Here is a 103840-nt window from a genome sequence, read left to right as displayed (position 1 = left end):
CGCTTGGCTGGAAGACCTGCTCAAGGAGTTCAAGGGCAGCATCATCACTATTACCCACGATCGCTCCTTTCTGGATGCGGTGGCGACCCGCATTGTGGAGCTGGACCGTGGCCAGCTGCGCAGCTACCCCGGCAACTTTGCGCAGTACGTGGTGCAAAAGCAGGAGCAGCTGGCACAAGAGTCGGTGATCAATGCCAAGGCCGATAAATTGCTGGCCCAGGAAGAGATTTGGATCCGCAAGGGCGTCGAAGCCCGCCGCACCCGCAGCCAGAGCCGGATCGAGCGGCTCAAGGTAATGCGCAGCGAACATGCGGCACGCCGCACCGCCCAGGGCAGCGTGAAGATGGACATTGCCTCGGGCGTGGGCAGTGCCTACCAAGGCAAGATCGTGGCGGAGCTGACCGACGTCAGCAAGCGTTTTGGCGACCGGACCATTGTGCGCAACTTCAGCACCACGGTGCTGCGCGGCGACAAGATCGGTCTGCTCGGCCCCAACGGCGCAGGCAAGACCACCTTGCTGAAGATGATTCTGGGCGAGTTGGCTGCAGACAGCGGCACAATCCGCCAGGGCGCCAACCTGCAGGTGGCCTATTTTGACCAGATGCGCGATGCGATCAATCTGGATGCGACCCTAGAGGACTTCATCAGCCCGGGCAGCGAATGGATCGAGATCGGCAACCAGCGCAAGCATGTGAAAAGCTACCTGAGCGATTTCCTGTTCTCGCCGGCACGTGCGCACTCGCCAGTGCGCTCCCTGTCGGGTGGCGAGCGCAACCGCTTGCTGCTGGCCCGCTTGTTTGCCCGCCCGGCCAATGTGCTGGTGCTGGACGAGCCGACCAATGACCTGGACATCGACACCCTGGACCTGCTGGAAGACTTGCTGCAGCAGTACGACGGCACCGTCTTCCTGGTCAGCCATGACCGGACCTTTTTGGACAACGTGGTCACCAGCATCATCGCCGCCGAAGGTGATGGCCATTGGCGCGAGTACGAAGGCTCGGTGCAGGACTGGCTGATCCAGTCGCGCCGCTCGCGTGAGATTGCCGAGCAGCGCGACGCTGCCCAGGCCAGCAAGCAAGCCAAGGAGACCAAGGCCCCCGCGCCAGCGCCCGCTGCAGCAGCTGTGCCCAGCGCACAGCCCAAGCGCAAGCTCAGCTACAAGGACCAGCGCGATCTGGATACCTTGCCGGCCCGCATCGCCGAGCTGGAAGCCGAGCAAAAGGATATCCAGGCCAAGCTGGCTGATGGCAGCCTCTACACCAAGGACTACGGCCAGGCGATGCAGTTGCAGCAGCGCGATGCCGCCATTGAAGAGCAGCTGCTCGAAGCCTTGATGCGCTGGGAAGCGCTGGCCAGCTGATCCGGTGCCGCGCTCAGCCCTCAGCGGCTCAGCGCGGCATGGGTTCGGCCTGCGGGAACTCCGCACGCACCTGCTGATAAACCCGCCAGAAGCTCGGGTCCTGCGTGCAGGCATAGTTGATGCGCATCAAGGTGGATGGCTGGCGGCTCGCATGGAAGAGGCTGCCCGGCGCAATCAGGTAGTTTTCATCGAGCATGCGCTGGGCCAGTACCTCGGTATCCATGCCGGTATCCACCCAGCCGAACATGCCTGCGGGCTCGGTGACAAAGCGGCAGCCGGACTCCAGCGCCAGCGGCACGCTGTGCTTGCGCGCCTGCACCAGGCGGCTGCGCATGCGCTCGATATGGCGCCGCAGCTGGCCGTTTTCGATGCACAGCGCCATCGCGCGCTCCATCAGCGCCGGGCTGGTCAAGGTCGACAGCAGCTTGGTGTCCAGCATGCGGTCCACCAGATCCGGTGGCGCCACCATATAGCCGACGCGCCAGTTGGGCGCCAGGATCTTGGCAAAGCCACTCACATAGATGCTGCGCTGGAGGCCATCGAGCACGCTGAGCCGGGTGGCATGCTCGGGTGCGATATGGCTGTAGGTGTCGTCCTCAACAATATAGAAATTGAAGGACTGCGCCAGCTGCAGCACCTGGTGGGCCGCTGCCGGGTGCAGGCTGTAGCTGGTGGGGTTGTGCAGCACGCTGACGCTGACATACAGCTTGGGCGCATGGGTCTCGCAGTAATGGCGCATGACGGCCAGATCTGGGCCATCGGGCCCGCGCGGCACTGGCAGCACCTGCATGCCCAGCGCCGCCAGCCGGGCAAACTCTACCGACCAACCAGGCTCTTCGACCATCACCGCATCGCCCGCCTTCAGCAAGGTGCGGCTGACAATGTCCAGGCCCTGGGTTGCGCCCATCGTGGTCATCACCTGCTCCATCCCCACCGGCAAGCCCAGTTCCTTGAGGCGATCGGCCAGCAGCGCGCGCAGCAGCTCATCGCCCATGGGCGCGCCGTAGCTCCAGTGCATGGCATGCAGCGCATCCGAACCCACGACCTTGCGCAGCGCCGATTGCAGAAACTGGTTCTGCAGCCATTCGGGCGGGAACATGCCAGCCCCCGGCTGCGGATGCGTGGCCTTGTGCATCATGCCGCGAATGAGCGAGGTTGCATGGATGCGGGCCGATGCGGCCGGTAGCGACAGCGACACCGCGTCCTTCAAGGTCCTGTCCTTGGCCACCGGCGGCACCGCAGGTGCAGTGACCACGGCCTTGGCAACATAGTCGCGCACGTAGAAGCCGCGCTGGCGGCGTGCCTCCACCAAGCCCTGGGCCTGCAGCAAGTCGTAAGCGGCAACTACCGTATAGGGACTCACGCTTTGCTGGGCCGCGCAGGCGCGCACTGACGGCAGACGCGCACCAGCGGGCAGCAGGCGCGATCGGATGCGTTCTGCAAAGCGCGCCGCCAGTTGCTCGGTCAGGGTATGGGTGGTGTCGCGGGTCAGCATGGCAATAGAGAGGAGATGTACCGGTTTTGGCACCAATACAGTTCATGGTATTGATTTTCTGTCTGTACTGTAACTGTATTGCTATCAAAGCTACATTATTTGAGGCAAGCCTGCCCCCAAGGTCCCGGCTGTCTCCGCTGCAACTGGCCTGCGCCTTCGCTCCGCCGAAAGCTGGCAGCGCCGGTGCATGATGGGCCTCCCCCAAGGCAGTGGACACGATCACCATGACAACGACAATGACCGCCGTAGAGTTCAGCGCATTTCTGGTTCTGGCCACGGCCATGAGCTTTACCCCCGGGCCCAACACGACGATGGCCGCTGCGATGGGCGCGAACTGGGGTCTCAAGTCCGCCATGCGCTTTGTCTGGGGCGTGCCCATGGGCTGGGGCGCGTTGCTGCTGCTGTGCGCCAGCGGCGTGGGTGCGTTGGTGATGGCAGCGCCCGCCCTCAAAGGCGCCATCAAGGCGGTCGGCATTGTGTACTTGGTCTGGCTGGCCTACAAACTCAGCCGCAGCGGCCAACTGGCCGAGACCAAGAACGGCCACCTGCTCGGTTTTTGGCAGGCCGTCGGCTTGCAGTTTGTCAACGTCAAGGCCTGGCTGTTGGCGCTGGCCATTGTCGCGGGCTGGATTGTCGGCTTTCAGGATGCGTTGGCGCGTCTGGCGATTGTGCTGCCGGTGATGCTGTTTTACGCCTTTGCCAGCAACTTTCTGTATGCCTCGGTCGGCGCGCTGCTGCGCAGCTGGCTGGCCCAGGGCCAGCGTCTGCTCTGGTTCAACCGGGCGATGGCGCTCATTCTGGTGCTGACGGCGGTATGGATGGTCAAGGCCTGAGCCTGCAGGTAATAAAGTCTGTGCCGCTGCCCACTAGCCCTCTACTAATTGGACAATCAAAGTCCCACCGGCAGGCCTGTGCGCTGGTCTGCCCCTGCATAGAACCATGCAGGCCAAAAGCCTGCCGGCAATGTCCGCCCGCCGTGCCCAACCCCAGACGCCCGGCCACTGCCACCATTCCAACCTGCGGTGGCTCTGCGCTGCATCCACCCCGGCCAGGGCGCTGTCGCCCCGGCTGCCTGTCAAAGAGATGAGGAAATGATGACGAACTGGACCTTGGCCAAACGCGCCGCCAGCATGAACCCCTCGGTGATCCGCGAGATCCTGAAAGTGACCGAGAAGCCCGGCATCATCAGCCTGGCCGGTGGCTTGCCCTCCCCCAAGACCTTCCCGATCGCTGCCTTCAAGGAAGCAGCCGACAAGGTGCTGCTGCAGGACGGTGCGTCTGCACTGCAATACGCCGCCAGCGAAGGCTATGCGCCATTGCGCGAGTTTGTGGCCAAGCAACTGCCCTGGGATGTCAGTCCCGACCAGGTGCTGATCACCACCGGCTCCCAGCAGGGCCTGGATTTGATGGGCAAGATCCTGCTCGACGAGGGCAGCCGCCTTCTGGTGGAGACGCCGACCTATCTGGGCGCCCTGCAGGCCTTCTCGCCCCAGCAGCCCCGGGTGGTGGGCGTGGACAGCGATGACCATGGCGTGATCCCCGACGACCTGGCGCGCAAGGCGGGCGAGGGCGCGGACAAGGCACGCATGGTCTACCTGCTGCCCAACTTTCAGAACCCCACCGGCCGCAGCATGGACGAGGCCCGCCGCCAGGCTGTGGTGGACCGCCTGGCCACCTTGGGCATCCCATTTCTGGAGGACAACCCCTACGGCGACCTCTGGTACGACCAGGCGCCGCCCGCCCCACTGACGGCCCGCAACCCGGAAGGCGGCGTGTACTTGGGCTCCTTCTCCAAAGTGCTGGCACCGGGCCTGCGCCTGGGCTATGTGGTGGCACCCAAGGCGGTCTATGGCAAGCTGCTGCAGGCCAAACAGGCGGCCGATCTGCACACGCCCACCTTCAACCAGCGCATGGTGGCCGAGGTGGTGCAAAGCGGCTTTCTGGACCAGCATGTGCCCACCATCCGCGCGCTCTACAAAAAGCAGCGCGATGCAATGCTGGCCGCACTGCGCACGCATTTCGCCGACCTGGATGTGCAGTGGACCACGCCCACGGGCGGCATGTTCCTCTGGGTGCGCATGCCTGAAGGCATTGACACCGTTGCCATGCTGCCAGCCGCCGTCGAGCGCAATGTGGCCTATGTGCCCGGCAGCGCCTTCTATGCCAGCCAGCCTGACAACCGCACGATGCGCCTGTCCTATGTGACGGCCTCGGAAGAGCAGATCCATATCGCCATCAAGGCACTGGCCGAAACCGTGCGGGCCACGTTGGCCGCCCGATAAGCCAGCAGGCCAGATCGCCAGAGAGCAGGCCCGCAAGGCAGGCTCTCTGGCCACCACACCACCACGCAGCACACACCAAGGAAGACACATGCTGAAAATCTGGGGCCGCATCAGCTCGATCAATGTGCGCAAGGCCGTCTGGGCCGCGCAAGAAGTGGGCGTTGCGTTTGAGCGCATAGACACCGGCGGCAAGTTCGGCGGCACGCAGACGCCCGAGTACCTGGCCCGCAACCCCAATGCGATGGTGCCGGTGATCGAAGACGGCGAAGGCGCCATGCAGCTGACCCTGTTCGAATCCAACGTGATCGTGCGCTACCTCTGCGCCCGCTACTCGCCCGGTGTGCTCTACCCGGCAGCGCTGGCCCAGCGCTTTGATGCCGAGCGCTGGATGGATTGGCAGCAAACGACGATGAACCCCGCCGGGCGCGATGCCTTTATCCAGCTTATCCGCACCGCACCCGAGCAGCGCGATGCGCAAAAGATCGCCGCGTCCATCGCCGCGATGGAGCCCTTGCTGCAACTGCTGGACCGCCATCTGGCCAGCCGCCCTTATCTGCAAGGCGCGCAGTTCGGCATGGCCGACATCCCCGTCGCCTGCGAGGTGCACCGTTGGTGGAACCTGCCCGCCGCCGCCTACCAGCGCCCCCACTACCCGCATGTGGAACGCTGGTTTGCCGCGATGCTGGCCCGCCCGGCCAGCCGGGGAGTGCTGGACATCACGATCGAGTAAGCGCCGCCCAACACGCGCCCCGCAGCGCGCCACCACGGCGCGCCCTGCTTTTTTTCCCTCCCCCCCTACCATGCAGCCACGCCGCTTTGCCCAGCTCGATGTATTTGCCCACCATGCGCTGCAAGGCAATGCGCTTGCCGTGGTGCTCGATGGCGAAGGCATTGGCGACGCGGCCATGCTGGACTTTGCCCGCTGGACCAACCTGTCCGAAACCACCTTTGTACTGCCGCCCACGCCCGAGGGGGCCGCATGTGGCGCTGACTACCGGCTGCGCATCTTCACCCCGGCAGGCGAGCTGGCCTTTGCCGGCCACCCCACCCTGGGCAGTTGCCAGGCCTGGCTCAACGCGGGCGGTACGCCGCGCCAGGCGCAGGTGGTGGTGCAGGAATGTGCCAAGGGCCTGGTCAGCATCCAACGCTCTTCCTCTGCGAGCGGCATGGACCACGCAGGCCTGGCCTTTGCCGCGCCACCGCTGCAGCGCAGCGAGGTGCCTGCCGGTCTGCAGGCACAGGTGCTGGCCGCATTGGCCTTGCAGGCCGATGACCTGCTCGCCGCGCAGTGGCTGGACAACGGATCGCGCTGGATGGGTTTGCTGATGCGCAGCACCGATATGCTGCCACGCGCCCAGCCCAACGCGGCGGCGCTGCGGACACTGGGCGTCAAAGCCGGCCTCTGCGCCATCCACACACCCAGCAGCGGCCCGATGGCGGCAGATCCGGTGCTGGAAGTGCGCGGCATCACCTTGACCGCCCACGGCATCGCCGAAGACCCGGCCACGGGCAGCCTCAATGCCAGCCTGGCCCAGTGGCTCGGCGCTGCCGGCCATATCGCCTTGCCGTACCGCGTGCAACAAGGGGCCGCCATCGGCCGCGCGGGCCGCATGCGCCTGGTGGCCGATGCGCAAGGCCAGATCTGGGTACAGGGCCAGGTGCACAGCGTGCTGATAGGCCAGGTCATTCTTTGAATACAGAAGAAAGGAAGTTCCCATGCGTACACGCGCCTTTATGCAGGTCGATGTGTTTTCCGAAACCGCCTACCGTGGCAACCCGCTGGCCGTGGTGCTGGACAGCGAAGGCCTGGGCGATGAGGCCATGCAGGCCTTTGCCCGCTGGACCAACCTGTCCGAAACCACCTTTTTGCTGCCACCCACACCCGAGGGCCGTGCCCAGGGTGCGGACTACCGGGTGCGCATCTTCACCCCCGGCGGCGAGCTGCCTTTTGCCGGCCACCCCACCTTGGGCAGCTGCCATGCCTGGCTGGCAGCCGGTGGCCAGCCGCAGCAAGCCGGCCGCGTGGTGCAGGAATGCGCCAAGGGCCTGGTGCCCTTGCAGCAGGACGCGCGCAGCGGTCGCCTGGCCTTTGCCGCCCCGTCGCTCAGCCGCAGCGAGATTGCAGATGCAGAACTGGCCCCGGTGCTGCAGGCTACCGGTCTACACGCAGGCCAGGTGCTGGCCCGCCAAAAGCTCAACAACGGACCCGAGTTCTGGGCCCTGCTGCTGGACGACCCTGACACCATCCTCGCGATGCAGCCCGATCTGACGGCGCTGCATGGCCTGGGCATGGAATTGGCGGTGGCGGCGCTGTACCCGCAAGCGGGCAAGACGCTGATCGGCCGCGCCAGCCGCGAGGCGCGTGCCTTTGATGGCGCCTCGGGCCAGGCCAGCCGCCCGCCTGAGGTCGATATCGAGGTGCGGGTCTGGTTCAACACCGGCGCCAGCCTCAGCGAAGACCCGATCACCGGCAGCCTCAACGCCAGCCTGGCGCAGTGGCTGCTGGCCGATGGCCATCTGCAGGCCCCCTATGTCGCCAGCCAGGGCATCAACCTGGACCGCAGCGGCATCGTCAACATCGCGCAAGATGCGGCCGGCCAGGTCTGGGTCGGCGGCCATGTGTCCGCCGGCATCCGGGGCGAGGTGCTGCTGTGAGCCATGCCACCCTGGACCACCTCGTCGTCATGGCGGCCAGCCTGGATGAAGGCCTGGCCTGGTGCGAGGCGACTTTGGGCGTGACGCCTGACGCAGGCGGCCAGCATGCCTTCATGGGCACCCACAACCGCCTGCTGCGCATCAGCAGCCCCGCCTTTGCGGCCAGCTACCTGGAGATCATCGCGGTCGACCCGCAAGGCCAGGCGCCCAGCAGCCACCGCCGCTGGTTTGACATGGACGACAGCGCGCTGCAGGCGCAGGTGCGCAGCCAGGGGCCGCAGCTGACCCACTGGGTCGCACGCGTCAACGGCATCACCCAGGCCACCGAAGCCTTGCGCGCGCTCGGCCATGCGGCCGGCACGCCCCAGGCCGCCAGCCGGCAAACGCCCCGGGGCCTGCTGGCCTGGCAGATTGGCTTGCGCCCCGATGGCCAGCGCCTGCTCCAAGGCCTGCTGCCCACATTGATTGAATGGGGGAACCAGCACCCGGAAGCCAACTTGGCGGAAAAGGGCGTCGCACTGCAGCGGCTGCAACTGCTGCACCCCGATGCCGCAGCCCTGCACACCGCGCTGCAGGCCCTGGGCCTGGGCAGCCACCCCGCCTTGCAGGTGGCGCATGCCCCCACGCCGGCGCTGGTCGCCGATTTGCACACGCCCAAGGGGCCGGTGCAGCTGCGCAGCCCTCTCTGATCCGCTCTTCAACGCACTCTCTTTTCTGATCTATGCAAGCCATCTCCCTTCCCAGCCTCGCCGAGATTGAAGCCGCCTCCCGCATCGTCTACCGGGAGTTCCAGGCCACGCCGCAGTACCGTTGGCAGCTGCTGGGTGAACGCCTGGGGGCCGAGTGCTGGCTCAAGCATGAGAACCACACGCCGGTGGGCGCATTCAAGATCCGGGGCGGCCTGGCCTATTTCGCGCAGATGGCAGCACGCGGCAACCTGCCCGCCCAGGTGATCAGCGCCACGCGCGGCAACCACGGCCAGAGCATCGCCTGGGCCGCGCGCAGCCATGGCGTGCGCTGCACCATCGTCGTGCCCCATGGCAACTCGGTCGAGAAGAACATGGCGATGCGTTCGCTGGGTGCTGAGCTGATCGAGCACGGCGACGACTTCCAGTCCGCCCGCGAGCATGCGATCGCGCTGGCCGAGCAGAATGGCGCCCATATGGTGCCCAGCTACCACCCGGACCTGGTCAGCGGCGTCAGCACCTACTGGTGGGAGTTTTTGCGCGCCGTGCCGCATTTGCAGACCGTCTATGTGCCGATTGGCCTGGGCTCGGGCGCCTGTGCGGCCGTGGCTGCCAAGCTGGCCTTGCAGCACCCGGTGCGCATTGTCGGGGTGATCAGCACGGGCGCCACCACCTACCGCGATTCCATCGCCGCCGGTGAGGTGGTCGAGGCGGTGGTCAGCACCGAGATTGCCGACGGCATGGCCGTGCGCCGCGCCGACCCGATGGCCCTGCCCGTGCTGCGCCAGCACCTGGACCACCTCGTGGCCGTCAGCGACGACGAAGTGCGCGAAGCCATGCGCTGCCTGTTCACCGATACCCACAATGTCGCCGAAGGCGCAGGTGCCGCTGCGCTGGCCGCCGCGCTGCAGGAGCGCGAGCTGATCGCCGGCCAGACCATTGGTCTGGCGCTGACCGGCGGCAATGTGGATGCGGCCGTGTTCAGCCAGGTGCTGGGCGGCTGATTCTGCGCGTGTAAGACTTCAGCGGGGAGCTACTGTCCACTCCAGCTGGTGGAACTCCTGCAGCAGCAAGGCCAGTTGCTGGGCCGCTGCCTCGACCACCGCACGGCCCTTGTCTGCGGTGGCGCCAGCGGCATTGCCGACGGCGCCGCAGGGGTTGTAGTCTTCCATCGCCCAGCCCATCTTGGCGCTCTTGCCGTTGCCCACAATCGCAAAGCGCCGCGCCCGGTCCTGCGACGTGGAATGGAAACAGCCCGCCTGCGCCATGTCCACCTGCGCAGGTGCGAGGTGCAGCATCATCGAGGTTTCCACCTCGCCGCCATGGATGCCAAAGCGGTGCTCCTCGGCGCTGAACAAGCCCGTCACTTCGGCCGGCAACGGCAGCCCGCCCCAGCTGCTGCTGTAGACCAGCATGCCATGGGCCATGCGCAGCTCGCGCGCGACGATATCCATCACCGCCACCTGCCCGCCATGGGTGTTGAACATCAGCAGCTTGCGGATGCCGGCCCGCGCTACCGCCTGACCCAGCGCCGTCCAGAGATCGATGATGAGCTTGGGCGGCAGGCTCAGGGTGCCGGGAAAGTTCAGGTGCTCGGTGCTCAGACCGATGTTCTGCGCCGGCAGCACCAGCACCGGCACATCGGCCGGCAGCAGGGGCAGCGCCGCCACCACAATGCCTTGCAGCAAGGTGGCATCGACGGAGACCGGCAAATGCGGGCCATGCTGCTCCACCGCGCCCACCGGCAGCACTGCCACCGTGCTGGCTGCGAGGCCGCTGGTCTGCGCCTGGGCAAATTCGCGCGTGCTGATATCGGCCCAGAATCGGGAAGACCAGGGGGCGACAGCGGCGTTTTCAGAGGCGGGCATGGGTATTCCAACAAACGGCCGGCACACCATGTTCCGGCGAAGCGCTATCTTAGGCCATGCTAAGCCGCCTTGAGCCGGCGGTACAGGGTCTGCCGGCTGATGCCCAGCAGCTTGGCTGCCTGCGACACATTGCCCCGGCACTGCTGCAGGGTCTGCGCGATGGCGGTGTGGGAAAGCGTTTTCAGATCGGTGGCCGGCAGGCTGGGCGGCTGCGCTTGCGCTGCCAAAGCAGCGACGGCCATCGGCGCGCCTTCGCGGTAGCGCAGCAGCTCCTGCGCCAGGTCGTCGGAGAGCTGTGACCAGCCAATGCTGTCTTCACCGGGCAGCAGCAGCGCCGATGCGGTCTGCAGCGCGTTGGCGTATTCGCGCAGATTGCCGGGCCAGGGGTAGTGCGCCATCGCAAAGGCCAGATCGGGGTGCAGCCTGACCGACTGGCCGGGGTTGAACTGGTCCAGCAAGCGGCGGGTGATGGCCTCGCGATCGCTGCGCTCGCGCAGCGCGGGCAACTGCAAGGCCAGGCCATGGATGCGGTAGAACAGATCGGCCCGAAAGCGCCCTTGCGCCACGGCCTCGCGCAGCTGGTGGTGGGTGGCGCAGACCAAAGCAAAGTCCAGCTGCTGGGCCTTGCCGCCCCCCAGCGGCGTGATGCTGCGCTCCTGCAGCACGCGCAGCAAGCGGGTTTGCAGTGCCAGCGGCATATCGCCAATTTCGTCGAGGAACAAGGTGCCGCCCTGGGCCTCGCGCAGACGGCCCAGCTGGCCATCGCGCCGGGCACCGGTAAAGGCACCTGATTCATAGCCAAACAGCTCGGCCTCGATCAAATGCTCTGGAATGGCCGCACAGTTGATGGCCACAAAAGGCCCGGCATGGCGGGCGCTGCTGTCATGCAAGGCGCGGGCAAACAGCTCCTTGCCGACGCCCGATTCGCCCTGCACCAGCAAGGCAATGCCCTTGCCCAAGGTGCGCCGGCCACGCTCTGCGGCGGCGCGCCAGGTCGGGTCGCCGGTGTCGAGCTGGGCCAGCGCATCGGGCGCAGGCCGCAGAGGCGCCGCCGCCAGCGGCGCACGGACAGCGCGATCGCTGCTCAGCACAGCTGGCGTAGCGGCTGCCGCTGTGGCTTGCAGGGGCAGCACCAGGCGCGCAAACACGCTGCGGCCGGTGTGCAGGGCCGCCAGGTGCAGGCGTTCGGTGTGGCTGTGGCCCCGGGCCAGCCAGTCGCGCAACGGCATGACGCTGATGTCATCCCAGTGCAGATGGCCCCAGTCGGCGGGGGCGATCTTGAGGCTTTGCATGGCCGCGCGGTTGCCGCCCAACAGCAAGCCATCCGGCGCCAGCGCCAGAATGCCTTCGGCGGCGGTGCCCACCCCTTCGGCCTGGGTGTGGAAATGCATGCGCCAGTCGCGCTGGTGGCGCGCCAGCAGCCAGCGGTTTTCGATCATGCGGGCCGCAGTGGTGGCCAGCCCCAGGGTATGGGCCTGGGCCAGCCGCTGGTCGCCGGAGATATCGAGCACGCCCAGCAGTTGGCCCTGGGCGCTGAAGATGGGCGAGGCCGCGCAGTTCAAAAAGCTGTTGGCTTCCAGAAAGTGCTCGGCGCCTTCGACGCGCAGCGGTGTGGCCTCCACCAGTGCCGTGCCGATCGCGTTGGTGCCGCGCGCCTCTTCGGTCCAGATCGCACCACTGCGCAGCGCCACCCGCTCGGCCTTGTTCAGAAACGGGGCATCGCCCAAGGTGTGCAGCAAGGTGCTCTGGGCATTGGCCAGGATGACCATGCTGTGGCTGTCCTGGATCTGCTCGAACACATAGTCCATCACCGGCCGGGCAATGGCGAGCAGATCTTCGCTGCGGGTGAGCACCTGGCGCATTTCGGTCCCCGTCAGCGGATCGCCGCCAGAGACACGGCCCACCGGTTGCACCCCTGCGCGCAGACTGCGCTCCCAGGAGCTGGCAATGCGCGCCTGCACGGCCCCGGGCGGGCATTCACCATGTGCCAACAAATGCACCCGCGCCTGACGCAGCACCTGGGAGGTGATCTGGGGATCCATGTCGTCTCCTTGCAAGCCTGTCTGCGCAGGCCCATGGGGACAGTATAGGAAAGCAGCCGCTCGGGGAAGCCGCGAATAGCCATGACGCTGTCCGACTGTTCCAGATTGGAACACCTGCACTGTCCAGCGCTGTTCCAGCCCCAGTCATCGCCCGCCATCAGACTGAGACAAATCAAGCACTTGCCGCGCTTTTCACGCTGGCATGCATCTTGATATGTCCCTGGTGACTCGTGCCTTCAGCGGCTTTGCCAGCGGCGCGAATCAGCTTGAGACATCCAATTTCCAAGGAGACAAACCATGCAATACGTATTTCCCGGCCAATCGGGCGCCAAGATCAGCTACAAGAAGCAGTACAACAACTTCATCGGCGGCCAGTGGAAGGCGCCCGTCAAGGGCCAGTACTTTGATGTGGTCTCGCCGATCAATGGCCAGGTCTACACGCAGGCCGCACGCTCGACGGCTGAAGACGTGGAGCTGGCACTGGATGCCGCGCATGCAGCGGCAGACGCCTGGGGCAAGAAATCGGCCGCCGAGCGCTCCAATGTGCTGCTGCAGATTGCCGACCGCATCGACGCCAACACCGAACTGCTGGCCTATGCCGAAACCGTGGACAACGGCAAGGCGATCCGCGAGACGCTCAATGCCGATATTCCGCTGGCGGCCGACCACTTCCGCTACTTTGCCGGCGCGCTGCGGGCGCAGGAAGGCGGCATCAGCGAGATCGACAACACCACCGTGGCCTACCACTACCATGAGCCACTGGGCGTCGTCGGCCAGATCATTCCCTGGAACTTCCCCATCCTGATGGCCGCCTGGAAGCTGGCCCCCGCCCTTGCCGCAGGCAACTGCGTGGTGCTCAAGCCCGCCGAATCCACGCCCATCGGCTTGCTGATTCTCATCGAGCTCATCGAGGACCTGCTGCCTGCCGGCGTGCTCAATGTGGTCAACGGCTACGGCCGGGAGGCGGGCATGCCGCTGGCCAACAGCAAGCGCATCGCCAAGATCGCCTTTACCGGCTCGACCAGCACGGGCCGCGTCATCGCCCAGGCCGCCGCCAACAACCTGATCCCCGCTACCCTGGAGCTGGGCGGCAAGTCGCCCAATGTGTTCTTCGCCGATGTGATGGACCATGACGACGCCTTCCTGGACAAGGCGATCGAAGGGCTGGTGCTGTTTGCCTTCAACCAGGGCGAGGTCTGCACCTGCCCCAGCCGCGCACTGATCCATGAATCCATCTATGACCGCTTCATGGAAAAGGTGCTCAAGCGCATTGCCGCCATCAAACACGGCAACCCACTGGACACCGACAGCATGATGGGTGCGCAGGCCAGCAAGGAGCAGCTGATCAAGATCAGCAGCTACCTGGACCTGGGCCGCCAGGAAGGCGCCGAGGTGCTGATCGGCGGCGCCGAAGCCAAGCTGGGCGGCGATCTGGAAGGCGGCTACTACGTGCAGCCCACCGTGTTCAAGGGCCACAACAAGATGCGCATCTTCCAGGAAGAGATCTTTGGCCCGGTGCTGGCCGTCACCACCTTCAAGACCGAAGAAGAAGCGCTGGAGCTGGCCAACGACACCTTGTACGGTCTGGGCGCTGGCGTCTGGACGCGCAATGGCAATCTAGCCTACCGCATGGGCCGCGCGATCAAGGCGGGCCGCGTGTGGACCAACTGCTACCACCACTACCCCGCCCACGCCGCCTTTGGCGGTTACAAGGAATCGGGCATTGGCCGTGAGAACCACAAGATGATGCTGGACCACTACCAGCAGACCAAGAATCTGTTGGTGTCCTACTCTGAAAACAAGCTGGGCTTCTTCTAATAAACGGTGCTGGGCGGTGTGCCCGGCCTCCACTGCATACGCAGCAGGGGCCGGGGCCACGCACGCCGCCTGGGCAACCCCTTCACGGCAGGCCCGGCCCAGCCTCGCCTGCCATCACCGGAGACAGCATGATGGTTGTGGAGAAAGTGGTGGCCACCCCGGCCGCGCAAGCACTGATTGCCCTGCTCAAAGACAAGCATGGCCCTGGCCTGATGTTTCACCAATCGGGCGGCTGCTGCGACAACAGCGCAGCCAACTGCTACCTGCTGGGCGAGCTGACCATCGGCCAGGGCGATGTCTACCTGGGCGATATTGGTGGCTGCCCGTTTTACATGAGCACCTCCCAGTACGCGTACTGGAAGCACACCCAGCTCATCATCGATGTGATCGACACCCACGGCGGCGGCACCTTCTCGCTCGAAGGACCCGAGGGCAAGGCCTTCCATACCCGCTCGCGGGTGTTCAGCGAGGCCGAGTTGGCAGCGCTGGCGCAACAGGATGGGCAGCGCATTGCAAACAATGCGCCGTCCTAGGCCTTGGCAAGCCGCAGACCTACCGCACAACTGTGGTGCAAAACAAGAGATAAATGCAGTAATTCAAAGACTTGCATAAAAACCATGGGCGCAGGCGGGTGAAATTGTTGCAATGCAGCATTCTTTATTACTTTCTACAATTTCCCCAGTACCAACTCCGCTGTGGATACCATGAACGCCCAATACAAAACCCAAGCCAAGGTCCAGAATCTGGCCCACAAAAGCCTGGAGCTCAGTCTGGCTGCGCCGCAGGTGGTCGCACAGCGCGTGGGCCGGATGATGCTCGCCGGCACCCATCCATCTGCCCGCGACCAGCAGGAGTTCTACCGTATGGGCAGCGAAAAAGTGGTGGCCTTCTACGAGTCCTGGATGGGCATGTGGACCCAGGCCTGTACCTCCTACTGGCAGACCGCCGCCAGCCTGTGCACCACACCGATGCTGGCACCCAGCAGCAGCAACCCGCTCGCCGCCTTTGGCGTGGGCAAGGCCACCTCGCGCATGGTGACGCAGCAGGTGCAGGCGGTCACCGATGTGCTCGACGCCGGCCTGACGCCAGTGCATGCCAAGGCCGTGCGCAATGCCAAGCGGCTGTCGCGCAGCAAGCGTTAATCCCTCTGCCCATTACTGCTGCGCCTGGTTGCCCTGCTTCGCTGGCGGCGTTAATGCTGAAACCGGTGATTTTTTAGCGCTGCTTTTTTGCGTCACTTTTTTGGTAGCAGATTTTGCGGGCGCCTTTTTAACGACTGGTTTAGCAACCGCCTTTTTAGCCGCCACCTTCTTCAGCGCCGGCTTTCGTGGCACCTGCTTTGGCTGGCCTGTTGCCTGCGTCGGGAGTGCTTTCTTTCTAGCCGCTTCCAGCCGGGGAAATCGCACTCGCTTGCCGTCGGGCAGACATTGCACATCCTGACGCCGAACTAGCGCTGCTAAGACCTGCTCTGTCAGGTCAGGCACATGTTCAAGCTGTGCAGTGACCGTCCGAATCGTCTGTAGCAAGGCGGCTTGTGTACTTGGCAGGTTTGCATGCATCTTTTGCAAGGAGCTGGCGACCCGTTTGGCGCCAGCTGTAACCAGCGCTGGCACCGATTTCTGTGAGAGTGAAGCAGCCTTGACGGGAGCGGGTGCTAGTGGCGGGGCATACCCTTGAGCCATTCCTTTACCAACTGCACTGGCAACCCGTTCACTGCCATCACTGCAGGGCGCGACAACGGCTGTACGCCCCAACCCTGGGCTCGCCATACGCTCTGAACCCTGTAATTTGATTCGCAGATGCGCCAAAGCGCACGCGCGTTGGGCGAGCTGGGCTTTCGCGGGAATAGGCTCTCTGATTAAGCTGACAGCGGTGGCATACATGTCTTCAGCGGACCACGGCTGGCCCCATGCTCCACTAATTCTGCGGTGCGTGATAAGACGCCAAGCTATCTGCGCAGCGCTAGGAGGCAAAGGGTTGAGGGCTGCTGGCAACTTTTTTACCGGCCCCGTTTTCATCGGCGCCACAACTGCCGCCTTGCGGTACTCAATGCGCCGCACTGCGAACTTCAGCAGCCTCGCATGCTCCACCATCGCGTCATAGCCCTTGTCATTGGAGACGATCACGAACTCATCGCCCTTTCGGCTCGACGAGAGATATCCGGCATAGAAACAAAGCTGAAAATCCAGCGCATTCTTGCCGGATCCGGAGCGCGGAACCGTCACGACCCGCGCCTCATCAAAGCACTCAATATGACTGCTGGTATCGACCTTCTGCGAAGGGCCGTGCAGCAACCAGACATGGCGGGCCTCAGGCACCAAGGCTTTCAGTGCTTGGCCTTCGGGCTGCACGTTCTCCCAGTCAACCAGCAAATGCACGCGCTTGCCCACTGGTTGCTTCTCCTTATCCGGGTGCTTGGCTGGATGTTTTTCGGCATTTTTTTGCAGCTTGGCTTCCACCGCCTCCTCAATATTCACCTGTGTGTGGTCTGCCAACTGCAGCAAGTACAGCAGCACGTCGGCGATCTCATCGGCCACCCGTTCTTTCTGAACAGGGTCGCGTGTGAGGCCACGGGACTCGGTCAAAGTGCTCCACTGGAACAGTTCCATCAACTCCGCCGTCTCCACCATCAGCGCCATCGCTAGGTTCTTGGGCGCATGGTAGGGCTGCCAGTCACGGGCGGCAGCAAAGCAGCGCAAACGTTCTTGCAAGGCGGATATGTCCATGGAGACTCCTTTGTCCTGATAGCTGTCTACGCTTGAATCGACTCCAATCCAGGTACGAAAACCGTGGCATTCAACTACCGCAGGCAGCTACCAATTATGGTGTTTGCTTATCCGTGCGCTGCAGGGCCCACATGCTTGCATAGCGCGCGCCCAGCGCCAGCAGCTGCGCATGGGTGCCGCGCTCCACAATGCGGCCCGCATCCATCACCAGGATTTCATGCGCGTCCACCACGGTGGACAGGCGGTGGGCGATCACCAAGGTGGTCTTGCCCTGCGCGGCCTTTTGCAGTTCCTGCTGAATGGCGCGCTCGTTGGCCGAGTCCAGCGCCGAGGTCGCCTCGTCAAAGATGAGGATGGGCGGGTTTTTCAGCAGGGTGCGGGCAATGGCCACGCGCTGCTTTTCGCCGCCCGACAGTTTGAGCCCCCGCTCGCCCACACGGGTGGCATAGCCTTCGGGCGAGGCGGCAATCATCGCGTGGATGCGCGCCGCCTGCGCGGCCTGCACGATCTCCTCTTGTGAGGCACCCGGGCGGCCATAGGCGATGTTGTAGGCGACCGTGTCGTTGAACAGCACGGTGTCCTGCGGCACGATGCCGATGGCGCGGCGCAGGCTGTCCTGGGTCAGATCGCGGATGTCCTGGCCGGCAATGCGGATGGCACCCGACTGCACATCGTAGAAGCGGAAGATCAGCCGCGCCAACGTGGATTTGCCGGCGCCCGAGGGGCCCACCACGGCAACGGTCTTGCCCGCAGGCACGACAAAGCTCAGGCCCTGCAGAATGGGTCGGTCCGGGTGGTAGGCAAAATGCACATCGTCAAAGCGCAGCTCGGGCTCGGCCTGCAGCGCCAGTGGTTGGGCGGCCGGGGCATCGGCCACTTCGCGCTGCTGGTCCATCAGCACAAACATGCGGTCCAGGTCTGTCAGGCTTTGCTTGATCTCGCGGTACAGGGTGCCCAGAAAATTGAGCGGAATGTAGAGCTGGATCATGAAGGCATTGATCATCACCAGATCGCCCAGGCTCAACCGGCCATCGACAACGCCCTGGGTGGCGCGCCAGAGCATGGCCACCAAGGCCACCGCAATGATCAGCTGCTGGCCGCTGTTGAGCAGGCTCAGGCTGCTTTGGCTTTTGAGGCGCGAGCGGCGCAGCTTCTCCAGATCCCCGTCGTAGCGCTGGGCTTCGAAGCCCTCGTTGTTGAAGTACTTCACCGTCTCGTAGTTCAGCAGCGAGTCGATGGCCTTGCTGTGCGCCGCGGAATCGATCAGGTTGGCCTCGCGCCGAAAATGCGTGCGCCACTGGGTGACCACGACGGTGAACGTGATGTAGACCGTGAGCGCCACGATGGTGATGATCGCAAACCAGATGTCGAACTGCACGGCCAGGATGCCCAGCACCAGCGCCAGCTCGATCAACGTGGGCACGATGCTGTAGAGCGAGTACGAGATGAGCGATTCGACGCCTTTGACGCCGCGCTCGATGTCACGGGTCATGCCGCCGGTCTGGCGCTCCAGGTGAAAGCGCAGGCTCATCGCATGCAGATGCTCGAAGGTCTGCAGCGCAATCGCCCGTGCGGCGCCCTGCGTGGCCTTGGAGAACACCAGCTCGCGCAGCTCGCCAAACACCGAGGTCAGCAGCCGCAGCCCCCCATAGGCCAGCAGCAAGCTCACCGGCACCACCAGCAAGGCCTGCGGGTTGCCAGGGCGGATGTCGAGCGCATCCACCACATGCTTGAGCAGCACCGGCACCCCGACATTGGCGACCTTGGCCCCCACCATCAGCACCAGGGCGGCCAGCACGCGCCACTTGTAGGTCCACAGATACGGCAGCAGGCGCTTCAAGGTGCGGCCGTCGCCAGCAGTCAGAGTTTTCCCATCATGGGGGGTAGGGCTTGTGGCGGCGGGCGCCTCGGCATAACGTCGCATCGGAGACAATGGTGGGTTTGTTATAGACCTCCATTGTGACCATGAATACCCCACGCACCGCATCCAACGAGCTTCCCCAGGACAAAGAGCTGGTTTTGCGCGTTGTTCCCATGCCTGCCGACTGCAATGCCAACGGCGATATCTTTGGCGGCTGGGTCATGTCGCAGGTGGATCTGGGCGGCTCGGTGCTGCCGCTGCGCCATTCGCGCGGCCGCACCGTCACCGTGGCGGTCAATGAGTTCATCTTCAAGCAGCCGGTGCGTGTCGGCGACATCCTGTCGTTCTACGCCAAGCTGGTACGCGTGGGCACCACGTCGATGACGGTCCAGGTCGAGGTATTTGCCGAGCGCCTGTCCAAGCAGGGCCAGTTCTTCAAGGTGACCGAGGCGACCTTGACCTATGTCGCCATCGATGACGAAGGCCATCCCCGCACCGTGCCGCCGCTGCCGGTCTGATTGGCCACGAGCGGCTAATGGCCCAGAAACACCAAAGCCGCTGCAACGCAATCCTGCGCTGCAGCGGCTTTTTCACAAGCGGGAGGCCGGGGCCTCAGCGATCAGGCCAGGCTTTCGGCCGGCTTTTCCGTCTTGGTGGCCGTGGTGCTGGCGGCCACGGGCTTGCGCGTGCTGTTGGAGCACTCGATCTCGCCGGTCAGCTGGCCACCTTCTTCGATGATGACCTTGCCGTAGCGGATCTTGCCGTGCACCCGGCCGCTGCCAAAAATCACCAGCTTGTCGCGCACGGTCAGATTGCCTTCGAACTCGCCATGGATCTCGGCGATGTCGATCTCGGCCGAGCCACGGAACGCGCCTTCGGCAGCGATCTGGATCACGCGCGAATCCATCGTGGCCTCGACCGTGCCTTCCACCACCAAGGTGTCACAATCGGTGATCTCGACGCCCTTGAGTTTGATATTGGGGCCAACAGTCAGTTTGCTGCCGGTGCCGGAAGTGGTGTCAGAGGTCACGGTGCTGGTATAGGAAGAGGTAGGAGAAGGGTTGCTGGGCTCATCGGCCTTGTGGCCGCTCAGGTTGCCGCCGAGCACGGAACTGGCAGAGCCGGCAGCGGTGCTGGGCAAGGTGCTGCCCGATGAACTGGAGGCATTGCCTCCCATGAACTTGGAGGCGGAAGAGTCGTTGTCACGGCGCCCGCCGAAAAAAGGGTTTTGTACAGCCATCGGTTCTCCTTGTGAAAAGCTTCTACATGCTATTCAATTTATAGCTAGGGTGTTCACAAAATTTGACACTAGTCGTAACAGCAGGCAACTATGGCGGCCTTTCCTATCAATACTTTCATACGTCGGACAAATCTCACATTTCCCAACATCCCTGCGCGCCGCTGGCCCGCATCAGGACACGATATAGGCTGCCGTGGCGGTGGCCAGTACCTGGCCGCTGCTGTCGCAAAAATCCGAGCGCGTGGTCGCCACCCGCGAGCCCAGCCGCAGCACCCGGGCCTGCAGCGCAAAGGGGCCATGGGTGCCTGGGCGCAGGTAGTCGACCCGCAAATCAATGGTGCCCAGCTTGGCAAAACGCATCAGGCGCTGCATCACGGGCTCACCGGCATGTTTGGCCCCTGAAGCCGCCATCACTGCGATGCCGCCCAGCGCATCCAGACTGGCGCTGATGACGCCGCCATGCACGCGTTGCAGGCCAAAATGGCCGACCAGGTCGTTGCGCATCTCCAGGCTGGCCCAGACCGCATCGCCCTGCACTGCCTGCAGCTTGAGGCCCAGCAGCTTGTTGAAAACGATGCGCTCTTCAAAAATGTCGCGCAGGCCTTCGATATAGGCGTTATCCAGACCTTGCATAGAGACATAGGCGGATGCTTCGAGGTGCGGCGTAGGCAATGTGACGGTGCTCATCCATCGCAGTATGCAGTCAAGCGCCTGGCACGGCAATCGCAGATTCTGCTGGGATGCCGCTGCGCCATGCGCTAGACTGCGCGCAAATACAGCACAACTATGCCTGACACCCTGCCTCCCGCTCCGCCCTCCACCCGCACGGCGCCCCGGCCACCGTTGCGCTTGAGCTGCGTGGTGCCTGCCTATAACGAAGCCAGCAACCTGGAAGCCTTTCTGCCGGCCTTGTACGAGACCGTGCGAGCACTCTCTGTAGAGTGCGAGATCGTGCTGGTCAATGACGGCAGCAAGGACACCACCGATGAAGTGGCCCAGCGCCTGGGCCAACAGCTGCCGCTGCACTACATCCAGCTGGCGCGCAATTTTGGCAAGGAAGCGGCGATGACCGCCGGGCTGGACTATGCACGCGGCAATGCGGTGCTGTTGATCGATGCCGACTTTCAGCACCCCCTGCCCCTGATTGCCGAGATGGTGCAGCTGTGGCAGGGCGGCTATGACATGGTCTACGGCGTCATCGCCGACCGCGCTGGCGAGGCCAAGGCCAAGCGCTGGGGCACCTGGCTGTTCTACTACCTGATGAACCGCGACAACGCCGTGCACATCCCCGAGAACGCGGGCGATTTCCGGCTCATGGACCGCAAGGTGGTCGATGCGCTGCGCCAGCTGCCCGAGCGCAACCGCTTCATGAAGGGCCTGTACGCCTGGGTCGGCTTCAAGAGCGTGGCGCTGCCCTTCGTGCCCGATAGCCGGCGCAGCGGGCAGTCCAGCTTCAATTTTCACCGGCTGTTTGCGCTGGCGTTTCAGGGGTTGACCTCGTTCACCACCTTGCCGTTGCGCATCTGGAGCCTGGTGGGCTTTTGCATCTCGGTGATGGCCATCCTCTACGGCATCTACATCACTGTCGAGACCATCGTGCTGGACAACCCTATCGACGGCTGGCCGACCTTGGCCGCCGGCCTGATGCTGTTCTCCGGCGTGCAACTGATGTCCATTGGCATGCTGGGCGAGTACATCGGCCGCATTTATGACGAGGTCAAGCGCCGGCCTTTGTACATCGTGGCGAACAACGATGACCGCAGCCCCGTGAGCAGCGAGCCCGTGGCACCCCCGTATGTACCGGCATCCGCCACGGCGCCGGCACCGGTTGCGCCGATGCCGCCGGAGTCCTGAGCTTGCGGGTCGCCGCCTTGGCCGAGCGCCTGCGCAGACTGCCTCAAGGCCTGCAGTTCATTGCCGTGGGTGGCTCGGCGGCGGCCACGCATTTGCTGGTGGTGCTGCTCCTGGTGGGCGGCGCGGGCATGGCGCCGCTGCTGGCCAATGTGCTGGCTTTTCTGGTCGCCTTTGGGGTCAGCTACAGCGGCCACGCCTGGCTGACCTTTGCCGATCAAAAGGCGCCCCACGCGCAGGCGCTGCCGCGGTTTTTTCTGGTCGCCTGCAGCTCCTTCGCCCTCAATGAACTGCTGTACTACCTGGCGCTGCACCAGCTGCACTGGCACTATGCCTGGAGCCTGGTGGCGGTGCTGATCGTCGTGGCGGTATTCACCTTTGTTGCAGCCAAGTGCTGGGCCTTTACTCACGCTGCACCGCACGGAGCACCATGAAGAACATCACCCTCTGCGCCGATGATTTTGCGCTGCACCCGGCTGTTGATGCAGCGGTGCTGGAGCTGGCGGCGCTGGGCCGCCTCTCTGCTACCAGCTGCATGACCACGGCCCCGGGCTGGCGTGCTGCTGCACGCGCCTTGCCTGCGGTGCGCAGCCAGCTGGACCTGGGCCTGCATTTCAACCTGACCGAAGGCCATGGCATAGCGCCCGATACCCCCATCACGCGCATTCTCAGCCAGGCCTATACCGCCCGGTTGTCTGCCGCTGCGCTGCGCGACGCCTGGTGCCGCCAGCTCGATGCGTTTGAGGATGCGCTGGGCATGCCACCCGTCTACGTGGATGGCCACCAGCATGTGCACCAGCTACCCGGCGTGCGCAAAGCGATGCTGGCCGAGCTCAGCGCGCGCTATGGCGCCGCGGCCCGGCAGATATGGATCCGATCCACGGCCCCTGCGGGCGCTTTGCGTTGGCAGGCCAAATCGGCCACGATCGCGCTGCTGGGCGGCTACCGCCTCAGCCACCAGTTGCAGCGCCAGCACTGGGCCACCAACCAGGGCTTTGCAGGGGTCTATGGGTTTGATGCACCGACGGAGGCCGCTTATGGCGGCCTGATGGCGCAATGGCTGGCCGAATGCCAGGACGGCAGCCTCTTGATGTGCCACCCGGCGCAGACGCCGATGCCGGAGGACGCCATTGGCCAGCAGCGGCCGGTGGAGTGGGCCTATCTGCGCTCGCCGGCGTTTGGCGAGCTGCTGGCAGCGCAGGGCTGCCGCATTGGCAAGCTGGCGCCTGCCAAGCCAGCCTCAGCAGCGATCACAGACCGCTGAAGTTGGGCTTGCGCTTTTCCATAAAGGCCTGCATCGCCTCCTTGGCGGCGGGCTGCTGCAGCAGATCGGCAAACACACGGCCTTCTTCCGCGATGCGCGACTGAACCGCCGCCATCTGGCCGCTCTTGAGCAGGCGCTTGCTGGCCATCAGCGAGGCCAGCGGCTTGGCGGCCAGCTTGGCCGCTTGTGCCTGCGCGATGGTGTTGCATTCGGTCGGCGGCACCACCCGGTTGACCAGGCCCACCTCCAGTGCCGCCTCGGCCATGAAGGGGTCGCCCAGCAGCAAGGCCTCGCAGGCGCGCTGGTGGCCCATCAGCTGCGGCAGCAGCAGGCTGGATGCCCCTTCGGGGCAGAAGCCCAGGTTGACGAAGGGCAGCGAGAACATCGCGTTGTCACCGGCATAGACCAGGTCGCAGTGCAGCAGCATCGTCGTGCCAATGCCCACGGCCGGGCCGCAGACGGCTGCGACGATGGGCTTGGGGAAGGCGGCCAGCGCCTGCAGGAACTGGAATGGCGGCGCGTTGTCATCGGGCTTGGGGCCGTGGAGGAAATCGCCCAGGTCGTTGCCGGCGGTAAACACCGAGGCATCGCCCTGGAACAGCACCACACGCACGTCGCTGCTGCTGGCGGCCTGCTGCAGGATGTCCGCCAACGCCAGGTACATGGCGCCGGTCAGCGAGTTCTTCTTGGCCACCCGGTTGAAGGTGATGGTGCAGATGCCCGCTTCGGCCAGCACCCGGATATCGTCGCAGGAGGATTGGATCGTCATAACAGTCTCTCAAAAAAGGTTCGGTGCCGGGCCCGGGCCACTGCCAGGGCGCACACCGAAGACGCTGGCATGCTAACCGGATTTGGCACGCCTTATTCCTTGTAATAGACCAGCTGGTGGCTGGTGGCCAGCAAAACGCCCTGGGGCGACCAGATCTGCGCGGTCTGGTCAAAAAAGCCATCCCGAAAGCCCTGGCCCTGCGCCTGGGCCAGCACCGGCTGGGTACCCACGGCGGCCAATTGCTCGGCACTGGCATGCACATAGACCGTCAAGGACACGGTGCCCACCGGCACGCGCTTGGCGCGGCGCAGCCAGATGCGGGGAAAGAACACATCGCACAGCGAAGTCAGCGCCGGCACATCCAGCGGGCGCGGGGGCTCGTCGCCCACCCACATGCGGGTGAGACTCGGGCTGGCCGCGCCATCCCACTCGGTCGGGTAGCCGCCCAGCAGCGGGCGGATGTTGTAGCGGTTCAGCCATTCCACGCGGAAATCGGTGGTGTAGCGCTCCACCGCGCTGGCCGGCAGCACCTCGGGCATCGCGTATTCGTCGTCCGACCAGGTTTCGCGCGCCAGCGCCGTCATCGCCGTCGCGGTGGTCGTGGTGGACCACTGGCCCTGCGCATCCTGCTCGCGCAGGGTGATGATCCAGTGCTGGGTGCTGCGGTTGGTGCGGGCGGGGATGGCCTCGATCACGTACGGCCGCTCGCCCACCGCACCAGCGTAGTTCACGGTGATCGCCACCAGATCCCCCAGGCGCTGCGGGTGCTGCAACACCGCCTGTGCCACTTGGGCAGCTGTGATGCCGCCATAGGGCCCGACCATGTTCCAGTAGTCCTTGCTGGCCTGCGCCGCGTACTGGTTCTGGCCGGTTGCTTCCATCGCCATGGCACGGTCGAAGGCATGGCGTTCGCTGTTGGTGGAGAGTTCACTCATTCGGACATCTTTCGCAGAAATTTTTGACTCCGCTGAAAACGCCTTGTGCCCGTACCAAGCCTTGCAAGGCTGGTAATGCAGTTGCATTTTCTGCCACCCGACAGTAGCAGCCAGCGGCATCTGCCGCAGCCTTGTGGGCGACAGATGCCGTGGCCTGGGGCGTTTTACACGCGCTCCAGAATGCCGGCCGCGCCCTGCCCCATGCCCACGCACATGGTCACCATGCCGTATTTGAGCTTGTTGCGCTGCAGCGCATGCACGACGGTGGCGGCACGGATGGCGCCTGTAGCGCCCAGCGGGTGGCCCAGCGCAATCGCGCCGCCCATGGGGTTGACCTTGGCCGGGTCCATGCCCAATTGCTCGATGACCGCCAGCGACTGCGCAGCAAAGGCCTCGTTCAGCTCGATCCAGTCCATGTCCTGCAAGGACAGGCCCGCATGGCGCAGCGCCACCGGGATCGCCTCAATCGGGCCAATGCCCATGATCTCGGGCGGCACGCCCTTGCTGGCATAGCTGACAAAGCGTGCCAGCGGCGTCAGGTTGAAGCGCTTGAGCGCCGCCTCGCTCACCACCAGCAGCGCACCTGCGCCATCGCTGGTCTGCGAGCTGTTGCCGGCAGTGACGGAGCCGCGCGCCGCAAACACGGTACGCAGCTTGGCCAGGCCTTCGATCGACGTGTCCGGGCGCGGGCCTTCATCCAGGCTGATGGTGCGCGAGCGGCTCACCGCCTCGCCCTTGGCGATGTCCACGCCCCGGTCGGTCACGGTGATCGGCGTGATCTCTGCGGCAAAATCGCCCGCCTGCTGCGCCGCCAGCGCGCGCTGGTGCGACTGCAGTGCAAAGGCATCCTGGGCATCGCGGCCGACCTTCCAGCGCTGCGCGACTTTTTCTGCCGTCAGGCCCATGCCGTAGGCAATGCCGACATCGCCTTCGCGCTCAAAGATGGACGGAGACAGCGATGGCGAGTTGCCCATCATCGGCACCATGCTCATGCTCTCGACGCCCGCGGCGATCATCACATCGGCCTCGCCCACGCGGATGCGGTCGGCGGCCATCTGCAAAGCGGTCAGGCCCGATGCGCAAAAGCGGTTGACCGTCACCCCGCCCACCCCCACCGGCAGCCCTGCCAGCACCGCGCTGATGCGCGCCACGTTCAGGCCCTGCTGGGCTTCGGGGATCGCGCAGCCGCAGACCACATCCTCGATCGCCTGCGGATCCAGCCCCGGCGCCTGCGCCAGCACGGCCTTCATCGTGGTGGCCAGCAGCTCATCGGGGCGCATATTGCGCAGATAGCCTTTGTGCGACTTGCCAATCGGTGTGCGCGTCGCCGCAACGATGTAGGCGTCTTGAACTTGTTTACTCATGGTCACTCGTCCTCTGTATTCACCTCCCTCTCCCGCAAGCGGGAGAGGGCCGGGGTGAGGGCCTGCAGCACATGCGCAAGCACCTCATTCGTTTGTTGAACAACCTCGTGGTTCCAAAACCGCAGAACCCGCAAGCCTTGCTGCCGCAACCACACCGTGCGCTGCCGGTCATAGCCTTGCGCCTGCAGATCCGCATGCTGGCCGCCATCCACCTCAACCACCAGCCCCTGCGCCAGACAGACAAAATCCAGGATGTAAGGATCCAGAGGATGCTGTCTGCGGAACTTGGAACCCGCCAGCTGGCGGTTGCGCAGGTGGCGCCATAACAGTTGTTCTGCCGTGGTGGGGGATTGGCGCAGGGCGCGGGCCTGCTGCAGCCTGACATCCGCCCTCACCCCTGCCCTCTCCCGCTTGCGGGAGGGGGGGTTGGAGAGCAGGGCGTTGTTATGCATGCTGGGCCTTAATTGCGGACGGGCTTGCCGGTGTTCAGCATGCCCAGAATGCGCTCCTGGGTTTTTTCCTTCACGATCAGGTCGGTAAAGGCCTTGCGCTCCAGCGCCATCAGGTATTCCTCGTTCACCAGGGTGCCGGCATCCACGTCGCCGCCGCAGACCACATCCGCCATGTGGCTGGCAATCAGCATGTCGTGCTCGCTGATGAAGCCGCCTTCGCGCATGTTGACCAGGGTGCTGCGCAAGGTGGCTGCGCCACTGCGGCCGGCCACCGGAAAAGGCTTGCGCTGCGGTGGGCGCCAGCCCGACTGTGCCATGGCCTTGGCCTGCGTCAGCGCTACAAACAGCAGCTCGTCGCGGTGCGGCACGATGACATCATCGGCCTGCAAGTAGCCAATGGCCTGCGACTCCAGCGCGCTGGTGCCCACGGTGGCCTTGGCCGCTGCGGTAAAGCCGTTCGCCAGGAAGGGCAGCAGATCCGTGCCGGTGGAGTACTGCGCATGGCGCGCCGCCTGGTAGGCCACATTGGTGAGGCCGCCGGCGCCGGGCACCAGGCCCACGCCCATTTCGACCAGGCCGATGTAGCTCTCCATATGGGCCACGCGGCGTGCGCAGTGCAGCAGCAGCTCGCAGCCGCCGCCCAATGCCATGCCATGCACAGCGCCCACCACGGGGATCTGCGCATAGCGCACCGACAGGAAGAGCTGTTGCATCACCTGCTCGATCTGGTCGATGGCCATCGGGCCTTGCAGCGCAAAGGCCGGCATCATCGCCTGCAGATCGGCGCCCACGCTGAATGGCGCATCACCCGACCAGATGACCATGGCGTCAAATTCCTTCTCGGCCAGCGCCAGCGCGGCCTGCAGGTCTTCCATCACATCGGGGCTGATGGCGTGCATCTTGGTCTTGATGCTGAAGACCAGCACCTGGTCATCCAGGGTCCAGCTGCGCGAGGCCTTGCTCTCGGCCAGGGTACGGCCTGCCGTGCGCCAGTCCTGCACGGGTTCGCTGGCCTCGCCGAGCACGCGTTCGGGGAAGAGCTGGCGCGCATACACCGGCAGATCGCGGCGCGGCACAAAGCGGTTCTCGGCCGCGCTCCAGGAGCCCTGCGCGGTATGCACGCCGCCAGCCTGCGCGACGGGGCCTTCAAACACCCACTGCGGCAGCGGCTCGGTGCTGAGCGCCTTGCCCGCGTCAATGTCTTCCTGCACCATCTTGGCCACCTGCAGCCAGCCGGCCTCTTGCCACAGCTCGAAGGGGCCTTGCTGCATGCCAAAGCCCCAGCGCATAGCCAGATCCACATCGCGGGCATTGTCGGCAATGCCCTTCAGGTGCACGGCGGCGTAGTGGAAGCTGTTGCGCAAGATGGCCCAGAGGAACTGGCCTTGCGCGCCTTCGCTGTTGCGCAGCAATTGCAGGCGCTCGCTGGCGGGCTTTTTGAGCATGCGGGTATAGACATCATTGCCCTTTTCGCCCGAGGGCACATAGGCCTGGTGCTCGGGGTCAAAGCGCTCGATACCCATCTTGGTCTTGCGGTAAAAACCCGCCTTGGTCTTCTGGCCCAGCGCGCCATCGGCGATCAGCTTGGTCAACACCGCCGGCGTGCTGTAGCTGGCGTAGAACGAGTCGCTCTGCGCGGTCAGCTGGGTCTGCATCGTAGCGATGACATGGGCCAGGGTGTCCAGGCCCACCACATCGGCAGTGCGGAAGGTGCCCGAACTGGCACGGCCGAGCTTCTTGCCGGTCAGGTCGTCGACGACGTCGTAGCTCAGGCCAAAGCGCTCGGCCTCGGCCATGGTGGACAGCATGCCGGCCACGCCGACACGGTTGGCAACGAAGTTGGGCGTGTCCTTGGCGCGGACGACGCCCTTACCCAGCTGGCTGGTGGCAAAGCTTTCGAGCTGGTCGAGCACCTGGGGCTCGGTCGCTGCGGTCGGGATCAGCTCCACCAGCTGCATATAGCGCGGTGGGTTGAAGAAGTGGATGCCGCAGAAGCGGTGGCGCAGCTGCTCGGGCAGCGCCTCGGACAGCGCCGTGATCGACAGTCCCGAGGTGTTGGAGGCCAGGATCGCATGGGGCGCGACAAAGGGCGCGATCTGGTGGTAGAGGTCGCGCTTCCAGTCCATGCGCTCGGCAATCGCCTCGATCACCAGGTCGCAGTCCTTGAGCTGCGCCAGGTGTTCTTCGTAGTTGGCAGGCGTGATCAGATCGGCTTCTGCCGCCACACCGAGCGGCGAAGGCTTGAGCTTTTTCAGGTTGGCAATCGCCTTCTGGGCAATCGCGCTTTTGGGGCCTTCCTTGGCCGGCAGGTCAAACAGCACCACCGGCACGCGCACATTGACGAGGTGGGCCGCAATCTGCGCCCCCATCACCCCGGCGCCGAGCACCGCCACTTTTTTCACCACAAATCGGGACATGGTTACTCCACTTTTGAGAGCCGCCAGCGCTTTTCAATTGCAGGCTGGCAGCCAGTTTCAGTCAAACCTATTCGACGCGCGACCAGGTCTGCGTGCGGCCAAAGGGGCCGATAGATCCGCGCACATCGAGCTTGTTGCCGTTGTCGGCAGGCGTGAGCTTGAGGCTGTAGGTGCTGCCGTTTTCGGGGTCGAGGATCTTGCCGTCCTCCCAGACCGCCTTGCCTTGTGCCTGCTTGGCGCCCCGGATGATCTCTAGCCCCACCAGCGGCTGGCCCTTGCGGTCGTCGGTGCAGCGGTCGCAGACGGCCTGCGGATCGGCGCCCTTGCGCAGCAGCTTTTCCACCTTGCCGCTGAGCACCCCGCCGCTGTCGCTGATGCGCACCTCGGACTTGGGTTCACCACTTTTCTCGTCAAAGGTGCGCCACAGGCCCACCGGCGACATGTCCGCAGCCAGCGCTGGCAGTGCCACCGCCAAGCTGCCAGCCACCATCAGCACAGGTTTCAGCAAGGTTTGCATCACGGTCTCCTCGGGTCGTTTTCGGCAGCACTGCAGGTGTCAAGCCAGCGCAGCGTCGGTGTTCATCAAGAGCTTGCTGCCGGTGCGCATGGTGCGCACGCGCAGGCCCGCCTCGGGGAACAGGCGCGCAAAGTAAAAGCGCGCGGTCTGCAGCTTGCCTTCATAGAAGCTCTTGTCGGCCACGTCACCTTCGGCCAGCGCGCGCAGCGCGGTCTGGGCCATGCGTGCCCACCAGTAGCCCATCACCAGGTGGCCCATCACGCAGAGGTAGTCGGTGGCCGCAGCGCCCACTTCGTCAGGGTTCTGCAGCGCCTTGAGGCCCAGCTCGGTGGTGATGCCGGTCATCTGGCCAGCCAGCTGCGCCAGCGGGTTGATGAAGTCGGCCATGCGCTCGTTGACGCCCTCTTCCTCCACGAGGCCCTGCACCAGCTTGCCCAGCGCCTTGAGCGCCGCACCCTGGTCGCCCAGCACCTTGCGGCCCAGCAGGTCCAGCGCCTGGATGCCATTCGTGCCTTCGTAGATCATGTTGATGCGCGCATCGCGCACCAACTGCTCCATGCCGGTTTCGTGGATATAGCCATGGCCGCCAAACACCTGCTGGCACAGCACGGTCACCTCAAACCCCTTGTCGGTCAGAAAGGCCTTGAGGATGGGGGTGAGCAAGGCGACCTGCGCGGCATGGGCCTTGCGCAAGGCTTCATCGGGGTGGTTCAGCTCTTCGTCGACCAGTGCCGAGGTGGCGATCATCATTGCCCGGCCGCCTTCGCTGTAGGCCTTGGCGGTCAGCAGCATGCGGCGCACATCGGGGTGCACGATGATGGGGTCGGCCGGCAGGTCCTTGGCCTTGGTGCCCGAGAGGCTGCGCATCTGCAGCCGGTCCTTGGCATAGGCCAGTGCATTCTCGTAGGCCACGGCCATCAGGCCCAGCGACTGGTTGGCAACGCCCAGGCGCGCGGCATTCATCATCACAAACATGGCCTGCAGGCCCTTGTTGGCCTGGCCCACCAAGCTGCCCACGGCGCCATCGATGGCGATCTGTGCGGTGGCATTGCCATGGATGCCCATCTTGTGCTCCAGGCCCGAGCAGCTGATGGGGTTGCGCGCCCCCAGCGAGCCATCGGCGTTGACGAGGAACTTGGGTACCAGGAACAGGCTGATGCCCTTGCTGCCCTTGGGCGCATCGGGCAGGCGTGCCAGCACCAGGTGCACGATGTTGTCGGTCATGTCGTGCTCACCGGCGCTGATGAAGATCTTGTTGCCAGTGATCTTGTAGCTGCCATCGGGCTGGGGCTCGGCCTTGGTGCGCAGCAGACCCAGGTCGGTGCCGCAATGGGGCTCGGTCAGGCACATGGTGCCAGTCCACTCGCCGCTGGTGAGCTTGGGCAGGTAGAGCTTTTTCTGCTCGTCCGAGCCATACACATGGAGCGCCTCATAGGCGCCGTGCGACAGGCCGGGGTACATGGCCCAGGCCTGGTTGGCGCTGTTGAGCATTTCATACAGGCACTGGTTCAGCACAAAGGGTAGGCCCTGGCCGCCATAGGCGCTGTCGCAGGACAAGGCCGCCCAGCCGCCTTCCACATACTTGGCATAGGCCTCTTTGAAACCCTTGGGCGTCGTCACACTCGAATCGGCCGGGTTGCGCGTGCAGCCTTCAGCGTCGCCAGACAGGTTGAGCGGCTGAACCACTTCGACCGCGAACTTGCCGGCCTCTTCCAAGATCGCATCCATGGTGCCGCTGTCGACGTCGGCATAGGCGGGCAGCTGCGCAAAACGGGCGGGCAGGCCCAGCACTTCTTGCATGAGGAACTGCATGTCGCGCAGCGGCGGGGTGTACTGAGGCATGGAAAGTCCTTTGGAAAAATGACGAGGTCAAACAGAAACGGAAGCGGGCGCAGCCGCATCGGACTGCGCCGCCAGGCAGGGGGCGAGCGCGGCATCGATCAAGGCAGCCTCGCGCTCGGGATGGACTGCATAGCGCAGCAATACGCTACGCAGCGCGGTGGCGGCATGCTTCAGCGCCAGCGGGCCGTGTAGAAAACGGGTTTCGTAGTGCAGCGACAAGATGACGCCGTGCAGCTCGAACAGCACCTGGTCGGGCGCCACATCGCTGCGCAGCTGGCCTTCGGTCTGCGACTGCACAATCGCCCGGCGCATCGCATCCATCCAGATGCGCACCGATTCGGACAGCGCATCGCGCACATCGCCAGGCCGGTCGTCGAACTCGACCGCGCCGCTGATGTAGAGGCTGCCGTAGAGGCGGCTGGCGTCATTGGGCTGGGCGGTGCTGCCCATCCAGCCCGTGGCCATGTGCAGCAAGCGGGCCAGCCCGCGCGGCACCTGCAGCGCGGGCACAAAGATTTCGCGCTCAAAGCGCTCGTGGTATTCGCGCACCACCGAGCACTGCAATTCCTCACGCGAGCCAAAATGGGCAAACACGCCGGACTTGCTCATCCCCATCGCCAGTGCCACCATGCCCAGCGACAGGCCATCGAGCCCCTCTTGCGCGGCCAGGGACAAGGCGGCGTCCACAATCGCAGCACGCGTCTGGGCGCCTTTGGCCAGCTTGGCCATCTCGGCGGGAGCCGGTGTAGAGGCAAGGGATTTGGTCATAAATCAAAAATAGCACGGTCGTTCTTTTTTTGATTCTTGCACAAACCCAGTGTGCTGCCAACCGCTGCCGTGCAAAGCAAGGGTAAACCACGGCATGCGCAAACCCGCCATGAAAAAAGCTGCTGGCCCGGGCAGGCTCAGCAGCTTTTGCGATGGAGTCAGGCGGCGTCAGTGCGCCATCAACGACAGGCAGCTGTCGAGCTGCTCGGTGGGCAGGCGCCGGAAATCAGAACGCGCAAAACGCTGCAGGCGGCCAATCAGGAACGACATCAGAACGCTGGAGCGCACATTGGCATCCACCGTCGGCGTGGCCGAGGCGTCAGCGCCGGGTACCACGCGCAGGCATTGGCGCAAGGTGGTCTCGATGCGCTCGAAGAACTGCTGCATGCGCTGCTGCAGGCGGGGGTTTTCGGACTGCAGCGCATCGCCCAGCATCACACGCACCATGCCAGGGTTGCGCTCGCCAAACTGCAGCACCATGGCCACCACGCGGTGGGCCTGGGCAATGCCATGCTCCACGGTCTTGGCGGGGTCGGGCACATCGCGGCCGGTGATCTGCACGGCCAGGCTGTAGACGGACTGCTCGATGAACTCGATCAGGCCCTCATACATCTGGGCCTTGCTGGCGAAGTGGCGGTACAGCGCCGCTTCGCTGATCGACATTTGCGCGGCCAGCGCTGCCGTGGTGATCCGGTCTGCGCCGGGCTGCTCCAACATGGCTGCCAGCGTCTGCAGAATCTGGATTCGACGCTCTCCGGGTTTCGGACGTTTACGGGTAGGTGCCGGGTTAGCGGCTTCTAGCGACGCATCGACAAGGTCGGCGGCGAAAGAAGATTCTTGATCAGACATGCGTTGAATATGAGGCTGCACCCGACGCAGTCTCCCAACACCGCCAGGTATTTTTTATTGATAAAAGTAAGGCACTCGCCTCACAGGTTGCAAGCGCAACCCTGGGCCCTCTGTAACATCTTACTGCAAAAGAACTGCAGAAAAATGATAAAAATCATGTGCATTGCCAGATGCGCAACTCAATTACGCAATCAAATGTATCAATAACTACGAATCATTGTTCCGTAGGCCGTATCGGTCAGAATTTCGAGCAGCATCGCGTGTGGAACGCGGCCATCGACAATATGCACGGCATTGACACCGCTCTTGGCGGCATCAATGGCGCCGGCCAGTTTGGGCAGCATGCCGCCGGAAATGGTGCCGTCATCGATCAGCTCATCGATCTGGCGCGAGGTCAACTCGGTCAGCAACTGGCCTTGCTTGTCGAGCACACCGGGAATGTTGGTCAGCAGCATCAGCTTTTCCGCCTGCAGCACCGTGGCCAGTTTGCTGGCCACGACATCGGCATTGATGTTGTAGCTTTCGTTGTTCTCGCCAAAACCGATCGGGCTGACCACCGGGATGAAGGCGTCGTCCTGCAGTGCCTTGACCACGCTGGGGTCAATGGACAGGATATCGCCGACCTGGCCCACATCGTGTTCGACCGATGGATCCTTGTTGTCCTTGAGCTTGAGCTTCTGGGCGCGGATCAGGCCGCCATCACGGCCGGTCAGACCGACGGCCTTGCCGCCGGCCTGGTTGATCAGGCCCACGATGTCCTGCTGCACTTCTCCGGCCAGCACCCACTCCACTACCTCCATGGTCTCGGAGTCGGTCACGCGCATGCCCTGCACGAACTTGCCTTCCTTGCCCAGGCGCTTCAACGCATTTTCGATCTGCGGGCCGCCACCATGCACCACCACAGGGTTGATGCCCACGAGCTTGAGCAGCACCACGTCTTCGGCAAAGTCGGCCTGCAGTTCGGGGTCGGTCATCGCATTGCCGCCGTACTTGATGACCATGGTCTTGCCATGGAACTTGCGGATGTAGGGCAGCGCCTGCGCCAGAATTTCAGCCTTGTCGCGCGGGGCAATGGAGAGAGAAGGAGTCGTCATGGTTGCAGGCCTTTACAGCAGCGGAGAAGATGCAAAACGCGCATTGTGCCCCAAAGTGCCGCCTGCCTGCTGATCAGCGAATCCAGCCCGGCAGCTTGAAGCGCACGATCACCAGATAGGCAGCGACGTAGGAGACACAGAACAGCGCGCAGAAACCAATCAGGATATAGGTGTTGCGCCAGAACAGGACCGCCGGCACCACGGTGAGCAAAGTGAACGCCCACAAATACGGAGCCGTCCGGTTATTGCGCCGCAGCATGCGGCGCGCGGCATTTTCATCGAGCACGCTGCGCACGATACGGCGGTAGATCAGCTGGTGCAGGTGCAGCGCATCGGCCATGCCCGGCGAGTCCCCCCGCGCGAGCTTGCGGTAGATGGAGAACATCGTCTCCCAGACCGGATAGATGAGCAGCAGCATCGGGAACCAGGGTGAGACGATGGGGTGGCGCTGCACCAGGGTGATGCTGCAAAAGGCGATCACGATGCCCCAGACATAGGCGCCGCCATCACCGGCAAACAGCTGGCCCATGGGGTAGTTCCAGAACATGAAACCCAGGGTGGCCGCTGCGGTGATCACCAGGATGGCGGCCAGCTCCCGGTCGCCCAGCTGCAGCGCCACATGGGTGAGCGCCGCGCAGATGATGACCGCCACCATGCCGGCCAGCCCGTTGTAGCCATCGATGATGTTGAAGGCATGCGGCAGGCCCGCAATCGCCAGCACGGCCAGTGCCATGCCCAGCCAAGGCGCGGCACTCAGTGCCGCGTCCATCCAGACCAGGCCCATGCGCGGCACCGTCATGCCCAGCAGGTAGACGGCCAGCAAGCCGGTCAGCAAGGTCAGGATCAGGCGGTAGCGCACGGTCATGCGCTGGGTCATGTCCTCGGCAATGCCGCCCGCCACGGCGGGCAGCATGGCCATGAAGAAGTAGAGCACCCACTGGTTCCAGTGCAATGCATTGCCGTAGTAGCCCCACCAGTTCTGCACCCCGGCGACGCCGACCGTCAGCACCAGGCTGCTGAACATGGCCAGACCGCCCAGGCGCGGAATGTGGCCGACGTGGAAGCGCTGAGGCAAATCCTTGCCATAGCGTTTGGCGTGGCCGCGCATGCGGCGCACGATGAAACCCGCGCCAATCAGCGTACAGAGAAAAGCGACCACTGCCAGGAAAATCATTATTCGGTCATCGTGAGTGCTGCGGTGGGAGTACGCCGGAGCAAGGCCCGGGCGCGCCAGAAAACTGCCGAGGCCCACAGCCGCAGCAAGCTGCGAATATGCCACAAAGCATGGCGGGCCCGGCGGTGGCTGGCCCGCTGGCCGGCATGGCCCACCACACAATCCGCGCGCGCCAAGGTCCAGCCCGCAAGGCGCAGGCGCAGGCAGAGCTCCACATCCTCGCAGTACATGAAGTACGCGGTATTGAGCCCGCCAATGCCCTGCCAGACTGCGGTAGGTAGCAGCCACATCGCGCCATTGACCCACTCGGCGCGGGTCTCCCGCCGTTTGACTGCATAGCGGCGCAGCAAGGACCAGGGGGTGGGCAGCTCCCGCTCGCTGTCCTGCAGCTGGCCATGTTCATCCACCTGCATCGGGTAGGCCAGGCCCACGCCTTGGCGCTGCAGCGCGCGCACCAGGGCCGGAAAGGGATTGCCGCCGCGCAGGTCCACATCGGGGTTGAGCACGCAGACCAATGGCTCGGCCGCGCCAGCCAAGGCGGCATTGTGGTTGGCGGAAAAACCTTGCGGCACCGTGTTGTGGCGCAGCTCCAGCACAAAGGGCCAGCCGCCGGCAGGCGCCACGGGCGCAGGCTCGGGCAGGTTCAAGGTCAGCACCACACGGCTGACACCGGCGCCGCCCGCGCCATGCACAGCCAAGGCATCGAGCAGCTGCTGCACCATCGTGCCATGGCCATGGCTGACCACGGACAAGGCGATGGGCGGGAGTGGAGAGGTGGGGCTGGCGGACATCAGCGGGCATTATCCATCAGCGGTCAGCCCAGAAATCTGCCCGCCGTCCACGTGTAACAGCGCGCCTCAGTACAGACGCAGCGCGAGCAGCACGCGCAGGATCAGCGTGTCGACTGCACTCATGCGCCAGTAATAGTGCTGGACGGAGGCGCGCAGCGCGGTGATCCAGCTGCTGCGCGAGCGGATCAGCATGCGCAGCTGGCGGCGTTGGGCATCGGGCAGGCTGGTGCCATGCAACCGGTCAAACTCGCTCAGTTGGTCGATCCAGCCGGGCCCTGCCTGACGCAGCCGGCGCCAAAAGCGCTGTACGCGCGCCCATTGGCCGGCCAGGCCCTGCTTTTGCATGCCGATGGTGTTGCTGCCATGCTGGCGGTAGAGGATGTGGCTCTCGCTGTCGAACACCACCCGGCCAAAGGCCGATACCACCAGGTAGGCCCACCAGTCGTGCGCCAGGCAAAAGCCCGGGCGCTGCGACAGCAGGCGCTCGCGCGCCGCACTGTTGAGGGCTATCGTGCAACCGGTCGCAATGTTCTGCACCAGCGCATTGCCCCAGCCGATGGCGCTGCGGTCATAATCGGGCGAGGGGCCGATGGGCTGCAGCTCACGGTCCACATACTGGGTGCGCGAGCAGTACAGTGCCGCGCCCTGCTCGGCGTTCAACAGCGCCAACGCGCGGCTCACCTTGCTGGGCAGCCAGACATCGTCCTGGTCGCAGAAAAAATAGAAATCATAGCCCGCGCCCACGTTTTGCAATAATTCGTAAAAACTAGCTACAAAACCAAGGTTTGGCCCTGCCTGGCAATGGATGTTCGGATGGATGCTGGCATAGCGCCGGACAATGGCCAGGCTCTGGTCGCTCGAGCCATCGTCGCGCACCCAGATATCGCAACCTGCATGGCTCTGCGCCAGCAGGGAATCAAGCTGCGCAGGCAGAAACCGTTCGCCATTGAATGTAGACAATAGAATTGCCACACGATTTTGCTTGTCAGTCATTCATTGTTCACCTGCCTGTGCAGGCCTATCCCGGCAGAATTCCTATCCATTCCCATATCCATGACCCGCGAACACCACGTCTACACCCGCCACATCGATCTCCAGCAACGCAGCTCGCTGTCCGTGCTGGCGAACAAGATACAGCCGGGCGCCCGTGTGCTCGATCTGGGCTGCGGCCCAGGCGTGCTGGGCCAGTACCTGCAGCAGCACAAGGCCTGCATCCTGGATGGGGTGACGTTCAGTGCCGAAGAGGCCGCGCTCGCCAGGCCGTATTATCGCGATCTCGCTGTGGCGGATCTGGAACAGATCAACCTGGCTGAGGCTTTTACGCGGCGTCAGTATGACTATATCGTTTGCGCGGATGTCCTTGAGCATCTGCGCCAACCAGAGCAATTGCTGGCCGACTGCCGTGATCTGCTGGCAGAAAACGGTGAAATCCTGGTCTCCATCCCCAATGCCGGTTATTGCGGCTTGGTCATGGAGCTGATGCAGGGCGAACTGCGCTACCGCGAGGAAGGCCTGCTCGACCGCACGCATCTGCGCTTTTTCACGCGCCAGTCGCTGCTGCGGCTGATGAAAGAGGGCCAGTGGAGCGTGCAATCGCTGGAGACCGTCGATCGCCCGCTCGACGAATCCGAGTTTGCCCGCACCACCGCCGACAGCCTGCCACCCGCGGTGATGCGCTACCTGCTGGCCCAGCCCGATGCGCTGGCCTACCAGTTCATCTGCAGCATCCGCCCCAGCAGCGATGCCGCCGCCGCCCAGGCCCATGCACTGCTAGCGATCGAGAGCGAGGCCAACACCGCACATGCCAGCTTCACCACCAACCTGTACTGGGCCGATGCCGGCCAGTTCAGCGAGTCGCACAAGCTGATTGCCAAGGGCCAGATCGGCGCGCTGCAGCAGAACATTCGCTTTGCGCTGCCTCGCTTTGAAGGCGCCCAGCCCAGCTTGCGCTGGGACCCGGCCGACCGCCCCGGCTTTTTGCACCTGCACGCGGTGCGCCTGTATGACGCCAGCGGCGTGCTGCGCTGGCGCTGGCAGGCAGAACAGCCCGAAGCGCTGGCTCAAGTGCCGCACAGCCAGATCAGCTGGCAGCCGGCCCCCGCCACCGCGCCGGGCAGCACCTTGCTGTTGCTGACCGGCGACGACCCGCACCTGCACCTGCCGATTGCGCCAGCGCTGCTGCAGGACTGCTTGCAGACGGAAGGTGCGGTGCTCGAAGTCAGCCTGGGCTGGCCCATGTCCGCCGACTATGCGGCGCTGGCCGATAGCGCCCAGGAACTGCAGGCCCGCATCCGCCATGCGGATACCGAGGTGTTGCGCGCGCAGCAGGCCCAGGCCGATGCCCACACGCAGCTGCGCCAGTTGCAGGCCCATATGCAGGACCAGCGCCAAAACCTGGAAGAAGCCATTGCCCAGCAGCAGGAGCACATCCAGGGCCAGCAGACGCATATCAACAATCTGCAAACCCATCTGAGCAATATCGAGGCCTCGGAGGCCTACCGCGTCGGCCAGAAACTGGCCAGCGCCAAGGCCCGGCTGCGCGGCCGGCCTGCGCCCGCCCCGGCCGTCGTGCATGTGCCCGAGCCCGAGCCTGTGCAAGCAGTGGAGGCATTCGATGCAGCGGAGGTGAGCGCTGAGACGCAGGATGAGGCGGTGCCCGCCATCGTGGTCGAGGAAGCAAGTCCCTCTGAAACGCTGGCCGAACCCGTGCGCCCGCTGGCAGCAGCCCAGCCCGCGACCATGGTTGACATCATCGTCCCGGTGTACCGGGGCTTGGGCGATACGCAGCGCTGTCTGCAGTCGGTGCTGCAGGCGGCGACGCAAACCAACAGCCAGTTGGTGGTGATCAATGATGCCAGCCCAGAGCCGGAGCTGACCGCCTGGCTGCGCGAACTGGCGCAGCAGGACAGCCGCGTGCATCTGCTGGAAAACGACAGCAACCTGGGCTTTGTGGCCACCGTCAACCGGGGCATGGCGCTGAACCCCAGCCACGATGTGCTGCTGCTCAACAGCGACACGGAGGTGTCCCACGAATGGCTGGACCGCCTGCACCGGGCGGCCTACAGCGCAGAAGATGTGGGCAGCGTCACGCCGCTGTCCAACAACGCGACGATCTGCAGCTACCCGCGCTTTTGCGAAAAGAATGCGCTGCCCGTGGATGCCGACCTGCTGCGCCTGAACCACCTGGCCGCCAGCGCCAATGCCGGGCAGACGGTCGAGGTGCCCACCGGCGTCGGCTTTTGCATGTACATCCGCCGCGACTGCCTGGCCCAGACCGGCCTGTTTGATGTGGAGCATTTCGGCAAGGGCTACGGTGAAGAAAACGACTTCTGCATGCGCGCCCATGACCTGGGCTGGCGCCACCTGCTGGCGCTGGACAGCGTGGTGCTGCACACCGGCGGCGTCAGCTTCGGCGACAGCAAGACGCCGCGCGAGCAGGCCGCCTACCAGACCCTGCTGCAGCTGCACCCCGCTTACGACAGCCTGGTGCAAGCCCACTTGAAAGCCAACCCGGCCCAGGCCGCGCGCAATGCCATCGACAAGGCCCGCCTGCGCCAGCACCCGCTGCCGCGCATCCTGATGGTGTTGCACAACGCCGGCGGCGGCACCCTGCGCCATGTCAAGGAGCTGGCCCACAGCCTGCGTGACCGCGCGGTATCGCTGGCCCTGACCCCGCTGGAAGACAACTACATCCGCCTGCAGTGGCTGGATGCGGCCGAGGGCTATGATGAGGAGTTCCACTGGCCTACGCAATCGGAAGCGCTGGTAGCGCTACTGCGCGAGCTGGGCGTGAGCCATATCCACTTTCACCACCTGATGGGCCTGAACCTGGAAGTGATGCGCCTGCCCGAGCTGCTGGGCGTGCGCTATGACTTCACCGCGCACGATTACTACGCCATCTGCCCGCAGATCAACCTGATGGAGCCCACGCACAATGCGCACTATGCGGCGCTGGGTGTGGCCCAGTGCCCACAATGTTCGGGGGCCGAGCCCGCGCCCACTGGCGAGTACATCGATGCCTGGCGTATGCGGCACCGCCTTTTCCTGAACCAGGCGCGCTATGTGCTGGCCCCGAGCAAGGATGCCGCGCTGCGCATGCACCATTACTTCCCCGATGCGCCGGTGCGCTATGTCACCCACCATGACATCCCCGATGCAGCGACGCTGCCCGTACCCAAGGGACAACCGCTGGCGCCCCATGCGCATCTGCGCGTTTTCATCCTCGGCGGCGTCAGCCTGGCCAAGGGAGGCGATGTGATGGAAGCGGTGGCACTGGCTGCTGCCAAGAGCCAGGCGCCCGTCGAGCTGCACCTGCTGGGCTACCCGCACCGCCGCATGCGCACCCAGCCCCATGCCAGCCTGACCATACACGGACCCTACGACGATGCCGACCTGCCCGCACTGATGGCGCGCCTGCAGCCCGATGTGGTCTGGTTCCCCGCGCTGTGGCCCGAGACCTATAGCTACACCTTGAGCGCCTGCCTTCAGGCCGGCGTGCCGGTGATCGCGCCCGATATCGGCGCCTTCCCCGAGCGCCTGGCTGGCCGCCCCTGGACCTGGCTGCGTCCCTGGAGCACGTCGGCCGACGAATGGCTGGCACTGATGCTCGACATTCGCCAGCGCCAGTACATCGAAGGCCAGCCACCGCTGCCGGCACCGGCGGCTGCGGTCGACCTGAAGGCCCAGTACCTGCAGCCCTGGAGCTACGGACACGATTACCTGACGGGCCTGCGCCAATCCCCCCATTAAATAAAATGGCCCGATAGTGCTTGCAAATCAAGCACCCCTGCTACAAAAACCAAGAGCCGCTCCTTGTCATCCACTCTCTCTACCTTGCGCAAGCTGCCCCACAAGCTGCGCCAGCTGGCCCGCAGCATGTACCTGCTGGCCGCCGATCCCCGCCAACTGGGCAGCAACAGCCGCCGGCTCTGGCGCGCCTGGCGCACCGGTGGCACCCCAATGCTCAAGCACCAGCTGCTGTCCTTGGGCCACCCTGATGCCCCGACTGTACCGGTCGCCCCCACCGATGCCTGGCAGGACTACCAGCAGCGCTTGGCCAGCGAGGTGCTGCCGGTGCTGCGCGCCGAGATTGCAAGCTTGACGCAGCCGGTCAGCATCTCGATCCTGGTGCCCACCTACAACACCGACCCGGCCATGTTGACCGCCATGGTCGATTCGGTGCGCGCCCAGATCTACCCGCACTGGGAACTGTGCATCGCCGACGATGCCTCCACCCAGCCCCATGTGCGTAGCATGCTGCAAGAACTGGCCGCGCAGGAGCCCCGTATCAAGCTGCACCTGGGCGAGCGCAACCATGGCGTATCGCACGCCAGCAACCGGGCGCTGGCGCTGGCCACCTCTCCCTTTGTGGTGCTGCTGGACCATGACGACCTGCTCCAGCCCCAGGCCATCTACCGCGTCGCCCAAAGCGTGATGGCCGATGACCCGGACATGCTGTACTCGGACGAAGTGCTGGTCAGCCCCGATGGCAGGCAGGTGCTGCAGTACTTCCATCGCCCGGCCTTCTCGCCCGAATACCTGCGCAGCCACCCCTATATCGTGCACATGGTGGGCTTTCGCACGGCGTTGCTGCGCAGCCTGGGCGGCTTTGACGAGTCCCTGGGCATTTCGCAGGACTACGATCTGATTCTGAGGGTCAGCGAGGCGGCCAGCCGCATCGTCCACCTGCCTGAACTCCTCTACCAATGGCGTACCCACACCGGCTCGGCCGGCCACGACAAGATGGCCCAGGTGATGGCCACCTCGACTGCGGTGCTGCAACGCCATCTGGACCGCAGCGGCATCGCGGCGCGCTCGGCCGCCGGCGTGTCCTTCAACTTCTTTGAGACGCAGCACCAGATCGCCGATGGCCAGCGTGTGGCCATCATCATCCCGACCAAGAACTACGGCAGCCTGGTGCGCCAGTGCGTGGACAGCATCCGCGCCACCGTGCAGCATGCCGCCTACGACCTGATCGTGATCGACCATGACTCGACCGAGCAGGCCAGCCTGGACTATTTTGCCCAGTTGCAGCAGGAGGGCACTGCCACCGTGCTGCGCTACCAGGGGCCCTTCAATTTCTCGGCCATCAACAACTGGGCCGTGCGCCAGCTGACCCGCCCCTACAGCCACTACCTGTTCTGCAACAACGACATCGAGGCGCTGGAGAGCGGCTGGCTGGAGCACATGCTGTCGCAGTGCCAGGACCCGAGCGTCGGCATGGTGGGCGCGCAGCTGCTCTACCCCGACCGCACGTCGATCCAGCACGCCGGTGTCTGCGTGGGCGCCTTCGGCATTGCCGAGCACTATGGCAAGTTCTTGAAGCTGCCTCCCGACCGCGTCGACATCGCCTTCATGGGCCGCCTGGTCAGTACGCACGAGGTATCCGCCGTGACCGCCGCCTGCCTGCTGATGCGCAAGGACGCGTTTGATGCCATCGACGGCTATGACGAGAAGCTGGCCGTAGGCTTTGGCGATGTGGACCTGTGCCTGCGCACCTTGCAGCTGGGCTGGCGTGTGCTGTACTGCCCGCAAGCCACCTTGATCCACCATGAATCCATCACCCGGGGCAAGGCCGAAGGCTATGACCCGCACCCCGAGGATTCGGCATTGTTCGCCAGCCGCTGGCGCGATTTCCTGGACCAGGGCGATCCGTACTTCCACCCCGCTTTTGAAGTGCGCCACACCTGCTGGCTGGTGCGCACCCCTTTGCACTGCCAGCCCTCGATCAACCGCCGCCTCTTCAGCCGCAGCGGCCTGGGCCAGCGCATGCAGCGTTTGAGCTACAGCGCCAGTGTCTCCGAACCGTTGCAGCAGGCAGTGGCTGCGGCAGGCACCCAGCCCGCCGCCTGACGAAAAACGGGCCGGCGCGCTCTACGGGCTGCCGGCCCATGATCAAACGGGACGCTGCAGCAGCAAAAAGATCTCGTTGTTGGTCAGTACCTCGCGCGGGTACTGCACCAACAAGACCTCTGGCACCGGCTCGGGCTCATAGTGGCGGCGCTCTTCGCGTGCCACCGTAAACCCCGCTTCCTTGGCCAGGTCTACGAGTTCGTCGGCGGTCAGGCGGTTGAGCTCCTGGTATTCCTTGAACACAAAGCGCTTGTAGCCCTCCGGCCCAAAATCGGCAAAGCCAAAGTCCACCTCATCGGGGCTGAGTTCACCGTCATAGGCTGCTATCACCTTCCAGAGCGCATCCTCGTCCACCAGCAGGTGGTGCCAGGCAACGCTGTCATAGCGGCGCAGGTGCGAGCCAAAGGCGGAGTAGAACAGCGGCTCGATCTGCAAGAAGAAATGCCCGCCCGGCTTCAGGCAGGCCAGCAGGTCTTTCAGGATGGGCAGCAACTGGTCGCGCTGCACATGCTCAAAGGTCGACCAGCTCATGATGCCGTCATAGAGCGGCGCCTGGCCCGCCAGCGGCGCGCTGGGGGTGATCGTCTGAAAACTCAGCGCGGCCGGAATGCGTTGCAGGCCCAACTGCTCCTGCGCAATGCGGGGCAGCTTGGCGTATTCCTGGCGCACATCAACGCCGTGGATGGCCGCAGCGCCATGGCGCAGCACCAGGGCCAGATCGGTGATGCCATCACCGCAGCCAAACTGCAGCAGGCGGGCAGTGCTCACATCCATCACAGGGCTGAGCCACTGCGCCACCACATCGGATGCGTAGTGGAAGTGGGAGCGGAACCACTCGTCAGTGATCCGGCTGTCGTCAAACGCGGGCAGGCCCAGCAGCTTTTCACGCAATTGCGCCAGGCGGCGCATACGGTTTCCGCGGTTCATGAGGGCTTTCGCAGCACGTACACGTCCTGGTGGTTCCAGAACTGCACGGGGGAGAAATATTCGAGCTTGTCGGCGCCCACGGTCTCGGCAATGCGCGCGCGCACAAAGGCTTCGGTCGTAAAGGCCGTGCCGTACTCGTTCGGATCGATGGCGTTCGATTCGCTCGACGGCGCAAAGAAAAAGCCCTCATCATCGAGCGGAACGCTGTCAAACCGGGCCGCCTTGATGCCGTGCGTGCTGAACACCAGAATGCCACCCGGCGACACCAGGTTGTACAACACCTGCAGCCAGCGGCCCCAGGTGCTGCGCGGCAGATGGCTGAACAGCGACAGCACAAAGACCGTGTCGTACTGGCGCGGGGCCACCAGTTGCTCAGGCACGCTGGCAGAGACAAAGCCCTGTACGCCAAAGGTACGCTGCGCGAAGTCCACCGCATCGGGCACCACATCCGATACCGTCACCTTGCCGGGGCCCAGCAGATGGGCCAGGTGGCGGGTAAAACGGCCATGGCCGCTGGCAAACTCCAGAAAATGCTGGCTCTGCACCAGCGGCTGGCCGACACGTTCCATCACCGTCATCAGCTCGGCCAGGGTGCGCCAGCCATCGGCCAGGTAGTCGCGCAGCGGGTTGTTGCTGCTGGGGTGGCCGGCAAAGAAGCCAAAAATATCATCGGCTGTGGAAATCGTGCAGTCCAGGCCCATGATGTTGCGGAACGAGCCGGTCAGCCCATGCTGCTCGATCAGCGCATGCGCTGCTAGCATCACGTCCTTTTCGGCACGGGCACGCAGCAGCAGGCCCGAGGCCGCTTCAAAATTGCCATTGGCCAGCATCAGCTGGGCTTCGGCCAGCAACTGCTGGCCCTGGTTGGTCGCAGAGGGAGAATTCGTGGTCATAAATCTGGGGGCGGTGGGCACGCCAGCGCAGACGCTGGCGCGCTCGTTTCCTGGGGTTCAAGCGGTGCACGCGCTTGCGCGCAGCCTCAGCTCCAATGGTGGGGCAATCGTACCAGTCCAGGCAGCGGCTTGGGGTAGATAAAGCGGAAGACGGTGTACTGGAACCATTGGTCGTAGACCGCCAGACCCGAGCCATCGAACAAGAAGGCGCTGACCACATAGTCACCGCTGTGCAAAGGCAGGTCCGGAAAGCTCAGTACCGACTGCCAACTGCCATCGGGCAATGGCAGAGGCACCGCACCCTCTTCGTGCGTAGCCAGACAGGCAATGCCTACGCCCTTGTTCTGCTCGATCATGAAGCCGATATTGGGCCGCTCGGCCCCGTTGCCGCGTGCCTTGATCGTGATCACCAGGTCCTGGCCTTGCAACACCGGCGGGTCGCCCGGGCTCAGGTTGGCAATATCCACCGACAGGATGCAGGCGTTGCCAGCCTCTTTGGCTGGAGGCAGGTTGGGGGGCTCCACGGCATAGGGCGTAGCCAGTGGATCGGCCGGTTCTGGAGCCACCGCTGCTGCAGCCACATCGGCCAGCACAGACGGCACAGCACTTGCCGCATCATCACCCCACTGTTGCCGGTCCTTCTCATCCTGCTTTTGGCGCGTGCGCACATCGTAGGCCGCCAGCACCGCCTCGGTCTCGCCAAACATCTGCACCTGGCCCTGCTCCAGCCACAACGCGGCATCGCAGAGGTGGCGAATATGGTAGGGACTGTGCGAACAAAAGAGGATGGTGCAGCCCTTCTGGCGAAAGTCCAGAATGCGCTCGATGCATTTCTTCTGAAAGCTCTGGTCACCGACGGCCAGCGCTTCGTCGACGATCAGCACATCGGGCTGCACGGCGGTGACCAGCGCAAAGGCCAGGCGCACATTCATGCCCGAGGAATAGGTTTTGACCGGCCGGTCGATCGCGTCCTGCAGCTCGGAGAAGGCAATGATCTCCGGCTCCAGCTTGCGCATCTCCTCATGGCTGATGCCAATCAGGCTGCCGGCAAAATACAGGTTGTCGCGGCCGCTGAAATCAGGGTGGAAACCGGCTCCCAGCTCCAAAATGGCGGTGATGCGGCCGGAGCGCTCAATGGAGCCGGTCGAGGGTTGCATCGTGCCTGCCAGCAATTTGAGCAACGAGCTCTTGCCAGCACCGTTGTCACCCACCACACCGATGCACTGGCCGCGCGCCAGGCTGAAGCTGACATCGCGCAGCGCCCAGTGGCTGCGGTGCATGGCCCGCCCCGTCAGCAGCGCCTTCACACGCTGGCGCGGGGAGTCATACAGCTTGTATTCCTTGCCCAGGTTCTTGACCACCAGCACGGCCGCGGTCTCTTGCGTCTTCGCCATCTGCACGCCCGTCATAGCCAGTCCACCAGCTGGTCGCGGCTGCGCCGCACCAGCACATTCACCACCATGGCAAGCACTGCAATCCACACAGCGCTCACCACCCAGACTTGCAGCTCCGGCCACTGGCCCTGCAGCAGCGCAGACTGGTAGCCCATGACATAGGAAGCCATCGGGTTGAGCCACAGCAGCCAGCGCCAACCTTGCGGAAACATCGTGATCGGAAACAGGATCGGCGTCAGGTAGATACCCACCGACAGCATAAAACCCACCAGCTGCACGGTATCGCGCAAGGCCGCGGCAAAGATCGCCAGCGCGTAGGACAGCAGCAAGGTCATCAGCAGCTGCATGGCCATCAGCGGCAGCAAGGCCAATACCCCCCACTGCATATGGTGCACAGGGATGTAGCACAGCGCCAGCAGCAGCATCAGCGGACCAAAGATCCAGGAGCTGGCCAACACCGATCGCACCGGGAACAGCACCGGCGGCAGCGGGTTCTTCTGCAAAATGGATCCTGCCTCCAGCAGGCTGCCCATGCCACGCGATACCGCATCGCAAAAGGCCATCCAAGGCAGCGCCCCCACAATCAGAAAGGTACCCACCGCATGGCTGGATGCACCCTCCCCCAGGCGCATCGCGAACACGATGTCGAACACGAGGTAATAAGCCGCAACGGACAGCAGCGGCTGGAGATAGGGCCAGATGACGCCCAGCGCAGTGCCCGCATGGCGTGCAGCGACCTCTCGGCGGGTCATCACGCCGACCAGGGCGCGACTGGCGACCAGTTCGCGGGTATTTTTTATCAAGGAATCCAGCATGGACGGGGAGAGCCTATCTGTGAGCGAGCCGAGCCTATCAGCATGACATAAACAAGTCGAGGAGGCATGGCCTCCTCTTTTGTTGCTTGCCTTAACAAAGGCTATTATTTTTGCGCCGCGAACTTGGCAGAGAATGCCTCCAGATTGGCGGAGTCGGCCTTGGTCTTCTCGTTGATCTTTTCAATCTCAGCCTTGCGCGCCTGCTGGATCGCCTGCTGGACAAATTGCTTCTCCAGTTGCGGCTTCACCTCTTCCAACGACATCGTACGCGCAGGCTTCTTCTCGATCAGCTTGATGATGTGGTAGCCGAACTGCGTCTTGATTACGGGGCTCAGTTCGCCCGGCTTGCTGAGCGCAAACGCAGCGGTTTCAAATTCAGGAGCGGTTTGACCCCGGGGTATCAGGCCCAGATCACCGCCTTTGAGCGCCGAGCCTGCATCGGAGGAATTGGTCTTGGCGAGTTGGGCGAAATCGGCACCGGAGGCCGCTTCTTGGCGCAGCTTCTCGATCTGTGCCTTGGCCTTTGCATCGTCCTGGTTGGCAATCAAGATATGTGCTACATGCGCCTGCTCAGGCGCTTGGTACTTATCTTTGTTGACCAGGTAAGCTGCGCTCACTTGCGCATCGACCACCTTCTGATCAGGTGTATGGTCCTTGTCGAATTTCACCAGGTATGCGTCTGACAGCACCTTGTCCGTCGCAATTCTGACAGCCGCCGCTGTCTCGGGCTGCTTGTCCATCTGCTCCTGGCTCGCTCGCAAGGCCAACACCCGGCGAACATAGATCGCATCAGCCATCTGGGCCACGCTTTCCTTGCGGGCCAAGAACGAGGCTCGCATTTCTTCCGGCATACGCTTGGCATCGCTCAAGATGTCACTCTCACGAACTGCAACACCATGGCCTTCGATCAGCACCGGATCTGCCGCCTGTGCCATGACGGCCACACTGCTGGCTCCGAGTACCGCTGCCGCTCCAAGAGATGTCAACCAACTACGCATCTAGCATTCCTCAGCTCAAAAGAAGCAGCATAGCAAAAGCTATGCGAATCATTCATGGATGAACCCCAGCGAAAAGCACGGGCATCCGGCATCATCCAAAAAGAAAAAAAGGACAGAGATCACTCTCTGTCCTTCGGTCTAGGCTAGAACTTTAGCTTATCGCTAAATTTACTGAGCAGCCACTGGCTTGGCGAAACGGTGAGGCCAGGTGATACCGTAGGTGCCGCTGAAGCCGTTAGCTGCGCCACCGCTGTTCATCAGCTTGATGAACGAAGAACCCACCACTGGCAGAGCCTTGGTGTAGCTGATAGCGCCCCAACCGTTTTCGTAACCAACTTGCACGTTGGTACGAGCAACGGAAGCACCCAGCACCGAGGTACCAGCTGCGTCGTTGAACGACAGCACGTTCACTTCGCCGCAGAAGTCCAGACCCTTCAGGGTGCTTGGAGAGATCACAGCGCCGTTGCGCTTGGAGGTCTCTTCGCGATCCCAGAAGGTGTACGCGTTGGTGTTTGCGCAGATCAGGCCATTCGCGGTGTTCACGTAGGTGTTTTCTGGCGTGAAGTAACGGGCAGAAGCCAGATCCACCACACCGGTGTTGAACACACGGTAAGCTGCATCGGTAGGCTTCTTCGTGTAGTCAGCCCCCACGCTGTAACGGCGGGTAGGCATCGACAGCACCCAGTCGGTCTTGGCAGCAATCAGCGTGTCCAGCGCGAACTGGTTCGACACACCGTTGTTAGCCACAGCTTGCGTCAGACGCGAAGCTTGGGCTTCTGGGTTGGCAGTGGTAGCCAGGTAAGGGGTCGACAGGTCAGGGAAGTCGAAGTTCACTGGCTTGACGATGTTGCCCTTCAGCAGTGGGTCAGCGGTCAGCGAAGCTGCATTGCCCGAAGTAGCTGCGGAGTTGGTTTCGTCTTGTGGGAACAGCACGAAGTTACCGCGGCCATTGCCACCGGTAGCAGCGATAGCGGTAGCAGCACCGGAGAACGTGGTAGTTTGGTTCACGTTCAGGATGTACCAGTCAGCAGTCAGCTTACCCGATGGGGTATCGAAGCCCAGAGCAGAAGCTGCGGCCACGCTGGTGGTGCTCAGCGGGTTGATGTTCAGAGTTTGGTCCAGAACTTCAGACGTGCAAGGTGCAACGCCGTTCTTGTGCTTGGTAGCAAAGTAGATGGACTTTTCATCAGTGCTAGGCTTGATGTCAGCCATGTTCAGGATTTCAACGTAGCCTTCCTTGGTCTGAGCAGCGGTTGCATCAGATGGCAGACGGTCGGTCACGAACTGGACTTGCTGACCACGGATGTCAGGCAAGGTGCAGCTCTTGTCGTTCGTCAGGAAGGTAGAGCCTTGCTCGTTGCCTTGCACCGAACCAGTCCACACGTCGCCAGGCGACAGGAACACGGTGAAGTCCAAGATATCGTCAGAGTTGGCAGCGCCACGGAAACGAACCTTCAGAGCCTTGCCGTTGACGGTGTCGGTGTTCACCACGTGGAACACGGACATGTTGTCGTTTTGCGAGGTGAAGTAAGGCACCACCAGGATGTGGCCAGCGCCACCTTCGCTCTGCTCCAGAGTGGCAGCGGTAGCGGGGGTCATGCCGGTGTTAGGGAACACTTGAGCAGAAGCGGCGCCTGCAAAACCACCAATCATGGCAGCAATGCTCAGTGCCAGAACATTTTTCTTCATAAACACACTCCAGTTAAAAAAAGTTAGTCAGCGCAACTACCACGATTGTTTACGCTAAGAAATAATAGCATAGCGCTCACGGGGTATGCAAAGCTAGCAGCCTGTTTTTTTTAGTCGATTGTTGAGAATTTACAACAACCAACCATGCACAGTGGCTCGCGCGCACACCTGTCAGCATCAAGGCGCTTGGTAGAGGTTCCACCGACCGTCTTCGAGCAACCAAGTTTGCTTCGAATACATGTCAATGGTACCCATTTTTCGGCCGGGAATCGGAGGATTCACCTTCAAATTCACGCCGACCTCGCACTTTTCAGGCTCGCAAGTGGCCTTCTGTGCTTCAGCAGCGACAGCAAAGGTCGCCATGTAGTTTTTAGCAAAGAGCTTTTCATCTACAGCCAGGCGAAAGGCCTCATTCATATAGCTGCGTGTCTTTTCTGCATCACCTTTGAGGCGAGCATCCCAATAGCCTTGCGAGCGCTTCAATACAGCTTGTTCGGGGGTATCTGGCTGAAAGCTGGCGCAGGCCACCATCGAGGCGGCAGCACCGATTGCAAACAAAGCTTTCGCGGATTGGATCATCAGGTTAGAAGTCATTTCTCAGTATCTCTACAACATGGTTCTTTACTGCGTCTGCACCGGTTGCACCGGAACAACACGGGATGCAGGGGCGGGGGCATTGTTGGCGCGGATGAGCAGATCATCATCGTTCAACCCACGCAGGCGGTCACGCAACTCTTCACTGACTTCCCGCACATCCACATCAGTACGTACCACACGAGGTGTCATCACGAGCAAAAGTTCCGTGCGCGCAGTTTTTCTAACAGTGCTGCTGAAGGCCTTGCCAATGATCGGGATGTCTTTCAGCAAAGGGATGCCCGAGTCGGAGTCTTCGTTGCGGTCTCTGATCAAACCACCCATGACGATGGATTCACCCGAGCGCACGGCCAGCTTACTGGTTAGCTGGCGGTTAGAGAATTTGGTCTGTTGCGATGCGGAATCGAGGCCGGCACTGTCGATGACCGACTGGTCAATCTGCAGACTGACCATATTGCCGGAATTGACGGAAGGCGTGACGTTCAAGATCACCCCCGTGTCCTTGAGCTGGTAGTTGTCTGACAGAAAGCTGGTCGACGTGATGGTGCTGCTGACCTTGACCGGAATTTGCTCGCCCACCGAAATGGAGGCGGGGTGGTTGTCCATCACCATCACCGAGGGGCTGGAGAGCATCTTTACCTGTCCCTGCCCCGCAACGGCACTCAAGCGAGCGGCGATATCCCCCCCGCTGTTAAACAGCGAATAGGTAAAGTTGCCAGCTGCCGCAGCAATGGTGCCGGGAGTCGTGTTATTCAACGACCCAAGGCTGCCGGTGCCCGAGAAATTGCGCCCTCCGATGCCACTGTTACGGAATAACCACTCCACCCCATACTCCAGGTTGTCATTGAGAGTCACTTCAATGATGCTGGCCTCGATCAGCACCTGGATAGGCGCGACGTCCAGGCGCTTGAGCGACGCCTCGATCTTGCGGAACTGCGAACCCGTGGACCAAACCAGGATCGTGTTGTTGAACTCATCAGCTACGACGCGGATATCACCGATAGCGGTAGCGGTAATGGTGGGCGTGCCCCCTTGCTGCTGGGCATTGCCGGTGTTGCCAAAGCGGTTGGCGTTGTTATTGCCAAAACCAGATGCAAAGCCCGTCGTACCGCCAAAGTTGTTGAAGCCACCACCCAAACGGTTGTTATTGTTGTTGACGCCGTTCAGCCCGGGCGCTACGCCGGAAGTCATGTTGCCGGCGGCACCTTGCTGGCCACCAAAGATGCCATTGAGCACCTGGGCCAGGTACTTGGCATTGCCGTTCTGTACGCGGTAGACATACAGTTCAGGCTCGCTGCCCCCGTAGCCGGGCACATCGAGGCGGCGAATCCAGCGCTCTGCCTCATCCAGGTAGGAGGCGCGTGGCGTGATCACCATCAGCGCATTGAGGCGCGGGATCGGCAGCACCCGCAAAGCACCGAACAGGGGATTGGAATCGCCCAGCGAGGTCAACAGCGCAGCTGCCGCTGCCGCATTGCCGCTGAGTTGGTTATTGCCGCTACCGCTGGCAGCAGCACCGGTTGCCTGGCCGGGACGGCGTTGCGCGGCAGCGCTGGCCGCTCCACCCGCAATACCCGCCGACGCTGCAGCGCCCTGCCCTTGCGCAGCCTGGCCGCCGCCACCATTGACCATTTGCAGCGCCGCACTGACTTCTTCGATCGAGGCGTGCTTCAGCGGGTAGATGCCTACCGACATCCCCTTGAGCAGGTCCACGTCAAAAGTCTTGACCATCTCCATCCAGCCTTCGGACTGGGTGCGCGTACCCTGCATGATCAGCACGTTGCGCACGGTGTCGACCTTGATCAACGCTTCGGCCGGAATGATGGGCTTGAGGATGTTGGACATCTCGGTGGCGCCAATGTATTGCAGCGGCACCACGATCACACCGTAGCCGGGTGCCATGCTGCCCGGCGCACCAGCGATGCGCACATTGCCGACCAGGCTGCGCAGCACCTCTGGCTTGCCGACCTGGTAGGTGCCGCGGGCATCGCGCACCATCGCCAGACCATTGGCCTGCAGGGCCGCTTCCAGCAGAAAGACGGCCTTGTCCGGATCGATCGGCTTGGGCGTCGTCAAAGTCACCGTGCCCTGCAGCGGCGGGTGCATCACATAGTCGATCTTCAGAATATCGCCCATCACCGTGCGAACCACCTCGGCGACTGGCGCTTCCTCGAAACGGAAGCTGACCGGCGCGCCACCGGTGACCGGTGCGGACGGGTCAATGTTCAGCAGCTTATCGGTGCCGCGCATCACCCGCGGCTCGGTCGATTGCTCTTCCTCGTCACTACCCATCTTGGGGGAGATGAGGATATTGGGCGCCTGCAGCACAGGCGGCTGACCAGCCACTTGGGCTGCAGGCTGTGCCGCAGGCAGCGGTGCTGCAGTTTGCGCCTGGGCCGGCAGCAGCATGCCGATCTGGCCCAGTGCAACTACCAGCGCCGTGTTGAAAAATACGGGAGACTTCATGGTTCTAACCCTAGGATCTATCTATTTATAGAGATTGCCACGCTCAGGGGCGCTGGGCAGCGGTAGAGCCGCCGAGGCTTGCACGGCGACGCGGTGGTGGGGTATCGGTGCCTGCAGGCGGCTGCCCGATTTGGGCGGGCATAGCTCTTTGCGGCACATTGGTCTCTGTCGCGGGACCGTAGCCTTGCTGCAGCTTGCCTTTTTGCAAGGCAATTTCCTTGGTCACGCCAGCGCGGGTGAAATACACCCGGTTTTCCGCTACCGAACTCAGGGTCCAGCCATCGAGCAAGCCCTGCAATGGCAAGGATTTGTCCTTGCCCTGGAACTTGATAATGATCCCGCCGGTCTTGCCATCCTCGCTGAGATAGACACCACTCAGCACCGCGTCCGCCAGATAGTCGGGAGGCGGGGGCGGTGCTTCTGCGGCCGCTACCGGAGGCGGAGGCGGCGGGCGGCGGGTGGGGGAGAACAAGGGGCGGTCCAGCATCGCCAGAAACTGGCTGTGATCCATCGGCTGCGCCTTGCCCAAATGGGGCACGATACCATCCAGGTTGGACTTCTGGCCTCGGGGCATCGCCCAATGGGTATTTTTCAACCCGCCACTTGGACTGAGCCACATCCAGACCAAAGCCAGGGCCAACACCATATTGGCAGCTATCAGAATGACACTTATATAGCGCTTCATGGACGCTCCCTCAACACGCTCAAGGTCATCTGGAGACTCAGGCGAGGCGCCATCTTGTCATTCATCACTTGCAAAGTGCCCTGGTTTCTGACTTCCACGTCGGCCAGTAGCATCACTGGCAGTTGCTCATTCAAGACAGCCAGGGCGCTGTCCACTGCAAGCAGATCCCCTTCGGCCCGTACCGACAAAGGAATGCGGTCAAAACCTTTTTCTTCTTTGGCAGGCAGCACCTGGCTGCTCACCACAGTCAACCCTGCCGTGGTCAGAAGGCTACGCACCTTCTGTTGCACCGCGTTGCCCGTCTGGGCCACATCCTGGTTCGCGGGGTAAATATACTCGGCGCGGATCTGCAGGGCACGTTCCAGCGACTGGTCGATCTCCTCGCGCTGCAGATCCAGGCCACGCAGTCGCGCATAACGGGGTTCAAACTCCGATAGGCGGGCCTGCGCCCAAAGGTGCTTGCTGGCGACATAAGTGCCAAGACCGATCAAAGGCAGCAGCACCAGCAATGCAGTGGCAACCAGGATCAGCAGTTCTTTGCGGTTGGGACGGGTCACGATCATGGCTGTTTCCCTCCAGCTTCAGCGGGAGGGGTTACGGATCCTCCCAAACTGGCTCTCGGCTTCGTACTGCCACCCAATGTGGCTCGGGACGCAGGGCGTGGGGCAGAATCCGGGACGGCACCTGCTGCCGGGGCATCGGCGGCGGCAGGAACAGGCGCAGGGGCAACGGGGCTGGAGGTGCATCCGCGCCAACGGGCGCACCAGCAGCAGGCTCTACAGGCTGCGGTTTAGCAGCGGCTTCCACTACCGTCTTAGGGCCAAAAACCTTGGCATCCAACCCCAGCTCGATGGTGAAACTCTCTTTATTACCGCCACCCATGCGGGTGGCAGCGCTGGGCGCACGCACGTCCTTGACGCCATCTTGGTTGCTGAGCTTTTGCATCAGGGCCGAGGCATTCTCAGTCAAGCCGGAGATCGTCACCTTGCTGCCCTGGATACGCGCTGATTGCAAGGCCGTATCGTCAGGCAACACATTGGTCAGCATGCTGAGCACCTGGACCCCATCAATGCGCTCGGCCAACAGCTCCGACAGACCAGCGACCTTGTCGGCACTCTGAATCAGCGTATCGCGTTTGGCGACTACATCGGCGGTCTTGGCGGCCATACCCTCATAGGCATGGGTGGCCTCAATCGCACGCATTCGCAACTGTGCAGTAGGAGTCGCGGCAATCGCAGCGAGCAGCAGCACAGCAAGCGCCACCCCAGCGACATTCCACCACAGCCGCTTGCGACCCAGTGCATAACGGGCTTGCTCACCAAAGCCCTGGAACACCACCGGCCTGCGTTCCGGTGCAAACACCCAGACTTCGGGCTGCTCCAACGACTCTGCCTTGGATTGGCCCTTGAGCGTCTGCAGATGCAGCTGCTGGGCCACCTGCGCCTGCAGATAGGGCTCGGTCTGCGCTCGGGAAGCCAGGACCACGAGCAATTTGACCCCCTTGCTGCTGCGGCTCAACTCGGTATAGCCCCAGAGAAGATCATCGGCAGCAAAAGGGCTGATCGCCTGCACTTCCAATTCAGCAGCGCTGGCGCAATCCTGAGGATCCAGCGCAGGCAGGGCCACCGTCTTGCGCAGCACCATGTGTTCGGGCAGTTCCAACGCCCAAAACACAGGCTCACGCCCAGGTTTAAGCACCGGCTCGCCGCTTTCCCACACCACGGTGGGGGCGCCCTCAGCAGGTACCAGCCGCAGCGTTTGCGCAGGCCGCAGCCATGACAGCGGCGGCCACTGTGGCGCCCTGCGCCAGGTTTTTAAAATATCGGCCTTGAGCTGGTTCAGATCCAGCCCAAAAAAGCGCGATTCAGTAGAAATTGCCATAAGGGTGCTTTGCTTCGATCAGGATGCTGGCTTCAGCATCTGGCGCGCTTCAAACGTATACCAGGGCAGGCCGTCTCTCGTTCTGGCCCCGAAGTACACACTGCGATCTACAAGAAAAATCCGTCCGTCCGCCATCGGCACCTGGGCCGTTATGCGGTAGCGGCGCTGTGCGCCGCCAGGGCGCGCCAAGTTGGCGTCCAGGCCAGTGGTGTCCAGCCCTGGCTGACCACGCGATGCAGCGATACGGGCTGCGATGCCCTCATCTCCGTTAGCCAGCACCCGCAGCACATCCGGAGGCGACGCCAACGGATTGACCGTGGCGCCTCCTGAGCCGGCGGTCGCCGCCGTGATCAAGGGCGCGAGTCTAGCATAGAGGTCGTAATCGATTCCGGGCACCTGCATCAGGTCTTCTATCGCCTCAAAACGCTCCGGCCGGCGGCCGTCGAGCGAAGAGCGTTCACGGCGATCGAGGACCGCTACCGCAAGCTCCTGGGCGGCGCCTTCCGGCAATCCCCCGCCCACGCTCATCAGCGCCGTCAGCAGCGGCAACGATGCGCCATTGATATTGATCAGGCCGTTGAGCGGCATCACACTGACCGCTACCTGGGTGCCCTGGTAATTGACCGAGGTCTCGGTGGTCTCCTGCAAAATGGTGCGATCGGCCGCCAGCTGCTGCAGCACCATGACCACGGCCGCATCGCCCACGGCCTGCGCGGTCACCTTGTCCTTGGCCACGCCAATCATCTTGGCTTCCTGGCGCACGACGCCGCTGACGCCGGTCACCATCAGGCTGAGCGCAGCCACCAACCAGAGCACGGCGATCAAAGCCATGCCTTGTTGCTGAGGTCCGGCCTGCGTACGGTGTTGAAGAGGTGCTCGCATCATCCCAAGGAACCTCCCAGGCTCGCACCACCACCACCGCCGCGTGGGTCGCCAGCAGGCATCACGCGCAACTGCACCACCACCGGTGGCAGCACCGAGGTGTCGGTAGTCATCACCACCTGCACCGCCTGGGGGAGCCGGTCGACCGCCCCCCAGTCGCTGCCCCATTGCGGCGGATCGATCGCGCCATCCAGGTACTGAAAAGACAAACCGGTCGCATGCGTCAGCAGCGGATACGTCTGCGCCGCACCCCAGTCGGGCAGCGTCTGCGCATCGGTCCAGGGCAAATAACTCAGAACAATGGCCGGTGCGCCGTCGTAGCTGCCCATTGCCAGCCGGAAATGGTAGCGGCCACCAACGCCGTAGCGCGCAGGCATCACCCCTACCCAGGTCATCGACTGGCCAGCGCCTTCAAAGAAAAATGCCGAAGGCGCGGCACTGAGCATGCCCTGCTGCTGCAAGCCCTGCACGCGTTTGGCAGAGATACGGCCCAGCACGGCACGCAAAAAATCGGTGCTGGCACGCGACTCGTCCATGCGTTCGAGCCGGTTGTCGATACTGGTTTCGGTGCGGCCCATTGTTCCCATGGCGCCGGCCAGACCCAAGACGATCAGCGACAGCAAGGACATGGCCACCAGCATCTCCACCAGCGTGAAGCCGGCGGCCGTGCGGCGTGGGCATGGATTGCCATGCGTCCATAAAGAAGTACGAATGCGGCTCATCCTGCAGGCACCACATTCTCAGCAGGATCGGGTGGCCGGCGCTGTGCACGCAAGGTGGTGAGCTCGAACACACGCGGGCGGTCGCCCTCCGCCCAGTTCACGCTGATATGCACCTCATGGAGCACGGGGATGTTCGGGCTCTCGTCCACTCCGGTCTTGAACGGTGCGCTCTGCACGCTCCATTGGTAGCCATTGCTCTGGCCGGACTCGTTCCAGCCGCTTTCATAGACCGAATCGCGCGAGTCCATGATGGACTGCGCCAGCTGTACCGCATATTGGTAACGATCGAGATCGCCGACGCTGCGCGCATTGCTGCCGGTGGCCCGGTAGATCATGCCCAATGAGATCGCCATGATGGACAGCGCCACCAGAATCTCCAGCAGGGTCATGCCACGCTGGCGCCGGGTCCACCGGGACAGAGACGACTGCTGCCTCATTGGAACAAAGGCTCCTGGGTGACCCGGCCCGACAGCCAGTCCACCCGCAAGCGCGTGCCGGCACCATTCTTGCGCAGAATCTCCACACTGCCGCCGGTCGAGCCGCCCGAGGCCAGGAACACGATCGAGGCCGAACTGTTGGGCACAAACTCGCGATCTGCCACCGTGGTGCGCAGATCCACGGTCTCTGGAATGTCCTTGACCGAGCCCGCATAGCCGTAGTGCCGGGTCTGCAGGTCGACGGTAAAGCGCACTGGCTCACCTTGGGACACCGCAACATACCGGGCCGAACGCAGTTGGCTGATCATTGTGCGCACGGTGTCACGGTACTGCACCCCGTCCTTGAGCCGGTCATAGGCGACCGGCGCCATCGCCACCACCAGGGCCATGATGGCGAACACCACCATCAGCTCTATCAAGGTAAAGCCTTGATGGGCTGCTGGGCGCTTTGCGGCGCGCGGGTGTCGGCTCAGCCATGGCAAGGCAGTCGGCACGGGGAGTTCCTGGTCAAACCTGAGAAGAAACGCAGGCCGGGTTACTGCGCGTTGCGCACATCGGCAGCTTCGCCTTCACCACCAGGCTGACCATCGGCGCCCAGCGACAGGATCTCCACCCGGCCACCGTTGTAGCTGTAACGGTAGGGGTTGTTCCAAGGGTCATTGGGAACGCCGCCCGACAGATACGGACCGTTCCAGCCGCGCACATTGCCCGGCTGCTTGGCCAGCGCATCCAGACCTTCTTCGGTGGTCGGGTAGCGGCCAGTGTCCAGCTTGAAGATATCGAGTGCCTTCTGCAGGTCAGCAATCTGCACGCCCGCAGTCTTGGACTTGGCGCCGCCCAACTGGCTCAGCACCTTGGGGCCGACCAGACCGGCCAGCAAGGTCAAGATGGCCAGCACCACCAGCAGTTCGATCAGCGTAAAACCACGGCTCTTGCGTGGCGTCTTTTGGGTGAAAAAGGCCTTCATGGCGGGCTCTCCTTGCAGTATAAAAATTAAGCAGCCAGATCGTTGACGGACAGAATGCCCATCAGGATCGACACAATGATGGAGGCAATCATGATGCCCAGGACGAGGATCAGCACAGGCTCGATCATCGTCAGGGCGCGTTTGATGCCGGTTTCCACCTCGCGGTTCAATATATTCGACAGCTCCAGCATCATCGAGCCCAGGCGCCCGGTCTCTTCACCGACGCGCACCAGGTTCACCGCCAGCGGCTCGAACACCGTCGTGGTGTTCATCGCCTGCACCATCTTGCCGCCTTCCTTGACGATGGGCGGAATCTTGGCCAGCTCCGCCTGGATCAGGCGGTTGCTGACCGTATCGGTCGCAATATGCAGCGCCGTCAGCAACGGCACACCATTGCCCAGCAAGGTGCCCAGCGAGCGCGAATACAGGGTCAGCTGGTACTTGAGCGCCAGGCGCCCCAGAATCGGCATGCGCAGCAACACACCCTGCCACCACAAGCGGCCCTTGGGCGAGCGCAGCCAGCTGCGCAGCAGGTAGACCACCGCCGCGCCACCGAGCAACACCACCCAGCCGTTCTTGCGGAACACCTGGCCAATGGTCATCACGATCTTGGTCGGCGTGGGCAGCGCATCCCCCATGTCGGTGAACAGTTTCTCGAACTGCGGCACCACAAAGCCCAGCATCGCGATCAGCGACAGAATCGCGACCGCCACCAGAATCATCGGGTAGATGGTGGCCGAGACCACGCTTTCCTTGAGCGCGCGCTGGCGCTCCAGATGCTCGACCAGCCGCTGCAACACGGCCGACATCTGGCCGCTGGCCTCCCCCGAGCGCACCATGTTGATGTAGAAATCGCCAAACAGCTCCTGGTGCACCATCAGCGCCTTGGACAGCGGCACCCCGCCCTTGACGGCTTCCAATACGCCGGTCAGCAGCTCGCGCATGCTGTCCTTGAAGGCCATGTCGATCAGCACGCGCAGTGCATTGTCCAGCGCGAGGCCGGCTTTGAGCATGATCGACAGCTCCGAGGTCATCGCCAGCACATCAGCGGCCTTGGCCGGGCCCTTTTGTGACTTGGTCGCCTTGGCCTTGCCAATGGCGCTGGCCGCAGCGGCCGGCTTGGCCCCTGCTGCCTTGGTCCCCGCCGGCATCAGTGCAGCAGCATCTGCCGCGTCGACAATGCGCACCGGCGTGAGCTTTTGCGCACGCAGGTGCTTTTGCACGGCCGCCGCATTAGGCGCTTGGAAAGTGCCGCGAACCTGCTCGCCCGCAGCATTGATCGCGTGCCAGGCAAAATCAGCCATCGATCTGGTCCTGGGTGACGCGGGCGACTTCGTCCAACGTGGTCATGCCGGCGGCCACCTTGCGCAGGCCGTCCTCGTGCAGACTCAGCATGCCGGATTTGGCCGCCAGGTTGAACAGCTCGTTCGAATCCTTGCCCGCATTGATGGCATTGCGCATCGGCTCATCGAGCACGAAAAGCTCATGGATGCCGGTACGGCCCTTGTAGCCGGTCTGGCGGCAGGCGTTGCAGCCCACCGCACGGTAGATGGGCTGGCCCACTTCGCTGAAGCGCGCCAGGCCCGAGCGCTTGCGCACCTCCTCGCCAGGCTCGTAGGCCTCCTTGCAATTGCCGCACAAGGTGCGCACCAGGCGCTGGGCCAGCACGCCGTTGACAGAGGACGTAATCAGGTAGCTCTCCACGCCCATGTCCTGCATACGGGTGATGGCACCGGCAGCGGTGTTGGTGTGCAGGGTAGACAGCACCAGGTGACCCGTCAGCGCGGACTGCACGGCAATCTGCGCCGTTTCCCCATCGCGCATCTCACCGATCATGATGATGTCCGGATCCTGGCGCAGGATGGAGCGCAGCGCGTTGGCAAAGGTCAGGTTGATCTGGGCATGCACCTGGATCTGGTTGATCCCTTCGAGCTGGTACTCGACCGGGTCCTCCACGGTGATGATCTTGTTTTCCAGCGCATCGATCTTGGACAGCGCCGCATACAAGGTGGTGGTCTTGCCCGAACCCGTGGGCCCGGTCACCAGCAAAATGCCGTGCGGGCGGGCCAGCAGGTCGTTGAACTTGGACAGCGTGTCCTTCGCAAAGCCCATGGTTTCCAGCTGCAACCGCACGCTGGCGCGGTCCAGCACACGCATCACGATGCTCTCGCCATGCACAGTAGGCACGGTGGAGACCCGCAGGTCGAGCTCACGGCCCTTGACGCGGGTCTTGATGCGGCCGTCTTGCGGCAGCCGGCGCTCGGCAATGTCCAGATGCGCCATCAGCTTGACACGCGAGCCTACGGCCGCGGACAGGCGTGGCGGCACCAGCTCACCGGGGTGGATCACGCCATCGACGCGGTAGCGCACATGCAGGCCATCGTCAAAAGGCTCCAGGTGAATGTCCGACGCACGCAGGTCGGTCACCTTGCCGATGATGCTGTTGACCAGGCGGATCACCGGCGCCTCGCTGGCCAGGTCCTTCAGATGCTCGACAAAGTCGCCGACATCGGAGCCGTCGCCAAACATGTCATCGCCGTCTTCCTCTTCGGCTTCCGGCTCAGGCTCCTGCAGCGCTTTTTCAATATCGGCCTGCAGTGCCAGATGCGGGCGAATCTGCAGACCGGTCGACATCTGCAGGGCCTTGATGACGAACGGATCCTGGGGCGAAGCCATCGCCACGTCCAGCACACCATCTTGCAGTTGCAACGGAAAGACGTGCTGCGACTGCTGGAACTCGGGCATCAGGCCCGGAACGCTGATCGCCTCGGCCGGAAAATCCGTACCCAAGGTGAAAGGGATCTGCAGCTGGGTGGCCAGCGTCTGCATCAAATCCGGCTCGGAGACCAGGCCCAGCTGGACCAGCACCTGGCCGATGAGGCTGCCCATCTCCTGCTGCGCCTGCAGCGCACGCTCCAGGTCGCGCGGCGACAGCTTGCCGGCCTGCACCAGCATCTCGCCCAGCAAAGGGCGGCGCCCGGACCCAAGGGCCAGGGCTGCGTCGCTGAAATCGTCAATGGTGCTGGTGCTCATGCGTCTATGGTCTCTGAAGCCTATGGCAGGCGTGGTATCCATCCCCTTAGCCTATAGGGCACCCAGTGTAGGGGCCAGGCATGGGAGACATTTGGTAGGAAAGGCAAACTCAGGCAAAAACATCGGCCTCGGCAAAGGCCTTGCCCTGCTGGTCCTTGGCCGACAGCTGTGGCTCCAGGCCGTTCAACTGCCAGTCAATCGACAACTGTGCATCATTCCAGATAATGCAGCGTTCGTGGGCCGGCGCGTAGTAATCTGTTGTTTTGTATAGAAACTCGGCGGTATCACTGACCACCACAAATCCATGTGCAAAACCGGGCGGCACCCACAGCTGGCGCTGGTTGTCTTCGCTCAGCTCGACGGCCACCCAGTGGCCGAAAGTCGCCGAGCTTTTGCGGATATCGACGGCCACATCAATCACCCGGCCTTGCACCACCCGCACCAGCTTGCCCTGCGCTTGCTCCAGCTGGTAGTGCAGGCCACGCAACACACCCCGGCTGCTCTTGCTGTGGTTGTCCTGCACAAAGTCATAGTGCCGGCCCACGGCGGCATCAAAAGCCCGCTGATTGAAGCTCTCGTAGAAAAAACCGCGCGCATCGCCAAACACCTTGGGCTCGATGATCTTGACGTCCGGCAGTGCCGTATCAATCGCTTGCATGGCTTTACTCCCTGGGCTCCTGCAACAGCCGCTGCAGGTACTGGCCGTAGCCGTTCTTGGCCAAGGGTTTGGCCAGGGCCGCCAGTTGCTCGTCCCCGATATAGCCGCTGCGCCAGGCAATCTCTTCCGGGCAGGCAATCTTCAGGCCTTGGCGGCTTTCCAACGTGGCGATGAACTGGCCTGCATCCAACAGGCTGTCATGCGTGCCGGTATCCAGCCAGGCATAGCCCCGGCCCATGATCTCCACACTCAGCTGCCCCTGCTCCAGGTACAGGCGGTTCAGGTCGGTGATCTCCAGCTCGCCACGAGGCGATGGCTGGAGGCTTTTGGCCAGATCCACAACCTGGCTGTCATAGAAATACAAGCCCGTGACCGCGTAGTTGCTCTTGGGCTTGGCGGGCTTTTCCTCCAGCGACAACACCTTGCCCTGCTTGTCAAAGTCGGCCACGCCATAGCGCTCGGGGTCGGTCACATGGTAGGCAAAGACACTGGCGCCCGTATCACGCTGCATCGCGCTGGCCAGCAGCTTGTGGAAATCATGGCCATAGAAGATGTTGTCACCCAGCACCAGCGCGCTCGGCGCACCGGCCAGAAAGTCCTCGCCAATCAGAAAGGCCTGCGCCAGCCCATCAGGGCTGGGCTGCACGGCGTATTCCAAGTGGATGCCCCACTGGCTGCCATCGCCCAGCAGCTGCTCGAAGCGCGGGGTGTCCTGCGGCGTGCTGATGATCAGGATCTCCTTGATCCCCGCCAGCATCAAGGTGGTCAGCGGGTAGTAGATCATCGGCTTGTCGTACACCGGCAGCAGCTGCTTGCTGACCGCCAGGGTCGCCGGGTGCAGGCGGGTGCCGGAGCCGCCCGCCAAAATGATGCCTTTGCGTGCTTGCACTGTCATGTTCAGAGAATCTCCTGCAGCATGCGTTGCACGCCGGTCTGCCAGTCGGGCAAATCCAGCGCAAAGCGCTGCTGCAATTTGTGGGTGTTCAAACGGGAATTGTGGGGGCGGCGCGCGGGGGTCGGGAAGGCCGAGGTGTCGACCGCCTGCACCTCCTGCGCGGTCAAATTGAGCGCCGGGTTGATCTTGCGCGCGGTTTCCAGCACAAAGCGGGCATAGCGGTTCCAGGTGGTTTCGCCACCCGCCACCAGGTGGTAGATGCCGCTCAGGTCTTCTTCGCCCGACGCCATGGCCGTGCGCAGCGCATGCGCGGTCACATCAGCGATGAGGTCGGCACCGGTAGGCGCTCCCCACTGGTCGTCGATGACGGCCAGCTTGTCGCGCTCCTGCGCCAGGCGCAGCATGGTCTTGGCAAAGTTGCCGCCGCGCGCTGCATACACCCAGCTGGTGCGAAATATCAGATGCTTCACGCCGCTGGCGGCGATCTGTTGCTCGCCTTCGAGCTTGGTCTGGCCGTAGACCGACAGCGGGCCGGTGGCCTGGTCCTCTTGCCAGGGCTGGTTGCCACCGCCATCGAAGACATAGTCGGTGCTGTAATGCACCAACCAGGCGCCCAGTGCCTGGGCCTCACGCGCCAGCACGCCCACGGCCTCGGCATTGATGGTACGAGCCGCCTCGGGCTCGCTCTCGGCCTTGTCCACGGCGGTATAGGCAGCCGCATTGACGATCACATCGGGCGCCAGCGCCCGCACGGTCTCGGCCAGTGCCCCGGGGCGCAGCAGGTCACCGCACAGCGGGGTGCTGGCACGGTCCAGCGCCACCACTTCGCCCAGTGGCAGCAGGCTGCGTTGCAGCTCCCAACCGACCTGGCCGTTCTTGCCCAACAACAGTATTTTCATCGCATCGTCCTGTAAGGCGCCCTGGCACGCAGCTGCCCGGCACGCCTGCGTCCCGCCGTCAGGCGTACTGTTTGCTGACCCAGTCCTTGTAGTCACCCGACTGCACCTGGGCCACCCAGTCCTGGTGGTCCAGGTACCACTGCACGGTCTTGCGGATACCGCTGTCAAAGGTTTCTGCAGGCTTCCAGCCCAGCTCCTTTTCCAGCTTGCGCGCATCGATCGCATAGCGGCGGTCATGGCCGGGGCGGTCCTTCACATAGCTGATCTGCTCGGCGTAGGAGCGGCCATCGGCGCGTGGGCGCTGCGCATCGAGCAGGCTGCAGACATGCTTGACGATCTCGATATTGGGCATCTCGTTCCAGCCGCCCACGTTGTAGGTCTCACCCGGACGGCCCGCTTCCAGCACGCGGCGGATGGCGCTGCAGTGGTCCTTGACGTAGAGCCAGTCACGGATCTGCATGCCGTCGCCATAGACCGGCAGGTGCTTGCCGGCCAGCGCATTGACGATCATCAGCGGGATCAGCTTCTCGGGGAAATGGTAGGGGCCGTAGTTGTTCGAGCAGTTGGTGGTCAGCACCGGCAGGCCGTAGGTATGGAACCAGGCGCGCACCAGGTGGTCGCTGGCGGCCTTGCTGGCGCTGTAGGGGCTGTTGGGCTCGTAGTTATGGGTTTCGGTGAAGGCCGGGTCGTCCTTCTCCAGGCTGCCGTAGACCTCGTCGGTCGAGACATGCAGAAAGCGGAAACCGTCCTTGCGTTCACCTTCGAGGCCACTCCAGTAGGCGCGCGCGGCTTCAAGCAGGCGCAGGGTACCGACCACATTGGTCTGGATGAAATCTTCGGGGCCGTGGATCGAGCGGTCCACATGGCTCTCGGCCGCAAAGTGCACGATGGCACGCGGCTGGTGCTCGGCCAGCAGGCGGTCGAGCAGTGCGCGGTCACCGATGTCGCCATGCACAAAATGGTGGCGGCTGTCGCCCTGCAGGCTTGCAAGGTTATGCAGATTACCCGCGTAGGTCAGCTTGTCGAGATTGACCACCGGTTCATCGGAACCCGCCAGCCAGTCCAACACAAAATTCGAGCCGATAAAGCCGGCGCCTCCGGTGACGAGAATCATGGTCAGTACAGGTAGTTCAACAAATAACCGTCCATTATCGCATTGCCCTTCCGCCACACCGCCGGGCCTTGGCCCATCCAGGGGCTATCGCTGTAACCGCATGTGGATAAGTGTCAGGCCGCCGAACCAAAACGGCTGCGGGCAATATGCAGCAGGCCGTCAAAAATCAGGTTCTCGACCAGTTCAAAGGGCCGGGTCATGCTCGGCATCATCTTCCAGCCCGCACCGCCTGTCATCACACAGGCAGGCTCCTGCCCGCAGTGGGCGGTCACATGCTGCACCATGCGTTCGACCGCACCAGCGATCGCATAGGTGCCGCCGCTGGTCAGCGCATCGCTGGTATTGGTGGGGAACGGCCGCACCTCGCCGGTAGGCACATGCAGACCGGCGGTGCCCGACTCCAGTGCCTTGAGCATGATGCCGTGGCCCGGCAGGATCAAACCGCCCAGAAACTTGCCATCGGCATCAATGGCTTCGACAGTGACCGCCGTACCCACCATGACCACGACCACCGGGCGCTGGCGCCCCTGGGCCAGCACATGGTGCCAGGCACCCACCATCGCCACCCAGCGGTCCGTGCCCAGGCGGCTGGGGTGGTCGTAGCCATTGGTCAGGCCCGCCTCGGCGTTGGAGGACACCACCCAGTTCGGCGCCAGATCCCAGATGTCCATCTGCGCCTGCACGCGGCGGCGCACCACATCGCCAGCCACCACGCAGCCGAGCATATGTTGCGGCTCCGGCAACTCGGCCCAGCTGCCCTCGGCCAGACGCTCGATGTTGTCCAAAAACTCCACGCCATGGGCCAGCACAGCGGCGCCAGGTTGTGCTGCGTCATACATCGCCCACTTGAGGCGTGTGTTCCCTACGTCGATGGCCAGAAAATGCATGGGCGGCATTATCGGCCTTTTTAGCCGCCGGCCTTGTTGCCCGTGCAACATCCGCGCGGCGCCAAGGATGAACGGCCTCTGCACTGTGAATTTTTTTCAAGCGGTTCTGTCCGACTTCATACCTTTGCCATTCCCCTATATATTGAATGCTTCCTGTAACCAACCCTCTAGGAGTCACCATGGGACTGTTCAGCTTTATCAAGGAAGCCGGTGAAAAATTGTTTGGCGGCAAAGAAGCTGCTGCTGCGAGCGCACCGCAAGACCTGAACGCGGCGGCAGGCGCGGCCATCGAAAAATACATCGGCACCCAGAACCTGGGCGTATCCGATGTGAAGGTCGCCTTCGACGCTGGCAAGGTCACCGTGACGGGTGTGGCACCCACCCAGGCTGCCAAGGAAAAGGTCACGCTGTGCTGCGGCAACGTCTCCAGCGTCAGCGACGTGGATAACCAGATGACCGTCACCAACCCCGAGCCAGAAGCCAAGTACTACGATGTGGTCTCGGGCGACACGCTGTCGGGCATCTCGAAGAAGATGTACGGCGATGCCAACAAGTACATGACCATCTTTGAGGCCAACAAGCCGATGCTGAGCGACCCCAACAAGATCTACCCCGGCCAGAAGCTGCGCATTCCTGCGCTGTAATCCAGGCCCAGCCCTGAATCGAAAATCCCGCACACGGCTCGGCCGGTGCGGGATTTTTTTATCCAGGCTAGCAGGTCAGCGGCCCTGCGCCTGCTTGAAACGATCGACCAGTTGCCGCAAATCCTGCTCCGCCTTGTAGATGACGGCCAGGTATTCGTGGTTGTTGATGCCCCAGAGGGAGGAATCCATATCGGTGGTGTGGGCCACCAGGAAAGGCAAGGTAGTGACGACCCGCATCTGCGCGCGGCCCTGCAGGTAGCTGTCGATGGTGTTGGTGTGCGGATCGCGCATCGACGAATCCCACTGCGCCAGTGCCTCCAATGCAGGCTGCGCGTAGATGTTGTGCACCATGCTGGTCATGCGGTCCAGCACCACAAAGGTCTCGCCGTCCTGCTCCTGCACCTCCAGCACCTGGGTACCCGGGTGGATCTTGGCGATCAGGCCGGCAAAGATATCCCACTCGCCAGGATGCGCGTCCAACCAGCCATCAATGCGTGCCCGGCGCTGGGCATAGTCGGGCGGCATCTCGACATCGTCTTCCATGATCTCCAGCTGCGCCACCCCGGTCTGCAAAGCCTTGCGTGCCAGATACTGGTAGCTCATGGCACAGCCCAACCAGCCAGGGCTGTAACGCACGCCGTCAAACACTTTCACCTCCGTCTGCAGGCCCGGCAGGGTCTGCTCGATGAAATGCGCACGGCGGCGCACGGTCTCGGGCATGCTCAGTACCATGCAGCGGCCTGGCAAGGGTTGCGACGAGGTCAGCGCCTCCCACTGTGCGGTGTCAATCCGTCCCAGCGCATAGAGGGCGCGCAGCACCATGAATTCGAACTGCTGGCCGCTGCGGGCAAGCTCGTCCGCCAGCCCACGCTGCACCTGCCCGGGCGCCTGCGCTTGCAGCTGCAGCATCTCCTGCACCGCCTGCACCATCGCCTGGGCATCGCCCACCGGCGTCACCCGCAGCGCGGGGTTGTCCAGCAAGGCCGCATGCTGGTGGATATCGGCACTGCTCTCGGTCACCACCGGCGTGCCCAGGCTCAGGCACTCGTAGACCCGGGTGGTCTCCAGCAGCGCACCTTCGTAGTAGTGGATATTGACGACCACCCGCGCCTGGCGCACCGCCTGGCGCAAGGCATCGCCAAACAGATTGCCTTCGATCCGCACCGAGAACTGGCGCTGCAGCGCCTGCAGCATCTCCTGGCGACGCGGGGCGTTGACATCGCCATAGAACAGCACGTCGCAGCCCGGTTCCACCTCCGGCAAAGCCGGCTCGCCGCAGTCCTGCAGCAGCTGCGAATACGCGGCGACGCCACCGATCGGCACCAGGAAGGTGTGGGGGTAACGAATTCCCTTGGTCTCCAGAAAGGCCAGATTGGCCGGCGCATAGTCCCAGGCGGACCGCGAGTTTTCCAAAATCGCCAGGTACTCGTCAGTGAACCAGCGCGGACTCACGCTTTGCTCCATCTGGAAGACGATACGCCTCTCCCCCGGGGGCAGCTGCTTGAACATCTGTGGGCAGACCACGATGTACATGTCCAGCCCAAAGCCTTCGGGGGGCACATCCTGGAACAGGCTCACCTCAAAGCCCGCCTTGCGCAGCACCCGGGCCAGCGCATGCGCGACAAACTGCGTGTGCGCTGTCGCCAAAATGCCGTAATGGCGGTTGCTGCCGGGCAGCAGCGCTACCGCGGGTATAGGTGCGCCACCGGCCTGGCGCATCTTGCGGCGCAGCGCGTGGCGCACACGCCGAACCAGGGCGGGCTCATAGGGCGCCAGTTTCTGCTTGATGCGGAACACGGCACGCTTGCATTTGCGCAGCAAATCGGTGAGCCGCCACAGCGGCGACAGCTGGCGCGCCAGCGCCTGCATCTGCTGGGTCTGCTGCTCGATCTGCCACTGCTTCTGGGCGAGGTCCTGCTGCAGCGCCAGCAGCTTGATGTCTTGCTGCTGCTGGCGGGCGGTCAGCCACTGGGCCTGGGCCTGGGCTTGCTCCAGCGCATTCTGGCTGTGCTGGGCCTGGGCCTGGGAGCCCTCCAGATGCGCACGCAGCTGCTCGCGCTCCAGCTCCAGGCTGCGGATATCGCCATCGAGCTTCTCGATCCAGCTGTGGCGCTGCTGGCCGGCCGTTTCCAGCGTCTGGATATGCTGCTGCCGATCACCCAGCGCATGCTGCAGCGCCATCATCTCGGCCTTGACCTCCAGCCGTGCTCCCAGCGTCGCAAACACCCGGCAGACCTCGCGCTGAAACACCGCATCACTGCGGTCACACAGCCGGCGCAGCAACGCAGGCTGCTGCGCGCCCACCAGCAGCACGCCCAGGCCATTGCTGTGCGGAAAGTGCAGGCTCGGGTAACGCCCCTCCAGCTCCGCCCAGAGCTGGTGCACGCCAAAGTCATCACGGTGCACATTGCTGTCGTGGAACAGCACCACACCGCGCTCGCTCAGCTTGGGCAGCCAAGTCTCGAAATCATGGCGCACTGCCTCGTAAGTGTGCAGGCCATCGATATGCAGCACATCGACACTGCCATCGGCAAAGCTGGGCAGGGCTTCGTCAAAGCGCATGCGCATCAAGGTCGAGAACTGGGTGTAGTGCGGGTCATGGGCCTGGCGCAGGCTGGCATAAATGCCCTCGCCGTAGGCGCCAGCATGCGCATCGCCCTCCCAGGTGTCGACCGCATAGGTGCGCGTCATCAAGCCTTGCTCGGCAATGGCCTGGCAAAAAGCCAGGTAGGAGATGCCGGAATACGCCCCCAACTCCACCAGACTGCGCGGCTGCGCCACCGCCATCAGCCATGCGGCAAACGGAATATGCCCCGCCCAAGGCGCGGGGTGGGTCAGATGGTAGGGTTCCAACAAGGCGGCGGGAAGCAGCCAGTCATAGTCGGCGCGTGCCTGCACCGGGAAGTCTGTCATACGGTTCATGGGGAAGAGGTTTCCTGTTGCGCCTGGCCGGCCTGCAGCACGATGGACCGCATCGGAATCCCAAGCAGACCGGTGGCCATGTTCGTGGATTCGGACTTGAAGTGCAGCGCATCCTGGATCCAGTGTTGCTGCACATGGTCGTGCTGCGAGCCATCGGCCAGCGCGACGTCGATCGCGTAATGGCCCACCGGCATCCGGGGCATGTCAAAACTGAACTCGGCCTGCAGGACCTGGCCGCTGGCACAGGCCACGGGCTGGCCCAGATAGCTCAAATAGCTGTTGTCGCCAAAAACGGCCTGGCCGGTGCGGTCCTTGACCACAAAGCCGACGATGGGCGAAGCCAGGGGCTGGTGGCACTGCGCCTGAATGCGCAAGACCACCGGCTCACCCCCCACCACCCAGTGCAGGGGACGCTGCTGCGTATCCATCAGCCAGGCGCCAGTGATGCGAGCGCCACCCAGGCCGAACGAAGGCGCCTCGGGGTTGAAGCGAAACACCTCGATGTCATTGCGCAGCGGCTGTGCGCGGAAGAAATCGCGCCGCTGGTCATGCCAGGGCAGACTGGCGTCGAACACAGGTGCTGCTGGTGGCGCTGCTGCCGCCGGGCCACTGCCCTGCTCGGCCTCATAGCAGGCCTGCATGTAGCGGTCGCAGACCTCCTTGGTCGGTCCGATCTGCATCACCTGGCCCTTGTCGATCCAGACCACGCGGTCGCACAGGCTCTTGATGGCAGCCGTATCGTGGCTGACAAAAAGCAAGGTGCCCCGCTCCATGAAGCTGCGCAGAAAACGCATGCACTTCTGGGTGAACACCGCATCGCCCACAGCCAGTGCCTCGTCGACCACCAGGATATCGGCGTCCACATGCGCAATCACCGCAAAGGCCAGCCGCACATACATGCCGCTGGAATAGGTCTTGACCGGCTGGTCGATGAACTCGCCAATATCGGCAAAGGCGGCAATCGAGTCAAAGCGCTCGGCGATCTGTGCATCGCTCAGCCCCAGCAGTGCCGCGTTCATCACCACATTGTCCCGGCCCGAGAACTCGGGGTTGAAGCCGGCGCCCAGCTCCAGCAGCGCGGCGATGCGGCCGTGGGTGGTCACCGCGCCGCAGCTGGGCGCCAAGGTGCCGCAGACCATCTGCAAGAAGGTGGACTTGCCCGAGCCATTGCGGCCGATGATGCCAATGGTCTCACCTCTGGCCACCTGCAGGTCCAGCCCGCGCAGCGCCCAGAACTCCCGGTGGTAGGGCTTGGCCTCACGCCCCAGCAGGCGCGAGAGGCGCGGCATCACGAACTGCCGCAAGCGGTCGCCGGGCGCGTCATAGATATGGAAGCACTTGCCCAGGCCCTGTACGTCCAGTGCCAGAGATTCAGAGGACATCGGCAAATCCCTTGCGCGTCTTCTGGAACCAGGCGAAGCCCAGCCAGGCCACCAGGCTGCAGGCCAGCATGCTGATCGCCCAGCCGGTCCAGTCCGGCATGCGGCCCCAGATCAGCACGGCGCGCGTCTGTTCAATGAAAAAAGTCAGCGGATTGAGCCACATCGCGGTTTGAAAGCTGGCAGGCAGTGCGTGCACCGGGAAGAAAATCGGCGAGATGAACATCAGCATGGTCGTCATCACACCGGTGATCTGCTTGAGATCGCGGGCAAATACACCCAGCGACGCAAAGAACCAGCCCACGCCGACACTGAGCAGCACCAAGGGCATCCAGACCACCGGCAGCAGCACGGCGGTCAGCGGGATCTTGCCATTGAGCACCAAAAGCGCCACCAGCAGTACCGCCAGGCTGGCCAGCGCCTGGAACAGGGCCGAGCAGACGGCCACCACCACCAGAATCTCCAGCGGGAACACCACGCGCTTGACGTAGTTCACATTGGCCAGCACCAGATGGGGCGCACGGTTGAGCACATCGGAAAACAGTCCGTAGACGATCAGTCCGGCAAACAGCACCATCGCGAACTGGGTCTTGGACTCCGGCCCCTCACCCCAGCGCGCCTTGAACACCACGGAGAACACGAAGGTGTAGATCACCAGCATGGACAGCGGTATCAGCACCGCCCACAGCCATCCGCCTAGCGATCCCTTGAAGCGCTCACTCACTTCACGACGCGTCATCTTGACCACCAGCGGCCAGTGCACACGCACGCTATCCACCAATGCGCGCGCAGAGGCGGCGCTGCCTACACCGACAGTCAATGTGTCACTCCATCCATCATGAGGCGGACAAGTTTACAGGGTCAGCCGTATTCCGACTGCCTCGCAAGCAGCCCGGTTACAAGCAGCGACGATTACGGCGCTCATTGGGACCAGGGCAAACCCTGGTAACGCCAGCCCCCGAGCTGCCCGCGTTGACCCTGGGCATTCGCATCGCCCTCAAAGCCCTGCAGGATGTTGTAGGCCTCCAGCCCCAACTGGCTGGCGCGCTGCGCCGCCGCTACCGAGCGCACCCCGCTGCGGCACAGCAGCACGATCTTGGCGCCCGGCGCCCGCTGGGCCAGTGCCAGCAGCTGGGCATCGAAATCGGGGTTCATCGCCATATCCGGCCACTGCTTCCAGGCAATGGCGACGGCGCCGGGCACCTGCCCGACCCAGGCACGTTCTGCATCCGTGCGCACATCGACCAGCACCGCCTGCTGGTTTTGCACCCAGTGCCAAGCCAGCCGGGCACCAATATCACCGGCATAGCCATTGGCAGGCACGATGGTCTGCTGTTCTGCGGTCAAGCTCATAGACACCTCTTCAATAGTGCGGGTAGGTCCAGCCCCGCTACGCTGCCCGGTCCCAGGGCGGGGCCGGCATGTCCTTCAGTTGCTGGCGCAGCGCGCGGTGGTCAGGCACCACCTCGGCCACGGTGTCCCAAAAACGGGGGCTGTGGTCCATCACCCGCAAATGGGCCAGCTCATGGGCCACCACATAGTCGATGACGGCCGGCGCATAGTGCATCAGCCGCCAGTTCAGTCGGATCGATCCATCGGACTTGGCGCTGCCCCAGCGCGTCTCGGCACTCGACAGGCGCAAGCTGGTGTAGTGCACCCCCAGCAGCGGCGCAAAATGGGCCAGCCGCGCCAGGAAATGCTGACGTGCACTCTGGATGAACCAGGCCTGCACCAGATCACGAATCTGCGTGCGCCCCGCACTAGGAGGCAGCGCCAGGTACAGGCGCGAGGGCGAGCCCGGCACATCTTCCTCGACCCGCCAGACCGCCCCGGAGCGCGCCACGCGCTGCTCACTGTCCACCACCAGTTGCAGTGGCTGCCCTAGAAACGGCAGGCTGGCGCCGTCTTCCCACTGGATGCTGGCGCTCAGGCTGCTGGCACGCCGCTGCTGCATTTCGGCGATCTTGCGCACAATCCAGCCGGCCTTGTCCTGCAGCGCTTCGTCAATACCCGGTTGCGTCACCCAGCGCGGCGCACGCACGACCAATCCGTCTTCGCTCACCACAAAGCCAATGCTGCGCCGCTTGGCGCGCTGGAGCAAGTAGGCCACCCGCTGGCCTTGCAACAGGATGCTGCGATTGGCAGCGGGGTGTGCCTGCAAGGAGGCCGGTGCCGCAGGGGCAGCGGGGCGGGCGACCGGTGCGGGAGGTGGCACTGGCAGGCGCAGCGGGGGCGCCGCAGGCGCGGAATCGGGCAGTGACACCGGCCTGGCATCCGCTATCGCCGCGGCCGCTGGAGGCGGTGGCGGCACCGGCGCTGCAGCGGCAGCCGGCTCGCTGCGCTCCCACAGGTCCAGCGCCATCTGCACCAGGCGACGCACATCAACCATGGCCATACCCCGTTCTGCGGCAGAACCTCAGCAAGGCGCGCTCAGCGGCGGACACAGCAGCCATTGTCCTTTAGTGGGCGGCCGCACCCGGCCCGGCAGCTGCGGACGGTGCCGCCGCCACTGCCGTTGCAGGCGCCTGCAGCGCAGGCTTGCCCACATAGGCCTCCGGGTCCAGGCGGCGCATTTCGGACTCGATCCAGTACTCCACCTCCGCCATCAACTCATCATGCTTGCGGCCCTGGCTGTCGATAGGCTTGCCGACGGACACATCGACAATGCCTGGCGTCTTGACAAAAGCCTTGCGCGGCCAGCATTTGGCAGACGTCACCGCAATCGGCACCACCCGGGCACCAGCCATGATCGCCAGGCGTGTCGCGCCCGTCTTGTACTCGCCGCTTTCACCGCGTGCAATGCGCGTGCCTTCGGGGAACATGATCACCCAGATGCCCTGGCCCAGCAGGCGTTTGCCCTGCTCCACCACCTTGTGGAACGCGCGGCTGCCGTCCTTGCGGTCGATATGGATCATGTCCAGGCTGCCGATGGACCAGCCAAAGAAAGGAATCTTCAGCAACTCCTTTTTGAACACATAGGCCAGCGGCGTCGGCATGATGGCGGGCATCAGAAAGGTCTCAAAGGTCGACTGGTGCTTGCACAGCAGCACCACACCCTTGTCACTGCCGGGCTGGCCGGCGACGGGCAGATTCTCCATGCCCTGGATACGCACCCGAATGCCGCAGAACCAGCCAGCGCTGTCTGCCGACAGCTTGAGCCAGCGGCGCGCCACTGCATAACGGGCCCGGCTGCTGGCACCGCACACCCGCAGCAGCAGGATGGTCAGGGTGTAGGGGATCACCGTCAGGCTCATGAAGAGCGTGTGCAGAATCGATCGGATCAGAGACATGGAGCAAGTAGGAAAGCAGGGAGAACGCAAAAAGTCGGGACTTCGGCTGGCAACGTCGGCAGGCCCAACTGCAAGCCAGGAACCGGCGCAGCTGCATCATGCAGCCAGCGCTGGACCGATGCGTTGGCACGTGCATCAGCGGGATCAGGACAGCGGTGGGCCCTGCCCGCCAGGGAACGGCTCTGAATCATATCGGAAGCCGAAGCCCCCGTGCGCTGCAAATGCAGCTGACGCGCAGCGCATGCTTGCGGAAGTTCCCGTTGAAGCACTATTTTTTCCAATGCCATCAAAGAATTGCAGTGGATAACTCAGCTGTTTAACGAGAAATTGTGGATAAGCGCAGCGGGGTCTGGATCCCGCTCAGGCCCGGGCACCGCAACGGAGCAAGCACTTATACACACAATGTGGAAAGCAGGCCCTCTAGCACAATATCCTGCGGCTATCGGGCGCATGCAGCGAACAAAAAATATAACCCAATGAAAGATATATATAAAAAAATTTTGTCAGCGCTTATGCCAAGCCATTGGACAATGTGTGGTAATTCTGATCCAGATCAGACAGCCGATATTTCAACAAAGTTATCCACAGAAATCGAAGCCAGCTATTGATTTCTCTTGTGATTTGCCTTGTGTATAAGTTCTTTGGTTTGTTACCGGGTGGCCGTACCTCCGGGCGCAATCAGGATAAACACCGTACTGGAAGGCTCGGGCACCTGTGTGAGCCCGGGCAGTGCCATGCCGGGCCAGTCGCTACACTCGGAGCTCCCCCGCACCACCGATCCTTGCGCCTTGATTCTGCTGTCCATCGCCGTCCACACGCCCGCCTACAGCGCCATCAGCGCGGCCAGTGAACTGCTCACCTACTGCGCCGACCAGCCACTGCCCCCCGGCACCCTGGTGCGGGTGCCCCTGGGCAAGCGGGAAGTGATGGGGGTCGTCTGGGGCATCGACACAGCTTTTGCTGGCGACCCGGAAAAGATCAAGCCTATCACCGCAGTGCTCGAAGCCATCGCCCCCTTGCCTGAAAGTTGGCTGCGTTTAGTGCATTTTGCGGCCCGTTATTACCAACGCAGTTTGGGTGAAATGGCGATTGCAACGCTGCCTCCGGCGTTGCGAGACCTGACCGTGGAGCAATGGGCACGGCGCCTCAAACGCAAGAAAACGGCTCCGAGCGGTGAGGTCGCTGCCGACCAAGCCCTGGCCCTGAGCCAGGAGCAGATGGAAGTTTGTGCCCAGATAGATAAAAATACAGGACCTTTTCTGCTTTTTGGCAGCACGGGCAGCGGAAAGACCGAAGTCTATCTGCACCAGGCGCAGGCCTTGTTTCAGCGCGATCCCCGCGCCCAGGTTCTGGTGATGGTGCCGGAAATCAACCTCACGCCGCAATTGGAAGCGCGGTTCCAGGCGCGCTTTTCAGCGACGCTGGGCCCCGACGCGGTCGTCAGCATGCACAGCGGGATGACCGCAGCGCAGCGCCTCAAAAGCTGGCTCGCCGCCCACACCGGCCAGGCCCGCATCGTGCTGGGCACGCGCATGGCCGTGTTTGCCTCCATGCCGCATCTGCAGCTGCTGATCGTCGATGAAGAACATGACGCCAGCTACAAGCAGCAGGAAGGGGCGCGTTACTCGGCACGCGACCTGGCCATCTGGCGCGGCCATGACCTGCAAGCCCAGGTGATCCTCGGCTCGGCCACCCCGTCGCTCGAGAGCTGGTGGGCCAGCCGCCCTGCCAGCGGCAAGGATGCGGGCGGCCGCTACCTGCGGCTGGCCATGCCCAGCCGCATTGGCGCCGGGCAGATGCCCCGGCTGCGTCTCGTCGATATGCGCCAGCAGCCGCGCCAGACACTGTTCTCGCCCGCGCTTGTGCAAGCCATCACGCAGCGCGTGGAGCGCGGCGAGCAAGCGCTGGTGCTGCTCAACCGGCGCGGATTTGCGCCCGTGCTGTTCTGCGGCGACTGCGGGTGGAAAAGCGATTGCCCGCACTGCAGCGCGCACCAGGTCTTCCACAAGGTGGACCGTACGCTGCGCTGCCACCACTGCGGTTACAGCCAGCGCGTGCCACTGGCCTGCACCAGCTGCGGCAACCCGGACATCCTGCCGCTGGGCAAAGGCACCGAGCAGCTCGAAGAAGCACTGGAGCGCCTGCTGCGCAATGTGCAGCGCCCCGACGGCCAGCCGGCCCGCATCGCCCGCATCGATGCCGACACCACCAAGGCAAAAGGTGCGCTGGCAGAAAAAATGGCTGATGTGCATGCCGGCGATGTCGATGTGCTGGTCGGCACGCAAATGGTCGCCAAGGGCCATGATTTCCGGCGCGTGACCTTGGTCGCCGCCGTGCAGCCCGATGATGCGCTGATGTCCAGCGACTTTCGTGCGCCCGAGCGGCTGTTCTCGCTGCTGCTGCAGGCCGCCGGCCGCGCCGGGCGCGATGCCGCCTATGTCGCCGCCCAGGGCAGCGCGGTGGAGATGTGGCTGCAGACGCAGCAGCCCGAGCATGCCGTCTACCAGGCCCTGCGCCAGTGGGACTACAGCGGCTTTGCCGCCCAGCAGCTCCAGGAGCGGCGCGATGCAGCCATGCCCCCGTTTGCCCACCAGGCCATCATCCGCGCCGATGCCCGCTCGCAACAGGAAGCCCAGGCCTTTTTGCGCGCCGCTTCGGAGCTGGCGCAGAGCCAGCAACTGCTGGAAGGCAGCGAGGTCTTTGTCTACCCGCCCATTCCGCTGTCCATGCAGCGGGTCGCCAACGTGGAGCGGGCCCAGATGCTGATCGAAAGTCCGTCACGCAAGGCCTTGCAGCAGTTCCTGCGTGCCTGGCAGCCCTGCCTGCACTGGTTGCGCGCGCACCCGGAGCACAAGGGTCTGGTGCGCTGGCTGGTCGATGTCGACCCTCAGGCCATCTGAAACGCGGCGCAGCGCCCTCAGACCAGCCAGCTGACCGCCACCGAAAAGCTGACAAAGGCCAGCGCGGTGCTGACCAGGATGATGTGCGCAATGCGCCCATTGTGGGCGCCATAGCGTCCGGCCAGCAAGGTGACATTGCTGGCGCTCGGCAACGCCGCCACCAGCGCCACGACCAGCAACGCAAAACGGTTGATCGGCAGCCCTGCGGCAATGGCGGCGTGGCCCAGGCCCAGCACCAGCAGCGGATGCACGAAGAGCTTGACCAGCGCCAGCGGCACATAGCTGGCGGGCGTGGCGTACTCTTCCTCCACCATCTTGGAGCGGGCCAGCACCGCGCCCACGGCAAACAACGCCACCGGTGTCGCAGCGCTGCCCAGCAGGCCAGCGGTCTGGTCCAGCGCCTGGGGCAGCGTCCATTCCATGAACGAGGCCAGCGCGCCCAGCAGGATGGCCCAGGGCATGGGGTTGGTGAGCACACCTTTGAGCGCCTTGAGCAGCGCTGCCCGCGCATTGCCCGCGGCGCCATCCATGCGCGACAGTGCCAGGCACAGCGAGGTGGTGAACACCATGTCCACCAGCATGGTCACGATCGCCGGGCCGGCTGCCGCTTCGCCCAGCAGCGCCACCAGGAGCGGCAGGCCCATGAAACCGGTATTGGGAAAGGCCGTCACCAGGGCGCCAAAGGCACTGTTGTTCCAGTCCATGCCGCGCAGGCGCGCGCCCGCCACGCAGCCGGCCACCAGCAGCAACTGGCACAGCACATACAGCAGCAGAATGGGCAGGTTCATCAGCTGCGCAAAGGGCAGCGATGAGCCGGCCTTGTACAGCATGCAAGGCAGCGCAAAGTACAGCACAAAGGCATTCACGCCGGCAATCGCTGGCAGCGGGAAGATGCCGCGCCGCGTGGCCACAAAGCCGCACAGCACCAGCGCAAAGAATGGAAAGGTGACGAGGAAGACGGACAGCACGGCTCGATTGTGCCCAGAATGCGCCAGCGCAGATGTAGCGAGAGGGACCGGCAGCGATGCGCCCGCCCCCTAAAAGAAAAGACCGGCCATACGCAGGGCCGGTCTTGTCAGACCCGGATCCGGCAGAAAGCCGTATCAGCGCCTGGAACGATCTTAAAAACCTAGATCGTCACCAGTTTTTCCACTTCCGCGCATTTGCGCCGGGCCAGTGCCAGGTTGCTGCGCTGCTTGTCCAGCACCAGGTACAGGAACAGGCCTTCCTTCTGCGCTACCGGGCGGATGATGTGGTATTGCGAGCCCAACGTGATCAGGATGTCGTCGATGGAGTCCTGCAGCCCCAGCGATTTCATCGTCTTGAGCTTGGCCCGCACCACCTCGGTGTTGCCCGCCGCTGCCAGCTCCAGATCCAGACCGGATCCCGCACTGCCCAGCAGCATGCCGCTGCCACTGTCGACCAATGCGGCGCACATCGCGCCATCGACCGTCAAAAGTTGCGTCAACGCTTCTTGAACCGATGCCATCTCACTCCCCCTTTGCACACTGGCGGATTATCGTGACCACTGCAGGCGGCCAGTGCGGCGCCCCAGCGGTTATCCACAGCCGGGGCCTGGAACGGCCCCACGCTGTCAGACTTTATTCATCTCGGCGCCCACCTCGGCGGCTGCCCACAGCACACGACCGAGGATCGCATTGGTATCGAGCACCATGCACAGGATGCAAGGAAACTCGGAGGTGACCGACTGGAACACGACCACGCCGGTCTCGGTCTCAAAGGTCAGCCGCTTGCAGCCGGTGTGGTTGATCTCCCGGCCCACGGCACGAGCCATCGCCATCAGAGATCCCGCCATCGCCGACAGGCGATTGAGCTGCAGCTCGCTGTTCGTGCGCAACGACGCAATTTCAAATCCATCGGGCGTACTCAGCAGTGCCACGCGTACACCATCAACAGGGCCAATATACCTATCAAGGGCCTGCTGGCCTGCCTTGACGACCTGGGCAGGGATCAGAGGTTGAGATGCAGTCATGAATTCTCGCTTTGCAGAGACAGCATGGAAACAAGGACGCTCATCGCATCCAGCAGCTGCCCACGGTCGCGTGGATCGGCTTCCAGAACGGGAATCACCCCATGGCCCGCAGAATACACGCCTTGGGCGAATGTTTCAATTTGTTGTGTTGTTGCCGGACGTGCGCTCAGCACCAGCGCAACAGGTGGGCGCGGCAGCTGCCGGATTTCGTCCAGGATGCGGTTGGTCTCGGCCAGACTGTGGGGGCTGTTCACATCGGTCATGATGAACACACCCATCGACACGGACAGCACCCATTGGCGCACAAAGCTGAAACGTTCCTGGCCCGGGCAACCGCAGATCTGCACCACTTCGCCACCGCCCAGATCGATCTCGCCGAACTCGGTGCCGACCGTGGTGAGCTCCTTGCTATGGGCCGCCAGATCCAGGTTGCGGACATCGGAGCTGGACATCAGCGCACCGCACAGTGAGCGCACTGCGGTCGTCTTGCCAATGCCCATGGGCCCGCACAGCGCAATGCGCGGCATCTTGTGCGGCCCTGTTCCGCCTGCTTCTTGGTTCATCCCGGCTTACCTCCCCCTCGTATCCATCGCCCTAAACGGCTGAGCAATCCTTTGGAGTGTAGCGGCTCGCGGGGATGGGAGGGGGAAGAAGCGGCGGGAATTGCCGGAAGCGCGACGCCGCGCAGTACGCCGCGGCGGCCCAGCTCCACCAGCAGGCCTCGCGCCACCATCGTATCGAGCCCGCTGTGCAGACACAGCTGGGCAATGGACACGGGTTCGCGCGACAGCAGGGCCAGCGCGCGGATGCAGGCCCCGGTATTGAAAGGTGCGCCTACGGATACCCAGGACTTGAGCTGGTAGCGGAACTCCTGTGGGGTAGCAGCGGCAGGCTGCGCAGCAGCCTGCTCCGACTCCTTGCGCATGACCTTGTTGCGCGCATCCCAGTCGAGCAGGAAGACTGCCGCGCGGTCGAACATGTCGATCAGATCGCTCAAGGTGTAGTTCGCATCGAGCCGGCCCACCCAGGTGGCACCGTCGAGCATCGCGGTCTTGACCTGTCCGATGCAGACGACGCAGGGCGCCTTGCCCAGCGACGAGATCGCATCGGCCATGCCCTGGTCCAGCACAATCAGCTGGGCGCGATCCCGCGGCACTTCCTTCCATGGGAGCACCGATTTGCGCGACGCCACGCCATACAGCTGCTCAAAGCGGTGGCGGCTGTTGGGAGTGAGCAATTCTGCGGAAATACCGGCGGTCTGCATGGCGATTAATTTACACTTTTATTGTCTTAATTTATAAGGTTTGCCACTTGGCAGAAGCAATGCTATCGGCATTCTAGAAGCTTGCTCGTCAGACGCAAGCTTTTCTCCGCACGTTTTACCATCTGCTCTACATTCATTGACAATTACAGGCCGACTGTGGTTTTTTATGTAAGCAAATCTATGAAAACCAAAGGCCTGAATCTGCAGCCGCGCGCAGTTGCGGCTATTCTTCTGCGCTTTCCTTATTGATCTGCAAAGGTTCTTCCGCCACCATGGCCGCTGGTCTCAATCTCGCTCAATTACAAGCCGTGCATTACACCCAGGGCCCCTGCCTGGTGCTGGCCGGCGCCGGATCGGGCAAGACCCGGGTGATCACGCACAAGATCGCCCGTCTGATCGAGACCGGCATGGCGCCCCGCAAGATTGCCGCGATCACCTTCACGAACAAGGCCGCCTCCGAAATGCGCGAGCGCGCCAAGAGCCTCATCGGCCGCCAGGCCAAGGATGTGCTGGTCTGCACCTTCCATGCGCTGGGGGTGAAGATGGTGCGCGAGGACGGCCATGTGCTGGGGCTCAAGCCGCAGTTCAGCATTCTCGACAGCGACGATGTGGTCGGCATCCTCAAGGACGCGGCCGGCGGCACCGCCGACGTGGCCACCGCACGCCAGTGGCAGTGGACCATCAGCAAGTGGAAGAACATGGGCCTCGACTACAAGGAGGCACTGGCCCAGGCCGCCGATGACAACGAGCGTGCCATTGCCGTGCTGATGCAGCGCTATGACGAGCGGCTGACCGCCTACCAGAGCGTGGACTTTGACGACCTGATCGGCATGCCGCTGCGGCTGCTGCGCGACCACCCCGAGGTCCGAGCCAAATGGCAGGCCCACCTCGGCCATGTGCTGGTCGATGAGTACCAGGACACCAATGCCACCCAGTACGAGCTGCTCAAGCTGCTGGTGGGTGAGCGCGGCCACCTCACCGCCGTGGGCGATGACGACCAGAGCATCTACGGCTGGCGCGGCGCGACCCTCGACAACCTCAAGAAGCTGCCGGTCGACTACCCCCAGCTCAAGGTCATCAAGCTCGAGCAGAACTACCGCTCGACCAGCGCCATCCTGCGTGCGGCCAACAATGTGATCCAGCCCAATCCCAAGCTGTTTCCCAAGACCTTGTTTTCCGAGCTGGGCGAGGGCGAGCCGGTGCGCATTGTCGACTGCGACTCGGAAGAACATGAGGCCGAGCGCGCCGTCGCCCGCATCCTGAGCCTGCGCGCTGCGGCCAACCCGCCGCCGGACTGGAAGAATTTCGCCATCCTCTACCGCGCCAACCACCAGGCCAAACCCTTCGAGAAGGCGTTGCGCAAGGCCAATGTGCCCTACAAGGTCTCGGGCGGCACCAGCTTTTTCGACCGCGCCGAGATCCGCGACCTCTGCGCCTGGTTCAGGCTGTGGATCAACAACGACGACGATCCGGCCTTTCTGCGCGCGATCACCAACCCCAAGCGCGGCATCGGCCACACCACCTTGGGCCGCCTGGGCGAGTTCTCCAAGGCCCACCATTGCAGCATGTTTGGTGCGCTGTTCAATGCCATGCTGGAAGACGCGATGCCCGCCAAGGGGCGCGAGAGCCTGCTGGAGTTTGGCCGCTATATCAACGACCTCGAATACCGCGCCCGCCAGACCCGGGGGGCCGAGGAATCACTGGCCTTTCTGCTCGACTGGCTCAAGGAGATCGGCTACGAGCAGCATCTCTATGACGCCGAAGACAGCGAGAAGGTCGCTGCCGCCCGCTGGACCAATGTGTTGGAGTTCTGCGACTGGATGGCCCAGCGCGCCGGTGGCCAGACCACAACGGCGGCCGACACCACGACGGTGAGCGAGTCCAAGAGCCTGCTCGAAGTCTCGCAGACCATCGCGCTGCTGTCGACCATCAGCGAGCGCGAGAAGGAGCAGGACATGGTGATCCTGTCCACCCTGCATGCCAGCAAGGGCCTGGAATGGCCGCATGTGATGCTGATCGGCGTCAACGAAGGGCTGCTGCCCTTCAAGCTCGACGACGATGATGGCCGCCAGCAAAAGGTCAGCGACGACACCGCACAGCGCCTGCAGGAAGAGCGCCGCCTGATGTATGTCGGCATCACGCGCGCCCAGCGCTCGCTGGCGGTGAGCTGGACCAAGCGGCGCAAAAAGGGGCGCGAGCTGGTCTCTGCGCTGCCCAGCCGCTTCATCGCCGAGATGGGCCTGGACAGCAGCACCGCCCGCGAAGACCCGCGCGAAAAACTGCGCAAACTGCGCGAAGAGTTCGCGCGCAAGGCCCAGAGCAGCGCCGCCACCAGCCCTGATTCGAACTGAGTATCCATGACCAAGACCCTGATCCTGAGCGCTTTCTGCGCTGCACTGGCCAGCGCCTGCACCAGCGCCCCAGCCACCCGCCCCGCCTGTCCTACCGCCATGCAGATGGAGCAGCCAGAGCTGCTGGGCCTGTGGCAGGCCGAACTGCCCGGCCTGCCCGGTCCGGTAACTTTGCAGCTGGCGCCCCACCCCGAATGGAACGGCACCGTCAAAGGGCAGATCCAGCGGCCCGGCGGCACGGCCATCGTCGTCGGTGATGTAGACAAGGGCAAGCTGACGATGGAAGAGTCCGCCGATGGCAAAAAAGTCTCGGGCAGCTGGCTGGGCGAAGTGGTCGACGGCAGCTGCGGCCGCGAGATCCGGGGCGAATGGTTGGATGCCAACGACAACAGCCACGCATTCGTCATGCGCAAGCCATCGAAAACGCCTTAATCGCCGCAATAATGGACAACCGCGCAGCCGTCCCAGCCACGCGTCCTACCTCTCCTTCCTCGACCATGACAACAACAAAATTTCTGCGCTCGCCAGCCCCGCTGGCGGCGAGCCTGCTGATGGCCGGTCTGCCGCTGGGCAGCTTCGCGCAAACCCCGGCCGCTGCCAGCAGCTCGGCGCCTACCCCAACCGTGTGGCAGCAGTGCACCGCGCTCAGCGACGGCAACGCCCGCCTGGCCTGCTTTGACCAATGGGCGCAGCAGCAGTCGCAGCAGCCCCTGGCCAGCCCGCAAGGGCAGGCCGTGGCCACCACGCCTGCCGCCTCGGCCAATGCGATGGTCGGCCTGACCCCTCCGGCCAGTGCGCTGGCCGCCGCAGACGCACCCGCGCCCGCGCCCATCGGTGGCTGCCGCAACGACGGCTACACCGAGATGTCGCGCTTCTGGGAACTCGAGGCCGGTACCGACTGCGGCACCTTCAGCTTCCGTGGCTACCGCCCTCTGTCGGTATCGTTTGCCGTCGGCGACAAGGTCAACCGCCAGCCCAGCTCGCTCAACCCCGTCAATTCGGCCACGACCGAGACGGACTACCAGAAGCAGGAGATGCGCATCCAGCTGTCGGTGCGCACCAAGCTGGCGCAAAACCTGCTGACGGACCCCAACGGCAAGCTGCGTGATTCGCTGTGGATTGGCTACACGGGCCTGTCGTACTGGCAGGTGTTCAACTCGGACCTGTCGCGCCCTTTCCGCACCACCGACCACCAGCCCGAGATCTTCTACGTCTACCCGACCACCGCCCAGCTGCCGTTTGGCTGGCGCTGGCGCTACAGCGGCATTGGCCTGGAGCACCAGTCCAATGGCCAGAGCGACCCGCTCTCGCGCAGCTGGAACCGCACCTACCTGATGACCGGGTTCGAGCTGGACAACCGCCTGCAGCTGCAGGCGAAGATCTGGCACCGCATCAACGAAAGTGCGGAAGACGACAACAACCCCAATATCCAGAACTACATCGGCCGCAGCGAGCTGAAACTGGGCTGGAACGTGAACCAGCGCAACTGGATGGGTGTGACGGCGCGCGGCTCGCTCAACGGCCACGGCAAGGGCTCCGGCCGCGTGGAATGGATGCATACCTTGGGTGATGGCTGGATGGGCGGCAAGAGCAACCTGCGCCTGCATGCCCAGGTCTTCCACGGCTATGGTGACAGCCTGATCGACTACAACTACAAGCGGACGGTGTTCTCGCTGGGCTTCAGCCTGCTGGACTTCTAAACAGGGAACGTCTGCGCTGCAGACGTTTTCTGTTTCCCAAGAGGATCTTCAGTTAGACAGTCGCCACAAGCGCTGGCACAGATCCGACTGCGGATCTTCCAGCCCATGCAGCACCGTGAAATGGTCGCAGTCGGCCAGCGCGGCCTGCTCGGCCACATTGCCCGCTGCCAGCCAGGCGCTGTGCATCAGCATTGACTGGCGTTCAAACTCCGTTTGCTCGCGCCCGCCCCAGACCAGGTGCATGGGGCTGGCGCAGCGCCTGGCCGCAAAAGCGGGCGAGTTGCGGGCAATCAGTCCCTCATCGAGCTGGATCATCGGCTGCAGATAGCTGTAACGCAGCGGTGCCAGGTCATAGAGGCCACTGACCAGCAGCGCGCCGCGCAGCGGGTCATCGGGCAGGCCATAGTCGCGCGCCCAGCGTGTTTGCAGGCACATCGCACCCAACTGGCCACCGGCAGAATGCCCTCCCACCACCACCCGCGCCGGGTCGCCGCCATAGGCAGCAATGTGGCGCAGCACCCAGGCCAGGCTGGCGCGGCACTGGCGCACGATTTCATCAATGCTGACCTGCGGGCACAACGCATAGTTCATCACCACGGTGCAAAAACCCAATGCCTGCGGCCCCAGGGCCACGCAGCTGAACTCTTTGGAGGTATTGGCCCGCCAGTAGCCCCCATGCAGAAACACGAACACCGGCGCGGGTGCCCCGTCCGCTGCAGGGAAGATATCGAGCGTCTCTGCCAAGGTCGGGCCAAACGGCACATCCAGCACGCAGCGCAGTTGCGCACGCGCCTGGGCGCTGCGCTCGGCAAAATGCTGGCGGGCAGCCGCCGGGTCGGCCACCGGCCGCGTGGTGTCGTACTGCGCATCAATCTGCGCCTGCGATTCAAAATCGCGGTACAGCCTGGGTGGCGGGCTGGCGGCCATGGTCTGCTCAGCCGGCATCGGGCACCACGGCGGTGACCTCGATCTCCACCTTGGCCCGGTCCTCGATCAAGGCGACCACCTGCACTGCCGTCATCGCGGCGTTGAAGCTGCCAATCAGCTCGCGGTAGGCCTTGCCGATCTCCGCCTGCTGGGCCATATACGCCTGCTTGTCGGTGATGTACCAGGTCATGCGCACAATGTGCTCGGGCTTGGCACCGCCCTCTTCCAGCACTGCCACAATGTTCTGCAGCGCCTGGCGCACCTGGCCGGCCAGGTCATCGGTGTGGAACACCCCTTGCGCATCCCAGCCAATCATGCCGGCGACAAAAATCTGCCGGCCGCTGACCATCACGCCATTGGCATAGCCCTTGGGCCGGGGCCAACCTGGGGGAAGTAGTACTTGCATTGCGCCTCCTTTAGCGAACAAATCTCAGACGGTGCATTCCGCCGCCATCCAGCGCGCGATGCGGGCCTGGATGGCCGGGGGAATGCGGATGGCTTCATGGCTGTCCAGGCTGGTGAACACCAGCACCTGGTGGGCCAGCGCCCGCACCGCGCCATCATCGCCGGCACAGCGCAGCGCCAGCTGCAGCGAGCGGCTGCCCAGCCGCAGCACGGCCAGCTCCAGTTGCACCGCGTCGCCCATGCGGGCAATGGCCCGAAAATCACAGGCCAGGTGCACGATGGGCAGCCCGGTACGCTCGGGCCCCAGCATCTGGGCATAGGGGTAGTGCAGCGCCTGGTTGAACCAGTCTTCCACCAGGGACTGGAACAGCAGCAGGTACTGCGGATAAAACACAATGCCTGCCGGGTCGCACTGCGCAAAGCGGATGCCGGTGGCCACGCGGAAAACGGCGCCGTTCTCGGGCCAGGTCAAGGCTGCCATGTCAGACCCCGATATAGCGCTGCCACAGTGCGGGCTGCGCTTCCAGCTGGGCCGAGCTGCCCTGCCACACCACCTGGCCGCGCTCGATCAAGGTGTGCCGGTCAGCCAGCGCCATCAGCCGCTTGACGTATTTGTCGATCACCAAAATCGCCTGGCCCTGTGCGCGCAAGGCCGCCAGGCACTGCCAGATCTCCTCGCGGATCAGCGGCGCCAGGCCTTCGGTGGCCTCGTCCAGAATCAGCAGATGCGGGTTGGTCATCAGCGCCCGGCCAATGGCCAGCATCTGCTGCTCACCGCCCGAGAGCCGGTTGCCGGGGTTGCCGGCGCGTTCGGCCAGGCGCGGAAACAGCTGGTAGACGCGGTCGAGCGACCAGGGGTTCTCCGAGGCATTGCGGTTGGCCGCAAAGGCCTGCAGGTTTTCCTGCACCGTCAGGTTGGCAAAGATCTGCCGGCCCTCGGGCACCACCGCCATGCCCATGCGCGCAATGCGGTCCGCGGGCAGGTGCTCGATGCGCTCGCCACGAAACCGCACCGTGCCGGCCGACGCGGGGGTCATGCCCAGCAGGCTGCGCACGGTGGTGGTCTTGCCCATGCCATTGCGGCCCAGCAAGGTCGCCACCTCGCCCGCCGCCATGTGCAGGTGCATGCCAAACAGCACCTGGCTGCTACCGTAGCAGGTCTCCAAGGCATCCACTTCCAGCAATGCAGTCATCAGGCGGCCTCCTCTGCAGCCTCGTCGCCCAGGTAGGCGCGGCGCACATCCGGGTTGCGCCGTATCTCGTCGGGTGTGCCGGTGGCAATCACCTTGCCAAACACCAGGGTCGAGATGCGGTCCGCCAGGCGGAAGACCGCATCCATGTCGTGCTCCACCAGCAGAATGGTCGTGTCCTGGCGCAGCTGCAGCAGCAACTGCACCATGCGCTCGGATTCGTCAGGCCCCATGCCTGCCATCGGCTCATCGAGCAACAGCATGCGCGGCCTTGTGGCCAGCGCCAGTGCCACCTCCAGCTGGCGCTGCTCGCCGTGTGCCAGCAAGCCCGCGGTGTGCTGCAGCTGGGCAGCCAGGCCTACGCGCTCGGCCACCTCGGCCGCCTGCGCATAGCGCGCGCTTTCACTGCGCGCCGGGCGCCAGAAGCGCCAGCTCGATCCATCGCGCGCCTGCACGCCCAGTGCAATGTTCTCCAGCACCGTCAGGCGCTTGAAGATGCTGGTGATCTGGTAGGAACGCACCAGGCCGGCCTGCACCCGCGCAGGCATGGGCTTGCGCTCCACCGCCTCGCCGGCAAACAGGATCTGGCCCGCATCGGACGCCAGCGCCCCCGACAGCTGGTGGATCAGGGTCGTCTTGCCGGCGCCGTTAGGCCCGATCAACGCATGGATATGGCCGCTGTGCACCGCAAAGCTGGCATGGTCGGTAGCGGTGAGGCCGCCAAAGCGCTTGACCAGGTTCTGCACCTGCAACAACGGGGTTGGCATCTTGGCCGTGCTCATCGCTTGCTCCACATGCCGCGCCGCAGGCTCAGCAAACCATTGGGGGCCACCAGCACCACGATCAGCAGCACGGCGCCCAGCCCCAGCTGCCAGTGCACGGTATAGGCAGCCAGCACTTCTTCCAGCAGCAGGAACACCGCTGCGCCCACCAGTCCGCCATACAAATGGCCGACACCGCCGAGGATGACCATGATCAGCAGAATGCCGGACTGGGTCCACTGCAGCATGCCGGGGCCGACAAAGCTGCCCTGGTTGGCCAGCATCGCGCCGGCCAGCCCGGCAAAGGCGCCGGCGAGTGTGAAGGCCACGAGCTTGTAGCGGTAGACCGGAAAGCCAATGGCCTGCATGCGGGTCTCGTTCTCCTTGATGGCCTGCAGCACATGGCCAAAGCGGGCATTGAGCACCCGCGCCATCAGCAGCAGGCTGATGCTGACCAGCGCCAGCACCACATAGTAGAAGGTGGCATCCTGCGCCAGATCCAGGCCCAGACCCATCTCCGAGCGGCCGGGCAGCGACATGCCGTCATCGCCACCCAGCGATTTGAACGACATGATCAGGTAGTACAGCATCTGCGCAAAGGCCAGGGTGATCATGATGAAGTACACGCCCTGGGTACGCAGGCTGATCGCGCCCACCAGCAGCGAAAACGCCGCGCCCATCAGCATCGCCAGCGGCCAGGCCAGCCAGGCGGAGGTCACCCCCTGCTGCATCAGCAGGCCCACGGCATAGGCGCCCAGCCCGACAAAAGCCGCATGGCCAAAACTCACCATGCCGCCAAAGCCAAGGATGAAGTTAAGGCTGGCGGCCGCCAGACCAAACACCAGCACCCGGCTGGCCACGCCGATGTAGAAGTCCTCGCCCATCGCCTGGGCGATCAGCGGAAAGGCGATCAGCAGCGCGAGCAAAGGCAGCACCAGCCGGGGCCGCAGCCGGTGGTCGAAGACGCTGGGCTGCGCCGCTGGCGTGGCCTGGGCCGCAGCGGGCCGGGGGGCGGTGGTGTCAGTCATGGGCGGGGAACAGACCTTGGGGTTTATAGAACAGCACGGCAGCCATCAGCACATAGATCAGGATCGAGGCCACGGCCGGGCCAGCGTTGGCCGCCACCTCGGGGCCCAAGGCACTGTCAAACAACAAGGGCACCAGGGTACGGCCGGCGGTGTCGACCAGGCCCACCAGCAAGGCGCCCAGCAGCGCGCCGCGGATCGAGCCGATGCCGCCAATCACGATCACGACAAAGGCGAGGATCAGAATGCTCTCGCCCATGCCCACCTGCACCGCCAGCAGCGGCCCCAGCATGCCGCCGGCCACCGCACACAGCGCAGCGCCCAGCGCAAACACCAGGGTGAACAGCCGGCGCACATTGGCACCCATCGCCGTGGCCATCTCGCGGTTGGCGGCCCCAGCGCGCACCTGCATGCCAAAACGCGTGCGGGTCACCAACAGCCACAGCAGCAAGGCCACGGCCAGGCCCACACCGATGATCAGCAGGCGGTAGGCGGGGTAGGAAAAACCATCCATCAACATCACCGGCCCGGCCAGCGCAGCCGGCGGGTTCAGCATCAGCGGCTGCGCGCCCCAGATGATGCGCACGATCTCGTTGCTCATCAGCAGGATCGCAAAGGTGCCCATCACCTGCGACAGGTGGTCGCGGTGGTAGAGGCGGCGCAGGATCGTGTACTCCAGCAGCACGCCCACCACCACGGTAGCCAGCACCCCCAGGCCCAGGCCCAGCCAGAACGAGCCGATGGCCTGGCTGAAGCTGGCCACCAGGTAGGCGCCGATCATGTAGAGCGAGCCATGGGCGAGGTTGATCATGTCCATGATGCCGAACACCAGGGTCAGACCGGCGGCCAGCAGGAACAGCATCAAACCGAACTGCAGGCCGTTGAGCAACTGCTCAAGAATCAGGATGGTGTTCATCGATCAGGACGGCATCTTGCAGTCTTTGACGTAGGCATCCTGGTGGTTCTTGAACACCGTGCCCACCGTGCGGTTGGTCAGCTTGCCCTGGCTGTCCTTGGTGACCACGCGCAGGTAGTAGTCCTGCACCGGGAAATGGTTGCTGTTGAACTTGAAGCTGCCCCGCACCGACTCGAACTTGGCCGCCTCGATGGCCTTGCGCAAGGCCGCCTTGTCATCGAGCTTGCCCTTGACATCGCGCACCGCCGCATCCATCAGGCGCGCAGCGTCATAGCCATGCGATGCATACAGCGATGGCATACGGCCAAATTCCTTCTGGAAGTCGGTGACGAATTTCTTGTTCGCGGCATTGTCCAGGTCATGCGCCCACTGCGACGTGTTGAAGGTGCCCAGCATCGAGTCGCCCACCGCACGGATCACGTCCTCATCGGCCGAGAAGCCCGGGGCGTACAGGGTGATGTCCTTGGACAGGCCGGCACCGACAAACTGCTTGATGAAGTTCACGCCCAGGCCGCCGGGCAGAAAGATGTAGACGCCATCGACCTGGGCCGCGCGCATCTTGGAGATCTCGGCGCCATAGTCCAGCTGGCTCAGCGAGGTATAGGTCTCCATGCCGATCTCGCCCTTGTAGAAGCGCTTGAAGCCGGCGATCGAATCCTTGCCTGCCGGGTAGTTGGGCGCAATCAGCGCCACGCGCTTGAAGCCCTTGTCCTGCATGGTCTGGCCAGCCGCCTCATGCAGCGCATCGTTTTGCTGCGAGACATTGAAGAAATACGGGTTGCACTGGGCGCCGGCGTACTGTGACGGCCCGGCATTGGGGCTGATGAAGAAGGTCTTGTTCTGGAACGCGGCCGGTCCCACCGCCAGCATCACGTTGGAGAACACCGTGCCGGTCATGAAATCGACCTTGTCGCGTTTGAGCAGGCGCTCGGCCGTCTGCTTGGCCACCTCGGGGTTCTGCTGGTCGTCGACCACGACCACCTCGGCGGGCAGGTTGCCGATCTTGCCGTTCATGTGCTTGACGGCCAGTTGGAAGCCGTCGCGGATATCGGTGCCCAGACCCGCGCCGGGCCCGGACAAGGTGCTGAGCAATCCCACCTTGACCTGGTCGGCCGCACTGGCACTGCTGGCGCACAGCAGCGCGATGGACAGACTCACAAGACTGCGATGCAATGGATGACGCTTCATGCTGGTTCCCTGGTTGGTGTGCCAAAAAAATCTAACGAGCCGCTACTATGCCGGGCTGTGCAGCCGAAACCGTTGTAGTTTTCCCGTAGCCGTGCGCGGCAGCTGCGCGACAAAATCCATGGCCCGTGGGTATTTGTAGGGCGCGACCGTGCTTTTGACGAAATCCTGCAAGGTCTTGACCATGTCCGCATCGGCCGCAAAGCCCGGCCGCAGCACCACAAAGGCCTTGACGATCTGGCCGCGCTCGCTGTCGGGCAGGCCGATCACCGCGCATTCGGCCACCGCCGCATGCGCGAGCAAGGCGTCTTCGACCTCGGGCGCGGCGATGTTGTAGCCCGAGGAGATAATCATGTCATCGGTGCGGGCCTGATAAATGAAATAGCCGTCCGCATCCATCACATAGGCGTCACCGGTCAGGTTCCAGCCTGCATGCACATACTGGGTCTGGCGGCTGTCGTTCAGGTAGCGGCAGCCGGTGGGGCCCTGCACGGCCAACTTGCCCACCGTGCCGGCCGGCACTTCCTGGCCCTGCTCATCGACCACCTTGGCACGGTAGCCGGGCACGGCGCGGCCGGTGGCACCGGGCCGGGCCTCTTCCTCGCGGTGGGAGATGAAGATGTGCAGCATCTCGGTCGAGCCGATGCCGTCGATGATCTCGATGCCGGTCGCGGCTTTCCACAGCGCACGGGTCGAGGCATTCAAGGCCTCGCCGGCTGACACGCATTTGCGCAGCCGGGTCTGGCGCAGCCGCTCGCCCTGCTGGGCCATCACGCGGTACGAGGTCGGCGCGGTGAACACCACGGTGGCGCCAAATTGTTCGATGCCATCGACCAGCTGCACCGGTCCCGCCTTCTCCAGCAGCGCCATCGAGGCGCCAATCGCCATCGGGAACAGTACCTGGCCGCCCAGGCCAAAGGTAAAGGCCAGCGGCGGGCTGCCGATGAAGACGTCGTCGGGTTCGGCCCGCAGCACATGGCGGGGCCAGCAGGCGCAGATGGCCATCACATCGCGGTGAAAGTGCATCGTCGCCTTGGGCACCCCGGTGGTGCCCGAGGTAAAGCCCAGCAGGCAGGTGTCGGTCGCCGCCGTCTGCACCGTGGCGAAATGCGGCGAAGCCTGGGCCATCAGCGGCTCCAGCGCCTGCGCAGCCGGCAGGCCCGCGCCATTGAAATAGCACACCGCCTGCAAGCAGGGCTGCGCTGCCTGCGCCGCCTGCACCTCGGCCTGCAAGGCCGCATCGCACAGCGCATGGCTGATCTGGGCGATCTCGATGATGGTGCCCAGCTCCTTGGCGCGCAGCAGCGGCATGGCCGCCACTGCAATACCGCCCGCCTTGACCACGGCAAACCAGCTCGCCACCATCATCGGGTTGTTGGGCGCGCACAGCAGCACGCGGTTGCCGGGTACCAGACCCATCTGCGCGGTCAACACGTTGGCGATGCGGTTGGCCTGGGCCTGCAGCTCGGCATAGGTCCAGCGCACACCCTGTGCCTGCAGGCACAGGCGCTCGCCCCGGCCTTCGGCCACATGGCGGTCCAGCAGCTCGGCGGCGCAGTTGAGGCGCTCGGGGAACTGCAGCTCGGGCAGGTCAAAGTGGTACTCCGGCTGCAGCTCGGGCGGCGGCAGATGCGTGGCGGCAAAGCGGTCGATATGCGCGGTATAGGGCGTGGCAGACATCTCGCAAACTCCAGGCTGAAGGCGGAAACCAGGACCGGAGTCCAGGTACTGGTCAGTGGTCAAGGCGCGGTGGGCGCCACTTGTTTGAGCAGCTCGCGGGCGATGATCAGTTGCTGCACCTCGGTCGCCCCTTCGTAGATGCGCAGTGCGCGGATCTCGCGGTACAGGCGCTCGACCGGCTGATCGCTGACGACGCCCAGGCCGCCCCACATCTGCAGCGCCGCATCGATCACCTGCTGCGCGTTCTCGGTCGCGGTCATCTTGGCCATCGCCGCCTCGCTGGTCACGCTCTGGCCCTGGTCGCGCTGCCAGGCGGCGCGGTAGGTCAGCAGCGCGGCGCTGTCGATCTGCGTGGCCATCTGGGCCAGCTTGGCCTGGGTGAGCTGGAAATCGGCCAGCACGCCCTGGAACATGCGGCGGCTGGTGGCCCGCTGCAAAGCCTCGTCCAGCGCACGGCGGGCAAAGCCCAGCGCAGCGGCCGCTACCGAGGTGCGGAACACATCCAGGGTGCGCATCGCCAGCTTGAAGCCCTCGGCCGCCGCGCCAAGGCGCTGGCCCACCGGCACGCGGCAGCCGCTGAAGCGCAGCCGCGCCAGCGGGTGCGGCGCGATCACATCGATGCGCTCGGCAATCTCCAGGCCGGGCGTATCCGCATCCACGATCAGCGCGGAGATGCCGCGCGCGCCCGGTGCCTCACCGGTGCGCACAAACACCACATAGAAGTCGGCAATGCCGCCGTTCGAGATCCAGGTTTTTTCGCCGTCGATGACATAGTGGTCGCCGTCCAAGCGGGCGGCGCAGGCCATGGCGGCCACGTCCGATCCGGCATCGGGCTCGGACAGCGCAAAGGCCGCAATCGCCTCGCCCCGTGCAACCCGGCCCAGGTAGCGCGCCTTCTGCGCCTCCGTGCCTGCCAGGCTGATCGCGCCCGAGCCCAGCCCCTGCATCGCAAACGCAAAATCGGCCAGGCCGTTGTGGCGCGCCAGGGTTTCGCGGATCAGGCAGATGGCGCGGGTGTCGATCTGGGCGGCCGCGCCGCCATGCGCCTCGCCAGCCACTGCATGGCGCAGCCAGCCCGCCTGGCCCAGCGCCTGCACCAACGCGCGGCAATCGCCGTCGGTGTCACCGCTGTGCACATGGGCCACATGCCGGGCGGCCCAGGCATCCAGCGTCTGCGCCAGCTCGGCGTGGCGCGGCTCAAAAAACGGCCATTGCAGGTAACGGGTGTCGGCCATGTCAGTTCCCCTGGAATTGCGGCTTTTGCTTGGCCACAAAGGCCTCGTAGGCGCGCTTGAAGTCTTCGGTCAGCATGCAGATGGCCTGCGCCTGCGCCTCGGCCTCGATCGCCTGGTCAATGGTCATCGCCCACTCCTGGTGCAGCATGGTCTTGGTGATGCCATTGGCAAAGCTGGGGCCAGCGACCAAGTCGGCGGCCATCTTCTGCGCCTGCTCCAGCAGCGCTTCGGGTTCGGCCAGGCGGTTGAAAAAGCCCCAGCGCTCGCCCTCTTCGCCGCCCAGGCTGCGGCCGGTGTAGAGCAGCTCGCTGGCGCGGCCCTGGCCGATGATGCGCGGCAGAAAGGCGCAGGCGCCCATGTCGCAGCCGGCCAGGCCCACGCGGTTGAACAGAAACGCCGTCTTGCTGCGCGCCGTGCCCAGCCGCAGGTCCGAGGCCATCGCCATGATCGCGCCAGCGCCGGCACAGATGCCATCGACGGCGGCAATAATGGGTTGCGGACAGGCGCGCATGGCCTTGATCAGCTCGCCCGTCATGCGGGTGAACATCAGCAGCTCGGGCGCCTTCAGGGCCACCAGCGGGCCGATGATTTCATGCACATCGCCACCCGAGCAGAAGTTGCCACCGGCGCCCACCAGCACCACGGCCTTCACATCCTGCGCCCACTTGAGGCGGTGGAACAGGTCGCGCAGCTCGGCGTAGGAATCAAAGGTCAGCGGGTTCTTGCGCTCTGGCCGGTTGAGCGTGATCGTTGCCACGCCGGCATGGACTTGCCACAGAAAATGCTGTGCCTGGTAGCCGGCCAGCTGCTGGTGGTTGCCCGCCACCAGCGCGGGGTCGATTCGGTAGTCACTCATGCCTGTCTCCACAGATTCGGGGTTCACATCACTTCGCCGCCAGCCACCGCAATGGCCTGTCCGGTCATCGCGCCAGCGCCTTTGCCGCAGAGCCAGACGACGGCATCGGCCACCTCCTGCGGCTGCACCAGGCGGCCCTGCGGGTTGTTGCGCACAAATTCGGCCAGGGCCTGCTCGGGGCTGCGGCCGGTCTTGGCCACCACGCGGTCGAGGCTGGTCTTGACCAGATCGGTTTCGGTATAGCCCGGGCACACGGCATTGACGGTGATGCCGCGGCTCGCCACTTCCAGCGCCAGCGCCCGGGTCAAGCCCACCACACCATGCTTGGCCGCCACATAGGCCGACACATAGGCATAGCCGGTCAGGCCTGCGGTGCTGGCCACGTTGACGATGCGGCCATAGCCCGCCGCCTGCATCGCCGGCAGCACCTGCTGCATGCACAGCATCGTGCCGGTCAGGTTCACCGCCAGCATCTGCGACCAGAGCTGGGCGTCGGTCTTCATGAAGGGCGCGCTCTGCGCCTGGCCGGCGTTGTTCACCAGGATCTGGACAGCGCCAAAGGCGGCCACGGCCTGCGCAAAGGCCGCCACCACCTCGGCCTCCTGCGCCACATCGGCCAGCACCTGCTGGCACTGCCCCGGAAAGGCATCCACCAGTTTTTGCAGCGGCTCAGGCCGGCGGCCCAGCACCGTCACCCGCGCGCCCTGCGCCAGCAGCTGGCGCGCAACGGCCTCGCCAATGCCCTGGCCGGCGCCGGTCACCAGCGCATGTTGTCCTTGCAAGCTGTTCGTCGCCATCTGCTTTGCTCCTCAGTGGCCGGCGGCCGCTTGCTGGGCCTTTTCGCGCTCGAACAGGCTCTCCATCTGGCGCTTGCCGGCAAAGTAGGGCTTGGGCCAGGCGATGGCGGTGTAGCCAATCTTGGCCGCCTCGGTCAAGGTCCAGGCCGGGTTGGCCAGGTGCGGGCGGGCCACCGCACAGAGGTCGGCGCGGCCGGCGGCGATGATGGAGTTGGCATGGTCGGCCTCACTGATCGCGCCGACGGCCATCGTCGCAATGCCCGCCTCCTGGCGGATGCGGTCGGCAAAAGGGGTCTGGAACATGCGGCCATAGACCGGCTTTTCCTGTTTGCTGACCTGGCCGGACGAGCAGTCGATCAGGTCCGCGCCTGCCGCCTTGAAGGCCTTGGCAATCTCTACCGCATCATCGGGGGTGATGCCGCCAGGCACCCAGTCATGGGCGGAGATGCGCACCGACATCGGCCGCTCCTGCGGCCAGACAGCGCGCACGGCCCGGAACACCTCCAGCGGGTAGCGCAGGCGGTTCTCCAGGCTGCCGCCATAGGCATCGTCCCGGTGGTTGGTCAACGGCGAGATAAAGCTGGACAGCAGATAGCCGTGGGCGCAGTGCAGCTCCAGCCAGTCGGCACCCACCTCGGCGGCCATCTGGGCCGCGTGCACAAACTGCTGCTTGACCTCGTCCATCTGGGCCAGGCTCATCGCCTGCGAGATCTGGCTCACGCCTTCGAGGTACTGCTGGGGCGAGGCCGAGATGATCGGCCAGTTCCCCTCGGTCAATGGCAGGTCCGTACCTTCCCAGGCCAGGCGGGTGGAGGCCTTGGCGCCGGCATGGCCGATCTGCATTGCAAACTTGGCATCGGTGTGGTGGTGGATCCAGTCGCTGATGCGCTGCCAGGCCTGCTTTTGTGCCTCGGTGTAGGTGCCCGGGCAGCCGGGGGTGATGCGACCCTCAGCGCTGACGCAGGCCATCTCGGCAAACACCAGACCGGCGCCGCCCATCGCCCGCGCACCCAGGTGCACCAGGTGGTAGTCGCCCGGCACGCCGTCGACGGCCGAGTACTGCGCCATCGGCGAGACCACGATGCGGTTCTTCAAGGTCAGGCCGCGCAAGGTATAGGGCAGGAACATCGGTGGCGGCGCCTTGGCCTGCACCGCCAGCCCGTTTTGCGCAGCCAGCCAGGCCTCATAACCGCCGAGCCAGGCGGCATCGCGCAGGCGCAGGTTCTCGTGGCTGATGCGCTGGCTGCGCGTCAGCATCGAGTACATGAACTGCTCGGGCTCCAGCTGGTCGCAGTAGCGCTTGCCGCAGACCTCGAACCACTCCATCGCATTCCAGGCGGCGTTCTGGATGCGCAAGGTCTCCACCCGGCGCAGCGCCTGGTAGGCCTCCAGCACCGCAGGGATCTGCGCCTTGCCATCGCCCAGCTGCTGGAACTGCCGCGCCAGCTCAATCGCATCCTCGATCGCCAGCTTGGTGCCCGAGCCAATCGCGAAATGCGCCGTGTGCACAGCGTCGCCCATCAGCACCACATGGCTGCCCTTGGCGTTTTGCAGCCACCACTGGTCGCAGACCACGCGCTGAAAATTGATCCAGGCCGAGCCGCGCAGGTGCCGGGCATTGGTCATCAGCCGCGCGCCTTGCAGGTTGTCGGCAAACAGTTTCTCGCAGAAGGCGATCGATTGCTCCTGGTCGGCCGTGTCCAGGCCGCAGGCCTTCCAGGTCTCCTCGGTGGTCTCGACGATGAAGGTCGATGTCTTGTCGTCGAACTGGTAGATATGGGCCTGGAACCAGCCGTGCTCGGTGCGCACGAAGTCAAAGGTGAAGGCCTCGTAGACCTTGTTGGCGCCCAGCCAGATAAAGCGGTTGGGGCGGGTGACGATATCGGGCTTGAACACCTCGGCGTATTTAGTGCGGATGCGCGAGTTCACGCCATCGCTGGCAATGATGAGGTTGGCATCGGCATAGTCTTCGTCGGACTGCACATCGGTCTCGAACACCAGCTTGACGCCGAGCTGCTCGCAGCGCGCCTGCAGGATGTTGAGCAGGTGCTTGCGGCCGATGCCGACAAAGCCATGGCCGCCCGAGCGGATCTTGCGGCCCTTGAACAGCAGCTCAATGTCGTCCCAGTGGTTGAAGGCCTGCTCGATCTGCATCGCCGTCGCCGGGTCCCACTCGCGCATGTTGTCCATCGTGGCATCGGAGAACACCACCCCCCAGCCAAAGGTGTCATAGGGCTTGTTGCGCTCCACCACGGTCACGTCATGCGCGGGGTCCATCTGCTTCATCAGCAGCGCGAAATACAAGCCGGCGGGGCCACCGCCTATGCAGACAATTTTCATGGCCAGGATCGTCCTGAAAAATACTTTATAACTAAATTATTGATGCATAAATAATTCACTAAAATACGAACTTACCCTATCACTGGAGCCGCCTGCGGTACTGCACCATGGGCGCCATGGCTGACATGCAAACCCTCTGCAATTCCCCCTCCGATACTGGCGGCGGCGTCGCTGGCCGCGAGGCCGGTCTCGCCCATGATGAACACCAGGCCGTGCGCCTGTGGCTGCGGCTGATGACCTGCAGCACCCAGATCGAGCAGGTGATCCGCAGCAAGCTGCGCACCCAGTTCGCCACCACCTTGCCGCGCTTTGACTACCTGGCCCAGCTCAGCCGCTTTCCCAAGGGCCTTCGCATGAAGACCTTGTCCGAGTACCTGATGGTCACCGGCGGCAACATCACGGGCCTGACGGACCAGCTGGTGGCCGAAGGCTGGGTGGAGCGGGTGGCCGATGACGAGGACCGCCGATCGATGACGGTGCGCCTGACGCGCAGCGGAAAAAAGCAGTTCGCTGCCATGGCCAAGGCGCACGAACAGTGGCTGGAGCATTTGCTGGCGCCGCTGGGCGCGGATGCCGCGCGCGAGCTGTATGACCAGCTGGGCGCGCTGCGGCAAATCGTGGGCCAGCGCGCGGAGCAGGTGGCCGGCTGACCCCCCCCAATGACAGAGAGCCTGCGGACCGCCCTGATCCGCAGGCTCTCTTTCCCTCAGCGGGAGTTACATCGCGGTATCGGCCTGGCTGAGGTCGCCATCGGCCTCACCGGTCTCCAGCACCTCGGGCATCTTGACAATCGTGGTCGGCACCCGGCTGTGGCGCGCCACCTCGCGCGAGACCGAACCGATCAGAATGCTGCCCAGCGTGCTCTCGCCAGTGGCGCCGATCACGATGAGGCCACAGCCCTTCTCCTCGGCGATATCCAGCAACGTGGCATGGATGTCGCCCAACCGGATCTCCACCTCATAGGACACACCGGCCAGACGCAACACATCGAGCGCCGGGGCGACCAGGTCCATGCCGGCCTCCAGGCTGGCGTTGGCGATCAGCTCCGAATCCTGCGTGGCCAGCTCCAGAAAGCTGGCTTCCTTTTGCACATGGGCGACCACGACATGGGCGCGCAGGCCCAGCTGCACCAGTTGCACGCCGTGCTGTACCGCTTGCAGCGAGTTGGGCGAACCGTCGACGGCGATCATGATGTTGAGCATGGGCTTCTCCTTGGCAGTGAAAGATCAGCCCAGTGTAGCGACCTGCCTGCGCCCCCTGTGTCAGAGACGGACCTGCGAAACCCGCCGCGCCGTCAACTACCGCACATCTGCGAAAATGACGGGTTATGCTGCAGTTCGACCTCCTCAAAACCGATCCCACCAGCCACGCACGCCGTGGCACGCTCACGCTCAACCATGGCGTGGTGCAGACCCCCATCTTCATGCCGGTAGGCACCTATGGCACCGTCAAGGGCGTGATGCCGCGCAGCCTGGAGGAAATGGGCGCCCAGATCATTCTGGGCAATACCTTCCACCTGTGGATGCGTCCGGGCCTGGATGTGATGAAGAGCTTTGGCGGCCTGCATGGTTTCGAGAAATGGGACAAGCCCATCCTGACCGACTCCGGCGGTTTCCAGGTCTGGTCGCTGGGCGCGATGCGCAAGATCACCGAAGAAGGCGTGCATTTCCAGAGCCCGGTCAATGGCGACAAGCTGTTCATGTCGCCCGAGGTCAGCATGCAGATCCAGACGATTCTGAATTCGGACATCGTCATGCAGCTCGACGAGTGCACGCCGTACGAGACCAACGGCAAGAAGACCACCGAGGCCGAGGCGCGCAAGTCGATGGAGATGAGCCGGCGCTGGGCCAAGCGCTCCAAGGAAGAGTTCGAGCGCCTGGGCAATCCCAACGCGCTGTTCGGCATTGTGCAGGGCGGCATGTTCAAGCACCTGCGCGAGGAGTCCTTGCAAGGCCTGCTGGAGATCGACTTCCCCGGCTACGCGGTGGGCGGTGTCTCGGTGGGTGAGCCCAAGGACGAGATGCTGGACATCATGCAGCACACGCCCCACCTGCTGCCCGCCAACAAGCCGCGCTACCTGATGGGCGTGGGCACGCCCGAGGACCTGGTGCAAGGTGTGGCCGACGGCGTGGACATGTTCGACTGCGTGATGCCGACCCGCAATGCGCGCAACGGCACCATCTTCACCCGCTATGGCGACCTGAAGATCCGCAACGCCCGCCACAAGACCGACCACCAGCCCATCGACACCTCGTGCACCTGCCACGCCTGCGCCGGCAAGAGCGGTGTGAGCTGGGACGATGGCGGCCGCGACGGCTTCAGCCGCGCCTACCTGCACCACCTGGACCGCTGCGGTGAGATGCTGGGCCCGATGCTGACCACCATCCACAACCTGCACTACTACCTGAACCTGATGCAGGAAGTGCGCCAGTCGCTCGATGCCGGCAGCTTTGCCCAGTTCCGTGCGCAGTTCAAATCGGACCGGGCCCGCGGTATCTAGGCAGCAGCTTCACCGCGCGAGGCCAGCAAGGCCGCGCGGCCCAAAGCGTGGGAACCACGAGACAGCGATGCGAAGCGCTTGACAGCCACTGCGTAACCTACAACACCGTACCCTCACCCGCTTCGCGCCTGGCTGCAGGCCGCAGCTGCCTGCAGCCACCGCGCTGCTTGGCAGCTGCGTTTTCTCAAGTGATGCACCTGCTGGCATGGTCTTGTAGCTTCCAATTTGGAAGCAACAGTGATTGACTTAGGTTATTGACTGAGCAAAACGTCGCGAAAGCGTTGCGCCGCAACGGCCCTCGGTCTGCCAGGCAATGCGCGACTCGCCCACAAGGTCGCACCGATATCTGTGTCCATGAGCGGGTATATTTCGCCCATCCCCCTCATTCCCATGCCGACCGCGTCGTCCGTCCACCCCTTGGAGCAACCCTATAGCGGTCGCTTGCTGCTCTGCGCCAGTATGGCCGTGTTTGCGGCAGCGATGGTGGGCATCCTGCTGCGGCCACTGGGCTACCTGTCGGTGTTCTGGCCGGCCAACCAGATCGTGCTGGTGCTGTTGCTGCGCTACCCCCAACTGGTGCGTCCGGTAGCAATAGCGGCGCTTTTCGCCAGCTTCGTGCTGGCCGATCTGATCACCGGCACTGCGCTGTGGCACTCACTGGGCTTTACCACCGCCAACCTCTGCGGCGCCATTTGTGGATGGCTGTTTCTGCGCCGGCAGTCGCAACGCGATCTGCAGATGGAAGGCCAGTATTCCGCGTTGCTGGTGTTCTTCGCCAGCGGCATGGCGTCGCTGGCATCGGCCCTCATTGGTGGGCCGATCAGTGCCTGGGCCTTTGAGCTGTCGGTCACCCAGGCGGTAGTGATGTGGTGGACAGGCGAATGGATGAATGCCATGGTGCTGCTGCCATTTTTGCTGGCGCTGCCATCGGCACGCAGCGCGGCCGCCGCGCAGGAGCGCCGCCTCTGGGCGTTGAAAATGCTGCCCGCGCTGGCCGTCGTGGTGCTGGAGACGAGCAGCTACCTGGTGGGCAACAAGGTCGGCTCTCTGGTGTTCTCGCTGCCTGCGCTGCTGTGGTGCGCGCTGTCCTACCGCATCCTGACCACGGCCATCATCACGATGGTGGTGTTTGTGACCAAGGTCATCGTGATATCGAACATTGTGGGGTTCATCCCGGCCAATGTGCTTGATGTCGCCAGCCTGCGCCTGGGCATCACGATGCTGATCCTGGGGCCCCTGTCGGTGGCCGGCTCCCATGCGGCGCGCGCCGAGTTGCTGCACCGCATGCGCTACCAGGCCCACCACGACAGCCTGACCGATGTGCTCAGCCGCAATGGCTTCGTACAGGCCAGCCACGTCCTGCTCAAGCGCCTGACCCATGAAGGCAGCTCGGCAGCAGTGCTGATGCTGGACCTGGACCACTTCAAGCGCGTCAACGACAACCATGGCCACGCCAGCGGCGACCGCCTGCTGCGCGATGTCAGCCGGGTGCTGACCGACTCCCTGCGTCCGCAGGATGTGCTGGGCCGCGTCGGTGGTGAGGAATTCGCCGTGGTGCTGCCCCATATCAGCTTCGACGATGCCACCGCGATCGCCGATCGCCTGTGCCAGACCGTGCGCAGCGGCCACTTTCAGACGGCCCACCACGAGCCGTTGCAGGCCACCCTCAGCATCGGCCTGGCCTACAGCGCAGCACTGCAGCCTGGCGACAGCCTCGAAGACTTGCTGCGCGAGGCGGACCTGGCGCTCTACCAGGCCAAGGCCCGGGGCCGCGATTGCGCGGTCTGGACGGCGCCACGCTAGGCATCCGTGCGGGCTGGCGGGCTCAGCGCAGCAGCACCGGCGCAGATGCCAGCCCGCTGCGCTGCATGAACTGCAAGGCCGAATCCACGGTGGTGGTTTCGATATGGCCGGCAAAGCGCTTCTCGGGCGGGTGGTCGTCAAAGGCGATATTGGCGCGCGTGATGCGGCCGCCCAGCCGTGTCATTGCACCTATGCGCAAATCACTGGGCTGGTAGCCTTGCAGCTGCAACCAGGCCTGCGCCTGGCCCCGGTCCTGCACGGTCTGGGGGGCCATGGCCTGGGCCAGGGTCTCCAGCGCCCACTGGTTGCTTTGCTGGTAACGCTGGCTCCACGGATAGGCCAGCATGCTGTAGCGCGGCTCATGCAGCTGCAGGGGCTGGGCGTTGGCCGACAGCGCCAGCAGCAGTTTTTGCTGCACCGCCGGCGCGGGTACCACCATCACGGCCTGGTAGCGCCACAGGTCGTCCAGAAAGAACTCGCCCAGGCCCTGGCGGTAGACATGGGAGGCGGCCGTGCCACAGTCATTGAGCTTGTGCACCACACGCCAATCGCCGGTGGCCGATTTGTAGGCCCAGCCCATGTGCGAGAACTGCAGCTGGTATTTGCGCAGGTCCTGGCCCTGGCGGCCCAGCAGCACCACCTGCGCGCCACTGGCATCGAGTGCCTGCGCGACATGCTGGGCCAAAGTCAGGCTTTGGCGCACGCTGTCGAGCGTGGGCTTTTGCGCCTCACAGCTGCGGCCGGCCTGGGCGGCCGTGGCGGCCAGCCATGCAGCGGCGAACAGGCCCAGGCGTAAAGATGTCAACATGCTTGCCTCCCTCGTTGTCACAAACGCTCGTTGTAGAGCAGCGCCTTACCCACCTCATTGGGGATAAAGGCGATCACCTCGCCAGCGGCTGACAGCAACACGCCGGCACCCACCACACTGACGAAGATGGCCGTGCCCACACCGGCGGCGCTGGCGCCCAATGCGCCAGCCGACAGCTCAATGCTGGCCGCTGCGCCATCCGATGCGCTCTCGAGCAGCCAGACCGTCCCCTTGGCCGATGCCTGCACACCTTTGACGATGAGCCGGGCCCCATCGACCGACAGGGCGACCGGAAGGGCGGCCACGCTGGTCGATGCGCCTACCGAGGCTGCCGTGCCCACGACCACCGATGCAATCGGCAGGGCCGAGAGCATCAACGACGCATCGCTTTGTGCCTGGACCGCCGGAGCGGCCGCCAATGCCAGCACCAGGGCGGTGCTGGCCAGCGCATCTGCAGCACGGCGCTGCCATTGGCTGAAAGTAGGACTGAACATGTGCTGCTCCCGAGTTGGCTGCATCAGATGGGCGCTCACACGCGCTCCTGGGGGGTGCCCACGTCCGGGTCGCGGGGCACACTGCGCATGCTGCGAGCACGGTGGATAGCCATGGCCAGATCGGATTCATGCTTGTCGCGCAGCATCTTGGCCAATGTGAAGGCGGTGGTGATCATGTACATCCAGCTGACGCCCAGAAAGGCCTTGTAGGTAGGGTTGATGTCCATGCCCAACAGGCCCCAGCCGGTCAGGCCCATCGCAATCGCAAAACCGCCCCAGACCACGAAGCGCCACATGGGGGTATCGCCGGCCGATTGGCTGCTGTCCGCTTGCTTGTCCCGCACGAACTTGGCCAGCACGAACGCGGCCGAGAGGCAGAACATATAACCCATCACCATGAACGCCTGTTCCAGGTGTTGCCCTGGCAGCCAGGCCAGGCCGATCGCGCACATCGAGATCGCAATACCGAACGAGATCCATACCTGGTATTGCCATGCACGGGTGTCACGTTGAACAGGGTGGGAGGATTGAGACATAGGGGGTCGGAGCAACGGGGCCCCGCTTTGGTTGAACACGGCGCCATCATGCAGGCAGGCGGCGGCGCCAGCATCCGCATTTAATGCCGGTAGCATTTTCAAAAGATACAGGTATCAAAAATCAATACTTC

The 103840-nt window shown here is 63.9% G+C and carries 95 protein-coding genes and 2 pseudogenes (1 of these 97 cut by a window edge); 25 read left to right on the top strand and 72 right to left on the bottom strand.

What is annotated here, in order from left to right:
- Positions 1 to 1360 carry the 3' portion of an ATP-binding cassette domain-containing protein gene (locus MJ205_RS23550; RefSeq protein WP_239810616.1) on the top strand. The gene continues 545 nt to the left of window position 1, outside the view, so only the last 1360 of its 1905 coding nucleotides appear in the window; its start codon lies off the left edge, out of view; the stop codon is at positions 1358 to 1360.
- A 28-nt stretch (positions 1361 to 1388) separates the two neighbouring features.
- Here the strand turns inward: MJ205_RS23550 and MJ205_RS23545 are convergent, their stop codons facing one another.
- Complete coding sequence (locus MJ205_RS23545) at positions 1389 to 2855, bottom strand: aminotransferase-like domain-containing protein (RefSeq protein WP_239810615.1); 1467 nt, start codon at positions 2853 to 2855, stop codon at positions 1389 to 1391.
- A gap of 236 nt (positions 2856 to 3091) precedes the next feature.
- On the opposite strand from MJ205_RS23545, the gene MJ205_RS23540 reads away from it, so the two are divergent.
- The 7 genes from MJ205_RS23540 (at position 3092) to MJ205_RS23510 (ending at position 9482) form a co-directional block, all read left to right on the top strand.
- Positions 3092 to 3688 carry a LysE family translocator gene (locus tag MJ205_RS23540; RefSeq protein ID WP_239812843.1) on the top strand — a complete coding sequence of 199 codons (597 nt, stop codon included), beginning with the start codon at positions 3092 to 3094 and terminating at the stop codon, positions 3686 to 3688.
- Between the two features lie 261 nt (positions 3689 to 3949).
- The gene (locus MJ205_RS23535; RefSeq protein ID WP_239810614.1) at positions 3950 to 5137 is read left to right on the top strand and encodes an aminotransferase-like domain-containing protein; all 1188 of its coding nucleotides are present in this window, start codon (positions 3950 to 3952) and stop codon (positions 5135 to 5137) included.
- 88 nt (positions 5138 to 5225) lie between these two features.
- The gene (locus MJ205_RS23530; protein WP_239810613.1) at positions 5226 to 5867 is read left to right on the top strand and encodes a glutathione S-transferase; all 642 of its coding nucleotides are present in this window, start codon (positions 5226 to 5228) and stop codon (positions 5865 to 5867) included.
- A gap of 70 nt (positions 5868 to 5937) precedes the next feature.
- Entirely contained in the window at positions 5938 to 6831 is an 894-nt protein-coding gene (locus MJ205_RS23525; protein WP_239810612.1) for a PhzF family phenazine biosynthesis protein, read from the top strand.
- Positions 6832 to 6853: 22 nt separating this feature from the next.
- A complete protein-coding gene (locus tag MJ205_RS23520; protein ID WP_239810611.1) occupies positions 6854 to 7792 on the top strand; it encodes a PhzF family phenazine biosynthesis protein in 939 nt (312 codons plus the stop codon).
- Complete coding sequence (locus MJ205_RS23515; RefSeq protein ID WP_239810610.1) at positions 7789 to 8481, top strand: VOC family protein; 693 nt, start codon at positions 7789 to 7791, stop codon at positions 8479 to 8481. The genes MJ205_RS23520 and MJ205_RS23515 overlap by 4 nt, the downstream gene beginning before the upstream one ends.
- Before the next feature lie 32 nt (positions 8482 to 8513).
- On the top strand, positions 8514 to 9482 hold the full coding sequence (locus tag MJ205_RS23510) for a threonine dehydratase (protein ID WP_239810609.1): 969 nt from the start codon (positions 8514 to 8516) through the stop codon (positions 9480 to 9482).
- Positions 9483 to 9500: 18 nt separating this feature from the next.
- Here the strand turns inward: MJ205_RS23510 and MJ205_RS23505 are convergent, their stop codons facing one another.
- Positions 9501 to 10346, bottom strand: coding sequence for a creatininase family protein (locus MJ205_RS23505; protein WP_239810608.1), 846 nt, complete (start codon positions 10344 to 10346; stop codon positions 9501 to 9503).
- A 59-nt stretch (positions 10347 to 10405) separates the two neighbouring features.
- Positions 10406 to 12388, bottom strand: a complete 1983-nt coding sequence (locus MJ205_RS23500) for a sigma-54-dependent Fis family transcriptional regulator (protein ID WP_239810607.1) — start codon at positions 12386 to 12388, stop codon at positions 10406 to 10408.
- A 297-nt stretch (positions 12389 to 12685) separates the two neighbouring features.
- On the opposite strand from MJ205_RS23500, the gene exaC reads away from it, so the two are divergent.
- The 3 genes from exaC to MJ205_RS23485 all read left to right on the top strand — a co-directional run bounded on the left by exaC (position 12686) and on the right by MJ205_RS23485 (position 15348).
- Entirely contained in the window at positions 12686 to 14206 is a 1521-nt protein-coding gene (exaC, locus tag MJ205_RS23495; protein ID WP_239810606.1) for an acetaldehyde dehydrogenase ExaC, read from the top strand.
- Between the two features lie 131 nt (positions 14207 to 14337).
- Positions 14338 to 14739, top strand: coding sequence for a DUF779 domain-containing protein (locus MJ205_RS23490; RefSeq protein WP_239810605.1), 402 nt, complete (start codon positions 14338 to 14340; stop codon positions 14737 to 14739).
- Between the two features lie 171 nt (positions 14740 to 14910).
- On the top strand, positions 14911 to 15348 hold the full coding sequence (locus MJ205_RS23485) for a polyhydroxyalkanoate granule-associated phasin (protein WP_239810604.1): 438 nt from the start codon (positions 14911 to 14913) through the stop codon (positions 15346 to 15348).
- A 12-nt stretch (positions 15349 to 15360) separates the two neighbouring features.
- On the opposite strand, the pseudogene MJ205_RS23480 reads toward MJ205_RS23485, so the two are convergent.
- The 3 genes and pseudogenes from MJ205_RS23480 to MJ205_RS23470 form a co-directional block, all read right to left on the bottom strand.
- Positions 15361 to 16563: pseudogene (locus tag MJ205_RS23480) on the bottom strand (PIN domain-containing protein); the annotation flags it as partial.
- Between the two features lie 51 nt (positions 16564 to 16614).
- A pseudogene (locus MJ205_RS23475) lies at positions 16615 to 16932 on the bottom strand (nucleotide pyrophosphohydrolase); the annotation flags it as partial.
- Between the two features lie 94 nt (positions 16933 to 17026).
- Positions 17027 to 18856: an ABCB family ABC transporter ATP-binding protein/permease gene (locus tag MJ205_RS23470; protein ID WP_239810603.1), complete on the bottom strand. Its 1830-nt coding sequence runs from the start codon at positions 18854 to 18856 to the stop codon at positions 17027 to 17029.
- A 41-nt stretch (positions 18857 to 18897) separates the two neighbouring features.
- Here MJ205_RS23470 and MJ205_RS23465 point away from each other — a divergent pair, with 41 nt between their 5' ends.
- A complete protein-coding gene (locus MJ205_RS23465) occupies positions 18898 to 19311 on the top strand; it encodes an acyl-CoA thioesterase (protein WP_239810602.1) in 414 nt (137 codons plus the stop codon).
- 101 nt (positions 19312 to 19412) lie between these two features.
- Here MJ205_RS23465 and MJ205_RS23460 read toward each other — a convergent pair whose 3' ends face one another.
- Complete coding sequence (locus tag MJ205_RS23460) at positions 19413 to 20033, bottom strand: bactofilin family protein (protein WP_239810601.1); 621 nt, start codon at positions 20031 to 20033, stop codon at positions 19413 to 19415.
- 171 nt (positions 20034 to 20204) lie between these two features.
- The gene (locus MJ205_RS23455) at positions 20205 to 20666 is read right to left on the bottom strand and encodes a thioesterase family protein (RefSeq protein WP_239812841.1); all 462 of its coding nucleotides are present in this window, start codon (positions 20664 to 20666) and stop codon (positions 20205 to 20207) included.
- 153 nt (positions 20667 to 20819) lie between these two features.
- On the opposite strand from MJ205_RS23455, the gene MJ205_RS23450 reads away from it, so the two are divergent.
- The 3 genes from MJ205_RS23450 to MJ205_RS23440 are packed head-to-tail and all read left to right on the top strand — an operon-like array spanning position 20820 to position 23148.
- Complete coding sequence (locus MJ205_RS23450) at positions 20820 to 21887, top strand: glycosyltransferase family 2 protein (protein WP_239810600.1); 1068 nt, start codon at positions 20820 to 20822, stop codon at positions 21885 to 21887.
- A complete protein-coding gene (locus tag MJ205_RS23445) occupies positions 21884 to 22318 on the top strand; it encodes a GtrA family protein (RefSeq protein WP_239812840.1) in 435 nt (144 codons plus the stop codon). The genes MJ205_RS23450 and MJ205_RS23445 overlap by 4 nt, the downstream gene beginning before the upstream one ends.
- Positions 22315 to 23148, top strand: a complete 834-nt coding sequence (locus MJ205_RS23440) for a ChbG/HpnK family deacetylase (protein ID WP_239810599.1) — start codon at positions 22315 to 22317, stop codon at positions 23146 to 23148. The genes MJ205_RS23445 and MJ205_RS23440 overlap by 4 nt, the downstream gene beginning before the upstream one ends.
- Here the strand turns inward: MJ205_RS23440 and MJ205_RS23435 are convergent.
- The 13 genes from MJ205_RS23435 to MJ205_RS23375 form a co-directional block, all read right to left on the bottom strand.
- Positions 23135 to 23917: an enoyl-CoA hydratase gene (locus MJ205_RS23435; protein WP_239810598.1), complete on the bottom strand. Its 783-nt coding sequence runs from the start codon at positions 23915 to 23917 to the stop codon at positions 23135 to 23137. The two genes, MJ205_RS23440 and MJ205_RS23435, sit on opposite strands and share 14 nt — an antisense overlap.
- Before the next feature lie 92 nt (positions 23918 to 24009).
- Positions 24010 to 24852: an acyl-CoA thioesterase gene (locus MJ205_RS23430; protein ID WP_239810597.1), complete on the bottom strand. Its 843-nt coding sequence runs from the start codon at positions 24850 to 24852 to the stop codon at positions 24010 to 24012.
- Between the two features lie 164 nt (positions 24853 to 25016).
- Positions 25017 to 26216, bottom strand: coding sequence for an acetyl-CoA C-acyltransferase (locus MJ205_RS23425; RefSeq protein WP_239810596.1), 1200 nt, complete (start codon positions 26214 to 26216; stop codon positions 25017 to 25019).
- Positions 26217 to 26218: 2 nt separating this feature from the next.
- Positions 26219 to 26668, bottom strand: coding sequence for an endonuclease domain-containing protein (locus MJ205_RS23420; protein WP_239810595.1), 450 nt, complete (start codon positions 26666 to 26668; stop codon positions 26219 to 26221).
- A gap of 8 nt (positions 26669 to 26676) precedes the next feature.
- On the bottom strand, positions 26677 to 29085 hold the full coding sequence (locus tag MJ205_RS23415; RefSeq protein WP_239810594.1) for a 3-hydroxyacyl-CoA dehydrogenase/enoyl-CoA hydratase family protein: 2409 nt from the start codon (positions 29083 to 29085) through the stop codon (positions 26677 to 26679).
- A 67-nt stretch (positions 29086 to 29152) separates the two neighbouring features.
- Positions 29153 to 29602, bottom strand: coding sequence for a DUF2147 domain-containing protein (locus tag MJ205_RS23410; RefSeq protein WP_394680553.1), 450 nt, complete (start codon positions 29600 to 29602; stop codon positions 29153 to 29155).
- A gap of 39 nt (positions 29603 to 29641) precedes the next feature.
- Positions 29642 to 31444, bottom strand: a complete 1803-nt coding sequence (locus tag MJ205_RS23405; protein ID WP_239810593.1) for an acyl-CoA dehydrogenase C-terminal domain-containing protein — start codon at positions 31442 to 31444, stop codon at positions 29642 to 29644.
- Between the two features lie 27 nt (positions 31445 to 31471).
- Positions 31472 to 32212, bottom strand: a complete 741-nt coding sequence (locus MJ205_RS23400; protein WP_239810592.1) for a TetR/AcrR family transcriptional regulator — start codon at positions 32210 to 32212, stop codon at positions 31472 to 31474.
- A 168-nt stretch (positions 32213 to 32380) separates the two neighbouring features.
- On the bottom strand, positions 32381 to 33061 hold the full coding sequence (slmA, locus tag MJ205_RS23395; protein WP_239810591.1) for a nucleoid occlusion factor SlmA: 681 nt from the start codon (positions 33059 to 33061) through the stop codon (positions 32381 to 32383).
- 200 nt (positions 33062 to 33261) lie between these two features.
- Positions 33262 to 34155, bottom strand: coding sequence for an acetylglutamate kinase (gene argB, locus MJ205_RS23390; RefSeq protein WP_239810590.1), 894 nt, complete (start codon positions 34153 to 34155; stop codon positions 33262 to 33264).
- A 73-nt stretch (positions 34156 to 34228) separates the two neighbouring features.
- Positions 34229 to 35329: a glycosyltransferase family 4 protein gene (locus tag MJ205_RS23385; RefSeq protein ID WP_239810589.1), complete on the bottom strand. Its 1101-nt coding sequence runs from the start codon at positions 35327 to 35329 to the stop codon at positions 34229 to 34231.
- Positions 35329 to 36120 (bottom strand): glycosyltransferase family 2 protein, encoded by a 792-nt coding sequence (locus tag MJ205_RS23380; protein ID WP_239810588.1) that lies wholly within the window; start codon positions 36118 to 36120, stop codon positions 35329 to 35331. The genes MJ205_RS23385 and MJ205_RS23380 overlap by 1 nt, the downstream gene beginning before the upstream one ends.
- A gap of 66 nt (positions 36121 to 36186) precedes the next feature.
- A complete protein-coding gene (locus tag MJ205_RS23375; protein ID WP_239810587.1) occupies positions 36187 to 37092 on the bottom strand; it encodes a glycosyltransferase family 2 protein in 906 nt (301 codons plus the stop codon).
- Positions 37093 to 37173: 81 nt separating this feature from the next.
- Between MJ205_RS23375 and MJ205_RS23370 the strand changes: the two genes are divergently transcribed.
- Positions 37174 to 40869 carry a methyltransferase domain-containing protein gene (locus tag MJ205_RS23370; RefSeq protein WP_239810586.1) on the top strand — a complete coding sequence of 1232 codons (3696 nt, stop codon included), beginning with the start codon at positions 37174 to 37176 and terminating at the stop codon, positions 40867 to 40869.
- 63 nt (positions 40870 to 40932) lie between these two features.
- On the top strand, positions 40933 to 42972 hold the full coding sequence (locus MJ205_RS23365) for a glycosyltransferase family 2 protein (RefSeq protein ID WP_239810585.1): 2040 nt from the start codon (positions 40933 to 40935) through the stop codon (positions 42970 to 42972).
- Between the two features lie 42 nt (positions 42973 to 43014).
- On the opposite strand, the gene MJ205_RS23360 is transcribed toward MJ205_RS23365, so the two are convergent.
- The 23 genes from MJ205_RS23360 to MJ205_RS23250 form a co-directional block, all read right to left on the bottom strand.
- Entirely contained in the window at positions 43015 to 43899 is an 885-nt protein-coding gene (locus MJ205_RS23360) for a class I SAM-dependent methyltransferase (RefSeq protein ID WP_446715042.1), read from the bottom strand.
- Positions 43896 to 44792 carry a class I SAM-dependent methyltransferase gene (locus MJ205_RS23355; protein WP_239810584.1) on the bottom strand — a complete coding sequence of 299 codons (897 nt, stop codon included), beginning with the start codon at positions 44790 to 44792 and terminating at the stop codon, positions 43896 to 43898. The genes MJ205_RS23360 and MJ205_RS23355 overlap by 4 nt, the downstream gene beginning before the upstream one ends.
- Positions 44793 to 44878: 86 nt before the next feature.
- Positions 44879 to 46201 carry an ABC transporter ATP-binding protein gene (locus tag MJ205_RS23350; RefSeq protein WP_239810583.1) on the bottom strand — a complete coding sequence of 441 codons (1323 nt, stop codon included), beginning with the start codon at positions 46199 to 46201 and terminating at the stop codon, positions 44879 to 44881.
- A complete protein-coding gene (locus MJ205_RS23345) occupies positions 46198 to 47001 on the bottom strand; it encodes an ABC transporter permease (RefSeq protein WP_239810582.1) in 804 nt (267 codons plus the stop codon). Before MJ205_RS23345 ends, MJ205_RS23350 begins: the two co-directional genes overlap by 4 nt.
- Before the next feature lie 104 nt (positions 47002 to 47105).
- Positions 47106 to 47999 (bottom strand): peptidylprolyl isomerase, encoded by an 894-nt coding sequence (locus MJ205_RS23340; RefSeq protein WP_239810581.1) that lies wholly within the window; start codon positions 47997 to 47999, stop codon positions 47106 to 47108.
- Positions 48000 to 48167: 168 nt separating this feature from the next.
- Entirely contained in the window at positions 48168 to 49688 is a 1521-nt protein-coding gene (locus MJ205_RS23335) for a cell surface protein (protein ID WP_239810580.1), read from the bottom strand.
- A 177-nt stretch (positions 49689 to 49865) separates the two neighbouring features.
- Positions 49866 to 50282, bottom strand: coding sequence for a hypothetical protein (locus MJ205_RS23330; protein WP_239810579.1), 417 nt, complete (start codon positions 50280 to 50282; stop codon positions 49866 to 49868).
- A gap of 27 nt (positions 50283 to 50309) precedes the next feature.
- Complete coding sequence (gene gspD, locus MJ205_RS23325; RefSeq protein ID WP_239810578.1) at positions 50310 to 52748, bottom strand: type II secretion system secretin GspD; 2439 nt, start codon at positions 52746 to 52748, stop codon at positions 50310 to 50312.
- 43 nt (positions 52749 to 52791) lie between these two features.
- On the bottom strand, positions 52792 to 53433 hold the full coding sequence (locus tag MJ205_RS23320; protein ID WP_239810577.1) for a hypothetical protein: 642 nt from the start codon (positions 53431 to 53433) through the stop codon (positions 52792 to 52794).
- Positions 53430 to 53996 (bottom strand): type II secretion system protein GspM, encoded by a 567-nt coding sequence (gene gspM / locus MJ205_RS23315; RefSeq protein ID WP_239810576.1) that lies wholly within the window; start codon positions 53994 to 53996, stop codon positions 53430 to 53432. The genes MJ205_RS23320 and gspM overlap by 4 nt, the downstream gene beginning before the upstream one ends.
- A 31-nt stretch (positions 53997 to 54027) precedes the next feature.
- A complete protein-coding gene (locus MJ205_RS23310; protein WP_239810575.1) occupies positions 54028 to 55314 on the bottom strand; it encodes a PilN domain-containing protein in 1287 nt (428 codons plus the stop codon).
- An 18-nt stretch (positions 55315 to 55332) separates the two neighbouring features.
- Positions 55333 to 56145, bottom strand: a complete 813-nt coding sequence (locus tag MJ205_RS23305; RefSeq protein WP_239810574.1) for a general secretion pathway protein GspK — start codon at positions 56143 to 56145, stop codon at positions 55333 to 55335.
- Between the two features lie 50 nt (positions 56146 to 56195).
- On the bottom strand, positions 56196 to 56918 hold the full coding sequence (locus MJ205_RS23300) for a prepilin-type N-terminal cleavage/methylation domain-containing protein (RefSeq protein ID WP_239810573.1): 723 nt from the start codon (positions 56916 to 56918) through the stop codon (positions 56196 to 56198).
- Entirely contained in the window at positions 56915 to 57355 is a 441-nt protein-coding gene (locus tag MJ205_RS23295; RefSeq protein ID WP_256460952.1) for a type IV pilus modification PilV family protein, read from the bottom strand. The genes MJ205_RS23300 and MJ205_RS23295 overlap by 4 nt, the downstream gene beginning before the upstream one ends.
- Positions 57352 to 57849 (bottom strand): GspH/FimT family pseudopilin, encoded by a 498-nt coding sequence (locus tag MJ205_RS23290; RefSeq protein ID WP_239810571.1) that lies wholly within the window; start codon positions 57847 to 57849, stop codon positions 57352 to 57354. The genes MJ205_RS23295 and MJ205_RS23290 overlap by 4 nt, the downstream gene beginning before the upstream one ends.
- A 41-nt stretch (positions 57850 to 57890) precedes the next feature.
- A complete protein-coding gene (gspG, locus tag MJ205_RS23285; RefSeq protein ID WP_239810570.1) occupies positions 57891 to 58322 on the bottom strand; it encodes a type II secretion system major pseudopilin GspG in 432 nt (143 codons plus the stop codon).
- Between the two features lie 26 nt (positions 58323 to 58348).
- Positions 58349 to 59626: a type II secretion system F family protein gene (locus MJ205_RS23280; protein WP_239810569.1), complete on the bottom strand. Its 1278-nt coding sequence runs from the start codon at positions 59624 to 59626 to the stop codon at positions 58349 to 58351.
- Positions 59619 to 61277, bottom strand: coding sequence for a type II secretion system ATPase GspE (gene gspE / locus MJ205_RS23275; RefSeq protein ID WP_373450656.1), 1659 nt, complete (start codon positions 61275 to 61277; stop codon positions 59619 to 59621). Before gspE ends, MJ205_RS23280 begins: the two co-directional genes overlap by 8 nt.
- 187 nt (positions 61278 to 61464) lie before the next feature.
- Entirely contained in the window at positions 61465 to 62013 is a 549-nt protein-coding gene (gene rfbC, locus MJ205_RS23270) for a dTDP-4-dehydrorhamnose 3,5-epimerase (protein WP_239810567.1), read from the bottom strand.
- Positions 62014 to 62017: 4 nt separating this feature from the next.
- Positions 62018 to 62908 carry a glucose-1-phosphate thymidylyltransferase RfbA gene (gene rfbA, locus MJ205_RS23265; protein WP_239810566.1) on the bottom strand — a complete coding sequence of 297 codons (891 nt, stop codon included), beginning with the start codon at positions 62906 to 62908 and terminating at the stop codon, positions 62018 to 62020.
- A 2-nt stretch (positions 62909 to 62910) separates the two neighbouring features.
- Positions 62911 to 63903, bottom strand: coding sequence for a dTDP-4-dehydrorhamnose reductase (rfbD, locus tag MJ205_RS23260; RefSeq protein WP_256460951.1), 993 nt, complete (start codon positions 63901 to 63903; stop codon positions 62911 to 62913).
- The gene (gene rfbB / locus MJ205_RS23255; protein WP_239810564.1) at positions 63866 to 64921 is read right to left on the bottom strand and encodes a dTDP-glucose 4,6-dehydratase; all 1056 of its coding nucleotides are present in this window, start codon (positions 64919 to 64921) and stop codon (positions 63866 to 63868) included. The genes rfbD and rfbB overlap by 38 nt, the downstream gene beginning before the upstream one ends.
- Positions 64922 to 65034: 113 nt before the next feature.
- Positions 65035 to 65808: a type III pantothenate kinase gene (locus MJ205_RS23250; RefSeq protein ID WP_239810563.1), complete on the bottom strand. Its 774-nt coding sequence runs from the start codon at positions 65806 to 65808 to the stop codon at positions 65035 to 65037.
- Positions 65809 to 65987: 179 nt separating this feature from the next.
- On the opposite strand from MJ205_RS23250, the gene lysM reads away from it, so the two are divergent.
- Positions 65988 to 66452 carry a peptidoglycan-binding protein LysM gene (gene lysM / locus MJ205_RS23245; RefSeq protein ID WP_239810562.1) on the top strand — a complete coding sequence of 155 codons (465 nt, stop codon included), beginning with the start codon at positions 65988 to 65990 and terminating at the stop codon, positions 66450 to 66452.
- Between the two features lie 75 nt (positions 66453 to 66527).
- Here the strand turns inward: lysM and MJ205_RS23240 are convergent, their stop codons facing one another.
- The 6 genes from MJ205_RS23240 to MJ205_RS23215 all read right to left on the bottom strand — a co-directional run bounded on the left by MJ205_RS23240 (position 66528) and on the right by MJ205_RS23215 (position 74043).
- On the bottom strand, positions 66528 to 69374 hold the full coding sequence (locus MJ205_RS23240; protein WP_239810561.1) for a class I SAM-dependent methyltransferase: 2847 nt from the start codon (positions 69372 to 69374) through the stop codon (positions 66528 to 66530).
- Positions 69371 to 70756 (bottom strand): ABC transporter ATP-binding protein, encoded by a 1386-nt coding sequence (locus MJ205_RS23235; RefSeq protein ID WP_239810560.1) that lies wholly within the window; start codon positions 70754 to 70756, stop codon positions 69371 to 69373. Before MJ205_RS23235 ends, MJ205_RS23240 begins: the two co-directional genes overlap by 4 nt.
- Positions 70746 to 71492 carry an ABC transporter permease gene (locus MJ205_RS23230; RefSeq protein WP_373450657.1) on the bottom strand — a complete coding sequence of 249 codons (747 nt, stop codon included), beginning with the start codon at positions 71490 to 71492 and terminating at the stop codon, positions 70746 to 70748. Before MJ205_RS23230 ends, MJ205_RS23235 begins: the two co-directional genes overlap by 11 nt.
- A gap of 182 nt (positions 71493 to 71674) precedes the next feature.
- Positions 71675 to 72106 (bottom strand): rhodanese-like domain-containing protein, encoded by a 432-nt coding sequence (locus tag MJ205_RS23225; protein ID WP_239810558.1) that lies wholly within the window; start codon positions 72104 to 72106, stop codon positions 71675 to 71677.
- A gap of 37 nt (positions 72107 to 72143) precedes the next feature.
- Positions 72144 to 73133: a M48 family metallopeptidase gene (locus MJ205_RS23220; protein WP_373450658.1), complete on the bottom strand. Its 990-nt coding sequence runs from the start codon at positions 73131 to 73133 to the stop codon at positions 72144 to 72146.
- A gap of 79 nt (positions 73134 to 73212) precedes the next feature.
- Positions 73213 to 74043 (bottom strand): lysophospholipid acyltransferase family protein, encoded by an 831-nt coding sequence (locus tag MJ205_RS23215; RefSeq protein WP_239810556.1) that lies wholly within the window; start codon positions 74041 to 74043, stop codon positions 73213 to 73215.
- Between the two features lie 734 nt (positions 74044 to 74777).
- On the opposite strand from MJ205_RS23215, the gene priA reads away from it, so the two are divergent.
- Positions 74778 to 76943, top strand: a complete 2166-nt coding sequence (gene priA / locus MJ205_RS23210) for a replication restart helicase PriA (protein ID WP_446715096.1) — start codon at positions 74778 to 74780, stop codon at positions 76941 to 76943.
- A gap of 17 nt (positions 76944 to 76960) precedes the next feature.
- Here the strand turns inward: priA and MJ205_RS23205 are convergent, their stop codons facing one another.
- From MJ205_RS23205 to MJ205_RS23185, 5 genes are all read right to left on the bottom strand, one after another.
- Positions 76961 to 77911, bottom strand: a complete 951-nt coding sequence (locus MJ205_RS23205) for an AEC family transporter (RefSeq protein ID WP_239810555.1) — start codon at positions 77909 to 77911, stop codon at positions 76961 to 76963.
- A gap of 161 nt (positions 77912 to 78072) precedes the next feature.
- Positions 78073 to 78432 (bottom strand): hypothetical protein, encoded by a 360-nt coding sequence (locus tag MJ205_RS23200; protein ID WP_239810554.1) that lies wholly within the window; start codon positions 78430 to 78432, stop codon positions 78073 to 78075.
- Positions 78433 to 78537: 105 nt separating this feature from the next.
- The gene (locus MJ205_RS23195) at positions 78538 to 78936 is read right to left on the bottom strand and encodes a roadblock/LC7 domain-containing protein (protein WP_239810553.1); all 399 of its coding nucleotides are present in this window, start codon (positions 78934 to 78936) and stop codon (positions 78538 to 78540) included.
- Positions 78933 to 79499 carry a GTP-binding protein gene (locus MJ205_RS23190; RefSeq protein WP_239810552.1) on the bottom strand — a complete coding sequence of 189 codons (567 nt, stop codon included), beginning with the start codon at positions 79497 to 79499 and terminating at the stop codon, positions 78933 to 78935. Before MJ205_RS23190 ends, MJ205_RS23195 begins: the two co-directional genes overlap by 4 nt.
- Positions 79496 to 80200 carry a hypothetical protein gene (locus tag MJ205_RS23185; RefSeq protein ID WP_239810551.1) on the bottom strand — a complete coding sequence of 235 codons (705 nt, stop codon included), beginning with the start codon at positions 80198 to 80200 and terminating at the stop codon, positions 79496 to 79498. Before MJ205_RS23185 ends, MJ205_RS23190 begins: the two co-directional genes overlap by 4 nt.
- A 272-nt stretch (positions 80201 to 80472) precedes the next feature.
- Between MJ205_RS23185 and MJ205_RS23180 the strand changes: the two genes are divergently transcribed.
- From MJ205_RS23180 to MJ205_RS23170, 3 genes are all read left to right on the top strand, one after another.
- Positions 80473 to 82551, top strand: a complete 2079-nt coding sequence (locus MJ205_RS23180; RefSeq protein ID WP_239810550.1) for an ATP-dependent helicase — start codon at positions 80473 to 80475, stop codon at positions 82549 to 82551.
- Between the two features lie 6 nt (positions 82552 to 82557).
- Positions 82558 to 82983, top strand: coding sequence for a hypothetical protein (locus tag MJ205_RS23175; protein ID WP_239810549.1), 426 nt, complete (start codon positions 82558 to 82560; stop codon positions 82981 to 82983).
- A 65-nt stretch (positions 82984 to 83048) separates the two neighbouring features.
- Complete coding sequence (locus MJ205_RS23170; RefSeq protein ID WP_239810548.1) at positions 83049 to 84251, top strand: phospholipase A; 1203 nt, start codon at positions 83049 to 83051, stop codon at positions 84249 to 84251.
- A gap of 48 nt (positions 84252 to 84299) precedes the next feature.
- On the opposite strand, the gene MJ205_RS23165 is transcribed toward MJ205_RS23170, so the two are convergent.
- Genes MJ205_RS23165 through MJ205_RS23105 form a run of 13 tightly spaced genes read right to left on the bottom strand, consistent with a single transcriptional unit; the run spans position 84300 to position 97568 of the window.
- Positions 84300 to 85178 (bottom strand): alpha/beta hydrolase, encoded by an 879-nt coding sequence (locus tag MJ205_RS23165; protein ID WP_239810547.1) that lies wholly within the window; start codon positions 85176 to 85178, stop codon positions 84300 to 84302.
- Positions 85179 to 85185: 7 nt separating this feature from the next.
- On the bottom strand, positions 85186 to 85584 hold the full coding sequence (locus tag MJ205_RS23160; RefSeq protein ID WP_239810546.1) for a RidA family protein: 399 nt from the start codon (positions 85582 to 85584) through the stop codon (positions 85186 to 85188).
- 24 nt (positions 85585 to 85608) lie between these two features.
- Positions 85609 to 86064: an acyl-CoA thioesterase gene (locus tag MJ205_RS23155; RefSeq protein ID WP_239810545.1), complete on the bottom strand. Its 456-nt coding sequence runs from the start codon at positions 86062 to 86064 to the stop codon at positions 85609 to 85611.
- A gap of 1 nt (position 86065) precedes the next feature.
- Complete coding sequence (locus tag MJ205_RS23150; protein ID WP_239810544.1) at positions 86066 to 86776, bottom strand: ABC transporter ATP-binding protein; 711 nt, start codon at positions 86774 to 86776, stop codon at positions 86066 to 86068.
- Complete coding sequence (locus MJ205_RS23145; protein WP_239810543.1) at positions 86776 to 87555, bottom strand: ABC transporter ATP-binding protein; 780 nt, start codon at positions 87553 to 87555, stop codon at positions 86776 to 86778. Before MJ205_RS23145 ends, MJ205_RS23150 begins: the two co-directional genes overlap by 1 nt.
- Complete coding sequence (locus tag MJ205_RS23140) at positions 87552 to 88562, bottom strand: branched-chain amino acid ABC transporter permease (RefSeq protein ID WP_239810542.1); 1011 nt, start codon at positions 88560 to 88562, stop codon at positions 87552 to 87554. Before MJ205_RS23140 ends, MJ205_RS23145 begins: the two co-directional genes overlap by 4 nt.
- Positions 88555 to 89475: a branched-chain amino acid ABC transporter permease gene (locus tag MJ205_RS23135; protein ID WP_239810541.1), complete on the bottom strand. Its 921-nt coding sequence runs from the start codon at positions 89473 to 89475 to the stop codon at positions 88555 to 88557. Before MJ205_RS23135 ends, MJ205_RS23140 begins: the two co-directional genes overlap by 8 nt.
- 3 nt (positions 89476 to 89478) lie before the next feature.
- Complete coding sequence (locus tag MJ205_RS23130) at positions 89479 to 90663, bottom strand: ABC transporter substrate-binding protein (RefSeq protein ID WP_239810540.1); 1185 nt, start codon at positions 90661 to 90663, stop codon at positions 89479 to 89481.
- A 45-nt stretch (positions 90664 to 90708) separates the two neighbouring features.
- Positions 90709 to 92340, bottom strand: coding sequence for a benzoate-CoA ligase family protein (locus tag MJ205_RS23125; RefSeq protein ID WP_239810539.1), 1632 nt, complete (start codon positions 92338 to 92340; stop codon positions 90709 to 90711).
- Positions 92341 to 92399: 59 nt separating this feature from the next.
- Positions 92400 to 93575 carry an acyl-CoA dehydrogenase family protein gene (locus tag MJ205_RS23120; RefSeq protein ID WP_239810538.1) on the bottom strand — a complete coding sequence of 392 codons (1176 nt, stop codon included), beginning with the start codon at positions 93573 to 93575 and terminating at the stop codon, positions 92400 to 92402.
- Between the two features lies 1 nt (position 93576).
- Positions 93577 to 94431 carry an enoyl-CoA hydratase family protein gene (locus MJ205_RS23115; protein ID WP_239810537.1) on the bottom strand — a complete coding sequence of 285 codons (855 nt, stop codon included), beginning with the start codon at positions 94429 to 94431 and terminating at the stop codon, positions 93577 to 93579.
- Positions 94432 to 94454: 23 nt separating this feature from the next.
- Entirely contained in the window at positions 94455 to 95228 is a 774-nt protein-coding gene (locus tag MJ205_RS23110) for an SDR family NAD(P)-dependent oxidoreductase (protein ID WP_239810536.1), read from the bottom strand.
- Between the two features lie 12 nt (positions 95229 to 95240).
- The gene (locus tag MJ205_RS23105; protein WP_239810535.1) at positions 95241 to 97568 is read right to left on the bottom strand and encodes a bifunctional salicylyl-CoA 5-hydroxylase/oxidoreductase; all 2328 of its coding nucleotides are present in this window, start codon (positions 97566 to 97568) and stop codon (positions 95241 to 95243) included.
- Between the two features lie 116 nt (positions 97569 to 97684).
- Here MJ205_RS23105 and MJ205_RS23100 point away from each other — a divergent pair, with 116 nt between their 5' ends.
- Positions 97685 to 98218: a MarR family winged helix-turn-helix transcriptional regulator gene (locus MJ205_RS23100; protein WP_239810534.1), complete on the top strand. Its 534-nt coding sequence runs from the start codon at positions 97685 to 97687 to the stop codon at positions 98216 to 98218.
- 66 nt (positions 98219 to 98284) lie between these two features.
- Here MJ205_RS23100 and MJ205_RS23095 read toward each other — a convergent pair whose 3' ends face one another.
- Positions 98285 to 98770, bottom strand: coding sequence for a universal stress protein (locus tag MJ205_RS23095; RefSeq protein WP_239810533.1), 486 nt, complete (start codon positions 98768 to 98770; stop codon positions 98285 to 98287).
- Positions 98771 to 98895: 125 nt separating this feature from the next.
- Between MJ205_RS23095 and tgt the strand changes: the two genes are divergently transcribed.
- Both tgt and MJ205_RS23085 read left to right on the top strand, forming a co-directional pair.
- Positions 98896 to 100068, top strand: a complete 1173-nt coding sequence (gene tgt, locus MJ205_RS23090; protein ID WP_239810532.1) for a tRNA guanosine(34) transglycosylase Tgt — start codon at positions 98896 to 98898, stop codon at positions 100066 to 100068.
- Positions 100069 to 100422: 354 nt separating this feature from the next.
- Entirely contained in the window at positions 100423 to 101871 is a 1449-nt protein-coding gene (locus MJ205_RS23085; protein WP_239810531.1) for a GGDEF domain-containing protein, read from the top strand.
- Between the two features lie 22 nt (positions 101872 to 101893).
- Here the strand turns inward: MJ205_RS23085 and MJ205_RS23080 are convergent, their stop codons facing one another.
- The 3 genes from MJ205_RS23080 to MJ205_RS23070 are packed head-to-tail and all read right to left on the bottom strand — an operon-like array spanning position 101894 to position 103709.
- Positions 101894 to 102679, bottom strand: coding sequence for a DUF2145 domain-containing protein (locus tag MJ205_RS23080; protein WP_239810530.1), 786 nt, complete (start codon positions 102677 to 102679; stop codon positions 101894 to 101896).
- A gap of 17 nt (positions 102680 to 102696) precedes the next feature.
- Entirely contained in the window at positions 102697 to 103173 is a 477-nt protein-coding gene (locus tag MJ205_RS23075; RefSeq protein WP_239810529.1) for a hypothetical protein, read from the bottom strand.
- Between the two features lie 35 nt (positions 103174 to 103208).
- Positions 103209 to 103709 carry a YiaA/YiaB family inner membrane protein gene (locus MJ205_RS23070; RefSeq protein WP_239810528.1) on the bottom strand — a complete coding sequence of 167 codons (501 nt, stop codon included), beginning with the start codon at positions 103707 to 103709 and terminating at the stop codon, positions 103209 to 103211.
- Between the last annotated feature and the right edge of the window lie 131 nt (positions 103710 to 103840).

Origin of the sequence: Comamonas sp. B21-038, assembly GCF_022387135.1 — a bacterium.
GTDB classification, from domain to species: Bacteria; Pseudomonadota; Gammaproteobacteria; order Burkholderiales; family Burkholderiaceae_C; genus Comamonas; species Comamonas sediminis.
Note: the sequence above shows the minus strand (reverse complement) of the source record. Positions and strands in the feature narration are given on the sequence as shown.

Excerpts from the sequence above, each read along its gene's own strand:
- MJ205_RS23520 (WP_239810611.1), top strand. The coding sequence starts at position 6,854 with ATGCGTACACGCGCCTTTATGCAGGTCGATGTGTTTTCCGAAACCGCC.
- MJ205_RS23415 (WP_239810594.1), bottom strand. The coding sequence starts at position 29,085 with ATGTCCCGATTTGTGGTGAAAAAAGTGGCGGTGCTCGGCGCCGGGGTG.
- MJ205_RS23330 (WP_239810579.1), bottom strand. The coding sequence starts at position 50,282 with ATGACTTCTAACCTGATGATCCAATCCGCGAAAGCTTTGTTTGCAATC.
- MJ205_RS23305 (WP_239810574.1), bottom strand. The coding sequence starts at position 56,145 with ATGGCTTTGATCGCCGTGCTCTGGTTGGTGGCTGCGCTCAGCCTGATG.
- MJ205_RS23125 (WP_239810539.1), bottom strand. The coding sequence starts at position 92,340 with ATGTCTGCCACGCCCTATACCGCGCATATCGACCGCTTTGCCGCCACG.
- MJ205_RS23465 (WP_239810602.1), top strand. The coding sequence starts at position 18,898 with ATGAATACCCCACGCACCGCATCCAACGAGCTTCCCCAGGACAAAGAG.
- MJ205_RS23170 (WP_239810548.1), top strand. The coding sequence starts at position 83,049 with ATGACAACAACAAAATTTCTGCGCTCGCCAGCCCCGCTGGCGGCGAGC.
- priA (WP_446715096.1), top strand. The coding sequence starts at position 74,778 with ATGCCGGGCCAGTCGCTACACTCGGAGCTCCCCCGCACCACCGATCCT.
- MJ205_RS23215 (WP_239810556.1), bottom strand. The coding sequence starts at position 74,043 with ATGTCTCTGATCCGATCGATTCTGCACACGCTCTTCATGAGCCTGACG.
- MJ205_RS23195 (WP_239810553.1), bottom strand. The coding sequence starts at position 78,936 with ATGACTGCATCTCAACCTCTGATCCCTGCCCAGGTCGTCAAGGCAGGC.
- MJ205_RS23225 (WP_239810558.1), bottom strand. The coding sequence starts at position 72,106 with ATGAGCTTGACCGCAGAACAGCAGACCATCGTGCCTGCCAATGGCTAT.
- MJ205_RS23185 (WP_239810551.1), bottom strand. The coding sequence starts at position 80,200 with ATGCAGACCGCCGGTATTTCCGCAGAATTGCTCACTCCCAACAGCCGC.
- lysM (WP_239810562.1), top strand. The coding sequence starts at position 65,988 with ATGGGACTGTTCAGCTTTATCAAGGAAGCCGGTGAAAAATTGTTTGGC.
- MJ205_RS23230 (WP_373450657.1), bottom strand. The coding sequence starts at position 71,492 with ATGACGCGTCGTGAAGTGAGTGAGCGCTTCAAGGGATCGCTAGGCGGA.
- MJ205_RS23545 (WP_239810615.1), bottom strand. The coding sequence starts at position 2,855 with ATGCTGACCCGCGACACCACCCATACCCTGACCGAGCAACTGGCGGCG.
- MJ205_RS23095 (WP_239810533.1), bottom strand. The coding sequence starts at position 98,770 with ATGCTCAACATCATGATCGCCGTCGACGGTTCGCCCAACTCGCTGCAA.
- MJ205_RS23340 (WP_239810581.1), bottom strand. The coding sequence starts at position 47,999 with ATGCGTAGTTGGTTGACATCTCTTGGAGCGGCAGCGGTACTCGGAGCC.
- MJ205_RS23075 (WP_239810529.1), bottom strand. The coding sequence starts at position 103,173 with ATGTTCAGTCCTACTTTCAGCCAATGGCAGCGCCGTGCTGCAGATGCG.
- gspD (WP_239810578.1), bottom strand. The coding sequence starts at position 52,748 with ATGAAGTCTCCCGTATTTTTCAACACGGCGCTGGTAGTTGCACTGGGC.
- MJ205_RS23470 (WP_239810603.1), bottom strand. The coding sequence starts at position 18,856 with ATGCGACGTTATGCCGAGGCGCCCGCCGCCACAAGCCCTACCCCCCAT.
- MJ205_RS23335 (WP_239810580.1), bottom strand. The coding sequence starts at position 49,688 with ATGAAGAAAAATGTTCTGGCACTGAGCATTGCTGCCATGATTGGTGGT.
- MJ205_RS23540 (WP_239812843.1), top strand. The coding sequence starts at position 3,092 with ATGACCGCCGTAGAGTTCAGCGCATTTCTGGTTCTGGCCACGGCCATG.
- MJ205_RS23200 (WP_239810554.1), bottom strand. The coding sequence starts at position 78,432 with ATGGCATCGGTTCAAGAAGCGTTGACGCAACTTTTGACGGTCGATGGC.
- MJ205_RS23180 (WP_239810550.1), top strand. The coding sequence starts at position 80,473 with ATGGCCGCTGGTCTCAATCTCGCTCAATTACAAGCCGTGCATTACACC.
- exaC (WP_239810606.1), top strand. The coding sequence starts at position 12,686 with ATGCAATACGTATTTCCCGGCCAATCGGGCGCCAAGATCAGCTACAAG.
- MJ205_RS23500 (WP_239810607.1), bottom strand. The coding sequence starts at position 12,388 with ATGGATCCCCAGATCACCTCCCAGGTGCTGCGTCAGGCGCGGGTGCAT.
- MJ205_RS23235 (WP_239810560.1), bottom strand. The coding sequence starts at position 70,756 with ATGTCCTCTGAATCTCTGGCACTGGACGTACAGGGCCTGGGCAAGTGC.
- MJ205_RS23435 (WP_239810598.1), bottom strand. The coding sequence starts at position 23,917 with ATGACGATCCAATCCTCCTGCGACGATATCCGGGTGCTGGCCGAAGCG.
- MJ205_RS23115 (WP_239810537.1), bottom strand. The coding sequence starts at position 94,431 with ATGAGTGACTACCGAATCGACCCCGCGCTGGTGGCGGGCAACCACCAG.
- MJ205_RS23165 (WP_239810547.1), bottom strand. The coding sequence starts at position 85,178 with ATGGCCGCCAGCCCGCCACCCAGGCTGTACCGCGATTTTGAATCGCAG.
- MJ205_RS23085 (WP_239810531.1), top strand. The coding sequence starts at position 100,423 with ATGAGCGGGTATATTTCGCCCATCCCCCTCATTCCCATGCCGACCGCG.
- MJ205_RS23410 (WP_394680553.1), bottom strand. The coding sequence starts at position 29,602 with ATGCAAACCTTGCTGAAACCTGTGCTGATGGTGGCTGGCAGCTTGGCG.
- MJ205_RS23135 (WP_239810541.1), bottom strand. The coding sequence starts at position 89,475 with ATGAACACCATCCTGATTCTTGAGCAGTTGCTCAACGGCCTGCAGTTC.
- MJ205_RS23160 (WP_239810546.1), bottom strand. The coding sequence starts at position 85,584 with ATGCAAGTACTACTTCCCCCAGGTTGGCCCCGGCCCAAGGGCTATGCC.
- MJ205_RS23490 (WP_239810605.1), top strand. The coding sequence starts at position 14,338 with ATGGTTGTGGAGAAAGTGGTGGCCACCCCGGCCGCGCAAGCACTGATT.
- MJ205_RS23300 (WP_239810573.1), bottom strand. The coding sequence starts at position 56,918 with ATGAGCCGCATTCGTACTTCTTTATGGACGCATGGCAATCCATGCCCA.
- gspG (WP_239810570.1), bottom strand. The coding sequence starts at position 58,322 with ATGAAGGCCTTTTTCACCCAAAAGACGCCACGCAAGAGCCGTGGTTTT.
- slmA (WP_239810591.1), bottom strand. The coding sequence starts at position 33,061 with ATGTCTGATCAAGAATCTTCTTTCGCCGCCGACCTTGTCGATGCGTCG.
- MJ205_RS23510 (WP_239810609.1), top strand. The coding sequence starts at position 8,514 with ATGCAAGCCATCTCCCTTCCCAGCCTCGCCGAGATTGAAGCCGCCTCC.
- MJ205_RS23380 (WP_239810588.1), bottom strand. The coding sequence starts at position 36,120 with ATGTCCGCCAGCCCCACCTCTCCACTCCCGCCCATCGCCTTGTCCGTG.
- MJ205_RS23250 (WP_239810563.1), bottom strand. The coding sequence starts at position 65,808 with ATGCATTTTCTGGCCATCGACGTAGGGAACACACGCCTCAAGTGGGCG.
- MJ205_RS23360 (WP_446715042.1), bottom strand. The coding sequence starts at position 43,899 with ATGAACCGCGGAAACCGTATGCGCCGCCTGGCGCAATTGCGTGAAAAG.
- MJ205_RS23175 (WP_239810549.1), top strand. The coding sequence starts at position 82,558 with ATGACCAAGACCCTGATCCTGAGCGCTTTCTGCGCTGCACTGGCCAGC.
- MJ205_RS23295 (WP_256460952.1), bottom strand. The coding sequence starts at position 57,355 with ATGAGGCAGCAGTCGTCTCTGTCCCGGTGGACCCGGCGCCAGCGTGGC.
- MJ205_RS23535 (WP_239810614.1), top strand. The coding sequence starts at position 3,950 with ATGACGAACTGGACCTTGGCCAAACGCGCCGCCAGCATGAACCCCTCG.
- MJ205_RS23155 (WP_239810545.1), bottom strand. The coding sequence starts at position 86,064 with ATGGCAGCCTTGACCTGGCCCGAGAACGGCGCCGTTTTCCGCGTGGCC.
- rfbC (WP_239810567.1), bottom strand. The coding sequence starts at position 62,013 with ATGCAAGCGATTGATACGGCACTGCCGGACGTCAAGATCATCGAGCCC.
- MJ205_RS23385 (WP_239810589.1), bottom strand. The coding sequence starts at position 35,329 with ATGATTTTCCTGGCAGTGGTCGCTTTTCTCTGTACGCTGATTGGCGCG.
- MJ205_RS23105 (WP_239810535.1), bottom strand. The coding sequence starts at position 97,568 with ATGAAAATTGTCTGCATAGGCGGTGGCCCCGCCGGCTTGTATTTCGCG.
- gspM (WP_239810576.1), bottom strand. The coding sequence starts at position 53,996 with ATGATCGTGACCCGTCCCAACCGCAAAGAACTGCTGATCCTGGTTGCC.
- MJ205_RS23525 (WP_239810612.1), top strand. The coding sequence starts at position 5,938 with ATGCAGCCACGCCGCTTTGCCCAGCTCGATGTATTTGCCCACCATGCG.
- MJ205_RS23430 (WP_239810597.1), bottom strand. The coding sequence starts at position 24,852 with ATGAGTGAACTCTCCACCAACAGCGAACGCCATGCCTTCGACCGTGCC.
- MJ205_RS23485 (WP_239810604.1), top strand. The coding sequence starts at position 14,911 with ATGAACGCCCAATACAAAACCCAAGCCAAGGTCCAGAATCTGGCCCAC.
- MJ205_RS23190 (WP_239810552.1), bottom strand. The coding sequence starts at position 79,499 with ATGAACCAAGAAGCAGGCGGAACAGGGCCGCACAAGATGCCGCGCATT.
- MJ205_RS23425 (WP_239810596.1), bottom strand. The coding sequence starts at position 26,216 with ATGAGTAAACAAGTTCAAGACGCCTACATCGTTGCGGCGACGCGCACA.
- MJ205_RS23070 (WP_239810528.1), bottom strand. The coding sequence starts at position 103,709 with ATGTCTCAATCCTCCCACCCTGTTCAACGTGACACCCGTGCATGGCAA.
- MJ205_RS23130 (WP_239810540.1), bottom strand. The coding sequence starts at position 90,663 with ATGAAGCGTCATCCATTGCATCGCAGTCTTGTGAGTCTGTCCATCGCG.
- MJ205_RS23530 (WP_239810613.1), top strand. The coding sequence starts at position 5,226 with ATGCTGAAAATCTGGGGCCGCATCAGCTCGATCAATGTGCGCAAGGCC.
- MJ205_RS23345 (WP_239810582.1), bottom strand. The coding sequence starts at position 47,001 with ATGCTGGATTCCTTGATAAAAAATACCCGCGAACTGGTCGCCAGTCGC.
- MJ205_RS23320 (WP_239810577.1), bottom strand. The coding sequence starts at position 53,433 with ATGAAGCGCTATATAAGTGTCATTCTGATAGCTGCCAATATGGTGTTG.
- MJ205_RS23280 (WP_239810569.1), bottom strand. The coding sequence starts at position 59,626 with ATGGCTGATTTTGCCTGGCACGCGATCAATGCTGCGGGCGAGCAGGTT.
- MJ205_RS23455 (WP_239812841.1), bottom strand. The coding sequence starts at position 20,666 with ATGCAAGGTCTGGATAACGCCTATATCGAAGGCCTGCGCGACATTTTT.
- MJ205_RS23450 (WP_239810600.1), top strand. The coding sequence starts at position 20,820 with ATGCCTGACACCCTGCCTCCCGCTCCGCCCTCCACCCGCACGGCGCCC.
- MJ205_RS23120 (WP_239810538.1), bottom strand. The coding sequence starts at position 93,575 with ATGGCCGACACCCGTTACCTGCAATGGCCGTTTTTTGAGCCGCGCCAC.
- MJ205_RS23150 (WP_239810544.1), bottom strand. The coding sequence starts at position 86,776 with ATGACTGCATTGCTGGAAGTGGATGCCTTGGAGACCTGCTACGGTAGC.
- MJ205_RS23370 (WP_239810586.1), top strand. The coding sequence starts at position 37,174 with ATGACCCGCGAACACCACGTCTACACCCGCCACATCGATCTCCAGCAA.
- MJ205_RS23405 (WP_239810593.1), bottom strand. The coding sequence starts at position 31,444 with ATGCCTCAGTACACCCCGCCGCTGCGCGACATGCAGTTCCTCATGCAA.
- tgt (WP_239810532.1), top strand. The coding sequence starts at position 98,896 with ATGCTGCAGTTCGACCTCCTCAAAACCGATCCCACCAGCCACGCACGC.
- MJ205_RS23240 (WP_239810561.1), bottom strand. The coding sequence starts at position 69,374 with ATGAACCGTATGACAGACTTCCCGGTGCAGGCACGCGCCGACTATGAC.
- MJ205_RS23140 (WP_239810542.1), bottom strand. The coding sequence starts at position 88,562 with ATGACTGACACCACCGCCCCCCGGCCCGCTGCGGCCCAGGCCACGCCA.
- MJ205_RS23350 (WP_239810583.1), bottom strand. The coding sequence starts at position 46,201 with ATGACGGGCGTGCAGATGGCGAAGACGCAAGAGACCGCGGCCGTGCTG.
- MJ205_RS23440 (WP_239810599.1), top strand. The coding sequence starts at position 22,315 with ATGAAGAACATCACCCTCTGCGCCGATGATTTTGCGCTGCACCCGGCT.
- MJ205_RS23110 (WP_239810536.1), bottom strand. The coding sequence starts at position 95,228 with ATGGCGACGAACAGCTTGCAAGGACAACATGCGCTGGTGACCGGCGCC.
- MJ205_RS23100 (WP_239810534.1), top strand. The coding sequence starts at position 97,685 with ATGGCTGACATGCAAACCCTCTGCAATTCCCCCTCCGATACTGGCGGC.
- MJ205_RS23145 (WP_239810543.1), bottom strand. The coding sequence starts at position 87,555 with ATGAGCACGGCCAAGATGCCAACCCCGTTGTTGCAGGTGCAGAACCTG.
- gspE (WP_373450656.1), bottom strand. The coding sequence starts at position 61,277 with ATGCTGGTGCAGGCCGGCAAGCTGTCGCCGCGCGACCTGGAGCGTGCG.
- MJ205_RS23460 (WP_239810601.1), bottom strand. The coding sequence starts at position 20,033 with ATGGCTGTACAAAACCCTTTTTTCGGCGGGCGCCGTGACAACGACTCT.
- MJ205_RS23505 (WP_239810608.1), bottom strand. The coding sequence starts at position 10,346 with ATGCCCGCCTCTGAAAACGCCGCTGTCGCCCCCTGGTCTTCCCGATTC.
- argB (WP_239810590.1), bottom strand. The coding sequence starts at position 34,155 with ATGACGACTCCTTCTCTCTCCATTGCCCCGCGCGACAAGGCTGAAATT.
- rfbA (WP_239810566.1), bottom strand. The coding sequence starts at position 62,908 with ATGACAGTGCAAGCACGCAAAGGCATCATTTTGGCGGGCGGCTCCGGC.
- MJ205_RS23355 (WP_239810584.1), bottom strand. The coding sequence starts at position 44,792 with ATGACCACGAATTCTCCCTCTGCGACCAACCAGGGCCAGCAGTTGCTG.
- rfbB (WP_239810564.1), bottom strand. The coding sequence starts at position 64,921 with ATGATTCTCGTCACCGGAGGCGCCGGCTTTATCGGCTCGAATTTTGTG.
- MJ205_RS23400 (WP_239810592.1), bottom strand. The coding sequence starts at position 32,212 with ATGACCAAATCCCTTGCCTCTACACCGGCTCCCGCCGAGATGGCCAAG.
- MJ205_RS23310 (WP_239810575.1), bottom strand. The coding sequence starts at position 55,314 with ATGGCAATTTCTACTGAATCGCGCTTTTTTGGGCTGGATCTGAACCAG.
- MJ205_RS23420 (WP_239810595.1), bottom strand. The coding sequence starts at position 26,668 with ATGCATAACAACGCCCTGCTCTCCAACCCCCCCTCCCGCAAGCGGGAG.
- MJ205_RS23080 (WP_239810530.1), bottom strand. The coding sequence starts at position 102,679 with ATGTTGACATCTTTACGCCTGGGCCTGTTCGCCGCTGCATGGCTGGCC.